At 73.1% G+C, this 115,343-nt stretch carries 82 protein-coding genes, 1 tRNA gene, 3 rRNA genes, 1 other RNA gene and 2 pseudogenes (2 of these 89 running past the window's edge); 31 read left to right on the forward strand and 58 right to left on the reverse strand.

Translation table 11 applies throughout. From position 1 onward, the window contains the following. Positions 1 to 840 carry the 5' portion of an FAD-binding oxidoreductase gene (locus C7M71_RS10220; protein ID WP_111491910.1) on the reverse strand. It extends 525 nt beyond the left edge of the window, so only the first 840 of its 1,365 coding nucleotides appear in the window; the start codon lies at positions 838 to 840; its stop codon lies beyond the left edge, outside the window. Between the two features lie 86 nt (positions 841 to 926). Next, positions 927 to 2,075, reverse strand: a complete 1,149-nt coding sequence (gene hppD / locus C7M71_RS10225; protein ID WP_111491909.1) for a 4-hydroxyphenylpyruvate dioxygenase — start codon at positions 2,073 to 2,075, stop codon at positions 927 to 929. Between the two features lie 176 nt (positions 2,076 to 2,251). Between hppD and C7M71_RS10230 the strand changes: the two genes are divergently transcribed. Then, on the forward strand, positions 2,252 to 2,740 hold the full coding sequence (locus C7M71_RS10230; RefSeq protein WP_111491908.1) for an Lrp/AsnC family transcriptional regulator: 489 nt from the start codon (positions 2,252 to 2,254) through the stop codon (positions 2,738 to 2,740). Between the two features lie 3 nt (positions 2,741 to 2,743). On the opposite strand, the gene C7M71_RS10235 is transcribed toward C7M71_RS10230, so the two are convergent. The 4 genes from C7M71_RS10235 to C7M71_RS10250 all read right to left on the reverse strand — a co-directional run bounded on the left by C7M71_RS10235 (position 2,744) and on the right by C7M71_RS10250 (position 6,462). Next, complete coding sequence (locus tag C7M71_RS10235; protein WP_407675884.1) at positions 2,744 to 3,547, reverse strand: S16 family serine protease; 804 nt, start codon at positions 3,545 to 3,547, stop codon at positions 2,744 to 2,746. A 96-nt stretch (positions 3,548 to 3,643) separates the two neighbouring features. Continuing rightward, entirely contained in the window at positions 3,644 to 4,294 is a 651-nt protein-coding gene (locus C7M71_RS10240; protein ID WP_111491907.1) for an IclR family transcriptional regulator, read from the reverse strand. 315 nt (positions 4,295 to 4,609) lie between these two features. Continuing rightward, entirely contained in the window at positions 4,610 to 5,809 is a 1,200-nt protein-coding gene (locus tag C7M71_RS10245; protein ID WP_111491906.1) for a sensor histidine kinase, read from the reverse strand. Next, entirely contained in the window at positions 5,806 to 6,462 is a 657-nt protein-coding gene (locus C7M71_RS10250; RefSeq protein WP_111491905.1) for a response regulator transcription factor, read from the reverse strand. Before C7M71_RS10250 ends, C7M71_RS10245 begins: the two co-directional genes overlap by 4 nt. Before the next feature lie 330 nt (positions 6,463 to 6,792). On the opposite strand from C7M71_RS10250, the gene alr reads away from it, so the two are divergent. Together alr and C7M71_RS10260 are read left to right on the forward strand one after the other, a co-directional pair. Then, positions 6,793 to 8,016, forward strand: coding sequence for an alanine racemase (alr, locus tag C7M71_RS10255; protein ID WP_111491904.1), 1,224 nt, complete (start codon positions 6,793 to 6,795; stop codon positions 8,014 to 8,016). A 13-nt stretch (positions 8,017 to 8,029) separates the two neighbouring features. Beyond that, a complete protein-coding gene (locus tag C7M71_RS10260) occupies positions 8,030 to 9,103 on the forward strand; it encodes a D-alanine--D-alanine ligase family protein (protein ID WP_111491903.1) in 1,074 nt (357 codons plus the stop codon). Between the two features lie 75 nt (positions 9,104 to 9,178). On the opposite strand, the gene C7M71_RS10265 is transcribed toward C7M71_RS10260, so the two are convergent. Together C7M71_RS10265 and C7M71_RS10270 are read right to left on the reverse strand one after the other, a co-directional pair. After that, positions 9,179 to 10,963 (reverse strand): DEAD/DEAH box helicase, encoded by a 1,785-nt coding sequence (locus C7M71_RS10265; protein ID WP_111491902.1) that lies wholly within the window; start codon positions 10,961 to 10,963, stop codon positions 9,179 to 9,181. A 139-nt stretch (positions 10,964 to 11,102) separates the two neighbouring features. Beyond that, complete coding sequence (locus tag C7M71_RS10270) at positions 11,103 to 12,686, reverse strand: MFS transporter (RefSeq protein WP_175607662.1); 1,584 nt, start codon at positions 12,684 to 12,686, stop codon at positions 11,103 to 11,105. Between the two features lie 124 nt (positions 12,687 to 12,810). Between C7M71_RS10270 and C7M71_RS10275 the strand changes: the two genes are divergently transcribed. Beyond that, a complete protein-coding gene (locus C7M71_RS10275) occupies positions 12,811 to 13,692 on the forward strand; it encodes an alpha/beta fold hydrolase (protein ID WP_111491703.1) in 882 nt (293 codons plus the stop codon). A 297-nt stretch (positions 13,693 to 13,989) separates the two neighbouring features. Next, a tRNA-Cys gene (locus C7M71_RS10280) sits at positions 13,990 to 14,064 on the forward strand. A 194-nt stretch (positions 14,065 to 14,258) separates the two neighbouring features. Here C7M71_RS10280 and C7M71_RS10285 read toward each other — a convergent pair. The 6 genes and pseudogenes from C7M71_RS10285 to C7M71_RS10310 all read right to left on the reverse strand — a co-directional run bounded on the left by C7M71_RS10285 (position 14,259) and on the right by C7M71_RS10310 (position 21,937). Next, the gene (locus C7M71_RS10285; RefSeq protein ID WP_111491704.1) at positions 14,259 to 16,664 is read right to left on the reverse strand and encodes a xanthine dehydrogenase family protein molybdopterin-binding subunit; all 2,406 of its coding nucleotides are present in this window, start codon (positions 16,662 to 16,664) and stop codon (positions 14,259 to 14,261) included. A gap of 781 nt (positions 16,665 to 17,445) precedes the next feature. Next, a pseudogene (locus C7M71_RS10290) lies at positions 17,446 to 17,944 on the reverse strand ((2Fe-2S)-binding protein); the annotation flags it as partial. Positions 17,945 to 18,018: 74 nt separating this feature from the next. Then, entirely contained in the window at positions 18,019 to 18,912 is an 894-nt protein-coding gene (locus tag C7M71_RS10295; protein WP_175607789.1) for an FAD binding domain-containing protein, read from the reverse strand. Positions 18,913 to 19,289: 377 nt separating this feature from the next. Beyond that, on the reverse strand, positions 19,290 to 20,927 hold the full coding sequence (locus C7M71_RS10300) for a beta-N-acetylhexosaminidase (RefSeq protein WP_111491705.1): 1,638 nt from the start codon (positions 20,925 to 20,927) through the stop codon (positions 19,290 to 19,292). A gap of 75 nt (positions 20,928 to 21,002) precedes the next feature. Continuing rightward, positions 21,003 to 21,308: a DUF3039 domain-containing protein gene (locus C7M71_RS10305; RefSeq protein ID WP_111491706.1), complete on the reverse strand. Its 306-nt coding sequence runs from the start codon at positions 21,306 to 21,308 to the stop codon at positions 21,003 to 21,005. Between the two features lie 50 nt (positions 21,309 to 21,358). After that, positions 21,359 to 21,937: a YqgE/AlgH family protein gene (locus C7M71_RS10310; RefSeq protein ID WP_111491707.1), complete on the reverse strand. Its 579-nt coding sequence runs from the start codon at positions 21,935 to 21,937 to the stop codon at positions 21,359 to 21,361. Positions 21,938 to 22,249: 312 nt separating this feature from the next. On the opposite strand from C7M71_RS10310, the gene murA reads away from it, so the two are divergent. Beyond that, on the forward strand, positions 22,250 to 23,590 hold the full coding sequence (gene murA, locus C7M71_RS10315; protein ID WP_111491708.1) for a UDP-N-acetylglucosamine 1-carboxyvinyltransferase: 1,341 nt from the start codon (positions 22,250 to 22,252) through the stop codon (positions 23,588 to 23,590). A 93-nt stretch (positions 23,591 to 23,683) separates the two neighbouring features. Here the strand turns inward: murA and C7M71_RS10320 are convergent, their stop codons facing one another. The 3 genes from C7M71_RS10320 to C7M71_RS10330 all read right to left on the reverse strand — a co-directional run bounded on the left by C7M71_RS10320 (position 23,684) and on the right by C7M71_RS10330 (position 27,637). Further along, positions 23,684 to 25,168, reverse strand: coding sequence for an AAA family ATPase (locus C7M71_RS10320; protein WP_111491709.1), 1,485 nt, complete (start codon positions 25,166 to 25,168; stop codon positions 23,684 to 23,686). 269 nt (positions 25,169 to 25,437) lie between these two features. Further along, the gene (locus C7M71_RS10325) at positions 25,438 to 25,719 is read right to left on the reverse strand and encodes an HU family DNA-binding protein (protein WP_111491710.1); all 282 of its coding nucleotides are present in this window, start codon (positions 25,717 to 25,719) and stop codon (positions 25,438 to 25,440) included. A 442-nt stretch (positions 25,720 to 26,161) separates the two neighbouring features. Continuing rightward, complete coding sequence (locus C7M71_RS10330; protein WP_111491711.1) at positions 26,162 to 27,637, reverse strand: NAD-dependent malic enzyme; 1,476 nt, start codon at positions 27,635 to 27,637, stop codon at positions 26,162 to 26,164. Positions 27,638 to 27,811: 174 nt separating this feature from the next. Here C7M71_RS10330 and C7M71_RS10335 point away from each other — a divergent pair, with 174 nt between their 5' ends. Further along, positions 27,812 to 28,015, forward strand: coding sequence for a cold-shock protein (locus tag C7M71_RS10335; RefSeq protein ID WP_111491712.1), 204 nt, complete (start codon positions 27,812 to 27,814; stop codon positions 28,013 to 28,015). A 268-nt stretch (positions 28,016 to 28,283) separates the two neighbouring features. On the opposite strand, the gene C7M71_RS10340 is transcribed toward C7M71_RS10335, so the two are convergent. The 6 genes from C7M71_RS10340 to ftsE all read right to left on the reverse strand — a co-directional run bounded on the left by C7M71_RS10340 (position 28,284) and on the right by ftsE (position 35,203). After that, a complete protein-coding gene (locus C7M71_RS10340; RefSeq protein WP_114914300.1) occupies positions 28,284 to 30,605 on the reverse strand; it encodes a HelD family protein in 2,322 nt (773 codons plus the stop codon). 409 nt (positions 30,606 to 31,014) lie between these two features. Continuing rightward, positions 31,015 to 31,386, reverse strand: a transfer-messenger RNA (tmRNA) gene (ssrA, locus tag C7M71_RS10345). Between the two features lie 136 nt (positions 31,387 to 31,522). Then, positions 31,523 to 31,999 (reverse strand): SsrA-binding protein SmpB, encoded by a 477-nt coding sequence (smpB, locus tag C7M71_RS10350; RefSeq protein ID WP_111493503.1) that lies wholly within the window; start codon positions 31,997 to 31,999, stop codon positions 31,523 to 31,525. A 43-nt stretch (positions 32,000 to 32,042) separates the two neighbouring features. After that, positions 32,043 to 33,350: a S41 family peptidase gene (locus C7M71_RS10355; RefSeq protein WP_175607663.1), complete on the reverse strand. Its 1,308-nt coding sequence runs from the start codon at positions 33,348 to 33,350 to the stop codon at positions 32,043 to 32,045. A gap of 226 nt (positions 33,351 to 33,576) precedes the next feature. Next, positions 33,577 to 34,485 carry a permease-like cell division protein FtsX gene (gene ftsX / locus C7M71_RS10360; RefSeq protein ID WP_111493501.1) on the reverse strand — a complete coding sequence of 303 codons (909 nt, stop codon included), beginning with the start codon at positions 34,483 to 34,485 and terminating at the stop codon, positions 33,577 to 33,579. A gap of 28 nt (positions 34,486 to 34,513) precedes the next feature. Continuing rightward, on the reverse strand, positions 34,514 to 35,203 hold the full coding sequence (ftsE, locus tag C7M71_RS10365; protein ID WP_111493499.1) for a cell division ATP-binding protein FtsE: 690 nt from the start codon (positions 35,201 to 35,203) through the stop codon (positions 34,514 to 34,516). Between the two features lie 348 nt (positions 35,204 to 35,551). Here ftsE and C7M71_RS10370 point away from each other — a divergent pair, with 348 nt between their 5' ends. Next, positions 35,552 to 35,746 (forward strand): hypothetical protein, encoded by a 195-nt coding sequence (locus C7M71_RS10370; protein WP_111493497.1) that lies wholly within the window; start codon positions 35,552 to 35,554, stop codon positions 35,744 to 35,746. A gap of 257 nt (positions 35,747 to 36,003) precedes the next feature. Here the strand turns inward: C7M71_RS10370 and prfB are convergent, their stop codons facing one another. The 4 genes and pseudogenes from prfB to C7M71_RS10385 form a co-directional block, all read right to left on the reverse strand. Further along, entirely contained in the window at positions 36,004 to 37,116 is a 1,113-nt protein-coding gene (gene prfB, locus C7M71_RS10375) for a peptide chain release factor 2 (RefSeq protein ID WP_111493495.1), read from the reverse strand. A gap of 65 nt (positions 37,117 to 37,181) precedes the next feature. After that, complete coding sequence (locus tag C7M71_RS31605) at positions 37,182 to 38,324, reverse strand: glycoside hydrolase (protein ID WP_229758648.1); 1,143 nt, start codon at positions 38,322 to 38,324, stop codon at positions 37,182 to 37,184. Positions 38,325 to 38,727: 403 nt separating this feature from the next. Beyond that, a pseudogene (locus C7M71_RS31610) lies at positions 38,728 to 39,426 on the reverse strand (serine/threonine-protein kinase); the annotation flags it as partial. Positions 39,427 to 39,591: 165 nt separating this feature from the next. Continuing rightward, entirely contained in the window at positions 39,592 to 41,493 is a 1,902-nt protein-coding gene (locus C7M71_RS10385) for a serine/threonine-protein kinase (RefSeq protein ID WP_114914301.1), read from the reverse strand. 491 nt (positions 41,494 to 41,984) lie between these two features. Between C7M71_RS10385 and C7M71_RS10390 the strand changes: the two genes are divergently transcribed. The 5 genes from C7M71_RS10390 to gdhA all read left to right on the forward strand — a co-directional run bounded on the left by C7M71_RS10390 (position 41,985) and on the right by gdhA (position 50,371). Next, positions 41,985 to 44,915 (forward strand): FHA domain-containing protein, encoded by a 2,931-nt coding sequence (locus C7M71_RS10390; RefSeq protein WP_114914302.1) that lies wholly within the window; start codon positions 41,985 to 41,987, stop codon positions 44,913 to 44,915. 336 nt (positions 44,916 to 45,251) lie between these two features. Continuing rightward, entirely contained in the window at positions 45,252 to 46,673 is a 1,422-nt protein-coding gene (locus tag C7M71_RS10395) for an ABC transporter substrate-binding protein (protein ID WP_111495072.1), read from the forward strand. A 14-nt stretch (positions 46,674 to 46,687) separates the two neighbouring features. Next, positions 46,688 to 48,022, forward strand: a complete 1,335-nt coding sequence (locus C7M71_RS10400; RefSeq protein ID WP_111495074.1) for a carbohydrate ABC transporter permease — start codon at positions 46,688 to 46,690, stop codon at positions 48,020 to 48,022. After that, the gene (locus C7M71_RS10405) at positions 48,019 to 48,924 is read left to right on the forward strand and encodes a carbohydrate ABC transporter permease (protein WP_114914303.1); all 906 of its coding nucleotides are present in this window, start codon (positions 48,019 to 48,021) and stop codon (positions 48,922 to 48,924) included. The genes C7M71_RS10400 and C7M71_RS10405 overlap by 4 nt, the downstream gene beginning before the upstream one ends. 94 nt (positions 48,925 to 49,018) lie before the next feature. Continuing rightward, positions 49,019 to 50,371 carry an NADP-specific glutamate dehydrogenase gene (gene gdhA, locus C7M71_RS10410; RefSeq protein ID WP_111491229.1) on the forward strand — a complete coding sequence of 451 codons (1,353 nt, stop codon included), beginning with the start codon at positions 49,019 to 49,021 and terminating at the stop codon, positions 50,369 to 50,371. Between the two features lie 174 nt (positions 50,372 to 50,545). Here gdhA and C7M71_RS10415 read toward each other — a convergent pair whose 3' ends face one another. The 4 genes from C7M71_RS10415 to C7M71_RS10430 all read right to left on the reverse strand — a co-directional run bounded on the left by C7M71_RS10415 (position 50,546) and on the right by C7M71_RS10430 (position 58,426). Then, positions 50,546 to 55,519, reverse strand: a complete 4,974-nt coding sequence (locus tag C7M71_RS10415; protein WP_111491228.1) for an NAD-glutamate dehydrogenase — start codon at positions 55,517 to 55,519, stop codon at positions 50,546 to 50,548. Positions 55,520 to 55,865: 346 nt separating this feature from the next. Continuing rightward, positions 55,866 to 56,528, reverse strand: a complete 663-nt coding sequence (locus tag C7M71_RS10420; RefSeq protein ID WP_111491227.1) for an HAD family hydrolase — start codon at positions 56,526 to 56,528, stop codon at positions 55,866 to 55,868. A gap of 115 nt (positions 56,529 to 56,643) precedes the next feature. Then, a complete protein-coding gene (locus tag C7M71_RS10425; RefSeq protein WP_111491226.1) occupies positions 56,644 to 57,153 on the reverse strand; it encodes a DUF6912 family protein in 510 nt (169 codons plus the stop codon). Positions 57,154 to 57,331: 178 nt separating this feature from the next. Continuing rightward, entirely contained in the window at positions 57,332 to 58,426 is a 1,095-nt protein-coding gene (locus C7M71_RS10430) for a patatin-like phospholipase family protein (protein ID WP_162824207.1), read from the reverse strand. 587 nt (positions 58,427 to 59,013) lie between these two features. Here C7M71_RS10430 and C7M71_RS10435 point away from each other — a divergent pair. Beyond that, positions 59,014 to 59,550 carry an Rv3235 family protein gene (locus tag C7M71_RS10435; RefSeq protein ID WP_114914305.1) on the forward strand — a complete coding sequence of 179 codons (537 nt, stop codon included), beginning with the start codon at positions 59,014 to 59,016 and terminating at the stop codon, positions 59,548 to 59,550. A gap of 60 nt (positions 59,551 to 59,610) precedes the next feature. Here the strand turns inward: C7M71_RS10435 and secA are convergent, their stop codons facing one another. After that, positions 59,611 to 62,367, reverse strand: coding sequence for a preprotein translocase subunit SecA (gene secA, locus C7M71_RS10440; RefSeq protein ID WP_111493677.1), 2,757 nt, complete (start codon positions 62,365 to 62,367; stop codon positions 59,611 to 59,613). Positions 62,368 to 62,702: 335 nt separating this feature from the next. Here secA and C7M71_RS10445 point away from each other — a divergent pair, with 335 nt between their 5' ends. Together C7M71_RS10445 and C7M71_RS10450 are read left to right on the forward strand one after the other, a co-directional pair. Then, positions 62,703 to 63,260 carry a GNAT family N-acetyltransferase gene (locus tag C7M71_RS10445; RefSeq protein ID WP_111493679.1) on the forward strand — a complete coding sequence of 186 codons (558 nt, stop codon included), beginning with the start codon at positions 62,703 to 62,705 and terminating at the stop codon, positions 63,258 to 63,260. 59 nt (positions 63,261 to 63,319) lie between these two features. Further along, complete coding sequence (locus tag C7M71_RS10450) at positions 63,320 to 64,516, forward strand: winged helix-turn-helix domain-containing protein (protein WP_175607664.1); 1,197 nt, start codon at positions 63,320 to 63,322, stop codon at positions 64,514 to 64,516. A gap of 8 nt (positions 64,517 to 64,524) precedes the next feature. Here C7M71_RS10450 and C7M71_RS10455 read toward each other — a convergent pair whose 3' ends face one another. Both C7M71_RS10455 and hpf read right to left on the reverse strand, forming a co-directional pair. After that, on the reverse strand, positions 64,525 to 65,256 hold the full coding sequence (locus C7M71_RS10455; RefSeq protein WP_229758649.1) for a response regulator: 732 nt from the start codon (positions 65,254 to 65,256) through the stop codon (positions 64,525 to 64,527). Between the two features lie 259 nt (positions 65,257 to 65,515). Then, a complete protein-coding gene (gene hpf, locus C7M71_RS10460; protein WP_111493685.1) occupies positions 65,516 to 66,211 on the reverse strand; it encodes a ribosome hibernation-promoting factor, HPF/YfiA family in 696 nt (231 codons plus the stop codon). 428 nt (positions 66,212 to 66,639) lie between these two features. Here hpf and C7M71_RS10465 point away from each other — a divergent pair, with 428 nt between their 5' ends. Further along, entirely contained in the window at positions 66,640 to 67,473 is an 834-nt protein-coding gene (locus tag C7M71_RS10465) for a ComF family protein (protein ID WP_114914306.1), read from the forward strand. Between the two features lie 34 nt (positions 67,474 to 67,507). Here the strand turns inward: C7M71_RS10465 and C7M71_RS10470 are convergent, their stop codons facing one another. The 4 genes from C7M71_RS10470 to mtnA are packed head-to-tail and all read right to left on the reverse strand — an operon-like array spanning position 67,508 to position 73,242. Then, entirely contained in the window at positions 67,508 to 69,319 is a 1,812-nt protein-coding gene (locus C7M71_RS10470) for an LpqB family beta-propeller domain-containing protein (RefSeq protein ID WP_111492384.1), read from the reverse strand. Continuing rightward, complete coding sequence (mtrB, locus tag C7M71_RS10475; RefSeq protein WP_114914308.1) at positions 69,303 to 71,390, reverse strand: MtrAB system histidine kinase MtrB; 2,088 nt, start codon at positions 71,388 to 71,390, stop codon at positions 69,303 to 69,305. The genes C7M71_RS10470 and mtrB overlap by 17 nt, the downstream gene beginning before the upstream one ends. A 43-nt stretch (positions 71,391 to 71,433) precedes the next feature. Beyond that, positions 71,434 to 72,111: an MtrAB system response regulator MtrA gene (gene mtrA, locus C7M71_RS10480; RefSeq protein ID WP_111492386.1), complete on the reverse strand. Its 678-nt coding sequence runs from the start codon at positions 72,109 to 72,111 to the stop codon at positions 71,434 to 71,436. Positions 72,112 to 72,114: 3 nt separating this feature from the next. Beyond that, positions 72,115 to 73,242 carry an S-methyl-5-thioribose-1-phosphate isomerase gene (mtnA, locus tag C7M71_RS10485; RefSeq protein ID WP_114914309.1) on the reverse strand — a complete coding sequence of 376 codons (1,128 nt, stop codon included), beginning with the start codon at positions 73,240 to 73,242 and terminating at the stop codon, positions 72,115 to 72,117. Positions 73,243 to 73,441: 199 nt separating this feature from the next. On the opposite strand from mtnA, the gene C7M71_RS10490 reads away from it, so the two are divergent. The 5 genes from C7M71_RS10490 to C7M71_RS10510 all read left to right on the forward strand — a co-directional run bounded on the left by C7M71_RS10490 (position 73,442) and on the right by C7M71_RS10510 (position 79,022). Next, entirely contained in the window at positions 73,442 to 74,686 is a 1,245-nt protein-coding gene (locus C7M71_RS10490; RefSeq protein ID WP_111495507.1) for a glycerophosphoryl diester phosphodiesterase membrane domain-containing protein, read from the forward strand. Positions 74,687 to 74,691: 5 nt separating this feature from the next. Beyond that, positions 74,692 to 75,390, forward strand: a complete 699-nt coding sequence (locus C7M71_RS10495) for a DUF4129 domain-containing protein (RefSeq protein ID WP_114914310.1) — start codon at positions 74,692 to 74,694, stop codon at positions 75,388 to 75,390. Further along, positions 75,387 to 76,631, forward strand: a complete 1,245-nt coding sequence (locus tag C7M71_RS10500) for a DUF4350 domain-containing protein (RefSeq protein WP_114914311.1) — start codon at positions 75,387 to 75,389, stop codon at positions 76,629 to 76,631. The genes C7M71_RS10495 and C7M71_RS10500 overlap by 4 nt, the downstream gene beginning before the upstream one ends. A gap of 83 nt (positions 76,632 to 76,714) precedes the next feature. Further along, positions 76,715 to 77,644 carry an AAA family ATPase gene (locus C7M71_RS10505; RefSeq protein WP_229759097.1) on the forward strand — a complete coding sequence of 310 codons (930 nt, stop codon included), beginning with the start codon at positions 76,715 to 76,717 and terminating at the stop codon, positions 77,642 to 77,644. 67 nt (positions 77,645 to 77,711) lie between these two features. Then, the gene (locus C7M71_RS10510; protein ID WP_111495102.1) at positions 77,712 to 79,022 is read left to right on the forward strand and encodes a DUF58 domain-containing protein; all 1,311 of its coding nucleotides are present in this window, start codon (positions 77,712 to 77,714) and stop codon (positions 79,020 to 79,022) included. A gap of 4 nt (positions 79,023 to 79,026) precedes the next feature. On the opposite strand, the gene C7M71_RS10515 is transcribed toward C7M71_RS10510, so the two are convergent. From C7M71_RS10515 to C7M71_RS10540, 5 genes are all read right to left on the reverse strand, one after another. Next, entirely contained in the window at positions 79,027 to 79,569 is a 543-nt protein-coding gene (locus C7M71_RS10515) for a GNAT family N-acetyltransferase (protein ID WP_111495104.1), read from the reverse strand. An 82-nt stretch (positions 79,570 to 79,651) separates the two neighbouring features. Further along, positions 79,652 to 79,768 (reverse strand): 5S ribosomal RNA (rrf, locus tag C7M71_RS10520). Positions 79,769 to 79,838: 70 nt separating this feature from the next. After that, a 23S ribosomal RNA gene (locus C7M71_RS10525) occupies positions 79,839 to 82,962 on the reverse strand. A gap of 271 nt (positions 82,963 to 83,233) precedes the next feature. Beyond that, positions 83,234 to 84,750, reverse strand: a 16S ribosomal RNA gene (locus tag C7M71_RS10530). The 16S, 23S and 5S rRNA genes sit together here, the layout of an rRNA operon. Positions 84,751 to 85,278: 528 nt before the next feature. Then, on the reverse strand, positions 85,279 to 86,283 hold the full coding sequence (locus C7M71_RS10540; protein ID WP_111492308.1) for a stage II sporulation protein M: 1,005 nt from the start codon (positions 86,281 to 86,283) through the stop codon (positions 85,279 to 85,281). 180 nt (positions 86,284 to 86,463) lie between these two features. Here C7M71_RS10540 and C7M71_RS10545 point away from each other — a divergent pair, with 180 nt between their 5' ends. Beyond that, positions 86,464 to 87,390, forward strand: coding sequence for an RDD family protein (locus C7M71_RS10545; protein ID WP_111492307.1), 927 nt, complete (start codon positions 86,464 to 86,466; stop codon positions 87,388 to 87,390). 7 nt (positions 87,391 to 87,397) lie between these two features. On the opposite strand, the gene C7M71_RS10550 is transcribed toward C7M71_RS10545, so the two are convergent. The 9 genes from C7M71_RS10550 to C7M71_RS10590 form a co-directional block, all read right to left on the reverse strand. Then, a complete protein-coding gene (locus tag C7M71_RS10550; protein ID WP_111492306.1) occupies positions 87,398 to 88,039 on the reverse strand; it encodes a hypothetical protein in 642 nt (213 codons plus the stop codon). Positions 88,040 to 88,120: 81 nt separating this feature from the next. Next, entirely contained in the window at positions 88,121 to 89,581 is a 1,461-nt protein-coding gene (gene ahcY, locus C7M71_RS10555; protein WP_111492305.1) for an adenosylhomocysteinase, read from the reverse strand. Positions 89,582 to 89,968: 387 nt separating this feature from the next. After that, entirely contained in the window at positions 89,969 to 90,958 is a 990-nt protein-coding gene (locus tag C7M71_RS10560; RefSeq protein WP_111492304.1) for a cation diffusion facilitator family transporter, read from the reverse strand. A 139-nt stretch (positions 90,959 to 91,097) separates the two neighbouring features. Continuing rightward, positions 91,098 to 92,318 carry a mannose-6-phosphate isomerase, class I gene (gene manA / locus C7M71_RS10565; protein ID WP_111492303.1) on the reverse strand — a complete coding sequence of 407 codons (1,221 nt, stop codon included), beginning with the start codon at positions 92,316 to 92,318 and terminating at the stop codon, positions 91,098 to 91,100. A 621-nt stretch (positions 92,319 to 92,939) separates the two neighbouring features. Next, positions 92,940 to 94,205: an SIS domain-containing protein gene (locus C7M71_RS10570; protein WP_111492302.1), complete on the reverse strand. Its 1,266-nt coding sequence runs from the start codon at positions 94,203 to 94,205 to the stop codon at positions 92,940 to 92,942. Between the two features lie 75 nt (positions 94,206 to 94,280). Further along, entirely contained in the window at positions 94,281 to 94,463 is a 183-nt protein-coding gene (locus C7M71_RS10575) for a Trm112 family protein (RefSeq protein WP_111492301.1), read from the reverse strand. Positions 94,464 to 94,601: 138 nt separating this feature from the next. Continuing rightward, positions 94,602 to 95,987 (reverse strand): phosphomannomutase/phosphoglucomutase, encoded by a 1,386-nt coding sequence (locus C7M71_RS10580; protein ID WP_111492300.1) that lies wholly within the window; start codon positions 95,985 to 95,987, stop codon positions 94,602 to 94,604. Positions 95,988 to 96,221: 234 nt separating this feature from the next. Further along, positions 96,222 to 98,705: a SpoIIE family protein phosphatase gene (locus C7M71_RS10585; protein ID WP_111492299.1), complete on the reverse strand. Its 2,484-nt coding sequence runs from the start codon at positions 98,703 to 98,705 to the stop codon at positions 96,222 to 96,224. A gap of 141 nt (positions 98,706 to 98,846) precedes the next feature. Next, positions 98,847 to 99,278: a DUF3499 domain-containing protein gene (locus C7M71_RS10590; protein ID WP_111495569.1), complete on the reverse strand. Its 432-nt coding sequence runs from the start codon at positions 99,276 to 99,278 to the stop codon at positions 98,847 to 98,849. Between the two features lie 122 nt (positions 99,279 to 99,400). Between C7M71_RS10590 and C7M71_RS10595 the strand changes: the two genes are divergently transcribed. Further along, positions 99,401 to 99,859, forward strand: coding sequence for a metallopeptidase family protein (locus C7M71_RS10595; protein ID WP_111495571.1), 459 nt, complete (start codon positions 99,401 to 99,403; stop codon positions 99,857 to 99,859). A 12-nt stretch (positions 99,860 to 99,871) separates the two neighbouring features. Here the strand turns inward: C7M71_RS10595 and C7M71_RS10600 are convergent, their stop codons facing one another. Then, the gene (locus C7M71_RS10600; protein ID WP_114914312.1) at positions 99,872 to 100,900 is read right to left on the reverse strand and encodes an NADPH:quinone oxidoreductase family protein; all 1,029 of its coding nucleotides are present in this window, start codon (positions 100,898 to 100,900) and stop codon (positions 99,872 to 99,874) included. Between the two features lie 134 nt (positions 100,901 to 101,034). Between C7M71_RS10600 and C7M71_RS10605 the strand changes: the two genes are divergently transcribed. Continuing rightward, positions 101,035 to 101,652, forward strand: a complete 618-nt coding sequence (locus C7M71_RS10605; RefSeq protein ID WP_111495134.1) for a TetR/AcrR family transcriptional regulator — start codon at positions 101,035 to 101,037, stop codon at positions 101,650 to 101,652. A 25-nt stretch (positions 101,653 to 101,677) separates the two neighbouring features. Here C7M71_RS10605 and C7M71_RS10610 read toward each other — a convergent pair whose 3' ends face one another. Further along, positions 101,678 to 103,279, reverse strand: coding sequence for a DUF5719 family protein (locus tag C7M71_RS10610; RefSeq protein ID WP_111495136.1), 1,602 nt, complete (start codon positions 103,277 to 103,279; stop codon positions 101,678 to 101,680). Positions 103,280 to 103,285: 6 nt separating this feature from the next. Continuing rightward, positions 103,286 to 107,167, reverse strand: a complete 3,882-nt coding sequence (locus C7M71_RS10615; RefSeq protein ID WP_114914313.1) for a glycosyltransferase family 2 protein — start codon at positions 107,165 to 107,167, stop codon at positions 103,286 to 103,288. A 118-nt stretch (positions 107,168 to 107,285) separates the two neighbouring features. On the opposite strand from C7M71_RS10615, the gene C7M71_RS32575 reads away from it, so the two are divergent. Continuing rightward, entirely contained in the window at positions 107,286 to 107,411 is a 126-nt protein-coding gene (locus tag C7M71_RS32575) for a hypothetical protein (protein ID WP_265737649.1), read from the forward strand. Positions 107,412 to 107,431: 20 nt separating this feature from the next. On the opposite strand, the gene C7M71_RS10620 is transcribed toward C7M71_RS32575, so the two are convergent. Next, positions 107,432 to 107,695 (reverse strand): WhiB family transcriptional regulator, encoded by a 264-nt coding sequence (locus tag C7M71_RS10620; RefSeq protein ID WP_111494589.1) that lies wholly within the window; start codon positions 107,693 to 107,695, stop codon positions 107,432 to 107,434. Between the two features lie 699 nt (positions 107,696 to 108,394). Between C7M71_RS10620 and C7M71_RS10630 the strand changes: the two genes are divergently transcribed. The 3 genes from C7M71_RS10630 to C7M71_RS10640 are packed head-to-tail and all read left to right on the forward strand — an operon-like array spanning position 108,395 to position 111,373. Then, the gene (locus tag C7M71_RS10630; protein WP_229758650.1) at positions 108,395 to 108,997 is read left to right on the forward strand and encodes a cysteine dioxygenase; all 603 of its coding nucleotides are present in this window, start codon (positions 108,395 to 108,397) and stop codon (positions 108,995 to 108,997) included. Positions 108,998 to 109,031: 34 nt separating this feature from the next. Then, a complete protein-coding gene (gene cofD / locus C7M71_RS10635) occupies positions 109,032 to 110,063 on the forward strand; it encodes a 2-phospho-L-lactate transferase (RefSeq protein ID WP_111494583.1) in 1,032 nt (343 codons plus the stop codon). Beyond that, positions 110,060 to 111,373 carry a coenzyme F420-0:L-glutamate ligase gene (locus C7M71_RS10640; RefSeq protein WP_194104075.1) on the forward strand — a complete coding sequence of 438 codons (1,314 nt, stop codon included), beginning with the start codon at positions 110,060 to 110,062 and terminating at the stop codon, positions 111,371 to 111,373. The genes cofD and C7M71_RS10640 overlap by 4 nt, the downstream gene beginning before the upstream one ends. A 337-nt stretch (positions 111,374 to 111,710) precedes the next feature. Here the strand turns inward: C7M71_RS10640 and C7M71_RS10645 are convergent, their stop codons facing one another. Together C7M71_RS10645 and C7M71_RS10650 are read right to left on the reverse strand one after the other, a co-directional pair. Further along, positions 111,711 to 112,697, reverse strand: a complete 987-nt coding sequence (locus C7M71_RS10645) for a DNA-3-methyladenine glycosylase family protein (protein WP_175607665.1) — start codon at positions 112,695 to 112,697, stop codon at positions 111,711 to 111,713. Positions 112,698 to 112,718: 21 nt separating this feature from the next. Next, entirely contained in the window at positions 112,719 to 113,921 is a 1,203-nt protein-coding gene (locus tag C7M71_RS10650) for an N-acetylmuramoyl-L-alanine amidase (protein WP_111492161.1), read from the reverse strand. Positions 113,922 to 114,067: 146 nt separating this feature from the next. On the opposite strand from C7M71_RS10650, the gene C7M71_RS10655 reads away from it, so the two are divergent. Beyond that, the gene (locus tag C7M71_RS10655) at positions 114,068 to 114,844 is read left to right on the forward strand and encodes a TIGR03089 family protein (protein ID WP_111492160.1); all 777 of its coding nucleotides are present in this window, start codon (positions 114,068 to 114,070) and stop codon (positions 114,842 to 114,844) included. 187 nt (positions 114,845 to 115,031) lie between these two features. Further along, positions 115,032 to 115,343 carry the start of an LCP family protein gene (locus C7M71_RS10660; RefSeq protein ID WP_111492159.1) on the forward strand. Its footprint extends 1,059 nt past the window's final position, so only the first 312 of its 1,371 coding nucleotides appear in the window; the start codon lies at positions 115,032 to 115,034; its stop codon lies off the right edge, out of view.

The following is a 115,343-nucleotide window of genomic DNA, read 5'->3' on the forward strand; positions in this document are numbered from 1 at the left end:
GAAGGCGACCAGCAGCAGGGCCTCGGTGGTCTCCGGCAGTCCCATCCGGGCCATGGCGTTGACGGCCCGCACGGTGGTGCGGTCCATCAGCTCCATCAGCGACGGGGTGTGCCCGGAGGCCATCACCGCGCAGACCGCGTCGCAGGCGGCCCCGGCGGAGGGGAACTCGGCGGCCAGGGCCAGCTGCGGCGCGGGGGCGGGGCGCAGCGCCAGTACGGCCCGGACGACGACGCCCAGGGTGCCCTCGGCGCCGACGAAGAGCCGGGTGAGGTCGTATCCGGCGACGCCCTTGGCGGTGCGGCGGCCGGTGTGCAGCAGGCGGCCGTCGGCGAGGACCACCTCCAGGCCCAGCACATACTCGGCGGTGACGCCGTACTTGACGCAGCAGAGGCCGCCGGAGCCGGTGCCGATGTTGCCGCCGATGGTGCAGGTCTCCCAGCTGGAGGGGTCCGGCGGGTAGCTGAGGCCGTACTCGCCGGCGGCGCGGGAGAGGGCGGCGTTGACCACGCCGGGCTCGACGGTGGCGGTGCGGTTGACCGGGTCGAGGTCGAGGATGCGGTCCATCCGGGTGAGCGAGAGCACGATGCAGCCGTCGACGGCGTTGGCGGCGCCGGACAGGCCGGTGCGGGCGCCCTGCGGGACGACGGGGACCCGCAGCCGGGTGGCGGTGCGCATCACATGCTGCACCTGCTCGACGGTGGTGGGGTGGACCACGACGGCGGGCACGCCCGAGGCGCAGAACCCGGCCATGTCCTGGCGGTAGGCGGCGGTGACGTCGGGATCGGTGGCGACGGCCTGCGGCGGCAGGCCCTCCAGCAGCAGGTCGACCAGGTCGCTCACGGCGTGTCGCCTCCTGTGCGGCTCGGTACTCTCCCCGACCTGCAACTCTTCCGCAGGGTCGCAGGTCGGGGCAAGCCGTGTACCGGTCAGAGGTTGCCGCGCCGCTCCTGCTCGCGCTCGATGGCCTCGAAGAGGGCCTTGAAGTTGCCCTTGCCGAAGCCCATGGAGCCATGCCGCTCGATCATCTCGAAGAAGACGGTCGGCCGGTCCTGGACCGGCTTGGTGAAGATCTGGAGCAGATAGCCGTCCTCGTCGCGGTCGGCGAGGATCTTCAGCTCGCGCAGCTCCTCCAGCGGCACCCGGGTCTCGCCGACCCACTCCCCCAGGGTGTCGTAGTAGCTGTCGGGGGTGTCCAGGAACTCCACACCGGCGGCGCGCATGGCCCGCACCGAGGCGACGATGTCATTGGTGGCCAGCGCGATGTGCTGGACGCCGGGGCCGCCGTAGAACTCCAGGTACTCGTCGATCTGCGACTTCTTCTTGGCCACGGCCGGCTCATTGAGCGGGAACTTCACCTTGCGGGTGCCGTCCGCGACCACCTTGGACATCAGCGCGGAGTACTCGGTGGCGATGTCGTCGCCGACGAACTCCTTCATATTGGTGAAGCCCATCACCCGGTTGTAGAAGGAGACCCACTCGTCCATCCGCCCCAGCTCGACATTGCCCACGCAGTGGTCGATGGCCTGGAAGAACCGGCGGGCCGGGGGCGCGGTGATGGGCTCGCGGGCGGCGTAGCCGGGCAGGTACGGGCCGTCGTAGCCGGAGCGGTCGACCAGGGTGTGCCGGGTCTGCCCATAGGTGGCGATGGCGGCCAGCATCACGGTGCCGTGCTCGTCCTTGACCTCGTACGGCTCGTCCAGACCGGTGGCGCCGTGCTCGACGGCGTAGGCGTAGGCGGCCCGTACGTCGGGGACCTCGACGGCCAGGTCGACCACGCCGTCGCCGTGCTCGGCGACATGCTCGGCGAGGAAGCGGCCGCGCTCGGTGGCCGCCTTGACGACCGAGGTGAAGACGAACCGGGCGCCACCGGACTCCAGCACATAGGAGGCGGCCTCCCGGCTGCCCGTCTCGGGGCCGGCGTAGGCGGTGCAGCGCATGCCGAAGGCGGTGGAGTAGTAGTGCGCGGCCTGCTTGGCGTTGCCGACGGCGAAGACCACGGCGTCCATCCCGCGCACCGGGAAGGGGTCGGCCTGTCCGGCGTGCGCGGGGCTGGGGAGTTGGGTGGTGTCGGTCATGGCGGCCTCCCTGTGGGGCGTACGCGTCCGGTACCCGGGGCTGTACAGCGGTGTGGGGTTACCGTGGCGCCGCTCACACCGTTGCGCAACCGTTCGCCGGATGGGTGGTCACCCTGTACAGGCGCACCCGGTTCGCGGCACCATTCCTGTACAGGTTGCGCACCGATCGGAGGCCCATGGACGCCACCCCGCTGGACCGGCTCGACGGCCGCCTCATCCGGCTGCTCGCCGACGAGCCGAGGATCGGGGTGCTGGAGTGCTCGCGCCGCCTCGGGGTGGCCCGGGGCACGGTGCAGGCGCGGCTGGACCGGCTGCGGGCCCGGGGCGTGGTCCGGGGCTTCGGGCCGGAGCTGGAGCCGGCCGCGCTGGGCTACCCGGTGACCGCCTTCGCCACCCTGGAGATCTCACAGGGCCAGGGCGCCAGCGTACGGGCCCATCTGGCCTCGGTGCCGGAGGTGCTGGAGCTGCACACCATCACCGGGCAGGGCGACATGCTCTGCCGGATCGTGGCCCGCTCCAACGCCGACCTCCAGCGGGTGATCGACCGGGTGGTGGGCTTCGACGGCATCGTCCGGGCCTCCACCGCCATCGCCCTGGAGAACCCGGTGCCCTACCGGGTGCTCCCGCTGGTCGAGCAGGCGTCGGGGGAGACCGGACCCGGCTGACTCTCAGCAGGTGGGCACGGCGGAGCCGCTGTTCAGCGCGTTCAGGGCGGCGATGGCGCCGTCCAGGGTCCGCACCGGGATCAGCCGCAGCCCCTTGGGCGTGTTGACCCGGGCCTCGCCGCACTCGGCGGTCGGCACCAGGAAGACGGTGGCCCCGTCGCGGGCGGCGGCCAGGGTCTTCAGGGCCACCCCGCCGACCGCGCCGACCCGGCCGGAGGCATCGATGGTGCCGGTGCCCGCGACCACCCGGCCGCCGGTGAGGTCGCCGCCCCTGCCGTTGCCGTCCAGCTTGTCGATGATGCCGAGGGTGAAGAGCAGCCCGGCACTGGGGCCGCCGACGTCGGCGAGGTTGAGGGTGACCTTCACCCGGTCCGGGTCCAGGTGCAGCCGGCGCAGCGCGGCGGCGGTGGCGGCGTCCTGGGACTGCCGCATCTCGGCGGTGTTCTCCCGCTCCACCTGGGCGACGGAGCGGCCGGCCGGGTAGACGGCCTGCCGGGGCACCACGGCCCGGTCCGGGTCCGGCCAGGCCGCCAGTGCGGTGGCCAGGCTGATCTCGTCGCCGGGCGGGGTGGCCGCGATGGTGGTCATCCGCAGCTGTCCGCTGGTGCGGCGCAGCGGTGCACCGCTGATCACGATCACCTGCTCGCCCCGGTACTCGCCGAGGGTGTCGGCGGTGATCCCGGGCTGCATGATCGTGTACGGCAGGGGCACCAGCGCGGCCACCGCGTAGAGCGCGACCAGCAGCAGGGCGCAGAGCGCGAGGGCGCGGGTCCGGGGGGAGGGCATCACGGCAGGCACGTCGGGCATCAAAACACAGCGCGGTGCCGGCGTGCGCACCGGTCCCGCCCGGCACGCCGTACGGGGCCGGGTCCGGCGGGCCCGCGCCGGCGGGTCGGCCGGGGGTCAGCGCAGGGCGTCGGCGACCTCGGTGGCGGCCTCCACCACCCGGGGACCCACCCGCTCCGGCACCAGCCCGCTGAGCATCACCACGCCGACGCTGCCCTCGATGCCGCTCAGCCCCACCAGGGCGGCGGCGGCGCCGCACGCCCCGGACTGCTCCTCGGCGCGGGTGATGACAAAGCCGGGGTCGGGGCGGTGGCCGTTGCCGTGGCTGCGGGCGGCGAGGATGGCCCGCCCGGCGGCGCTGTCGCCCAGGGCGTGCCGCAGGCCGGTCCGGTACGCCACATGGAAGTCGGTCCAGCTGGGCTCGACGACGGCGACCGCCAGCGCCTCGCTGCCGTCCACCAGGGTGAGGTGCGCGGTGGCGCCGAGGTCCTCGGCGAGGCTGCGCAGCGCGGGCAGCGCGGCCTCGCGCAGCAGCGGGTGGACGCGGTGGGCGAGCCGCAGCACGCCGAGGCCGACCCGGGCCCGGCCGCCGATGTCGCGCCGGACCAGTCCGTGCTGCTCCAGGGTGGCGAGCAGCCGGTAGACCACGGTGCGGTTGACGCTGAGCCGGCCGGCCAGCTCGGTCACCGTCAGGCCGCGCTCCGAGTCCGCGAGGAGTTTGAGGACCCTCACTCCGCGGTCCAGGGTCTGCGAGGTCTCAGCGGTCACGACGCGCGATCCTTTCCGCGGCGGTCACCGGTCCCGACGGGTGCCGGTCTCGGGGTCGGACGCGCAGAGGCCGGCGACGGCGTCGTCGGCGGCGTCGGCCCCGCGACGCTTCCTCGCGGAAGCGTGCACGAAAGGTAGTGAGCCGGGAGCACTCAGCGGAAGTGGTTGTCCAAAATTCGGTCAAGATCGAGATCTAACGAGGGGACGTTCATGGACATCCCGCTCGAATCGGCGCGCTGTCGAGACCATCCCGTGTCCTCTGAAGGGGGCCTGGTCCGGAGTTCGGACACGTACGGACACGCGCCTCCGCCGCCGTCAGCCGTTCCGGCGGGGTGGCGCGGGGGGTACTGCGGGCACCGCGAGCCGCACCTCCAGGCCGCCGCCGGGGCGCGGCCGGGCGTCGGCGGAGCCGCCGTGAGCATGGGCGACCGCACGGACGATGGAGAGGCCGAGCCCGCTGCCCCGGGCGGAGCCGACCCGGTCGGTGAGGCGGCGGAAGGGGGCGAAGAGCACCGGGATCTCATGCGGGGAGACGACCGGGCCGGTGTTGGCCACGGTGACCTGGGCGCCGTCGCGGCCGCGGCCGGTCTCCACCCGGATTCGGCCATCGGCGGGGGCGTTGTAGCGGACCGCGTTGTCGACCAGGTTGCGTACCGCCTGCTCCAGCAGCAGCGGGTCGCCGATGGCGCGCGCCGGGGCGAGCACCGCGTCGAAGCTGATGCCGTGGCGGCGGGCCTCCGGTCCGGCCGCCTCGATGACGGCGCGGGCCAGGTCGGCGAGGTCCAGCGGAAGCCGTTCGGTGAGGGAGTCGTCGGCGCGGGCCAGGGTGAGCAGCGCGTCGATCAGGCGCTCATGGCGGACGCTGACCGCGAGCAGGTTCTCGCCGAGCCGCAGCACCTCGGGCGGTGCGTCGGGGCGGCTCATGGCCACTTCGACCAGGGTGCGGTTGAGCGCGATCGGGGTCTTCAGCTCATGGGCGGCGTTGGCGATGAAGCGGTCCTGACCGGCGAACGCCTGGTCGAGCCGGTCCAGCATGCGGTCGAAGGAGTCGGCGAGGGTCTTCACCTCGCCCGGCGGCGCCTCCAGGTCGATCCTGCGGTGCAGGGTGTGTCCGGCGATCCGCTCGGCGGTGGAGCTGATCAGGCTGAGCGGGCGGAGCAGCCGACCGGCCACCAGCCAGCCGGCGGTGGTGGCCACCACGCCCACGCAGAGCGCCGCCAGGGTGCCCTTGAGCAGCAGGTTCCGCTGCATGGAGGCGAGGATGACCCGCTTGGTGGCCTCGTCCCCGGCATGCCGCTCCGCGAGGTAGATCCGCACCTCCGGGGGCGCCTGCGGGCCTCCGGTGTAGCTGTCGAAGGCCAGGTCCATGCTGTAGTGCATGGAGTTGATCACCAGCACCAGCGAGACGGCGAGCACCGCGGCGGCGGCGGTGAAGAACATCAGGCCGTAGACGAGGGTGAGGTGCCGCCGGAGGCTGCCGTCCCACAGCGGCCGGCGGTCGGCGGACCCGCTCATGGCACGCGGTATCCGACGCCGGTGACGGTCTCCACCGGGGTGGGGTCGCCCAGCTTGCGGCGGAGTGAGCGGATGGTGACCCGGACGATGGTGGTGAACGGGTCGACGTTCTCGTCCCAGACCCGCTCCAGCAGGTCCTCGGCGGAGACCGGGGCGCCCTCCGCCCGCAGCAGCTCCTCCAGGACGGCGAACTCCTTGCGAGAGAGGGCGATGTGCCGGCCGTCGCGGTAGGTCTCGCGGTGGTGCGGGTCCAGCCGGATGCCGGACCGCTCCAGCACCGGCGGCGCGGCGGGCCGGGAGCGGCGGCCCAGCGCCCTGATGCGGGCGACGAGTTCGGCGAAGGCGAAGGGCTTGGCCAGGTAGTCGTCGGCGCCCAGGCTGAGCCCGGCGACCCGCTCCGCGACGGTGGTGGAGACGGTGAGCATCAGGATGCGGACCTCGCCCCCGGCCTCGGCGGTGCGGCGGCACACCTCGTCGCCGTGGACCAGCGGCAGGTCGCGGTCGAGGACCATCACGTCATACTGGTGGACGGCCAGCCGCTCCAGGGCCGCCGCCCCGTCGTGGACCACGTCCACGGCGAAGGTCTCCTGGCGCAGGCCCTCGGCAATGGCGCCGGCCAGCATCTCCTCATCCTCGACGACCAGTATCCGCATGCTTCTCCCTGTTCGTACGGCCGCGCGAGCGGCCTCACCCAGTATGCGGTGGGGGGTGTCGCGGCCAGGACGCGAGGCGCGGGCGGGGGCGGGCAGGGGGCGTTGGCGGGCGCGGGCACTCACGGTGCACTCACTCCCCCTGGTGTGAGATGGACCGCACCGGCACTGCCGTGCCACCGGCGGAGGAGGCCCCCGACAGGCCGTGGACCAGGGAAGACGTGAGATCCATGTGAGCATGTGTGCTCACATCGAGCTCACTGCTGCTCATGTGAAGGTAGAACCTTACGGGCACAGGTGTGCCATCGGCAGGGACGGCAGAGGGGGGCGCGTATGCGCGGTACCGCAGTGGACGAGGCGAGGCCGACACCGGCGGATCCGGCGGCGGACGACCCGGGGGCGGGATCGGCGTACGCGGAGGCGGTCGTGGACCTCGGCGCCATCGCCCGCAACACGGCGGTGCTGGCCGAGCACGCCGGTTCGGCGGCGCTGATGGCGGTGGTGAAGGCCGACGGGTTCGGGCATGGCGCCCTGCCGGTCGCGCGCACCGCGCTGGCGCACGGCGCGAGCTGGCTGGGCGTGACCTCCACGGCGGAGGCGCTGCGGCTGCGCGAGGCCGGTATCGACGCGCCGATGCTCAGCTGGATGCACCTGCCCGGCGAGGACTTCACCCCGGCGCTGCGGGCCGAGGTCGACCTGGCGGTCCCGTCGCTGGCCCACCTGGCCGGCCTCGCCGCCTCGGCCGAGCGGGCCGGGCTCCCGGCCGCCGTCCATCTCAAGGTCGACACCGGGCTGCATCGCGGTGGCGCCTCGCCTGCCGACTGGCCGCTGCTGGTCGAGGCCGCGCGGACCTTCGAGCGGCAGGGGCTGCTGCGGGTGCGCGGACTCTGGTCGCACCTGGTGCACGCCGACCGGCCGGACCACCCCGGCACGGATGAGCAGATACGGGCCTTCGAGGCCGCCGTCGCACTCGCCCACCGGGCCGGGCTGCGGCCGGACCTGCTCCACCTGGCCAACTCGGGGGCCGGGCTGGCCAGTCCACGCACCCGCTACGACCTGGTACGGGCGGGCATCGGGCTGTACGGGGTGGAACCGGTGCACGGGCAGCAGTACGGCCTGCGCCCGGCGATGACCCTGCGGGCGCGGGCCATCATGGCCCGCCGGGTGCCCGCCGGGGAGGGCGTCTCCTACGGGCATGAGTACACCACCGGGCGGCCCACCGGCCTGCTGCTGGTGCCGGTGGGCTTCGCCGACGGGGTGCCCCGGGCGGCCGGCGGCCGGGCCCGGATGTGGGTCGCGGGCGACCGGCGGCCGGTGGCCGGGCGGATCGCCATGGACCAGTGCGTGGTGGACTCGGGGGACGCCGCCGTCGCCATCGGCGAGGAGGTGGTGGTCTTCGGCCCCGGCGACCGGGGCGAGCCCACCGCCGCCGACTGGGCCGACTGGGCCGCCACCAACCCCCACGAGATACTCACCGGCGTCGGCCCCCGGGTGCCGCGCCGCTACCTGCCGGCCCCGGCCGGCCGAATCGACGAGGAGGACAGCGTCCGTGACTGAGCGGGACGGAAGGATGGAGGTCGCCGTGGTCTTCGGCGGCCGCAGCGGGGAGCACGACGTCTCCTGCGCCTCGGCGGCAGGCGTGGTCACCCACCTGGACCGGGAGCGGTACGCGGTCCGGCCGGTGCGGATCACCGCCGCAGGCGAGTGGGTGGTCGGCCCCCGCGCCCTCCCCGCCGGCACCTACGGGGTCGCGGACCTGGTACGGCTCACGCCGGCCGCAGACGTACCCGCGTGGCAGTCCCTCACCGAGGCCGCGCCCGCGCTGGGCACCGCCGACATGGTCCTGCCTGCGCTGCACGGGCCGTACGGGGAGGACGGCACGGTCCAGGGCCTGCTGGAGGTGCTGGGCGTGCCGTACGTCGGCAACGGGGTCGCGGCGAGCGCCGTCGCCATGGACAAGGACGTCACCAAGCGGCTGCTGGCCGCCTCCGGGCTGCCGGTGGCCGCCTCGGCGCTGCTCTGCGGGCCGGACTGCGCGCTGCCGCCGGACGAGCAGCAGCGGCTGGGGCTCCCCGCCTTCGTCAAGCCCGCCCGCGCCGGGTCGAGCCTGGGCGTCAGCCGGGTGGAGCGCTGGGAGGAGCTGGACGCGGCGGTGGCACTGGCCCGGGAGTCGGACTCCAAGGTGCTGGTGGAGGAGGCGGTGCTCGGCCGCGAGGTGGACATCGCGGTGCTGGAGCACCCGGACGGGCGGCTGGAGGCGGGCCCGCCGCTGGAGATCCGGGTGGGCGGCGGACAGCGGTTCTTCGACTACGAGGCCAAGTACCAGGACGCGGCGACCCGGTTCGAGATACCGGCGCGGCTGGACGAGGGGATCACCGCCGAGCTCCAGCGGCTGGCGATGGGCGTCTTCGAGACCCTGGGCTGCGCCGGGCTGATCCGGGTGGACTTCTTCCTGCGCGGCGGCACGGAGCCGGTGGTCAACGAGGTCAACACCTTCCCCGGCTTCACCGCGGCCTCCCAGTACCCGCAGATCTTCGAGGTGGCGGGGCTGTCCTACGGCGACCTGCTGGATGTGCTGATCGCCACCGCCCTGGTCCGGGCGGGCCGCCGTCCGGCGCCGCTGGCCGCCGGGGCCGCCCGCTGAGACGCCTCCGTGCCCGCTGTGCCCGCTCCCACCGGGGAGCGGGCACAGCGGGCACAGTGCCGTTCTGAGCGGTGCTCACCCGGCCCGGGTCGCCCACTCCTGGATCTTGGCGATCCTGGCCTTGAGCTGCCCGGCGGTGGCCTGCGCCGTCAGCGGCCCGCCGCAGACGCGGCGCAGCTCGTTGTGGATGGTGCCGTGCGGCTGGCCGGTGCGGTGGTGCCAGGCGCCGACCAGGCCGTTGAGCTCCTTGCGCAGCTCGCGGAGCTCCTGGTGGGTGACGACCGGCCGCTTGTCGGCGGGCAGCTCCAGCAGATCGGCGTCCTCGGGGGGCTTGCCCTTGCTGCGCTGGATCTGCCGGTGCTGCCGCTTCTGGAGCAGCATCTGCACCTGGTCCGGCTCCAGCAGCCCGGGGATGCCGAGGTACTCCTCCTCCTCTTCGCTCCCCGGGTGGGCCTGCATGCCGAACTCCATGGCGTTGTACAGCACCCGGTCGAAGACCGCGTCCGACTCCAGCGCCTCGAAGGAGAGCCCGTCCTGCTCGCCGTCCGGCTCGTCCTTGGCCTGGTTGGCCTGGGCGACCAGCGCGTCCTCCTCGTCGAAGAGGCCGTCGCTCTCCTTCTTGGGCCGGTCCAGCACATGGTCCCGCTGCAGCTCCATCTCATTGGCGAAGCCCAGCAGCATCGGCACCGACGGCAGGAAGACCGACGCGGTCTCGCCCCGCTTGCGGGCCCGGACGAACCGCCCCACCGCCTGCGCGAAGAAGAGCGGCGTGGAGATGGAGGTGGCGTAGACGCCCACCGCGAGGCGCGGCACGTCGACGCCCTCGGAGACCATCCGGACCGCGACCATCCACCGCTCGTCGCTCTCCGAGAAGTCGGTGATCCGCTGCGATGCCTCGGTCTCGTCGGAGAGCACCAGGGTGGCCTTGTGCCCGGTGAGTTCGCGGATCATCTTGGCGTAGGCGCGGGCGGCCGTCTGGTCGGTGGCGATGACCAGGCCGCCGGCGTCCGGGATGGCCTTGCGGACCTCGGTGAGCCGCCGGTCGGCGGCGCGCAGCACATTGGGCATCCACTCGCCCTGGGGGGCCAGCGCGGTGCGCCACGCCTGGGCGATGGCGTCCTTGGTCATGGGCTCGCCGAGGCGAGCCTCGACCTCGTCCCCGGCCTTGGTGCGCCAGCGCATGTTGCCGCTGTACGAGAGGAAGATCACCGGTCGCACCACATGGTCGGCCAGCGCGTGCCCGTAGCCGTAGGTGTAGTCGGCGACGCTCTTGCGGATGCCGTCGCCGCCGGCCTCGTAGCAGACGAACGGGATGGGGTTGGTGTCCGAGCGGAAGGGCGTGCCGGTGAGCGCCAGCCGCCGGGTCGCCGGTTCGAACGCCTCGAAGCACGCCTCGCCCCAGGACTTGGAGTCGCCCGCGTGGTGGATCTCGTCCATGATCACCAGGGTCTTGCGGCCCTCGGTGCGGTTGCGGTGCAGCATCGGGTTGACGCCGACGCCCGCGTAGGTGACCACGATGCCGTGGTAGTCGCGGGAGAGCGGACCCGAGGAGTAGGCCGGGTCCAGCCTGATCCCTATCCGGGCGGCGGCCTCGGCCCACTGCTTCTTCAGGTGCTCGGTCGGGGCGACCACCGTGATCTGCTGCACCAGGTGGTTGTGGAGCAGGTACGACGCCAGCGTCAGCGCGAAGGTCGTCTTGCCGGCGCCGGGTGTGGCGACCGCCAGGAAGTCGCGCGGCTGCGTCTCGATGTACTTGTCGAGGGCCCCCTGCTGCCAGGCGCGGAGCTTCCCCGCCGTGCCCCAGGGGGCGCGTCCGGGGAAGGCCGGGGAGAGATGGTGGGAAGTGGTTGCGGTACTCACGGTCTCCGAGGGGTTTGTCGGGCATCGCCGCAGGTCAGCGCAGAACACCCGGCCATTCGGCGGTCGGGCGGCCCGCTCAGACTACCGGCCTGGCGAAGGCGGACGCAGGGCAGCCGCCGTGCGGGGGCGCGCGGGCGGACTATGCGGTGGCCGGTGCGCCGGGGGCGTCCGCCGCCGGGCGGGTGCGCCCGGCGACGGCGGCGCCGAGCAGGGCGACGACGGTCATCACGGCGAAGATCACGGCGAAGCCGGAGGTGGAGCCGGTCCCCGAGCCGGTGGTGCCATGGCTCACCGCGGCACCGCCGAGGGCGGAGAAGAGCACCCCGGCCAAGCCGACCAGCAGGATGTTGCCGAGGGCGTCGCTGACCTGGAGCGAGGCCGAGTTGGCGCCGGCCTCGTCGGGGGCGGAGAGGTTCATCATCAGCACGCTGACCGAGGCGATGGCCAACCCCATCCCGCCGCCGCCGACCGCCCAGGCGGCGGCCACCACCACCGGCGGCACCGCCGGGACCAGCGCCAGCGCGGCGCCCCCGATGGCCACCGCGGTCAGGACGAACCCGGCCTGGATCAGCCCATGGCGGTGCCGGTCCGCCCATGGACGGCCCTGCAACCAGGAGCCCAGCGCCCAGCTCAGACCGCCGCTGGTGAGGGAGAGCCCGGCCAGGGTCGGCGTCAGCTGCCGCTGGGTGACCAGCATCAGCGGGATGAACGCCTCGGCGGAGAAGAACGCCCCCGCCGCCACACCGCGCAGCAGGATCACCGTCGGCAGCCCGCGCGCCGCCCGGAGCGTCCCGCCCGGCAGCAGCCGGACCACCGCCGGGCCGAGCAGCGCCGCGCCCGCCAGCGCGGGCAGCAGGGCGACCGCGTCCAGCCGCTGACCGGCGTACTGGAGCAGCCCGGCGCCCGCCGAGACGGCCAGCGCCAGCAGCACCCGGCGGCGGTCCAGGGCCCAGCTGGGCGGCGGCGTGTCGCCGCGCTCGCGCATGGCGCGCTCGGCCCGGCGCAGCGCCGGGGCCATCACCGCCAGCGGCAGCAGGATGAACGCCGGGATGGCCAGGAAGACCCAGCGCCATCCCAGGTGCTCGGTGACCGCCCCGGAGATCACCGGTCCGAGGATCGAGGGCAGCACCCAGGAGGCGGAGAACGCCGCGAAGACCGAGGGCCGCAGCCGCTCCGGGAAGGCCCGCCCCACCACCACGTACAGGGCGACGATCACCAGGCCGCCGCCCAGCCCCTGGATGGCCCGCCCGGCCACGAAGAGCCACATGTTGACGGCCGTGCCGGCCACCAGCAGCCCGCCGCCGAAGACGGCTATGCCGGTGAAGAGCGGGGCCAGCGGGCCGCGCTTGTCGCACCACTCGCCGGAGACCACCATGGCGAAGAGGCTGGTGGTGAAGTAGCCGGAGAAGGCGAAGGCGTAGAGCCCCAGCCCGTGCAGCCGCTGGGCCGCCACCGGCATGGCGGTGTTGACGGCGGTCGCCTCGAAGGCGATCAGCAGCACCACCGAGACGATGCCCAGGGTGAGCGCCCGGTACGGGCCGCTGAGCACCCCGCCCGCCTCCTCCTCCGGTGCTGTGCCGGGCTCCTCCGGTGCTGTGCCGGGCTCCTCCGGTGCTGTGCCGGGCTCCTCCGGTGCCGTGCCGGGTTCCTCCGGTGCTGTGCCGGAGCCGCCGGGGAGATCGTCGGGGAGGCGGTCGGAGCGCGGCGAGGAGGCAGTGGTCATGCCGTTTAGGGTAAGTCCTCAATCGCCGGTTGACTCCTGACCCGTCGACTCGTCGCTGCTCCGTCTCCAGTCCTGGGCCCCCGGGTCGGCGTCGCAGCCGCGCGGGCGGGGAAAACGAGGGTGCATGACCACGGCGCGCTACCCCTCCTACGACGGCACCTCGCTCTGCTACCGGACCCTCGGCCCGGCCCCCGAGCGGGTCTCGCCGACGCTGGTCTGCCTGGCCGGCGGCCCGGGTCGGGACGCCGCCTACCTGGAGGACCTCGGCGGGCTGGACCGCGATCTGCCGCTGGTCATCCCGGACCTGCGGGGCACCGGCGACTCGCAGGCGGGCGCGGACCCGGCCGGGTACGCCTTCCCCCGGCTGGCCGAGGACGTGGAGGCGCTCCGCGCCCACCTGGGCCTGGAGCGGATCGCCCTGCTGGGCCACTCGGCCGCCGCCGTGACCGCCCAGGCGTACGCCGCCCGGCACCCGGAACGCCTCAGCCACCTGGTGCTGGTCACCCCCGGCACCCGGCTCCAGGACCGGCCGACCACCGACGCCCAGCAGATCTTCCACAGCCGCGCGGACGAGCCCTGGTACCCGGAGGCGGTGGCCGCCCTGGAGAGGCTTGCCACCGCCCATGAGCTGGCCGAGATCAAACGGCTGCTGACCCGGGTCGCCCCGGGCACCTACGGCCGGTGGGAGGCGCGGCAGCAGGCGCATGCCGCCGCCGAGGGCGAGCAGCTGCACCCGGTGCCCCGGGCCGCCTTCTGGCAGGGCGTGGACGAGGCGGTGCGGCGCGGCATCACGGATGCGCTGGGCGGGCTGGAGGCGCCGGTGCTGGTGGTGACCGGCGACCGGGACGGCGCCAGCGGGGTGGCGGCGGGCGCGGTGGTCGCCGGGCAGTTCCACGACGCCCGGCGGGTGAACCTGGCGGGCTGCGGCCACTACCCCTGGGTGGACGAGCCCGAGGAGTTCCGCCGCACCGTGGCCACCTTCCTGCTAGGCCGTCCGGCGGGGTGAGCGGCATCGCGCGGCCGGCCCTCGTCGGCAATGCGCCACCGCCTGGCCGGAATTCTCTGCGGAATTTCCGGGGCAGATGTTGACGCGACCCCACTCCGACTGCGTAAGATGAATTCACGGACCAGGCCAAGTGCCTTGACGACAGGAGACAGCTGATGGACAGGAAGACGGCGCTCGCGACGATGCGCTGCACCTGTGCCTGCTGTCCCGCCGCGTGTCGTACCGCGGCCTGTTGCGCCTGACGCGCTCGCTCCCGTACCACCCTGTTCGACGAGGGCTGCCCGCCCCCGCCTTCACGGCCGTGTGCCCGAGTGGTTGAGGGAACCGCCTGCAAAGCGGTTTACGCCGGTTCGATTCCGGTCACGGCCTCCAGATTACCCGGATTTCCCCGCCGGTCGGCGCACATGCGCCGACCGGCATTCCGGCATGTATTCGTCCAGGCATTTCACCGGATATTCCGCCGGGAATTCCGGCCGGTCTGCGGCGGCGGTGAACCGCGGCGGGCCCGGCCGCGTATCCAGGGGCATCGGTGTGGTGAAGTCCCGCAGGGCGCCGGAGTCCCAATGTCAGACGACGGCGTCCTGCGGCCGGACAGGAAGGCGGGTGACAGGCCGTCCCGTGGCAGCGCGGACGGCGGCTGCGACGGCGGCCGGGGCGACCACGGCGGGTGCTGCCCCGACCGCCTTCGCGCCGAAGCTCGCCACCACGTCGCGCTCCTCAAGCAGCGCCGCGATCCGCACCTCGGGGGTGTCCAGCGAGGTCGGCAGCCGGTAGCCGGTGAAGGAGGGGTTGACCAGTCGGCCGTCCTCGGTGTGCAGCTCCTCCAGCAGCGCCAGCCCCACGCCCTGGGTGACCCCGGCCTCGATCCGGGCCTCGATCTGCCGGGGGTTGAGCGCCCGGCCCACGTCCTGGGCGACCGTCACATCCACCACCCGTACGGCGCCCAGCTCGATGTCGACGTCGACCACCGCCCGCATCGCGCAGAAGGCGATGGAGACAAAGGCGTCGCCCTGACCGGAGTCGTCCAGCGGCTCGGTGGGGTGCGGGCGGCACTGCGCGGTGGCCCACAGCTCCTTGCCCTCCAGCGCCTCGCTGACCGGCATGCCGAGCACCCCGTCATAGGAGGTGATCTTGCCGTCGGCGATCTGGAGCAGCTCCGGGGACATGCCGAAGTTGGCGGCGATCGGCTGGAGCAGCTGGTGCCGCACCATCTGCGCGGCCCGCTCCACGGCGCCGCCCGACACCCAGGTCTGGCGGCCCCGGGTGGTGGGCCCGGCGGCCGGCTGGTCGGTGTCGACCGGGGCGATCCAGACGTCGCTGACGCCCAGCACCTCCTGGACGATCTGCCGGGCCAGGGTGTCGAACCCCTCCCCGGCATCCACCGCCGCGCAGATCACGGTGGCCTGCTCGCCGCTGATCCGCACCGTGGCGGTGGAGACCTCGTCGGTGCCCTCAGCGCCGAGCATGTGCACCATGCCGACCGCGTAGCCGATACCGCGCCGCACCGCCGCCGGGTCGCCGGCGCCGCCCGGTCCGCCCGGCAGCAGCCACTCCGTGTCGGGCTCGTCCACCGGCAGCGGGGGCAGCGGCTCGGCGGCGACCGCGTCCAGCAGCGCGCCGACCGGCGCCGGGCAGGTGACCGCCTGCCCGGTGGGCATCAGATCGCCGGTGGCCATCGCATTGCGGCGGCGGATCTCCAGCGGGTCGACGCCCAGCTTGGCGGCCAGCTTGTCCAGCTGCGACTCATAGGCGAAGCAGGCGTGCAGCGCGCCCTCGCCGCGCATCCGCCCGGCGGGCGGGTTGTTGGTGCGCACCGCCCAGGCGTCCACGAAGACATGCGGTACGACATACGGACCGGCCGAGAAGGCGGCGGCCGCCGCCAGCGCCTCGCTGGAGACGTCCGCGTACGCACCGCCGTCCAGCAGGATCTGCGCCTCCACCTTGACCAGGTGGCCGAGCGCGTCCGCGTGGTGGCGGTAGCGCAGCAGCGCCGGGTGGCGGTGGGTGTGGGCGTGGAAGGACTCCTCGCGGCTGAACGCCATCTTCACCGGGCGGCCGGTGCGCAGCGCCAGCAGGGCGAGGGTGACCAGGAAGGACAGGTCCTCGCGGTCGGTGGTGGCGCCGGGCACTCCGGTGACCACCAGCCGCACCCGGTCCGGCTCCAGGCCGAGGCAGGCGGCGGCCCGGTCGCGGTCGCCGTGCGGGTCGGTGGAGGCGACATGCAGTTCCACGCCGCCGTCGGGGCGGGGCACCGCCAGGCCCGCCTCGGCGCCGAGCGGCGCCGGGTCCTGACGGCCGATCTGGTACAGGCCCTCCACCACGATCTCGCCGACCGCCTCCGGGTCGCCGAACCGCAGCGGCAGATGGCGGAAGAGGTTGCCGTCCGGGTGCAGCGGCGCGGCGTGGAAGGACTTCTCCGGGTCGGTGACCGGCTCCAGCACCTCGTACTCCACCGCGATGGCGGCGGCGGCCAGCCGGGCCGTGTCGGGGTGGTCGGCGGCGACGGCGGCGATCGGCTCGCCCTGGTGGCGCACCGTCTCGGCGGCGAGCACCGGGCGGTCCGCGATCACCGGGCCGTGCGGGGCTCCGGCAGCCCGGCCCTCATGGTCGGTGGGCAGGTCGGCGGCGGTGACCACGGCGTGCACGCCGGGCAGCGCCAGCGCGCCGGACGCGTCGACGGAGACGATCCGGGCGTGCGGGTGCGGGGAGCGCAGTACGGCGCCCCAGAGCAGCCCCTCGGCCCAGAGGTCGGCGGCGTACGGGTAGATGCCGAGGGCCTTGGGCAGGGCGTCCGCGCGAGTCGGCGACGTGCCCAGGCCGAAGGGCTCGGGCGCGGTCTCCTCCGTGGGGGTCTCGGCGGCGGGTTCGGCGGGGGGGCCGCCGAACAGCCCGCCGAGGGCGCCGCCGGCCGCGCTGCCGGGGTCGGAGGCGGCGCCGGGGATGCCCGACGCGGTGTCGCTGGGGGAGGTCATGCGCGGTCATCCTGGGGAGTCGGGTTCCCCCCGGCCGGAGGCTGGAGGGGGGTGCCGTAGGCGGGGGTGCCGTGCGGCGGCGTCCCGTGGTCCGGGGGTGCACCGTACTGCGGGCCGAGGCCGTGCGCGGGGTCGTAGGCGGCCTGGCCGTCGGGCGTGTAGAGGACCGGCACGGGGGCGCTGTCGGCGCCGAGGCTCTGCCGGTAGGGGTCGGGGTGGTAGGCCCCGTCGCCGTAGGGCTGCTCGGCGTAGACGCCGGTGCCATAGGGGTCCGGCGCATAGGTGCCGTAGCCGGACGGCGCGACCGCCGGCCCCGGCCCGGGCCCCTGCTGCTGCTGCGGCAGGGCGGCGGAGGCTTCCAGCACGGCGTCCAGCGGGCCGAAGAGCGGATCCACCTCGGCCGCGGCGGGCACCGGCTGGGGCTCGTGCTCGGCGAACTGCTCGGTCTCCGAGAACTGCTCGTGCCCGCTGAACTGCCCGGTCTCCGTGAACTGCCCGGTCTCCGTGAACTGCCCGGTCTCCGTGAACTGCTCGTGCTCGGCGAACTGCTCGTGCTCGCTGAACCGCTGCGGCTCGGCGTACTGCTCGCTGAACTGCTGCGGTTCGGCGTAGTGCTCGGGCTCGGGCTCGGCCGGCTGCCGGGGCTCGGGCTCGGCGGACTGCTGGCGCGGGATCTCGGCGTACACCGGCGGCTCGGCGGCCGGGTCCGGAGCGGCCTCGGGGGCGGGCTGCGGCTCGGGCTCGGGCTGCTGCTCAGGCTCGGGAACGGGCGCGGGCTCCGGGTCGGGCGCCGCTGCCGCCGCCGTACGGGCCTCGGCGACCGTGCGGACGGCCTCCAGCACGCCCCGGTAGCCGGTGCACCGGCACAGGTTGCCGCAGAGCGCCGCCCGCGCCTCCACATCGCTCGGCCGGTGGTTGCGCTGAAGCAGGTCGTGCACGGCCATGGCCAGACCCGGTACGCAGTAGCCGCACTGCACGGCGCCGCTCTCGGCGAGCGCCCGCTGCACATCGGAGGGGGTGCCGTCGGGCGCCAGGCCCTCCACGGTCTGGATGTCGCTGCCCGCCGCCAGCGCGGCCGGGACCAGGCAGGAGGCCACCAGCCGACCGTCGACCTGGACCGAGCAGGCACCGCACTCGCCCTGCTCGCAGCCGTCCTTGGCCCCGGCCAGCCCCAGCCGCTCACGCAGCACGAAGAGCAGGCTCTCGCCGATCCAGGCGTCCGCCACCGGGCGGTCGCCGCCGTTGACACGCAGCGTGTACGAGGCGCAGGGCCGCTCCGGGGTGCCTGCCGCCGTCATGCCGTACGCCTGCTCCGCGTCGACGGCCTCCCCGTCGGAGGAGGTCGGGTGGTCCGTCACTTGAGCGCCCTCCCCAGTGCACGTCGGGCCAGGACCGACACGGTACGCCGCAGCCGCTGCGCGGCGGCGGGCGGCCCCCCCGGGGAGGCCGTCTCGTCGCCCGCTCCGGGCACGGCCCCGCCGGGCTCGGCGAGGCCCTGCGGCTCGGGCACGCAGGCGCCGGCGACATACTCGCCGAAAGCGGTCAGCGCCGCCGGGTCGATGCCGCGTTCGCCGTCCCAGTCGATGCAGCCGGAGACCCAGGCCTCGGCCTCCAGGGGCCGCAGCGGGACCGGGGCGACGGCCCCGACGGCGCAGCGCACGGCCCGCCGGGCCGGGTCCAGGACGAGGGCCACCGAGGCGGAGGCGCGGGCCGGACCGCTGCGGCCGGTGGCCTTGAGGTAGACCTGCGGGGCGTGCAGCAGCGGCACCCGGACCCAGCCGAGCAGTTCTCCGGGGCGCATCGGGTCGAGGCCGGTCAGCAGGTGGCTCACCGGGATCTCACGGGAGCCGCCCGGACCGGCCAGGGTGACGGTGGCCTCCAGGGCGGCGAGCACCGGGAGGGTGTCGCCGGTCGGGTCGGCGGTGGCGATATTGCCGCCGAGGGTGCCGGAGTTGCGGATCTGCGGCGGCCCGGCCGTACGGGCGGCGTCGGCCAGCGCGGGGATCAGCGCGGCGAAGTCGGGGCGGCCCATCCGGGCGTGGGTGAGCCCGGCGCCCAGGACGGCGGTGCCGCCGTCCTCGTAGCGCCAGCCGCGCAGCTCGCTGATCCGGCCGAGGCCGACCAGGGCGGGGGGCCGCAGCAGTCCGGCGTTGACGGCGCCCATCAGGTCGGTGCCGCCGGCCACCGGCACGGCGGCCGGGACGGCGGTCAGCGCCTCGACGGCCTCCTCCAGCGTGGCCGGCAGCATGATGGTCCGGTTCACCCTGTACTCACCGCGCTCTGCTCGCTCAAGACGCCGCCCCTTCTCCGCCCGTACGGTACGTGCAAAGCCTCCGGGCGGGGCAACTCTGGCACACAATGCACGATGATCATTTACGGGGTATGGGAGCACTTCGGCGCGCTCGCGGCGCCGCCGCGCACCAAACGCGCCGCAACCCGGACGGACCGGGCACCCAAGTGATCACATCAGTCCAGACGGACGGCCCGGCACAGGGGTTCCCCGACCCGCATCACACGCCCGCATCACACGCCCGCATCACACGCCCGCATCACACCCTCAGCACCCAGCCGCAGCGCCCGCTCGCATCGCACGCACGCGTCGTGCGCCCGCGTCGTGCGCCGGCTTCACACCGCAGGGGGAGGGCCTTCGAGTGGGCGTCCGACCACGCCGGGCCACCGCTGCCATGGATGCGGCCCGGTCGGCGGCCGGTACTCCACGCCCAGTGCGTCCAACCGGGCCAGATGGGCGGTCAGACGGCGCTCGAAGCCGGCCAGGTCCCGCTCCGCCGGGTCGGCCGGCAGCCGCGACCAGGCCACCTCCGCGAAGGCGGCGAGCCGGGGGAAGAGCCGGTAGTCCACATCGCGGGCGCTGTCGGCCATCTCGGTCCACATATTGGCCTGGGCGCCGATGACCCGGGCGGCCGCCGCCGGGTCGTCGCGCAGCTGCGGCGGGACCGGTTCGAAGCGGTAGACGTCGGCGACCGTGCGGACGAAGCCGACCGGGATCGGCTCATCCTCGCCGTCGGCCTGCCGGTGGTCCAGATAGACCTGCTGCTCGGGGCACATCACCACGTCGTGCCCGGCCCGGGCCGCCGTGACGCCGCCCGCGTACCCGCGCCAGGACGACACCGCCGCCCCCGGCGGCAGCCCGCCCTCCAGGATCTCGTCCCAGCCGATCAGCCGCCGCCCCCGCTCCGCCAGCCAGCGGTCGAAGTGCCGGACGAACCAGCTCTGCAACCCCTCCTCGCCGGCCACGCCCAGCTCCCGGATGCGGGCCTGGGCGGCGGGGCTGGCCCGCCACTCGTCCTTGGGGCACTCGTCGCCGCCGAGGTGGACGAAGGTGGACGGGAAGACCTCCAGCACCTCCTCCAGCACCTCCTCGAAGAAGCGCAGGGTGGACTCCTCGGCATTGAGCACATGGGGGTTGACGCCCCAGTCCGTCCACGGGCGCAGCGCGGCCGTGTCGACCACATCGGTGTTGCCGAGTCCGGGGTAGGCGGCGATGGCCGCCTGGGTGTGGCCGGGGATGTCGATCTCGGGCACCACGGTGATCTGCCGCTCGGCGGCATAGGCGACGATCTCCCGCAGGTCGTCCTGGGTGTACCGGCCGCCGTGCGGCCGGTCGTCGCGGCGCCCGCCGGCCCGGAAGCCGACCATGGACCGCTCGCGCCAGCCGCCGACCTCGGTGAGCCGGGGGTGGCGGCGGATCTCCATCCGCCAGCCCTGGTCGTCGGTGAGGTGCAGCTGGAGCACATTGAGCTTGTGGGCGGCCATCAGGTCGAGATAGCGCAGCACCTCGTGCTTGGGCAGGAAGTGGCGGGCCACGTCCAGCAGCAGGCCGCGCCAGGCGAACCGGGGCGCGTCCTGGAGCTGGCAGATGGGCAGCTGCCAGCTCCGCCCGGCCAGCGGAGCCCGGCGGTAGGCGTCCGGTCCCAGCAGCTGGCGCAGGGTCTGGGCGCCCCAGAAGACCCCGGCCGGGCCGCCGCCGAAGACGTCCACGCCATTGGGCGAGACCATGATCTGGTAGCCCTCGGGCCCCAGTTCCTCGGTGACCAGCGGGTGCACGGCGAGTCTGACGGCGTCGGCCGCCCCGCACTCCCCCGGGGCCAGCCGGAAGCCGGTGGCGGCGCTCAGTTCGGCGCGCAGCCACCGCTCGGCCTGCTCGGCGCCGGGGCCCGCTGTGAGCGCGGTCCCCGGCCCGAGGGCGATGCTCTTGCCGTCTCCGTACCGGTGGGCGTCCAGGGGGGCGGGTACGAGGTCCATGGGATCATCCTGCCCCGCCCGGCCCGGATTGGCATAGACCAATCATGGCGACCAATCACGGCCATCCGGTGGGCGTCAGCCCTGGCCGCCGCCCTTGCCGCCCTTGCCGCTCTTGTCCTTGTCGCCGCCGCCGAGCGGCATCGACTCGAAGATCTCCTTGCACATCGGACAGACGGGGTACTTCTTGGGGTCGCGGCCCGGTACCCACACCTTGCCGCAGAGCGCGACCACCGGCGAACCGGAGAGCGCACTCTCCATGATCTTGTCCTTCTGGACGTAGTGCGCAAAGCGCTCGTGGTCGCCGTCCCCGTGGGACACCTGGGGAGCCGGCTCGACGAGAGTGCCGGTGCCGAGACCGCGCTCGGGCTCAAGAGTGCTCATACGACCCAAGTCTAGGTGCCCTACGCCAGGGCGGGCCGTGCGCGTTCCGCTCAGTTCATGGTCGGGTCGTCCGGATAGGTCGCCATCATGGCGAGTTCGCCGCGCTGCCGGCGCAGCACCGAGCGCCAGAGCTGGTCCGGGTCCGGGCAGGAGACGTCCCCGGGTTCGCACTCCACCACGTACCAGGCGCCCTCGATCAGCTCGTCCTCCAGCTGCCCCGGCGACCAGCCGGCGTAGCCCGCGAAGACCCGCAGCGAGCCCAGCTCGGCGGCCAGCAGCTCGGGCGGCGCCTCCAGGTCCACCAGGCCGATGGCGCCATGGACCCGCCGCCAGCCCAGCGGGTCCTCCTCGGACGGCTCGCCCGGCACCACGGCCAGCGCCAGCGCGGAGTCCAGCGCCACCGGCCCGCCCTGGAACACCACCGCCGGGTCGCCCGCCAGCTCCGCCCACGGCTCCAGTACGGCGGCGACGTCGACCCCGGTGGGCCGGTTCAGCACGACCCCCAGCGACCCTTCCTCGTCATGGTCGAGGAGGAGCACCACGGCCCGCTCGAAGTTGGGGTCGGTCAACGCGGGCGTTGCGATGAGCAGCCGTCCGGTGAGCGAGGAGACCTCGGTCATGGACGACATGATCCCGCATGACCGCGCCGCACGGGTAGCCGACGCGGCCGGGGGCAGGAGCGCGGCAGCCGGTACCGCCCCCGGCGCACGGCTCCGTGACATACCTCACACGCGCTCTCCCCACCAGGAAGGTTTCAAGCATCCCTCGGGCGGTCCGCGCAACAGGGGAACCAGCCGCATGGCGACTACCATCTTCACGGTGTGGAGGGCTCGCAGACCCCGCGGGCGGCCTCCCCGTCGAGGACGGCCCCCTGCGCCTGCCCTCCCCCCACGCGAGCACCATCCCTGCGCACCGACCGCACACCCGGGAATGCGAGAGACATGACCGACGACGTCCTGCTTGTCCACGGCGGCACCCCGCTGGAGGGCGAGATCCGTGTCCGAGGCGCGAAGAACCTCGTGCCCAAGGCCATGGTCGCCGCCCTGCTCGGCCACGAGCCCAGCCGCCTGCGCAACGTCCCCGACATCCGGGACGTCAAGGTCGTGCGCGGCCTGCTGCAACTGCACGGCGTCACCGTCCGCCCCGGCGAGGAGCATGGCGAGCTCATCCTCGACCCCTCGCATGTGGAGAGCGCCAACGTCGCCGACATCGACGCCCACGCCGGGTCCTCCCGCATCCCCATCCTCTTCTGCGGCCCGCTGCTGCACCGGCTCGGCCATGCCTTCATCCCCGGTCTCGGCGGCTGCCACATCGGCGACCGCCCGGTCGACTTCCACCTGGATGTGCTGCGCCAGTTCGGCGCCGTGGTCGACAAGAACGCCGAGGGCCTCTACCTCACCGCCCCGCAGCGGCTGCGCGGCACCAAGATCCGGCTGCCGTACCCGTCCGTCGGCGCCACCGAGCAGGTGCTGCTCACCGCCGTGCTGGCCGAGGGGGTCACCGAGCTCACCAACGCCGCCATCGAGCCGGAGATCGTGGACCTGATCTGCGTACTCCAGAAGATGGGCGCGATCATCGCCATGGGCACCGACCGCACCATCGTGATCACCGGGGTGGACCGCCTCGGCGGCTACAACCACCGCGCCCTGCCGGACCGGCTGGAGTCCGCCTCCTGGGCCTGCGCCGCCCTTGCCACCCACGGCAACATCTATGTGCACGGCGCCCGCCAGCTGGAGATGATGACCTTCCTCAACACCTTCCGGAAGGTCGGCGGCGCCTTCGAGGTGGACGACGAGGGCATCCGCTTCTGGCACCCCGGCGGCGAGCTCAACGCCATCGCCCTGGAGACCGACGTCCACCCGGGCTTCCAGACCGACTGGCAGCAGCCGCTGGTCGTGGCGCTCACCCAGGCCACCGGCCTCTCCATCGTCCATGAGACGGTGTACGAGTCGCGGCTCGGCTTCACCTCCGCCCTCAACCAGATGGGCGCCCACATCCAGCTCTACCGCGAGTGCCTCGGCGGCACCCCCTGCCGCTTCGGCCGCCGCAACTTCCAGCACTCCGCGGTGGTCTCCGGCCCCAGCAAGCTGCACGGCGGCGAGCTGATCATCCCGGACCTGCGCGGCGGCTTCTCGTACCTGATCGCCGCCCTCGCCGCCCAGGGCACCTCCACCGTGCACGGCATCGACCTGATCAACCGGGGCTACGAGAACTTCATGGAGAAGCTGCGGGCCCTCGGCGCCAGCGTCGAACTCCCCAAAGCCGCCGCCTCCGCCGTCTGACCTCCCCACCCCCGCACCACCGCCAGGGCCCCGGACCGCCGTCCGGGGCCCTGGCCGCATGCGCCCCCCGCCACTCTCCGGGGCGGAGCGGGCTCATGGACCGTGGTGCAGCCGGTCCAGGTCCACCAGCAGGGCTTCGCCACGGGCGGCGGCGGCGCGCAGGGCGGGGGTGAAGCCGGCGGCGCCGTAGCAGGCCAGGAGGGTGCCGGCGGTGTCCTCGCCCTGGGCGGCCAGCAGGGCGCGGGCGTGCCGCAGGCGGTCCAGGTGCGGCAGGTCCAGCGGCTCCGACCAGCGGGCGGTGCCGAGCGAGAGCAGCGCGCCGGGGCGCCGGTCGGCCCGGCCGCGTACGGCGATGTCGACGGTGACGGCGGCGCCCGTGGCGGGGTCGGTGAGGGTGCCCGGGGCTGCGGTGGCCACGGTGCCGGGGAAGGTGCCAGGGCCGGCGTGGGCGACCGCCCAGGCGCGGCAGAGCCCGGCGAAGTGGGCGGCCATGATCCGGCTGTCGAAGGCGGGCCGCAGTTCCCGCCAGACCTCGGCGGCGGGCTGCTGCTCCAGCCGTGAGCGGTGCGGCCGGAGCACGGCGTGTTCGAAGGCCAGCAGCGGCTCGGTGAGGGAGAGGTGCGTCCGGTGCGGGTGCAGGGCGTCCGGTTGGCCGTGCAGCAGGCCGCAGTCCTGGAGCGGGACCAGGGCATGGGAGACGTCCTCCAGCCGCAGACCGAGGTGGGCGGCGATGCCGCCGCGGGTGGTGTGCCCGGTGGCGACGGCGGCCAGCACCGAGTGGCAGACGCCCCGGTCGGTGAGGGCGGGCTCCTCCTCGACCAGATGGGCGGCCTCGTGGAAGAGCGGCCTCCGGGGGTCGAGGACCGTACGGCAGACCCAGTCGTCGAAGTCGTCCGGTCCGGCGGGGGTGTCGCCGCAGACATAGGCGTACCGGTAGGCGGGCGTGCCGCCGACGACGGCGTGCACCAGGGCGGCGAGCCGGGGGTCGGCGGCGCCCCAGAGGGCGGCGGTCTGCCGGAAGTCCAGCGGGGGCACGGTGAGCCGGAGGGCGGCCAGCCCGTGCAGCGGTGAGGTGGCGCCGAAGAGCCGGTGCATCACCGGGAGGTCGCTGCCGCTGAGCAACAGGCGGGTGCGGGCGCGGTCGCCCTGCGGGGCGTCCTGGGCGCGGCGGTAGGCGGCGAGCAGCACGGAGGGCAGGGCGGGGCTCTGCCGGACGAGGTGGGGGAACTCGTCCAGCACCACCGGGGTGGGCTGGAGGCGGCCGAGCCCGAGGAGGGCGTCCACGGCGTCGTCCCAGTGGAGCGGGCGGGCGGGCCGGGGAGCGCCGGTGTACCGGGCGAGTTCCTCGGCCAGGCGGTGCAGCGACTCGGTCTCGGCGGCCTCCTGGGCGGCGAAGTAGAAACCGCCCGCCGCCCGGGTGAGGGCCTCCAGCAGCAGCGTCTTGCCCTGCCGCGACCGGCCGGCGACGACGCCGAGGGTGGGGCCGGGCCGGGGGTCGGCGGCGAAGGCCGACAGCTGGGCCCAGGCGGCGTCCCGGTCGAAGATCTGCGCGGGTTTGGGGTGGGGGGCGTGTTCCATGGCCCGGTTCCCTCGTCCGTCGGTTGGCGCTCCTCTTCCGGAGTACACCCCGACCGTGCGGCCCGCGCGACCCGGGCGGCCGTCGGCGGCCCGTCCGGCCCGCCGGGTGAACCACCCGCTTGCAGCACCGGGCGCGGGGCGGAGCCGGGCGCGGGGGCCGGGCGGAGCCGGGTACAGAGCCCCGGGGCCGGGGCGGGCGCCCTCCTGGAGAGGTGCCCGCCCCGGCCCCGGGGATGCTGCGTACGGTGAGGCTCAGAGCCCCGGCCGGGTCACTTGCCGGCGGCGGAAGCCTTCAGCTTGGAACCGGCGGAGACCTTCACGCTGTAACCGGCCGGGATCTGGATCGGGTCGCCGGTCTGCGGGTTACGGGCGGTGCGCGCCGCGCGGTGGGTGCGCTCGAAGGTCAGGAAGCCGGGGATGGTGACCTTCTCGTCGCCCTTGGCGACAATGTCGCCCACGACCTCGGCGAAGGCGGCCAGGACGGCGTCCGCGTCCTTGCGCGTCACCTCGGCGCGCTCGGAGAGCGCGGCCACCAGCTCACTGCGGTTCATGTGTACTCCTGTGGTCTGATCGCGTCGCGGGTCCCGGAAGGTCCGAGAGGGGCACCCTGCCCGGTCACCGCTCCGCACGTTGCGGCGGGCAAGGGTCCGGCTCCGCTGTCCCAAGCCGCGTCTACCGCCTGCCCGGGAACGAATCCTGCCCCCACCAGCACCGAGAAAGCCAATCCAGCACCCGGGAGAGTCACACGAACAGCGTCCGCCCATCGGGGCTGTGACGTGCCGTCCGCGCCCTCCCGGGGGTGGGGACGGCAGTCGGCTGACTCTCACCGGATGCACAAGGCGGACGTTCCGTACGTGTCGGACGTTCCCGTACTTGTCCGGCACGCCTCACCGGTGCAGGGCTACCGTACGCCCTGGCAAGGTCAACCCCAAACAGGCCCCTGCCCTTGTGTCGCAAGGGTTGCGCGGCTCACCGGCGCCCGAAGCGGGCAGGTCAGAGCGCCGGGACCACTCCATCGCCGCCCTCGGTGATGCCCACCGTGCCGGCCGGCACATGGGCGGGCGCGCTGCCGGTGGCCTGTGCGGCCTCCCGCACGGCGGCGGCCACGGTCTTCGCCACATCCGGGTGGAAGACGCTGGGGATGATGTAGTTGGCGTTCAGCTGGTCGTCCTGCACGCTGGCGGCCAGCGCCCGGGCGGCGGCCAGCATCATCTCGGTGTTGACGTTGCGGCTCTGGGCGTCGAGCAGGCCCCGGAAGACACCCGGGAAGACCAATACGTTGTTGATCTGGTTGGGGAAGTCGCTGCGGCCGGTGGCGACCACCGCGGCGGTCTGCCGGGCGACCGCGGGGTCCACCTCGGGGTCCGGGTTGGCCAGCGCGAAGACCACCGCGTCCTCGGCCATCGCGGCCACGTCCTCGCCGTCCAGCACATTGGGGGCGGAGACGCCGATGAAGACGTCGGCGCCGCGCACCGCCTCCTTGAGGGTGCCGGTGATGCCCTCGGGGTTGGTGTGCTCGGCGATCCAGCGCAGCGCTTCGGCGCCGTCGGCGGCCACGTCGGCGCGGCCGGGGTGGATCACCCCGTGGATGTCGGCGACCACGGCGTGCTCGACACCGGCGGCCAGCAGCAGCTTGAGGATGGCGGTACCGGCGGCGCCCGCGCCGGACATCACCACCCGGACCCGCCCGATGTCCTTGCCGATCACCCGCAGCGCGTTGATCAGGGAGGCCAGCACCACGATGGCGGTGCCGTGCTGGTCGTCGTGGAAGACCGGGATGTCCAGCGCCTCGCGCAGCCGCGCCTCGATCTCGAAGCAGCGGGGGGCGGAGATGTCCTCCAGGTTGATCCCGGCGAAGCCGGGGGCGATGGCCTTGACGATCTCCACGATCTGGTCGGTGTCCTGGGTGTCCAGGCAGAGCGGCCAGGCGTCGATGCCGGCGAACCGCTTGAAGAGCGCGGCCTTGCCCTCCATCACCGGCAGCGCCGCCTTGGGGCCGATGTTGCCCAGGCCCAGCACTGCGGAGCCGTCGGTGACCACGGCCACCGTGTTGCGCTTGATGGTGAGGCGGCGGGCGTCGTCGGGGTTCTCGGCGATGGCCATGCAGACCCGGGCCACGCCCGGGGTGTAGATCATGGAGAGGTCGTCACGGTTGCGGATGGGGTGCTTGGCGGACATCTCGATCTTGCCGCCGAGGTGCATCAGAAAAGTACGGTCGGAGACCTTGCCGATGGAGACCCCGTCGATGGCCCGCAGTTTCTCGACGATCTCCTCGCCATGGGCGACCGAGGAGGCGGCGACGGTGACGTCGATACGCAGCCGCTCATGACCGGAGGCGGTGACGTCGAGACCGGTGACCGAGCCGCCGGAGGATTCCACAGCGGTGGTGATCATGCTTACGGCGTTGCCCCTGGCGGGCAGCTCCATCCGCACAGTGATCGAATTCGACACGCTCGGCACCGTCGCCATCGACGTCCTTCTTCCCTGCTTCACTTCGCACACGGTCTGTGCTGTACAGGCATCCGATGCTGCCACCTACTGGCGGGTAGTCGTAAATAACGGCCATTGCGTACCCGGCCGCCTAAGCTCGGCCATGGCCGTCGAAGCGGCGGCCGGAGAGGCGAAGCGAGGCAGGGAACGGACATGGCTGAGGGCAAGGTCAAGTGGTTCAACGCGGAGAAGGGGTACGGCTTCATCGCCCAGGACGGCGGCGGGCCGGACGTCTTCGTCCACTTCAGCGCGATCGTCGGCGGCGGCTACCGGGAGCTGGCGGAGGACCAGCGGGTGGAGTTCGACGTCACCGAGGGGCAGAAGGGCCCGCAGGCGGAGAACGTCCGCCCGCTGTAGCGAGCCGTACCCGCCGCCGTGCGCTGAACGGGCGGTGCGCGGGAAATCTCGCGCGACAGGAATGGTCCGCGAGGCCCATGGGTTAGTCTGGGTACGGCACCGGCTCGATCCAAGCCCCCGGGCCCAACCTTAGTCGCTTCGAGCGACCACTTGCCGCGAGGCGAGCATGGCGGGTCGGTGTCACAGACCTGTCAGCGGCCGGGTCCCTCCTCCGGGAGGGGCCCGGCCGCTGCGCTTCCCGCGCCTCCGGCGGACCGCGCTGCGGCGGTCAGCGCAGCAGCGCGGGTACGCCCTCGCTGTCCGGCAGGTCGTCCGGCCCGCAGAGCACGGTGAGCCGCTGGGTGGCCCGGGTGAGCGCCACATACAGCACCCGCAGGCCCGCCTCCGACTCCCCGGCGATACCCGTCGGGTCGGCCACCACCGTGGCGTCGTACTCCAGGCCCTTGGCCTCCAGGCTGCCCAGCGCCACCGCGCGGTCGCCGAGACCGGCGATCCAGCCGGCCGCCTCGCCCCGCCGCTCCATCGGCACCACCACCGCCACGGTGCCGTCCACCTCGGCGAGCAGCCGCTCCACCTCGGTGCGGGCCGCCGATGCGAACCGCCCGTCGACGCTCGGGGCCGCCGCGAAGCGCGGCAGGACGCCGGTGGAGCGCACCGCCGCCGGGGAGGGCGTACCGGGCGCCGCCAGGGCCAGCACCCGCTCGGCCACCTCGGCGATCTCGGCCGGGTTCCGGTAGTTGGTGGTGAGGGTGTAGCGGCGGCGCGGCTTGCCGCCCAGCACCTCGTCCATCGCCGCCCGGGCCTCCTCCGGGTGCGGCCAGGAGGACTGCGCGGGGTCGCCGACGATCGTCCAGGTCGCCAGGCGGGCCCGGCGGCCGATCATCCGCCACTGCATCGGGGTGAGGTCCTGCGCCTCGTCGACGATCACATGGGCGTACTCGGTGCGCTCGACCGGGCCCTCCCGGCGGGCGCGGTCGCGGGACATCCGGTCGGCGTAGGTGGTCACCTCGTCCAGCCCGGTGAGCTGGTCGGCCGGGTCGATCTGCCGGATCCGGGGCCGGGCGGGCTCGCCCAGCAGCAGCCCCAGCTCGTCCACCAGCGCCACATCGTGCGCGGAGAGCGCGCCCCGGCCGTCGTCGCCGAGGCGCCGCCAGGAGGCGGCCAGCACCCGGACCTCCTCCGGGGAGAGCACCCGGCGGGCCACCCGGCCCAGCGTCCGGCCGCTGCGCAGCGTCGCCAGCACCCGGCGCGGGGTGAGGTCGGGCCACCAGGCCGACAGGAAGTCCTGGAAGCCGTCCAGGTCGGTGACGTACTCGTCGAAGGACTCCCGCTCCTCCTGCCGCCGCTCCCGCTCGGCCCGGTCGGCGGGCCGGGGGCGGTGCCGGTTGACCTCGGCCCAGAGCGCGTCCAGCAGCAGCCGGCGGGCGCGCGGGCGCAGCAGGTTGACCGGGGTGGTGCCGCCGAGCGCGGTACGGCGCACCTCCCGCAGCGCCGCCGCGTCCAGCCGCAGCACCTGGCCGAGGGCGGCCACCCGCAGCTCGGCCGGGGCGGCGGCGGACCCGGACGGGGCGTCCAGGGCGGCGCGGGCGGCCCGGCGGAGCACCTGCACCATGCGCGGCGAACCCTTGATCCGGGCCGCCTCCGGGGTGTCGTAGGTGGTGGCCTCGTCGCCGTCCACCAGGTTGCCCACGGCGCGGATGGCGACCTGGCCTTCCTCGCCCAGCGACGGCAGCACGCCCTCGGTGTAGGCGACCAGCAGCGGGGTGGGGCTGACCACCAGGATGCCGCCCGCGTAGCGGCGGCGGTCCTGGTAGAGCAGATAGGCGGCGCGGTGCAGGGCGACGGCGGTCTTGCCGGTGCCGGGACCGCCGGTGACCAGGGTGGCACCGGCGGCAGGGGCCCGGATGACCTCGTCCTGCTCCTTCTGGATGGAGGAGACGATGTCCCGCATGGTGTGCGAGCGGGCCCGGCCGAGGGCCGCCATCAGCGCGCCGTCGCCCACCACCGCCAGGTCGGTCGGCAGGTCGGGGCGGAGCAGGTCGTCCTCGACGCCCACCACCCGGCGCCCCTTGGAGCGGATCACCCGGCGCCGCACCACCCGGCCCGGCTCCACCGGGGTGGCCCGGTAGAACGGCGCGGCGGCCGGGGCCCGCCAGTCGATCACCAGCGGGCCGTACTCGGCGTCGAGCACGCCGATCCGGCCGATGTGCAGGGTCTCGGCGATGGTGGGGTCGTCGCGGTCCAGCGGCGTCTGGGAGGGGATGCCGTGCTCCTCCGGGCGGTCGGCCTGCTGAAGGTCGATCCGGCCGAAGAGGAAGTCCTCGAACTCGCTGTTGAGCCGGTGCAGATGCGCGCCCGCGCGGTACACCTGCGCGTCGCGCTCGGCGAGCGCGCCGGGGGTGCCCACATGGACCCGCTTCACGGCGTCCTCAAGGATGTACTCGGCCTCGGCGAGCTTCTCCTCCAGTCGCCGGTAGACCACGTCGAGGTGCCGCTGCTCCTCCGCGATCTCGCGCTCGCGGACGGTCTCGTGCGGGTCGGCCTGCGCCGTCGTGGTGGTGGTGTGCTGGGCTGTGCCGTGCGCGCCCAAGGAGCCCCCTGTCGTACGTCCTGCCGGACGGGCTGTGCGGATGGTGCTGTGCTGATCCTGCTGCGACGGGTTGCCAACGTATCGTCGGCCGCCCGGATTCCCCCGGTTCGTCCACCGGGTGGGGAAGCAGCGGACAGAAGATCGTACGCCCTTCGGGGCCCATACGTCGTTCCGGATCGGCAACCGCCGCAGCGCTCCGCACCGCCGCCGGTGGTCTCAGGGGCGGCGGGGCCCGCGCGAAGACCCGCAGCTCCGCGCACAAGGCGACGGGAAGCCCCTCCCCGCGCGCACGCAGGGAGGGGTCCTTGCGGGCAGCCTGGTCAACGACCGGGGGGCCGCCGAGGTCACCGCCGCAGAAAACACGACGGCCGCCATCCGGTATGGATGGCGGCCGTCGTGCACATGGGTGTGGTGGAGGTGCCGGGAATCGAACCCGGGTCCTGTGGAGTCAATTCAGGGCTTCTCCGAGCGCAGTCTGCTGTGCTTTTCTCAGCCCCGGCAGTCACGCAGACAAGCTGCCGACGGGCTCAGTCACTGTGAGATGTCCCGAGCGGCCCCGTGACCGGGCCGAGCGGTGAGTCCCCTAGCTGATGCCAGGATCCGGGGCGGGAACACACCCGGTCTGACACCTTCGAAGCTCGCTACTTAGGCAGCGAGGGCGAAGGAATCGCGCTTGGAGTTGGCGATTATTTTTTTGCGACACGTGGTTAACGAGATCATTGCCGCGTTCCTCGGCTCGCTTCCCCTGTTTCGACATCCCCAGTCGAAACCGATCACCCCCATGTTCACGCTGTTCAATTTGCAAGGTTCACACCACTCCGGAGACCCCTCTGCGGGACCTCCGGTGCACGGCCCATCGTACGGTGTCAACGCCGGGCCGGTCCAGCGCATTCCCCGCTGGTCGGCGGGTGGGCCGGTCAGCCGCTGCGGCGGTTGGCCCGGGCGATGGCGCGGGCGGTCTCGCGCTTGTCCTGCTTCTCGCGCAGCGCCTGCCGCTTGTCGTACAGCTTCTTGCCGACCGCGACCGCGAGCTCCAGCTTGGCCCGGCCGTCCTTGAAGTAGAGCGACATCGGGATGAGTGTGTGGCCGGTCTCCCGGGTCTTCGCCTCCAGCTTCCGGATCTCGTCGCGGTGCAGCAGCAGCTTGCGCTTGCGCCGCGCCGAGTGGTTGGTCCACGTCCCCTGCGCGTACTCGGGGATGAAGACGTTGTCGATCCACGCCTCGCTGCCGCTGATGTAGGCGTAGCCGTCGGTGAGGTTGGCCCGCCCCTCGCGAAGCGACTTCACCTCGGTACCGGTGAGCACCATGCCGCACTCGTAGGTGTCGAGGATGGTGTACTCATGCCGCGCCTTGCGGTTCTGCGCGACGAGCTTGTGTCCCTTTTCCTTTGCCATAGCGCCGATATTGTCGCATCCGGAGCGGCCGGACGGGAGTCCATTACCGCCGGGCGCCGGAGCCGCCCAGCCCGGAGAGCACGGTCAGCGCCAACCGCTCGGCCTGCTCGGGGCCTGCCTGGGCGGGGACGGAGACGTCCGGCTCGATGCCGATGCCGTCCGGGGAGCGGCCCGCCGGGGTGAAGTAGCGGCCCACGGTCAGTTCCAGCACCGAGCCGTCGGCCAGCCGGCTGGGCTCCTGGACGGTGCCCTTGCCGAAGGTACGGGACCCCACCACCACCGCGCGGCAGCGGTCCTGGAGGGCGCCGGCCAGCAGTTCGGCGGCGGACATGGTGCCGCCGTCGACCAGGACCACCAGCGGGGTGCCGGTGTCGCCGCCGGTCTCGGCGGTCAGCTCCCGCTCGGTGCCGTGCACCTGATAGGTGCCGACCGGGCCGCCGTCCAGGAAGGCCGAGGCGGCCTCGACGGCCTCGGCCAGCAGGCCGCCGGAGTTGCCCCGCAGGTCGAGCACGACGCCGCCGTGCCGGGCGCCGGTGCGGGCCCGCTCGGCGGCGGCCCGGTGGACGGCCTCGGCCACCTCCTCGCCGACGCCGGAGGTGAAGGCGTCCACGCTGATCCGGGTGACATCGGCGCCCGGGTGGTCCACGGTGACGTCCTGGGCGGCCAGTACGGTCCGGCGCAGGGTGACCTCGCGGACCGGGGAGCCGTCGCGGCGGACGGCCAGGGTGACGGTGGAGCCCACCTCGCGGGTGGCGCTCGCGGCCAGGTCGGCGCTGCGGCCGGCCGTCTCCTGGCGGCTGGCGCGGCCCAGGGCCCGATCGGCGGCGCTGTCGGTGGCACTGTCTGTGGCGCTGTCGGCGGCGCTGTCGGTGGTGCGGCCGGTGACACTGCCGCGCAGCCGGGCCACCACCTCGGTCACCGGCATCCGGGCGGCGGGCGCACCGTCGATGCGGACCAGCCGGTCGCCGGGGCGGATGCCCGCCTTCGCCGCCGGGGTGCCCTGCTGGACCCGGGAGACGGCGACACCGCCGTCCAGCTCGCGGCGCACCCAGAGCCCGACGCCGACATACTCGCCGTCCAGGCCCTGCGCGAAGTCCGCGTACTCCTCGGGGCTGTAGTAGGCCGCCCAGCGGTCGCCGCTCTCACCGACCAGGCGCCGCGCCTCCTCGGGCGAGAGGTCCTGCCCGCTGAGGTCCCCAGCGGCCAGCCTGACCGCGGCCCCCTGGCGGGGCGCGGGGACGGCGGAGCCCGCCTGGCCCCAGGCGCCGGTGACGGCCCCGGTGGCGAGCACCGCTCCGAACACCAGCGTCAGGGTGGCGCCCTGGCGCATCCGACGAGAGCTACCGGACATGGGTGTGGAGTCTAGTGCCGCGCCCGCCGACCTTGGCCCCGCTTGCCGCCCCGGCACGCACATCTCTGCGTTGGCGAGCCACCCGCACACAGAAGCGGTACGAGGCGGCCCGCCTCCTTGCAGCTGCACGCACCGGGAAGCGTCGCCGGACACGGCCGGGCCCCGGCCGCCGGATGTCGCCGGCGGCCGGGGCCCGATCCGATCCTTTCGGAGGACAGCGAGGCGGTCAGACCTTCAGGTACTTCCGCAGGGTGAAGAAGGCGGCCACGGCGGCCATGCCCATACCGATCACCACCAGCAGCGGTATCACCCGCATCACCTCGGGCAGGCCGATGAAGTGGATGAACTGCACCCGCTGCTGGAGCCAGCTGTGGACGAAGACATTGCCCAGCAGCAGCAGTCCGGAGGCCAGCGCCGCGCCGAGCAGCGCCGCGAAGGCCGCCTCCGCGATGAACGGCATCTGCACATAGAAGTTGGAGGCGCCGACCAACCGCATGATGCCGGTCTCCCGGCGCCGGCTGAACGCGGACACCCGGACGGTGTTCACAATCAGCAGCAGCGCCACGCAGACCATCAGCGACATCACCCCGAAGGCCACCCGCTGCAAGCCGTTGAGCAGGGCGAAGAGGTTGTCCAGGATCTTGCGCTGGTCCTCCACCGACTGCACGCCCGGCTTTCCGGCGAAGGCGCTGGCGATGACGTCGTACTGCTCGGGGTCCTTGAGCTTCACCCGGAACGACTCGGGCAGGCCCTCCGCGCCGACCACACCGGTCAGCGGGTTGTCCGGGTTCATCTCCTTCCAGTGCTTGTAGGCGTCCTGCTTGTTCTCGAACTGGACGTCCTCGACCACCGGCAGCTTCAGCAGATCGGCCTTGATCTGGGTCTTCTGCTGGTCGGTGGCGGCACCTCCGGAGCATGAGGCGTACTGCTTGGCGTCGCTCTTGTTGCACAGGTAGACCGCGACCTGCACCTTGTCGTACCAGAAGCCCTTCATGGCGTTGACCTGGTCGCGGACAAGGAGGCTCGCACCCGCGAGGGCGAGCGAGAGCGCCACACTCACGACGACCGCGATGGTCATCGTCAGATTGCGTCGGAGTCCTACACCGATCTCCGACATGACGAACTGGGCCCTCATGATGTCCTTTGCTTGCCGTCTCTGCTGGTCATTGCTGGTAGCCGTATACGCCGCGCGACTGGTCGCGGACCAGCAGGCCCTTGTCCAGCTCGATGACGCGCTTGCGCATCTGGTCGACGATCGCCTGGTCGTGGGTGGCCATCAGCACGGTGGTGCCAGTGCGGTTGATGCGGTCGAGCAGCTTCATGATGCCGACCGAGTTCTGCGGGTCGAGGTTGCCGGTGGGCTCATCCGCGATCAGCAGCATCGGGCGGTTCACGAAGGCGCGGGCGATGGCCACGCGCTGCTGCTCACCACCGGAGAGCTCACCGGGCATGCGGTCCTCCTTGCCGGCCAGGCCGACCAGGTCGAGGACCTCGGGAACCACCTTGTTGATGGCGCCCTTGGGCTTGCCGATCACCTCAAGGGCGAAGGCGACGTTCTGCGCCACCGTCTTGTTGGGCAGCAGGCGGAAGTCCTGGAAGACGGTGCCGAGTTGACGCCGCACCTGGGGGACCTTCCAGTTGGAGAGCCTCCCCAGATCCTTCCCCAGCACATGCACCGCACCCTGGCTGGGGCGCTCCTCACGCAGGATCAGCCGCAGGAACGTGGACTTCCCGGAGCCGGAGGATCCGACGAGGAAGACGAACTCGCCCTTCTCGATCTCAAGGGAGACGTCCATCAGGGCCGGACGGTTCTGCTTCGGGTAGGTCTTGGAGACGTTGTCGAATCTGATCACGGCTGCATCACGGTTCGCCAGTCTAGGAGGACAGGAACGGCGTCCACCGCTCCCCCGGTGCTGGACCATACGCGAACGGGGGCCGTGATTGCAGGTCCGGCGAAGGCAAAGGTGTGGGATTTCACGGACAAAATGGCATGAAACCCACCTTTGTCGCCCATCACCCGATCGCCACGGCGAACCGGCCCGGGGTTCGCCCTTACCGGCAGGTATGCGGTAGACGGGCCGGATGCCGCCGAACCTGGCACAGTGGAGGGGATGAACCGAAGGGTCCTCCCAGCCGTCTCCGGGGAAGACAGGGAACCAAGCCGCCGATCCGGTGCGTTGGCAGGATGAGGAGGAGATCGCATGACCTGCGACCGTCTGGTGTGCGCCAACTGCGCGGGACCGGTCAACGAGGGACGCTGCCCGGTGTGCCGGGCCAACCGCGAGCGGATGCAGCAGCAGCAGAACCCGTTCGCGGCGATCTCGCCCGCCGCGCTGCTCGCCCTGGTGGCGGCGATGGCCGCCGTGCTGCTGCTGGCACGGCACGCCCTCGCCTGAGCCCCTTGCCGCGCCACGCATAAAGACCCCGGGAGCACACGCTCCCGGGGCCCTCTGCGACTCTGCTGACGCGCCCGCCTACGCGGCGGCGGTCTCCTGCTGCTTCCGCCACCGGATGCCCGCTTCGATACTGTGCCGATCGTTCATCTCAGCGGGCACCCGCACGCCCTTACACGGAAACTTCCTGCTGCTTCCGCCACCGGATGCCCGCTTCGATACTGTGCCGATCGTTCATCTCAGCGGGCACCCGAACGCCCTTACACGGAAACTTCCTGCTGCTTCCGCCACCGGATGCCCGCTTCAATGAAGCCGTCGATCTCGCCGTCCAGCACCGCCTGCGGGTTGCCGACCTCGTGCTCGGTCCGCAGGTCCTTCACCATCTGGTACGGGTGCAGGACGTAGGAGCGCATCTGGTTGCCCCAGGAGTTGCCGCCGTCGCCCTTGAGGGCGTCCATCCTGGCCTGCTCCTCCTGGCGGCGGCGCTCCAGCAGCTTGGCCTGGAGCACATTCATCGCGCTGGCCTTGTTCTGGATCTGGGAGCGCTCGTTCTGGCAGGAGACCACGATGCCGGTCGGCAGGTGGGTGATCCGGACCGCCGAGTCGGTGGTGTTGACGCCCTGGCCGCCGGGGCCGGAGGCGCGGTAGACGTCGATCCGCAGATCGGACTCGTCGATGTCCACATGGTCGCTCTGCTCGACCACCGGCAGCACCTCGACGCCCGCGAAGGAGGTCTGGCGCCGCCCCTGGTTGTCGAACGGCGAGATCCGCACCAGCCGGTGGGTGCCCTGCTCCACCGAGAGGGTGCCGTACGCGTACGGGGTCTTCACCGCGAAGGTCGCCGACTTGATGCCGGCCTCCTCCGCGTACGAGGTGTCGTACACCTCGGTCGAGTAGCCGTGGCGCTCGGCCCAGCGCAGATACATACGCATCAGCTGCTCGGCGAAGTCCGCCGCGTCCACGCCACCGGCCTCGGCCCGGATGTTGACCAGGGCCTCGCGGGCGTCGTACTCGCCGGAGAGCAGGGTGCGGACCTCCAGCTCGTCCACGGCCTTGCGGACGGACGCCAGCTCGACCTCGGCCTCGGCACGGGTGTCGGCGTCGTCCTCCGCCTCGGCCAGCTCGAAGAGCACCGAGACGTCGTCGATCCGGCTGCGCAGGGCCTCCACCTTGCGCAGTTCGCCCTGGAGGAAGGAGAGCCTGCTGGTCACCTTCTGCGCGTGCGCCAGGTCGTCCCAGAGGTCCGGCGCGGCGGCCTCCTCCTCAAGGCGCGCGATGTCGGCCCGGATCTTGTCCAGGTCGAGGACGGCCTCGATCGACCCCATGGTCGATTCGAGGGACTTGAGCTCTTCGGAAGGATCGACTGCTGCCACGCCCCCCAGCGTAATGGCTCCGTGGCGGAACCGGCCGCCGCCCACCCCCGCAGCGGGGCTCGGGCTCAGACCGTGCGGGTGTAGTGGAGGGCGCCGTCCTCGGTCCGGGCGAAGAGTCCCAGCCGCCTGCCCTCCGCGACCGGGCCCGGGGGGTACCGCAGGTTCGCCCCGGAGCCGGGGACGGCGCCCGTGCGCCAGGACCGGCCGCCGGAGTGGGAGGCGGCCTGGGTGAGACCGCCGGAGGCGCCCCGGCCGAAGAGGTACAGCCCGCCGTCGGCCCCTGCGGCGGGCTCCGCCCGGCCGCCGTCGCCGGAGAGGCCCGGGACCGGCTCGGCCGGGTGCCAGGCGCCGCGCAGCGCGGTGACCCGCAGCACGGCGGAGTCGGCGGCGCGGACCACAAAGGCGTCCAGCCGGCCGCTCCTCCCCGCCGCCAGGGAGGGGGCGCCGCTGATCCGGCCGGCGGTCGGCACGGTGGCCCAGGCGCTCCAGGTGCGGTGCACATAGGAGGCGGTGGCCAGGTCGGTGCCGATCCGGGCGACCAGGTCGATGCGGTCGTTGGAGTCGTCGGCGGCGGCTGCGGGCGGCGAGTCCAGCTTGGTGCGGCCGTCCAGCTGCCCCCACTGCGACCAGCCGCCGCCCGCGTAGGTGCGCTGGTACAGCAGCCGGTCGGTACCCAGCGCGAAGAGCACGATCCGGCCGTCCGGCATCGCCACCGGGGCGGGGTCGCCGCTGACGTGGATGCCGGTGAGCAGCTGCCAGGGGCCGAAGCCCGCGCCGCCCCGGGTGACATAGCGCACGGCGCCGTCGCGGTCGGTGGCGAAGGCGAAGGTCACGCCGTCCACCTGCACCGCCCGTACGCCGCCGGCCAGCGGGGCCGGCGGGGGTGGCACGGTCTGCCAGGAGGACCAGGCGGGCAGCGCTGCGGTCTCGGCCCCGGCGTCCGGGTCGGCGGCCTCGTCGGCCGAGGGGGCGGTGGGCAGGCCGGGGCCCCGGCCGCCCTGTCCGGAGTCGTCGTTGCGGCCTGCGGCGCCATGGGTGCGGCCGGCCGCCTCGGGCGCGGAGCTGGCGGCGTCGGAACCGGGCCGCCCCGCCCCCTTGCCGGGCCGGTCCTCGTCGCCGCCGGAGAGCGCCGCATAGGCGCCCACCGCACCGGCCACCACCAGGGCGGCCACCGCCGCGACCACCAGTCGGCGGCGGCGCAGCACCACCGAGCCGGGACCGGCCGGGTGGCCCCGGTGGCTGCGTGCCCGGCCGGACAGTGCCCCGTCGGCCGGGTCGCCGCGCCGCTCCCGCTCGGCGCGCGAGGCGACGGCGAAGGCGGCCAGCTCCTCGGCGTTGGGGCGGCGCAGCGAGGTGTGGGTGTCGCGGGTGGAGTCGGGCTGCGGGCCGGAGACCAGGGGACGGCGGCGCCACGCCGGCGGCGGGGGCGCGGGGTGGCCTCCTCGCCCTCGTACGGTGGCTCCTCCGCCGGTCCGGTGGGCTCGGCGGTGTCGCCGCCGGGGGCGGCGACGGCGAGCGGGGGAGGCCGGCCAGGGCGGGCAGCTGCTCGCGCAGCCGCTCGGCCATCTCGGTGGCGCGCAGCCGGGAGGCGGGGGCCTTGGCCAGGCACTCCGCGATGATCTTCCAGAGCCCGTCCGGGAGGCCCGGCAGCGGCGGCACGGTCTCGGTGACATGGCGGCGCAGTACGGCGCCGGTGTGGCCGCCGCCGAAGGGGGTGAAGCCGGCCAGCAGCTCGTAGAGCACGGTGGCCAGGGCGTAGATGTCGACGGCGGCGCGGGGTTCCAGGCCCTCGATGATCTCGGGGGCGAGGTAGTCGGGGGTGCCGATGATCCGGGTGGCGCGGGTCCGGCGGGGGGCGTCGACCAGCCGGGCGATGCCGAAGTCGGTGAGCTTGGCGCGGGGGGCGCCGCCCGCTCCGGGCGAGGAGGCGAGGTCCAGCAGCACATTCTCCGGCTTGACGTCGCGGTGCACGATACCGGCGGCGTGGGCCACCGCGAGGGCGTCCGCGACATCGGCGGTGACGGCGACGGCGGCCTGCGGCGCCAGTACCCCGTCGTGGTCCAGCCGGGTGCGCAGGTCGGTGCCGTGGACCAGCTCCATGACCAGGGCCAGGTCGCTGCCGTCCACCACCAGGTCGCGGATGCCGACCACTCTCGGGTGGTCGAGGCTGGTGAGGGCGTTCCGCTCCTGTACGAAGCGGCCGACCAGCACCTGGTCGGAGGCGAGGTCCTCGCGCAGCAGCTTGACGGCCACCGGGCCGTCCGGGCCCTCGCCGAGCCACACGGTGCCTGCGGATCCCCGGCCGATCACCTGGTGGACGGTGTACCGGCTGCCGATCTTGCGTGCCAATGCTGCTCCGTGAGCCGAAGGTTCGGAACGTCAGCGACCAAACTACGCGGAGAACGGCCGCTCGGGGTGCGCCGCAGCGCTCTCGACCAGCCGAAAGTCGATAAACCGTCAATATCGGCGGTCGGGTCAGCTGGTAAGGCTGTGCCAGTGCTGGCTGACCCAGGTGCTGCTGCGGTCGATCAGGTCATAGGCGTGGTCCCACCACTGCGGAAGCGGGGTGAAGTTCCACAGGGCGGCTGCCGCGATGGCCAGGATCAGCAGCACCATCAGGCAGCCCTTGAGGCAGCCCAGCCCCGGGATGTACATCCGGTTGCGGCTGCGTGGACGGGGTTCGCGGGGTTCGCGGTGCGGTGCCGCCTCGCGCGGCGGGGCCGCCTCCTGGCGGCGCGCGGGTGCGGGCTCGGCACGGCGGGCGGGTGCGGGCTCGGCGCGGCGGGCCGGGGGCCGCTGCGGCGCGGGCGCCGGAGCGGGCTCATAGGACTGCTCGTACGGCGGGGGCGCGGCCTGCGGCCGGCGGTGGCCCGGCGCGGCGCCCCGGCGCGGGTCGCCGCCCTGCTGGGGGTAGCCGCCCTGCTGGGGGTAGCCGTAGCCGGGGTTCTGCTGCGGGTTCTGCTGGGGGTTCTGCCGGCGGGGGTCGCGGCCGTACTGGAAGGGCGGCGGGGCGACCTGGGGCTCCTGGAGCTGCCGCAGTTCCTCGGGCTCGAAGTAGCCGACCTCGGTCTGCTGGTTGCGGTCGCGGGCCGCGCGCAGTTGGGTCTGCCAGGGGTGCGGCTGCTCCGGCTGCGGGCCGTCCTGCCCGTCCGGGCCGTCCGGTCCGACCGGGGGCATCACCCGGGTGCGGTCGCCCTGGCCCCCGTCCGGTCCGGAGGCCGGCATGGTCCGGGTGCGGTCCTCGGAGCCATAGCCGGGTGCAGCGCCCGGCGCGCCCATCAGCCGGGTGGCCGCCGCCGGGTCGTACTGCGCGCCGCCGGCCTCGGTGGGCGTGGCCCCGGGCAGACCCGCGCGGCCCAGGACCTGCGTCGGGTCGGCGTGGGGACCGTCGCCCAGGACCCCGGCCGCGCCGAGCCCCAGGCCGCCGAAGGCCCCGCCGGTGCCGGGGACCGGCGCAGGCTCGGGGTCGGGCAGCAGCAGCGCGCCGACCGCCAGCGCCTCGTCGACCTGGGCCGGGGTGGAGTGCACGCCGATGCCGACCGCGACCACCCGCAGCGCCTGGGCCAGCGCGGTGGCGCCGGGCCGCTCGCGCGGCTCCTTGCGCAGGCACCGCTCGACCACGGTCCAGAGCGGTTCCGGCATGGTGCCCGGCCGCTCCGGCTCCTGGGCCAGATGGGCGTGCAGGATCGCCAGCGGGCCGTCGCCCTGGAACGGCGGACGGCCGGTGACCAGCTCGTACAGCATGATGCCGGCGCCGTAGACATCCACCGCGGAGGTCTGCGGGCGGCCCTCGGCGGACTCCGGCGCGACATAGGCGGGGGTGCCGACGAACTCATGGGTACGGGTGATCCCCGGGGAGTCCGCCAGCCGGGCGATGCCGAAGTCGGTGAGCATCGGGTGCATCAGCTCGCCGCCGCCGGGCTCCCCGGTGGTGGCCAGCAGCACATTGGCCGGCTTGAGGTCGCGGTGGACGACGCCGTCGGCGTGGCTGGCCGCGAGGGCGTCCGCGACCTGGGCCATCAGCAGCGCGCCGGCGACCGGGCTGAGCGGCCCGTTGGAGCGCAGATAGCGGTACAGGTCGGGGCCGTCGACCAGGTCCATCACCAGGGCCAGCAGGTCGCCCTCGACCACCAGGTCGCGGACCCGCACGATATTGGGGTGGCTCAGCCGCAGCAGCACCGAGCGCTCGCGCAGGAACCGCATCACCACATCGGGGTCGCCGGCAAGCTCCTCGCGCAGCACCTTGACGGCCACCTGCTGGCCGGGCTGGGTGCCGGGGACCGTCGCGTCGTCGCGGACCCGGCCACGCCAGACGGTGCCGGTGGCGCCGCGTCCGAGCGCCTCCTCAATCAGGTACTTGCTGCCTACCGGCCGCACTGATGTGCTCCTCGCCGTGCCGACTCCACCGGGCGGCGCACTCGCCGAGTGCGCGAGCGGCCCGTGTTTCCGGCAACTCTAACCGTGTCCGACGTCAGGGGAGGTCCGACGCCGGGGAAGGTGGGACCCGGCCGCGTCCGGGCAGCCCGGAGCCGCCGGAGCGGGTCGGCCGCACACCCGCCGTGGGCGGAGACGCAGGGGAGCGCGAATCGGTTGACATGCGCGCCTGAAAACCCCGCCCATGCACCCGGACTCCATGTGAGGATGATCGCAAGATCATCAAATCCGGTACCGGGCACGCACTGTCTGTGGCGGATGGGAGGATGCTGCCACCACCCGTGTGGGAATTGCTCGTTGGGCAGGCCGCTCCACCGTGCCGTACCTCGGCGGCGGGGCGCACCGGCCCGGCGAACGCCCCATGTGGGCGGTCATGATGGCCTGCACCGTGCGGACGGCGCAGCGCCGCACGACCATGAAGGGACCGCGGGCGAATGCAGATCCGGCTGACCGTCCTCCGGCCGCACAGTGGTCCGTCCACGGACCGGCTCGCCGCCGATGTGCTCGTCACCGCGCCGGCGGGCACCGCCCTCGGCGCGGTCGCCGGGGCGCTGGCGGGCGCGGTCGGGGTGCGCGGCGGCCGCGCCGCCACCCATGTCCACCTGTACGCGGGCACACAGCGGCTGGACGAGCGCACCCTGCTGGGCCACCCCCCACTGGTGGACGGCGCCGTCCTCTCCCTCAACGAGCCCGCCCCCGAGCACGACCGGGAGGACGGCCCGGCCGCCGCCGAACTGCGGGTGGTCGGCGGCCCCGACGCCGGCGGGGTGCATCTGCTGCACCCCGGCCGAGTACGGGTGGGCCGCTCCGGCGACGCCGATGTGCCGCTGGACGACCCGGACGTCTCCCGGCTCCACCTGGAGCTGCGTATCTCCCCGGACGGCCGGGTGGCCGTCGCCGACCTGGGCTCCACCAACGGCACCACCCTGGACGGCGCCCTGGTCGGCCCCGATCCGGTGGCGCTGCCGGTCGGCGGGCTGCTGCGGCTCGGCGAGTCCTCGGTGGTGCTGGCGCCCGGTGCGCCGCCGGCCGCGGAGCCGCCGTCCCGGCCCGCCACCGCCGACGGCCAGGGCCATCTGCTGCTCGCCCCGCCGCTGCCGCCCCGGCCGCCCGCCGCCGCCCCGTCCGGCACCCCGCCGCAGGCCCCCGAGGCGGCGCAGGCGGACGAGGACCCGGCACCCGCCGCCCGTGGACGCGGCCTGCGCTCGCTCCGCCTCGGCGACACCCTGCGCCGTGGCGCGCGCGGCCCCGTGGAGGAGGCCCGCGCCGCCAGCCGTACCGCCGAGCAGCAGCGCGCCCAGGCCCACAGCCGCGAGGCCGCCGCGCTGCGCCAACGCCTGCCCGACCCCGCCGCGCTGCTGCTCACCGCCCTCGACCACGGCCCCGGGCTGTGGGAGCGCGGACCGGCCCACCCCGAGGCGCTCACCCTGCGGCTGGGCACCGCCGACCGCCCCGCCGCCGAGCCCGGCGTGCTGCTGCCCGCCGTGCCCGTCACCGTGGACCTGCGGGCCGCCGGCAGCCTCGGCCTGGCGGGCCCCCGGCCCCGGCTGTCCGGCCTGGCCCGGGCCGCCGCCGCCCAGCTGGCCGCCCTGCACTCGCCCTCCGCCCTGGAGATCGTGCTGGTCAGCGCCGATCCGGCGCGCTCCGCCGAGGACCGCACGGCGGAGTGGTCCTGGGCGTTCTGGCTGCCCCAGCTGCGCCCCTCGCCGGGCCAGGAGTGCCGGCTGCTGGTGGGCCTGGACACCGCCCAGGCCGAGGCCCGGATCGCCGAGCTGACCGCCCGGCTGGACGGCCCGGTACGCCACGGCGGCCCCGCGACGGTGCTGCTGCTGGACGGCGACCCCGGCTCCGACGCCGCCCGGCAGGGCGCGGCCCGCCTGATCGCCCGGGGCCCCGCCGCCGGGGTGCACACCGTCTGCCTGGCCGAACAGGCCGAGGCGCTGCCGCCGGGCCTGGGCGCCACCGCCGTGATCGGCGGCGAGGTGGCCACCCTGCTGCGGGTCGACCGGCCGGTGCGCGGCGCGGCCGGGCCGCACCGCGAGGTGGTCGACGGGGTCGCGCTGGACGCGGTCTCCGCCGCCTGGGCGGAGCGGCTGGCCCGGTCGCTGGCCCCGCTGCGCGAGTCGGCCCCCGCCGCCCGGGGACCGCTGCCCACCGCGCTGCGGCTGCTGGACCTGCTGGACCTGGACATGGTCACCCCCGCCAAGATCTCCGGCCGCTGGACCGAGCTGCCCGCCACGGCGGGCTCCGCGGCGGCGGTGCTGGGCACCGCCCGGGACGGCCACTGCACCCTGGACCTGACCGACCGCGAGCTCACCACCCCCGGCCTGCCCGGCGGGCCGCATCTGCTGGTGGGTGGCGCCCCCGGGTCGGGCAAGACCGAGCTGCTGCGCACCCTGGTCGCCTCGCTGGCGGTCGCGGAGCGGCCCGACCGGCTCTCCATGGTGGTGGTCGAGGGCCGCGAGCCGACCGATCCGGCGCTGGGCCTCTATGCCTGCACCGATCTGCCGCATGTCTCCGCCTATCTGGGGGCCGAGGTCGAGCCGGCCCGCACCCTGGAGGCGGCGGACGCGCTGCTGGCCGAGTTGGACCGGCGCGAGCAGCTTCTCCAGGGGAGCGACTTCGCCGTCTGGTACGCGGAGCGGATGCTGCGGCGCGGCGACGGCGGGCGGCCGGTCGGCGGCATACGGCTGATCCCGCCGCGCACCGCCCCGGACGACGCGGACCGGGAGCGCGACCGGCCCGCCGCCCGGTCGGTGGCGGGTCCCGTACGGGCGGTGGCGCTCCAGCAGGCGGCGCCGGCCCGGCTGCTGGTGGTGGTGGACGACTTCGACGCGCTGGTGGGCGGCGACGGTCCGGCCCGCCCGGCGGTGGGCGATCCGGCGCTGCGGGCGCGGGCGGCGCTGACCGAGGCGCTGGCCGAGGTCGCGGTGCGCGGCGGGCGGCTCGGGGTGCACCTGGCCGTCTCCACCGGGCAGCCGGAGTGGACCACCGGTACCGAGGTCGACGAGGCGGCGCTGCTGCGGATCGCCCTGCGGACCGACGACCCGGCGCTCTCCCGGCTGCTGATCCATGTCGAGGACGCGGCCGCGCTGGCCGAGGACACCCCCGGCCGGGGCTATCTGCGGATGCCGGACGGCGGGGTGACCGCTTTCCAGGCGGCCCGGGTGAGCGGCCGGATTCCGCGTACGGCGACGCTGCGGCCGACCGTGGTGGCGCTGGACTGGTCCCAGACGGGCGCACCGCCGAGCCGCCGCCCGGTCCGCGAGCTGGGCAACGGCCCCACCGACCTGGCCCTGCTGGCCAGCGCCCTGCAACGGGCGGTGGATGCGCTGGACACCGCTCCGGCTCGGCCGCTCTTCTGAGTACCCGACCATCCGTCAATCGGCATTCGGTGGCCCAACCCCCCTGTGCGGGGCGTGCGGTGGCGGTGCCGCACTCCGCCCCGTCCGGTGGTGTCGGCCCCGGCGAGCATGATCCCGGCCGGGTTGGGTAGATCGGCTGGACAGAGCTGCGCCGCCCGGCGTCACATTCCGGTTACGGCAGGTCAGCGGCACCGCCTGCGGGCTTGCGACGTCTCTGGGCCGCAGCGTAGGACTGGTCAGGGACGCGACAAACCTGCGCCGTGTCCGTGCGTCAGCGCCGACGCCTCCCGGCCCGGCGGCGTGCGGGCGCGGCACGGGCCACGGGAGGGATCTGTCATGGACCGAACGATGCGCATACGCGGAGCCGCCTCCAGAGGCCGCACCCGCACCGCACTGGTGGTGACGGCGGCCACCGCTCTGGCGCTGACAGCGGCCGGCTGTAGCAGCAGCGGAGGAGGAGGAGACGGCAGCAGCGCCGCGCCGAGCAGCGGGGGCGCCGCCTCCAGTCCGGCCGCCCCGGCGAGCTCCGCATCCACGCTGAACCTGCCGGACCTGCACGGCAAGAGCCTGACGGTGGCGGCGATCTGGTCCGGCTCGGAGCAGAAGAACTTCCAGAAGGTGCTGGACGACTTCGCCCAGCGGACCGGCGCCAAGACCACCTTCGTACCGACCGGCGACAATGTCTCCGCCTTCCTGGGCACCAAGGTGCAGGGCGGCGCCCCGCCGGACGTGGCGTTCCTGCCGCAGGTCGGGGTGCTCCAGCAGTTCGCCAAGTCCGGCTGGCTGAAGCCGGTCTCCGCCGAGGTGGAGGCCGCGCTCGACAAGAACTACGGCAAGGGCTGGAAGGACCTCGGCGCCTCCGGCGGCAAGCAGTACGGCGTGTACTTCAAGGCTGCCAACAAGTCCACCGTCTGGTACAACACCAAGGTCTTCGAGGAGGCCGGGGTCAGCGAGCCGACGACCTGGGTCGACTTCCTCTCCACCGCGCAGACTGTCTCCGACTCCGGCACCCCGGCGGTCTCCATCGGCGGCGCCGACGGCTGGACCCTCACCGACTGGTTCGAGAACGTCTATCTCTCCCAGGCCGGTCCGGAGATGTACGACAAGCTGGCCAAGCATGAGATCAAGTGGACCGACCCCTCGGTCGGCAAGGCGCTCACCACCCTGACCGGGCTCTTCGGCAAGGACACCCTGATCGCGGGCGGCGCCAAGGGCGCATTGCAGACCGAGTTCCCGGCGTCGGTCGACCAGACCTTCGCCGAGCCGCCCAAGGCCGGGATGGTCTACGAGGGCGACTTCGTGGCCGTCAACATCGCCAATGAGACCAAGGCCAAGGTCGGCGAGGACGCCAAGTTCTTCCCGTTCCCGGCCGTGGACGGCGGCAAGGCCCCGGTGGTCAGCGGCGGCGACGTCGCGGTGGCGATGAAGGACACCCCGGCCGCGCAGGCGCTGCTGACCTACCTGGCCTCCCCCGAGGCCGCCGCCGTCGCCGCCTCCCAGGGCGGCTTCCTCTCCCCCAACCGGTCGCTGGACCTGTCGGTCTACCCCAATGACGTGGCGCGCGGCATCGCCAAGTCGCTGATCGACGCGGGCGACGACTTCCGCTTCGACATGTCCGACCAGGCCCCGGCCGCCTTCGGCGGCACCAAGGGCGCCGGCGAGTGGAAGGACCTCCAGGACTTCCTCGGCAGCCCCAACGACGTGGCGGGCGCGCAGAAGAAGCTTGAGGCCGACGCCGCCAAGGCGTACGGGAACTGACGGGACCTCCGCAGATGGCCGCACCGGCAGTCCCCGCACCGGTGGCGCGTCCGAGCAGGGGGCGGGTGCTCGGCACCCGCCCCTGGGCCGCCGTCGTCTTCCTGCTGCCCGCCCTGGTCCTGCTGGGCGCGCTCGTCCTCTATCCCATCCTCTGGTCGCTGGTCCGCAGCCTCTACGGCATCGACGACTTCAAGCACTTCGTGGGCCTGGGCAACTACGGCGACGTCTTCACCACCGACGCCACCCTCACCGCGCTGAAGAACAACGTCATCTGGGTCGTGGTGGCGCCCACCGTCACCACCGCGCTGGGCCTGATCTTCGCGGTGCTCACCGAGCGGATCCGCTGGGCCACCGCCTTCAAGCTGGTCATCTTCATGCCGATGGCCATCTCCATGCTGGCCGCCGGCATCATCTTCCGCCTGGTCTACGACCACAGCCCGGACAAGGGCGTGGCCAACGCCGTGGTGGTCGGGGTCCACGACACCTTCGCCAAGGCGTCCGCCTACCCCGGCGCCCGCCCCCGGGCGGACGGTGACCTCAAGGCGTCCGGCGGCGGCTCCTTCACCACCACGGGTACCGTCGCCGTCGGCACCCCGGCCGCGCTGCCGCTGGTCGGCCTGCCGCCCGCCTCGGTGGCCTCGCAGGTCCCCGCCTCGGCGGCCACCCCCGCCGGCGACGCCGTCACCGGCACCGTCTGGCTGGACTTCGCACCCGGCGGCGGCGGAAAGCCCGGCCGGGTCGACCCCGGCGAGAAGGCCCTGTCCGGCATCCGGATCGAAGCCGTCAAGGACGGCAGGGTCGTCGCCAAGGCCACCTCGGCCAAGGACGGCACCTTCACCCTGCCCGCCTCCGCCGCCGGCGCCCGGCTGCGGCTGCCCGCCGCCAACTTCACCGCCCAGTACGCCGGCATCGACTGGCTGGGCCCCAGCCTGGTCACCCCCGCCATCATCGGCGCCTACATCTGGATGTGGGCCGGCTTCGCCATGGTGCTGATCGCCGCCGGACTCACCGCCGTCCCCCGGGAACTCCTGGAGGCCGCCCGGGTCGACGGCGCCAACGAGTGGCAGGTGTTCCGCAGGATCACCGTGCCACTGCTCGCCCCGGTGCTGATCGTGGTGCTGGTGACGCTGGCCATCAACGTCCTCAAGGTCTTCGACCTCGTCTACATCATCGCGCCCGGCTCCACCCAGCAGGACGCCAACGTCCTCGCCCTCCAGCTCTACCTCTCCTCCTTCGGCGGCGGCGGCAACCAGGGCGTGGGCAGCGCCATCGGCGTCCTTCTGCTGCTGCTGGTGCTCCCCGCGATGCTCTTCAACATCCGCCGCTTCCGGAGGGAGAACCGCCGATGACGACCCTTCAGGACACGGCACCCGCCACGGCCGCCCCGGCCGTCCGCCGCAAGCCCGCGCTGCCCGCCCGCGCCGCCTCCCGGCTGGCGGGCGGCGCCGCCCGGATCGTGCTGCTGCTGGTGGGCCTCTTCTGGCTGCTGCCCACGGTCGGCCTGCTGGTCTCCTCGCTGCGCGGGCCGATCGACATCCAGCAGTCCGGATGGTGGCAGGTCTTCACCAAACCGGCCCAGCTGACCCTGCACAACTACTCCAGCCTGCTCTCCAATGACACCATCACCAGCTCGTTGCTGAACACCGTGCTGATCACCGTGCCCGCCACGGTGCTGGTGGTGCTGATCGCCTCGCTGGCCGCCTATGCCTTCGCCTGGATGGAGTTCCCCGGGCGGGACTGGATCTTCCTCATCGTGATCGGCCTGCTGGTGGTGCCGATCCAGGTCGCCCTGATCCCGGTCTCCCGGCTCTTCGGCCAGATCGGGATCTTCGGCTCCATCATCGGCGTGGTCCTCTTCCATGTCGCCTTCGGCCTGCCGTTCGCGGTCTTCCTGCTCCGCAACTTCTTCGCCGAGATCCCCCGCGAGCTGCTGGAGGCCGCCCGGCTGGACGGCGCCGGGGAGCTGCGGCTCTTCTTCACCGTGGTGATGCCGCTCGGCGGCCCGGCCATCGCCTCGCTGGGGATCTTCCAGTTCCTCTGGGTGTGGAACGACATGCTGGTGGCGTTGATCTTCGCCAATGCGGACGCCGCTCCGATCACCGTCGCTCTCCAGCAGCAGGTCCGGCAGTTCGGCAACAACATCGACATCCTCGCCTCGGGCGCCTTCATTTCCATGGTCGTCCCGCTGGCGGTGTTCTTCGCCTTCCAGCGCCAGTTCGTGAGCGGAGTGATGGCCGGCGCCGTGAAATGAGACAGCTGTGCGCGCGTACGTACAAGCCTGAGAAACTTCCTTCACCAGGCGATGTCCACCCCACCGCACCGCCACCGTGAAGGAGCCGTACCGGATGCACGAGGCAGAGAACCGCGCCATCGAGTCGATCTATGCCCAAATCCTGCGCCGCAACCCTGGCGAGACCGAGTTCCACCAGGCCGTCCGGGAGGTCCTGGGCTCCCTCGGCCCAGTGCTCGCCAAGCGACCCGAGTTCGCCGAAGCCAAGATCATCGAGCGGGTCTGCGAGCCCGAGCGGCAGCTGATCTTCCGCGTCCCGTGGGCCGACGACTCGGGCGAGGTCCACATCAACCGGGGCTTCCGGGTCGAGTTCAACAGCGCCCTGGGCCCGTACAAGGGCGGCCTGCGCTTCCACCCCTCGGTCTCGCTCGGAATCGTCAAGTTCCTCGGCTTCGAGCAGATCTTCAAGAACGCCCTCACCGGCATGCCGATCGGCGGCGGCAAGGGCGGCAGCGACTTCGACCCCAAGAACCGCTCGGACGACGAGATCATGCGGTTCTGTCAGTCCTTCATGACCGAGCTCTACCGCCACCTGGGCGAGTACACCGACGTCCCGGCCGGCGACATCGGCGTCGGCGGTCGGGAGATCGGCTACCTCTTCGGCCAGTACAAGCGGATCACCAACCGCTATGAGTCCGGCGTCCTCACCGGCAAGGGACTGGGCTGGGGCGGCTCGCAGGCCCGCACCGAGGCCACCGGGTACGGCACCGTGCTCTTCACCGCCGAGATGCTGCGCCACCGGGGCGAGGGCCTCGAAGGGCAGCGGGTCTCCATCTCGGGCTCCGGCAATGTGGCCATCTACGCCGTCGAGAAGGCCCAGCAGCTCGGTGCCACCGTCGTCACCTGCTCCGACTCCACCGGCTATGTGGTGGACGAGAAGGGCATCGACCTCGCGCTGCTCAAGCAGGTCAAGGAGGTCGAGCGGGGCCGGATCTCGCACTACGCCGAGCGGCGCGGCGCGCATGCGACCTTTGTCGCCGGCGGCTCCGTCTGGGAGGTGTCGGTCGATGTGGCACTGCCCTGCGCCACCCAGAACGAGCTCACCGAGTCCGACGCCACCGCCCTGGTGCGCAACGGCGTCAAGGCGGTCGCCGAGGGCGCCAACATGCCCACCACTCCCGAGGGCGTCCATGTCCTCCAGGAGGCCGGGGTGGCCTTCGGCCCCGGCAAGGCGGCCAATGCCGGCGGGGTGGCGACCAGCGCCCTGGAGATGCAGCAGAACGCCTCCCGCGACTCCTGGACCTTCGCCCACACGGAGGAGCGGCTGGCGGAGATCATGCGGAACATCCATGACTCCTGCCATGAGACCGCCGAGCGCTACGGCAGCCCCGGCAACTACGTCGTCGGTGCCAATATCGCCGGCTTCGAACTGGTCGCCGAGGCCATGGTGGCCCAGGGCCTGATCTGACCCCGGCAGGCTGATCCGGCCGGGCAGCCTGGATCTGGCCCGGCAGGGCAGATCCGACCCGGCAGGCAGCAGTCCGGGTCGCGGTCGTCCGGCACGACCGGACGCACCACGGCATGCCATGGACCGCCCCCGCCGACCGAATGGTCGGCTGGGGCGGTCCTCTGCTGCGACGGGTCAGCGCATGGAGCCGGTCCGCAGCAGGGTGCGGATCACCCGCATGGCCACCGAGAGGCTGGCCAGGTCCTGGCTGTCGGACCCCCTGATGTCGTCGAGCGTGGCCCGGGTCCGGGTGATGAGCGTGGCGTTGCGGCCCTCCCATGCCTTGAACCGCTGCTCCGGGCCGTCGCCGGGCTCGCCGCAGGCGAGGACGTCGGCGGCCAGGGCCGCGTGCGCCGCGAAGAGGTCCTCGCGGATGGCCGCGCGGGCCATGGACTGCCAGCGGTCGCTGCGGGGCAGCTCGATGATCAGGTCCAGCAGGTGGGTGATCTGGAGCCGGTCGGCGAGGTCGTAGTAGAGGTCGGCGACCTCGGCGACATCCGCGCCCGCCCGGTCCGCGACCTCGACGACGTCGAGGGTCGGGAAGGCGGAGGAGAGCCCGGCGCAGCGGGTGGCGAGGGCGTCGGGGACGCCGGCCGCCGCCAGCTCGTCGTAGATCTGCTGGAACCACTCCAGGTCGGCGCCGCGCAGCAGCTTGGGCAACTGGGCCCAGACCTTGGTGCAGCTGTCGCGGAAGACCTCGATGGTGCCGGCGATGTCCAGCGGCTGGCGCCGGTTGTTGAGCAGCCAGCGGGTGGCGCGCTCGACCAGGCGGCGGGAGTGCAGCCGCATCTTCGTCTGGACCTCGGCCGAGACCTGGTTGTCCAGGGCCTCGATCTCGCTCCAGATCTCCTCCAGGCCGAAGATCGCGCGCGCCGCGGTGTGCGAGCGGACGATCTCGTCCATGGTGGCGCCGGTCTCCTCGCGGAGCCGGAAGGCGAAGGTGCAGCCGCCCCGGTTGATGGTCTCGTTGACCAGCTTGGTGGTGATGATCTCGCGGCTCAGGGCGTGGTTGTCGATCGCCTCGGTGAAGCGGTCGCGCAGCGCCCCGGGGAAGTACTGGTGCAGCGAGGTGCGGAAGTACGGGTCGTCGGGCAGGTCGGTCTGGAGCAGCTCGTCGGCCAGCGTGATCTTGACATACGCCAGCAGCACGGCCAGCTCGGGCTGGGTGAGCCCGCGTCCGGCCTGCTGGCGCTCATGGATCAGCCGGTCGCCGGGCAGGAACTCCAGCGCCCGGTCGAGGTGGCCGTCGGCCTCCAGGCGGCGCATCATCCGGGCGTGGACGTCGACCATGCTGGATGCCTGGGCGACCGCGTTGGCCAGCACGGTGTTCTGCGCGTAGTTGTTGCGCAGGACCAGGTGGCCGACCTCGTCGGTCATCTCGGCGAGCAGGGCGTTGCGCTGCTTGACGGTCATGTCGCCGTCGGCGACCACCCGGTTGAGCAGGATCTTGATGTTCACCTCGTGGTCGGAGGTGTCCACGCCGGCCGAGTTGTCGATGGCGTCGGTGTTGATCCGGCCGCCGGTGCCGGCCGGGCCGCCGACGGAGGCGAACTCGATCCGGCCCAGCTGGGTGCAGCCGAGGTTGCCGCCCTCGCCGACGACCTTGGCCCGCAGGTCGCCGCCGTTGACCCGGATGGCGTCGTTGGCCTTGTCGCCGACCTCGGCGTTGGTCTCCGACTCGGCCTTGACGTAGGTGCCGATGCCGCCGTTCCAGAGCAGGTCGACGGGGGCGAGCAGGACCGCCTTCATCAGCTCCGCCGGGGTGAGGCGGGTGGTGCCCTCGGGGATGCCGAGGACGGTCCGCATCGGGGCGGTGATCTGGATCGACTTGGCGGTACGCGGGAAGACGCCGCCGCCGCGCGAGATCAGCGTGGTGTCGTAGTCGGCCCAGGAGCTGCGCGGCAGCTCGAAGAGGCGGCGCCGCTCGGCGTAGGAGGTGGCCGCGTCCGGGTCCGGGTCGATGAAGATGTGCCGGTGGTCGAAGGCGGCGACCAGGCGGATGTGCTCGGAGAGCAGCATGCCGTTGCCGAAGACGTCACCGGACATGTCGCCGATGCCGACGGCGGTGAAGTCCTCGCGCTGGGTGTCGTGGCCCAGCTCGCGGAAGTGCCGCTTGACGGACTCCCAGGCACCCCGGGCGGTGATGCCCATGCCCTTGTGGTCGTAGCCGGCCGAGCCTCCGGAGGCGAAGGCGTCGCTCAGCCAGAACCCGTAGGAGTCGGCGACCTCGTTGGCGATGTCGGAGAAGGTGGCGGTGCCCTTGTCCGCGGCGACCACCAGATAGGTGTCGTCGCCGTCGTGGCGGACCACGTCCTGCGGGGGCCGGACGCCCTCGCCGGCCACCAGGTTGTCGGTGATGTCGAGCAGGCCGGAGATGAAGGTCCGGTAGCAGGCGATGCCCTCGGCCAGCCAGGCCTCGCGGTCCACCGACGGGTCGGGGAGCTGCTTGGCGACAAAGCCGCCCTTGGAGCCGACCGGCACGATGACGGTGTTCTTCACCATCTGGGCCTTGACCAGGCCGAGGACCTCGGTACGGAAGTCCTCGCGGCGGTCGGACCAGCGCAGGCCGCCACGGGCGACCTTGCCGAACCGCAGGTGGACGCCCTCGACGCGCGGCGAGTAGACCCAGATCTCGTACGCCGGGCGGGGCGCCGGCAGGTCGGGGATGGCCTGCGGGTCGAACTTCATCGACACATAGGGGTGCGGCTCGCCGTTCTCGCCGCGCTGGAAGAAGTTGGTGCGCAGGGTGGCCTTGATCAGGTGGAGGAAGGAGCGCAGGATGCGGTCCTCGTCCAGCGAGGCGACCTGGTCGAGCGCGCCGTCCAGCTCCTCCAGGATGCCCTCGGTGAGCTCCAGGCCGGCCGCCGTGTGGGCCGGGGAGAACCGGGCCTGGAAGAGGTTGGCCAGCAGCCGGGTGGCATGGGTGTTGTTCTTGAGCGCGTCCTCCATGTAGTCCTGGGAGAACGTGGAGCCGGCCTGGCGCAGGTACTTGGCGTAGGCGCGCAGCACCACGGCCTGGCGCCAGGTCAGCCCGGTGCGCAGCACCAGCTCGTTGAAGCCGTCGTTCTCGGCCTGGCCGGTCCAGACGGCGGCGAACGCCTCCTGGAACCGCTCGCGGGCCTCGTCGCCCAGCTCGCCGACGGCCCGCAGCCGCAGGCCGAAGTCGTACACCCAGGCGGTGGAGCCGCCCTCCTCGCCGGGGACGGTCCTGCGCAGCTCGTACGGGTGCTCGTCGACGACCTCGACGCCCAGCTGCTGGAGGACGGGCAGCACCTCGGTGAGCGAGACGGCCCTGCCGACGCGGTAGATCTTCAGGCGGCGCTCGTCGTCGGGGGCGCCGACCGGCTGGTAGAGGTTGAGCCGGAAGTCGCCGGCCTCGCCGAGGGACTCCAGCTGCCGCAGGTCGGCGACGGCGGTGCGGGGCGAGAAGTCCGCCCGGTAGCCGTCGGGGAAGGCGTTGGCGTAGCGGCGGGACAGCTCGGCGGCGCGCTCCTCCCCGCACTCGGCCAGCAGCACCTCGTGGAAGCCGTCCATCCAGGAGCGGGCGGCCTCGGTGAGCCTGGCCTCGATCCGCTCGGTGTCGGCGTCGGCGAGGTGCGGCAGCTCGCTGCCGGGGGCGACCCGGACCACGAAGTGCAGCCGGGTGAGGACGGACTCGGTCGACCAGACCGTGTAGTCGATGGTGGAGCCGCCCAGCTCCTCCATCAGGATGTCCATCAGGCGGAGCCGGATGCGGGTGGTGTAGCGGTCCCGGGGCAGGTAGACCAGGGCCGAGAAGTAGCGGCCGAACGCGTCCTGGCGCAGGAAGAGCCGCAGCTTGCGGCGCTCCTGGAGGTAGAGGACGCTGCCGGCGATGGCGAGCAGCTCCTCGGCGGGGGTCTGGAAGATCTCGTCCCGGGGGTAGGTTTCCAGGATCTGGATCAGGTCGCGGCCGTCGTGGCTCTCCGGCGAGAAGCCGGAGGCGGTGACGACCTCCTGCACCTTGCGGCGGACCACCGGGATGCGGGTCACCGACTCGGTGTAGGTGGCGGAGGAGAAGAGGCCGAGGAAGCGGCGCTCGCCGACGACATTGCCGGCGGCGTCGAACTTCTTCACGCCGACGTAGTCCAGGTACGACGGGCGGTGCACGGTGGCGCGGCTGTTGGCCTTGGTCAGCACCAGCAGCGAGGGCTCGTGGGCCTTGGCGCGGGCGGCGCTGCTGAGGCGGCCGAACGCCTCGCTGGCCGGGTGGCCGTCGGGCGAGCCGCCGCGCGGGTCGGGGCGCAGGATGCCGAGGCCGGTGCCGGGCACGGCACGCAGCGCCTCGCCGCCGTCGCCGGCGCTCTCGACCAGGTCGTACTCGCGGTAGCCGAGGAAGGTGAAGTGGTCGTCGGCCAGCCAGCGCAGCAGCTCCCAGGCTTCGCCGATCTCCTGCGCGGGCAGGCCCGCGGGGGGCTGCTCGGAGAGTTCGTCGGCCAGCCGCAGCGCGGAGTCGCGCATCTTGGTCCAGTCCTCGACGACCTCGCGGACGTCGTTGAGGACGCGGCGCAGGTCCGCCTCGATCCGGCGCAGCTCGTCGCGGTCGGTCTCGCGGTCGACCTCGATGTGCATCCATGACTCGACCACCGCGTCGGCCGGCAGGTCGACGTCGCCCGGCTGGCTGCGGACGCAGGGGTCGGCGTCCAGGACCTCCAGCAGCTTGCCGGTGATGTCGCGGCGGACCACCATCTGCGGGTGGATGACCACGTGGATGGCGCGGTCCTGCCGGGAGAGCTCATTGGTGACGGAGTCCACCAGGAAGGGCATGTCGTCGGTGACGACCTCGACCACGGTGTGGCCGGAGGACCACCCGTTCTCCTCCACGGTGGGGGTGTGCACGCGGACCTCGGCGGTGCCCTGGGGGCGGTTCAGGCCGAGCCGGTAGTGGGAGGCGGCAGCCCCGTAGATGTCGACCGGGTCGCGGTCGACAAGGTCCTCGGGGGCCGTGTGGAGGTAGTAGTGGTGCAGGTAAGCGGTCAGGGCACCTTCGCCGAGACCCTCTCCGTGCGCTCCCCCCACCTGGCTGTTCTCAGCGGCTTGCGCTGCTCGGTCGAGCACCTCGGCCTTGGCTGCGTCCAGCTTGGTCTGCATGGCTATCTGGCTCCTGTCGCGCGCCGTTGCGTGACTCGGGTTTGGTCTGGCTGTGCCGGGTCGGTCCGATACTCCCGCACGTCCTGGGTGAAGGAGGCGCATGCCACGCATGAAACGCCGGTCACCTGGGTACGACAGGTCTTTCGTCCCGAAGCATCCCGGCCAGCCTAACCGGGTGGCTGCGGAGTGTCAGGGGACGGTCCGTAGCAAAGCCCGACCGGCACCCCCCGGCGGTGGACGACTTGTACAACTACCGATCGGTAGTCGTCGCGGATTGACCGCAGGGCGCGCAGCACGGCACCGGCGCGCTGAGGAACGTGTCCCAGGCCGCTGGTGCGGGGGCACCTCAGGCGCCCTGCACCAGCTCCTCGGCCAGCGACACCGCCTCGGCGAGCGAGTCGACCACCGGGACGCCGACCACGGCCAGGTTCTCCCGGGTGTGCGAGCCGCCGGTGTAGAGCACCGCGTGGGCGCCCACCGCGGCAGCGGCCAGCGCATCGTCGGCGGCGTCGCCGATCACCACGGTGCGGGCCGGGTCGACGGTGGAGCCCAGTGCGGCGAGGTGGCGCACCATGTACTCCGCCTTGCCGCTGCCGGACGGCCCGGTGCGGCCGTCCACCCGGACGAAGCGGCGCTCGATGCCGAAGCCGCGCACCAGCGGCACCAGCTGCTCATGCCCGTACATGGAGAGGATCGACTGGCTGCGGCCCGCCGCCTCCCACCGCTCCAGCAGCAGCTCCGCCCCCTCGGTGAGGGCGCAGCCGACGCTGTGGTTGAGGTAGGCGAGATGGAAGACGTCGTCCATCCGCTGCCACTCGTCGGCGGTCGGCGCCCGGCCCAGCAGCCGCTCATAGAAGAGCGGAATGGGTATGCAGTAGAGCTCGCGGTAGCGGTCCACGCTCAGCGGAGCCAGACCCACCTCCGCGAACGCGGCATTGCTCGCCGCCACGACCGCCTCGATGTCGTGGAAGAGAGTGCCGTTCCAGTCCCAGACAAGATGTGCACGCACAGCAGAACGGTACCCGCCACCTCCGACAGCGCTCACCCGGTCAGACGCATCCGGCCAAGCTCGCTCCGGCCGGGGGCCTCGGGCAGGGGTTCGGGGGTCCCGGGGTTCGGGGTTCTCAGGGCAGCAGGGTGGGGATCTCCTGGGTGGCGTACCAGAGCAGCTCGTGGTCCTCGGCGCCGTCCACGGTGAACCGGGCGTCGTCGTCGCCCCGGTCGGCGGCCTCCACGGCCGCCGTGGCGGCGGCCACGTCCTCCTCCGCGTCGGCCCCGTCCACATGTACGGCGGCCGCCTTGGCCAGCACCGCCGGATCGGCCAGCCGTACCAGGCCCAGCGACGCCTGGTCCTGGTACTCGGCGCCGGTGTCCAGCAGCACCGCCTTGTCGGGGACGTCCAGCGCGACCACGGTCCGGCGGCGCGGCGCCTTGGCGTCGGCGGCCAGCAGCCGCAGCGAGGACTGGGCGGCCCGGACCAGGGCCGCGTACTCCAGTTCCTCGATGTCGTCGCTGAGGTACCACTCGCGCAGCGCCGGGGTCACGGCGTACGCGCGCAGCGGCGCCGGTCCGAGTTGGCCGGCGGCATGCGCTGCGGCCAGGCCGTTGAGGGTGGTGGGGACGTACACGCGCATCGGGGCCGCTCCGGGTCGTGGTTCGCCGGGCCCGGCCCGGTCCTCCGGTCCAGGGCCCGGGTGCGGGCCCTGGAGCCGCACCGCAGTCCAGGATACGGGGGAGGGTGATCACCACGTCGCCGCGTTCGGGCCTTTTCCACTCGGCCCGCCCCCGCCCGCCCGCCCCCGCCCGCCCGGCTCAGCCCGCGCGCCCGCCGGCCCGCACGCCCGCCAGCGCGGCGCCGCAGGTGCGCAGCGCCGTCTCCAGCACCTCCGGGCGGCGTGCCGGGTCCATCATGTTGGGGCCCATCGCCGCCAGGTCGTCCAGGGTCGGGGCGAGCAGCCGGACCCGGGTGCCACCGGCCCGCAGCAGCCGGGCCTCGCGGAGCATCTGCCGGGTGACCGCGCGCCGGTAGCGGCTGACCAGGTGGGCGAGCACGCCACGGGGCCGGTCGCCCTCCCGCCGCCGCTGGGCGGCCGACCTGCCGCCCGACAGCGAACCGGTGTCGCCGACCGGCCGGATCCGCACCGCCATCGGGGCCAGCACGAACACCTCGTCCAGGTCGCGCCCCGCCAGCAGGTCGGCGTTGGTGGCCGACCAGGCGCCGCCGTCGATATAGCGGTGGCCGTCCACCGCCACCGGGGCGAACCAGCCGGGGATCGCGCAGGACGCCATGACCGCGTCGGCCACCCCGGCCGGCGGGGAGTCCGGGTCGCCGAAGACCACCCGGCGGCCGGTCTCGTAGTCCACCGCGACCAGCCGCAGCCCGGGGCGCTCCGACCAGCCGTCCCCGGCCGGGACCAGCGCCCGCACCAGGTCGCCGATGGGCGCCACCGAGCCCCGGCCGGGCGGGACGAAGGCCGACACCACGGTCAGGAACGGGTAGTCGCGCGGGTGGAGGAAGGTCTGCCGCAGCAGGCCCGGTGAGCCGATGCCGGGCCGGGGGCGCGGCGGCAGGGCGCCGCCCGCCGCCGTGTCGTAGTCGAAGTCCACCCCGACCAGCGGCCCGCTGGCGATCGGCCGGCCCTGCTGGTGGTCGCGCAGTTCGTCCGGACCGACGCCGGAGGCCAGCAGGGTGCCCAGGATGGCACCGGCCGAGGTACCGAGGACGACGTCGGCGCCGCCCGGGTCCCAGCCGGTCGCCTCGGCCACCGCACAGAGCGCGCCGACGGTCCAGGCGGCCCCGAGCATGCCGCCGCCGCCGAGCACCAGGCCGCGCCTCGGCCCCTCGGGGGAGGTGCCGCCGGACCGCGCCGAGGCGCGGCCCGCCTCCGGGTCTCCGATGTCGGACACATCCGTCACCATGCGCCTGCCACCCTTCCCCGGCCTTCCGGGTCGCCGGTACCGCCGGTCCCATCGACGGTAGCCGCTGGGCCGCCCCGGACGGCCGACGCCACCCGTGGGCCGGGGTGGACCATCGCGTGACTTCCGTCTCGCGGAGCACTGCGGCCCTCCCCTACCGGCACGGGCCACCCGGACAGCCGACCCCACCCCTGAGCCCAGGCGACCCCCCTCGCGGAGCACTGCGACCCCCCACGCGCAGGCCCCGCACGCCCGGCACACCACCCCTGAGCCACAGTGACCCACCTCGCCAACCGCTACGCCCTTCCCCGCCCGACACGGGCCCCCCGAACGGCCCACACCACCCCTGAGCCAAGGTGACCCATCGAGTGACCCCGCCCCGCGAAGCACTGCGCCCCTCCCCGGAGCACACAACCCGCACAGGCCGCGCACGCCCCGGCGGCAGCGCGGCGAATCACCCGGATAGGTGAAATACAGCCCGCTGCCGCCCGCCCGCCGATCCGCCGTTGCACAGCGCAGCCGGCCGCCGGTAGCAAGGACCCCGTCAACCGCCGACTGCCGCCACGGGGGTGCCGAGCATGGCCGATTCCGCAGGGTCCGCCGCCCTGACCGTTCCGCTGCCCGAGATCCGACCGCTGCTGCCGGGTCCGCCCGGCGCCCACTGCCCGACGCGACGGCCGTCCCCCGCGCCGGGTGGTGCGGCGGCGCGGCTCGGCCGCCTCCATACCGGGCGGGCGCACCACACCCGGGTCCGGCGGCCCGCCGGCCCGCACTGCGCGCCGCCGCGCAGCGACCTCAACGGGCTCGCCACCCGCTTTGCGCTGCGGCTGGTGGAGGTCCTGGCGGGCGCCCGCCCGGCCCGGCAGCTGGCCCGGCACACCACCCACACCGGGTACGGCGAGCTGACCCGGCTGGTGCAGCAGGGCACGCTCCGCCCGGAGACGGGCAGCACCCGCCCGGTGGTGCGCCGGGTGTATGACAGCGCGCCCACGCCCGGCGTACTGGAGGTCTGCGCGCGGGTGGACACCGGCCCGCGCACCCGGATGGTGGCGTTCCGGCTGGAGTTCCATCCCCGCTCGCAGCAGTGGCAGTGCGCCGCCGTGGAGACCCGCTGAGACAACGGCGGAGGGCGCCACCCCGGCCTCTGCCGGGGTGGCGCCCTCCACCACGCTGCTCTACTTCTTGCGGCGACGACCGCCCTTGGCGGCCTTGCGGCGCTCGGCGCGGGTCATCCCGGCCTCGGGGTCGTCCTCGACCGAGTCGTCGGCGAACTCGCCCTCGACCACGCCGCCCTCGCCGTCCACCGACGGGGCCGTGTAGTGCAGGCGCTGCCGCTGCGGCGCCTCCAGACCCTTGGCGCGGATCTCCGGGCGGGCGTCCTCGGCCTTCTCCAGCTGCACCGGGGTGGCGTCCTCGACCGGGACCTCCTCGACCTGCTGCTCCACCTGGACCTCCAGGTTGAACAGGTAGCCGACGGACTCCTCCTTGATGCCCTCCATCATGGCGCCGAACATGTCGAAGCCCTCACGCTGGTACTCGACCAGCGGGTCGCGCTGGGCCATCGCCCGCAGGCCGATGCCCTCCTGGAGGTAGTCCATCTCGTAGAGGTGCTCCCGCCAGCGGCGGTCGAGCACCGACAGCACCACCCGGCGCTCCAGCTCACGCATGATCTCCGAGCCGAGCTGCTCCTCGCGGGCGGAGTACTGCGCGTGGATGTCCTCCTTGACCGCCTCTTCGATGAACTCGGCGGTCAGACCGGCCGAGCCGCCGGCCTCCTCCTCCAGCTCCTCCAGGGAGAGGGTGACCGGGTAGAGCTGCTTGAGGGCGGTCCACAGCTTCTCGAGGTCCCACTCGTCCTCGAAGCCCTCGCCGGTCGCGGCCCGCACATAGGCGTCGACCGTGTCCTCCATGAAGTGGCCGATCTGCTCCTGGAGGTCCTCGCCCTCCAGGACGCGGCGGCGCTCGCCGTAGATGACCTCGCGCTGCCGGTTGAGCACCTCGTCGTACTTGAGGACGTTCTTACGGATCTCGAAGTTCTGCTGCTCGACCTGGGTCTGCGCGGAGGCGATGGCGCGGGTCACCATCTTGGACTCGATCGGCACGTCCTCCGGGACGTTGGCCATGGAGAGCACCCGCTCGACCATGCCGGCCTTGAAGAGCCGCATCAGGTCGTCGCCCAGCGACAGGTAGAAGCGGGACTCGCCCGGGTCGCCCTGACGGCCGGAACGGCCGCGCAGCTGGTTGTCGATCCGGCGGGACTCATGCCGCTCGGTGCCGAGGACATACAGGCCGCCGAGCGCCTGCACCTCCTCCTGCTCCGCCTTGACCTGTTCCTTGGCCTTCTCCAGGGCGGCGGGGAGCGCCGCCTCGTACTCCTCCGGGGTCTCCGAAGGCGACAGGCCGCGCTGCGCCAACTCGGCGGCGGCGAGGTGGTCGGGGTTGCCGCCGAGCTGGATGTCGGTGCCACGGCCGGCCATGTTGGTGGCCACGGTGACGGCGCCCTTGCGGCCGGCCTGGGCGACGATCTGCGCCTCCCGCTCGTGCTGCTTGGCGTTGAGCACCTCGTGCGGCACCCCGCGCTTGCGCAGTTCCTGCGAGAGGTACTCGGACTTCTCGACGGAGACGGTGCCGACCAGGACCGGCTGGCCCTTCTCGTGCTTCTCCACGATGTCCTCGACCACCGCGCGGAACTTGGCGGGCTCGGTCTTGTAGATCAGGTCGGGCTGGTCGACACGCTGCGGCGGCTTGTTGGTGGGGATGGGGACCACGCCGAGCTTGTAGATCTGGTGGAACTCGGCCGCCTCGGTCATGGCGGTACCGGTCATGCCGCCGAGCTTGTCGTAGAGGCGGAAGAAGTTCTGCAGGGTGATGGTGGCCAGGGTCTGGTTCTCGTTCTGGATCTCCACCCCCTCCTTGGCCTCGATCGCCTGGTGCATGCCCTCGTTGTAGCGGCGGCCCGCCAGGATGCGGCCGGTGTGCTCATCGACGATCATGACCTCGCCGTTGACGACGACGTAGTCCTTGTCGTTCTTGTAGAGCTCCTTGGCCTTGATCGCGTTGTTGAGGAAGCCCACCAGCGGGGTGTTCACCGACTCATAGAGGTTGTCGATGCCCAGGTAGTCCTCGACCCGGCCGACGCCGTCCTCCAGGATGCCGACGGTGCGCTTCTTCTCGTCCACCTCGTAGTCGCGGTCCCGCTTGAGGCGCAGCACCAGCTTGGCGAAGTCCGCGTACCACTTGGTGGCCTGGTCCGCCGGGCCGGAGATGATCAGCGGGGTGCGGGCCTCGTCGATGAGGATGGAGTCGACCTCGTCGACGATGGCGAAGTTGTGGCCGCGCTGCACCAGCTCGTCCTGCGCCCAGGCCATGTTGTCGCGCAGGTAGTCGAAGCCGAACTCGTTGTTGGTGCCGTAGGTGATGTCCGCGCCGTACTGCTTGCGGCGCTCGGCCGGGGCCATGTTGGCCAGGATCACGCCCACGTCCAGGCCCAGGAAGCGGTGCACCCGGCCCATCCACTCCGAGTCGCGCTCGGCGAGGTAGTCGTTGGTGGTGATGAGGTGGACGCCCTTGCCGGTCAGCGCGTTGAGGTACGCCGGAAGGGTGCCGACCAGGGTCTTGCCCTCACCGGTGCGCATCTCGGCGACATAGCCGAGGTGGAGCGCGGCGCCACCCATCAGCTGGACGTCGTAGTGGCGCTGGCCCAGCACGCGCTTGGCCGCCTCACGGACGGTGGCGAACGCCTCGGGCAGGATGTCGTCGAGGTCCTCGCCATCGGTCAACCGCTGCTTGTACTCGTCGGTGAGCGCCCGCAGCTCGGCGTCCGTGAGGTTGACGAAGTCCTCTTCGATGGAGTTGACCTGGGCAGCAATCCGCTGCAGCTTGCGAAGGATCTTTCCTTCACCGGCGCGCAGGATCTTGTCGAAGACGGACACGTGAGCGGGCTCCTTGCCTGGACTGGCACTCGACTTCGGGCGCACGACTGCACGGCGGAGCTTCCCCACCGCACCGGCCATCGTATGCGAGGAGACACGCGGGCCGGGAGGTCCGTCACCACCGCGATCCCGTGTCACCCGGGCGGGCAATCCACCCACGGCCATCCTTGCCGGGCGAAACGGGCGGCGCGGCACCCGTGCACACCACGAGGACGTACGGCGCGGCCCCCGTGTTCCCGGGTGGACCACGCCCGGGGCGACCGGGTTCCGGAGGCTGTCCGCGTCCCCCGGGAATCCGCTGTCCCGCCCGTACCGCGCTCGGCGATACTCGGCCCATGGAACCCGTGATCTTGGAAACCCCCCGGCTTGTGCTGCGCCCGCTGGGCGCCGGGGACACCGAGGCCGTCCACCGGGCGTGCCAGGACGAGGAGATCCAGCGCTGGACGACGGTCCCGTCCCCCTATCTGCCGGTCCACGCGCGCGACTTCGTGGAGCAGATAGCGCCCGACGGCTGGCGGGACGACACCCTCTACAACTGGGGCAGCTTCACCCGGGAGGGCGGCGCCCTGGTCTCCTCCGTGGGCCTCTCCTTCCCCGCCCGCGCCGGGGTCGCGGAGATCGGCTACTGGACCGCCCGGGAGCACCGGGGGCGCGGGTACACCGCCGAGGCCGTCGCCGCAGCCACCCGCTGGGCCTTCACCGCGCTGGGTGTCCAACGCCTGGAGTGGTACGCGGAGGCGGGCAACGAGGCGTCCCGGGCGGTCGTCGAGCGGGTGGGCTTCACCTTCGAGGGGACGCTGCGCTCGTATCTGCTCCACCGGGGGGAGCGCCGCGACGCCTGGGTGGGCGCGATGCTGCCCACCGACCCGGTCCGCGACCCGGCGGTCGGCTGACCGCCCCCCGTCCCGGCCGCCCGGCCGGGTTGTCAGTGGCTCCGTCTACGCTGCGGGACATGACCGTCGCGCTGCCGCCGAAGCCCCTTGCCGCCCTCTCCGCCGACGAGGCACGCCGCATCGCGCTGCGCGCCCAGGGGATGCTGGGCGTGCCCGACCGGCGGGGCGGGGTGCGCGGGGTGCTGCGCCGGCTGGGCGCGGTCCAGCTGGACACCATCTCGGTGCTGGCCCGCTCGCATGAGCTGGTGCCGTACGCCCGGCTGGGCGCGGTGGGCCGCTCCTCCGTGGAGGCGGCCTACTGGGGGGCGGGCACCAGCTTCGAGTACTGGTCGCATGCCGCCTGTGTGCTGCCCATCGAGGAGTGGCCGCTCTTCGCCTTCCGGCGGCGGGCGTTCACCGCCCGGGGGCGCCGCTGGCACACGATGGCGGATGCCGAGCGGTCCTGTGCCGAGGTGCGGGCACGGCTGCACGCCGAGGGGCCGCTGACCTCCACCGACCTCGGCGGCGCCCGCAATGGCGGCCCCTGGTGGGACTGGTCGGAGACCAAGATCGCCACCGAGTGGCTGCTGGATGTCGGCGAGGTGGTCTGCACCGAGCGCCGAGGGTGGAAGCGGGTCTACGACCTGGCCGAGCGGGCGGTCCCGGCGGAGTTGCTGGCGCAGCAGCTCGATGACGAGACCTGCCTGCGGCGGCTGGTCGGCCAGGCCGGGACCGCGCTGGGCGTGGCGACCCGGGCCGACCTGGCGGACTACCACCGGCTCAAGGGCGAGCAGGTGGACGCGGTGGCGGCCGACGCCGGGCTGGTGCCGGTGGAGGTGCAGGGGTGGGGCCGCGACGGCGGGCCCGGATCGGCCTGGGCGGACCCTGCGGCGCTGGCGACCACGCCCCGTGGACGCCACCGCACCACCCTGCTCTCCCCGTTCGACTCGCTGATCTGGGACCGGGCCCGCACCGAGCGGATCTTCGGCTTCGCACACCGCCTGGAGGCGTATGTCCCCAAGCCCAAGCGGGTGCACGGCTACTTCGCGATGCCGCTGCTGGCGGGCGGCCGACTGGTCGGGCGGGTCGATCCGGCTCGCGAGGGACGGGTACTGATCGCCCGTCAGGTGTCCGTGGCGTCACCCGCCGCAGTCGCCCCGATGGCACAGGCGCTGCGGGAGGCCGCCGACTGGGTGGGCTGCGACGAGGTGAAGGTGGAGCGGGTGGTGCCGGAATCCCTGGCAGGCCCGCTCACCGCAGCCGTGTCGGCGGGCTGACCGGCCCGTCACCCTATTTCGAGGATCTTCTCCCGCATCGCATAGACCACCGCCTCCATCCGGGAGTGCAGCTGGAGCTTCTCCAGGATGTTGCGCACATGGTTCTTCACCGTGTTCTCACTGATGAAGAGCTCCTTGGCGATGTCCCGGTTGTTCATCCCGGTGGCCACCAGCTTGAGCACTTCCAGCTCCCGGTCGGTGAGCCGGGGCGCGGGCACCAGCGGCCGCTCGTCGCTGCGCTGCTGGATCATCGACTTGAACTCGGTGAGCAGCTTGGCCGCCATCGACGGGCTGATCTGCGACTGGCCGTCCGCCACGGCCCGGATCGCGGTGGCCACCTCGTCCGTGGAGATCTCCTTGAGCAGGTAACCGGTGGCCCCGGCCTTGATGGCCTCGTAGAGGTCGGCCTCCTCGTCGCTTATCGTCAACATGATGATCTTGGCGCTGGGCGCCACGTCCTTGATGGCGGTACATGCCTCGATGCCGCTGCGGCGCGGCATGCGGACATCCATCAGGATGATGTCGGGCAGCAGGTCGGCCGCCTTCTCGACGGCCTCCGCGCCGTCCCCGGCCTCTCCCACCACCTGGATGTCGTCCTCCTGCGCCAGGACGATCTCCAGACCGCGCCGAAAGAGGGCGTGGTCGTCGACCACAAGTACTCGAATCGGCTCCCCGCGCGCCCCGCGCGGCTGCTCGGACGGACCGGCGGCGGCCGGCCCACCCCTGTCGACGGGCCCCATGCTGAAACGCTCCCCCATCCGCTCCTCCCCCTCGCGGCCGGTGCGAAGGCCGCGTGACTGGTCGGGCGCCCCTCGTGCTGCTCGGGGACTGGCGCCATCATTCCACGGCGGTCGGGCGTTGCGATCATCCAGCGGTCTGCACATCCCTGCTCGCGCGCTCCGGCGCATGCGCCGGGTCCATGGCGTCCACGGGCCCGGCGCCTATGCGTCAACTCCCGTACGCCCGAGGGGAATCGGGCGCGCGGCCCGGTCCGGTCGACTACTCCTCGTCCGCCTCGCCGAGCGCCCCACCCGCGCCGCCGACCGCGCCGTTCGGTGCGGAGCCGTCGGCCTTGAGGTGGATCACACCGTAGTTGTAGCCGTGGCGCCGGTAGACGACGCTCGGCATCCCGGTGTCGGTGTCGACGAAGAGGTAGAAGTCGTGACCGACCAACTCCATCTCGTAGAGAGCCTGGTCCAGCGCCATCGGCGCGGCGGCGTGGACCTTCTCGCGGACGACGAGCGGCCCGTCGCCCTCCACCTCCAGCGACCCGATCCGGGTCCTGGTCACTTCGCCCTCCTGCTCACCGGCAGCGGGGGCGGTCTCCGGCAGTGCGGCCAGCGCCGCAGTGGCCGCGGCCACGCTCATCGGGGTCCGGCCGGTGCCTCCCTTGTGCACCCGTCGCCGGTCGGCGGCCTTGCGCAGCTGTGCGTCCAGCCTGGCGGTCGCCAGGTCCAGCGCGGCGTACGCGTCGCCGGCACATGCCTCTGCACGGATCACCGGACCGCGGGTGCGCACCGTGATCTCGACGCGCTCGCTGCGGTCCGCCTGGCGCGGGTTGCGCTCCTTGGACACCTCGACGTCGAGGCTGATCACCTTGCCGTCGAACTTCTGGATCTTCTCCAGCTTCTCGGCCACGTGCTTGCGGAACCTCTCGGGCACCTCGGTCTTGCGGCCCTTGACGACGATGTCCACGCAGAACTCCGTTCCCTTGCGCTGACGCCGGGCGGGGCCAGGCCCCGCGCGGCCCACTGAGTACGCAGCGCGCCCGCCCTCCGGTTCACCCCGCGCCCGGGACAGCGGGCGGAAACTGCTCCTCTCACCACTTCCTCCCCACCAGGGACGGCTGAAACCCCATGGAACACCTCCCCCGAGGTTTCCGCCTCCTCGATGCCCGACGGGCGCAGCAGCCCGCCCGGCGGCCGTCGGCGGCACGGCTCCACCGACCGGACACCTGTTCCGAGACCGAACGTAGCCTCCCGCGCCTCAAAGCACAGCAGTTCGGTATGGAGTGCCTTCTTTCGGATGAACGTCCGAGGAATCGGTCGCGGGCCGCGCCGCCCGACCCCACCCTGGTCCGCAGGCCCTGCCGAACCCGATCCGCCGCACCGAGGGGAGCACCCATGGACCCTGCCGCCGCCCCGCGACCCGCCCGACCACTGGACGCCCTGCTGGATCTGCTGCTCCCCGGCCGCTGCGCCGGGTGCGGCAGTGACGGCGGCCAGCTCTGCACCCGCTGCCGCGCCGCACTGGAGACCGCCCCCGGCCACCCGGTCCGGCCGGATCCGCCTCCGCCCGGCCTGCCCCCGGTCTACGCCGCCACCGAGTACGCGGGCCCGGTCCGGGGCCTGCTGCTGGCCCACAAGGAGCGCGGCGCGCTGCGGCTGGCCGACCCGCTCGGCAGGGCGCTCGCCACCGCCGTGCACGCGGCGGCCGCCGACGGCCTCACCGGCCGCGCCCCCATCCCGCTGCTGCTGGTACCCGTCCCCTCCGCCCGCCGCGCGGTGCGCGCCCGGGGCCATGACCCGGTGCACCGGCTGGCCCGCGTCGCCGCCCGGGAGCTGCGCCGGGCCGGCGTCCCCGGGCGTGCGGCTGCGGTGCTGCGGCCCGTCCGCCCGGTGGCGGACCAGGCCGGGCTCGGCGCCGCCGACCGCCGCCGCAACCTCGCCGGAGCGCTGGCCGTACGGCCGGGAGCGGCGGCCGGGCTGCGCCACCGGCAGGTGGTCCTGGTGGACGACCTGGTCACCACGGGTGCCACCCTGGCCGAGGCGGCCCGCGCCCTCGGAGCCGTCGGCGCGCAGGTACCGGTGGCAGCCACCGTCGCCGCCACCGCCCGCCGGACCGGCGGGACCGGCCGCCCGGACCGAAACCGCACGGACCGAACCCGCACGGACCGAAACCACCCGGACCGAAACCGCACAGGCCATGCCCGCAGAGACCATGCCCGCCCCCGGTAGTCGGGGCCCGGGTCGTCGGCAGCCGGGGCGCCGCTCAGCCCGGGTAGACGGGGGCCGTGGCGTCGCGGGCCACCGCACGCCACTGGCCGTTGGGCCCCAGACGGTAGATCTTGTGGTCCTTGGCGTCCGCGTAGACCGCCGCCTTGGGGTCCTCGCAGGCGGCCACCCGGGTCATGCCGTCGATGGCCTGGAGGGTGGTCTCCTCGGCGGCCGATCCATCGACGCCCACCAGCTGCGGATGCTTGACGCCCTCCGCCTCCTTGCCCAGCACCACCAGCTGGTCGCTGTCCGCCCAGGAGACTGCGGTGACGTCCACCAGCTGCGGCGCCACCGGACGCAGCCCGGTGATCAGCACCTGCGGCTCGTCCTCGGTGCCGGCGTGCTGCACCAGGCCCATCTCCACGGTCCGCAGCCCGTCGGCGTTCGCCAGCAGCAGCGCCACCCGGGTACCGTCCGACGCGATCTTCAACCCCTGCACGGTCCGCCCGCCCAGGCCCTCCACCCGGACCGGATAGGGCTGCTTCCCGCGCAGCATCAGCACCCTCGGTGCGGCCGGGTTGCGGTCGGCGATCCACAGGTCGCCGCGCCCGTCCCAGCTGGGCTCGGAGAGCCCCTGGCCCTTCGGCGCGGCGCTGGTGACCGTCGTCCGCTCCAGCTTGGCCCCTTCGGTGAGGCCCACCTCGTACAGCGCGGTGCCGTCGTGCAGCACCGCAGCCGCCAGCTCGCCGTCCCGGCGCACCGCGACGGAGCCCATCCGGGCCTGCTGCTGCTCCTCGCCCAGCGGCCCGGGCACCGCCGTGCCACTGCCCGGGTCCTCGGCGGACGACAGCGCCATCAGCCGCCTGCTGCCGTTGTCCTGGTAGTACAGCCCGCCGGTCGGTCCGGCCGCGGTGAAGTCCTCGGTCTGCCGGTCGCCGACCTCGCAGCCGCGCGCGCCGTTCCGGTCGGTGACCACCACCCGGTCCACGCTGTTCGCGGCCTGGTCGGTGAAGGTGCGCAGCAACTGCACGCCCATCCGCCGGCAGGTCTCCTGGTGGCTGTGCAGGTCGCGGGCGCTGACCCGGACCGTGACGACCTTGCCGTCATCCGGCCCGACCTGCTGCGAGAGCACGGTCACCCCGTCGAAGGCCGAGGTCACGGCCGGGGCCAGCCAGCGCGACGGACCGGCGGCCAGAGCCTTGGCCGCCTCGCTGAGCGGGTCTATGCGGCGGCGCAGGTAGATCGGGTCGGGGACCAGCATCGGCGCCCGGGCGGACGGCAGGGAGGGGTCCGCCGCCGCGAAGAAGTAGCGGTTGACCCGCTCATAGACGTTGCGGAAGTTGGTCTCGTTGACGATCAGGCCGTCGGGGAGGCGGGAGATCCGCCACTCACCGCCGACCTTCTTGAAGGTGAAGGAGGCGTGGAAGACGCCGTCCTTCGGCCGGAACGCCTTGTTGGCGTCCAGCTCCGCCATACGGCTGCCCTCGACGGTCACCTGCGCCCGGGCGTCCCCCACCGTGCCCAGCCGCACCGCCGGGTTGCCGGTGAGCACCACGACCTTGGCCTCGGGGCGCCACCGCCTGGCCTGGTCGTCGGTGAGGTACTCCTTGGCGGTGGTGTAGCCGGCCTCGTCGCCGATGGTGGCGTCGAGGAAGTTCTGGAGCAGCTCCTGCGGGTCGAGGCCCTTCTGCGGATGTACCGGGAAGACCCGCACCTGCAGGTTCTGGTCGTCGCCGCGCTCGGCGGCGTTCACCTCGGACACGTCCCCGCTGTCCGGCATCGCCGCGCAGCCCGCGAGCAGCAGCACCAGCGGCAGTGCCACCGGCAGTGCGGCGGCGAGCCGCCGCCGGTCAGTCCTCCTCGGCACCGTCCCGCTCCTCCCCTGCCGCGCTCCCGGGCGCGGCCTCGGACTCGGACCCGGCGGGCCCCGGCCCGGCCGCCCCCGGTCGGCCCGTGCCGCGCTCCACCACCACATGGGCGCCGGTCGCACCGTACCCCGCAGAGCCCGCCCGCACATCGGAGGGGTCGGACGCGGGCCGCCGCGCCGCCCGTGCGCCGGGGCCCAGCCCCGGCCCTATGGTGAGCACCCCGCCCAGCCCCGGTCCGAAGCCGCTCCCGCCGTTCCCGCCGTTCTCCGGCGTCTCGGGCTGCCCCTCCCCGGCGCCGGCCGCACCGGGGCCGCCCGGGCGGGAGACCCTGCGGTACGGGGTGCCGGGGGCGCTCAGGCCACGGTTGTGCCGGGAGTCCTCGGGCTCCAGCGGGATCGGCGAGCGGCCGATCTCGCCGCCGCGGGTGCGCGGCACGGTGAGCCGGAACTGCGACCCGCCGCCGGGCTCGCCCCATGCCTGGAGCCAGCCGCCGTGCAGATGGGCGTCCTCCAGTGCGATGGAGAGGCCCAGACCGGTGCCGCCGGTGGTGCGCTGCCGGGCCGGGTCCGCGCGCCAGAAGCGGTGGAAGACCCGGGACGCTTCGCCCGGTTTGAGGCCGATGCCATGGTCACGGACGGCCACCGCGACCGAGCCGTCCCCGGAGGCCAGCCGGACCACCACATCGCGGCCCTCGCCGTGCTCCAGGGCGTTGACCACCAGATTGCGCAGGATGCGTTCGATCCGCCGGGGGTCGACCTCGGCCATCACCGGCTCCTCGGCGCCGCGTACCAGCAGCGCGCTGCCCTTGGCCTGGGCCAGCGGCTCGGCGGCCTCCACCACGCGGGCGGTGATCTCCCGCAGGTCGGCCGGCTCGGCGTCCAGGACGGCGGCGCCGGCGTCGAAGCGGCTGATCTCCAGCAGGTCGGAGAGGAGCGACTCAAAGCGGTCCAACTGCCCCTGGAGCAGTTCGGCGGACCGGGCGGAGGCCGGGTCCATGTCCTCGCGGCCCTCGTACAGCAGGTCGGCGGCCATCCGTACGGTGGTCAGCGGGGTGCGCAGCTCATGCGAGACGTCGGAGACAAAGCGCCGCTGCACCCGGGAGAGCTCCTCCAGCTGCCGGATCTGCGCCCAGAGGGCATTGGCCATCTCATTGAAGGAGTCGCCGAGCCGGGCGATGTCATCGGTGCCGGTGACCTTCATCCGCTCTTCGAGGTGCCCGGCGGCCAGCCGTTCGGAGATCCCCGCCGCCATCCGGACGGGCGTGACGACCATCCGCACCACCATCCAGGCGATGGCGCCGAGCAGCACCACCACAAAGACGCCGGCCGTGGCCAGGGTTCCGGTGACCAGGCCGAGCGTCCTGGTCTCCTGCTGGAACGGGAAGACGTAGTACAGCTGGTAGTCGGTGCCCTCCGGGCCGGTCAGCTGCTTGCCGATGGCCAGGCCCGACTCCTGGCGGGGGCTGTCGCCCTGGTCCCGCAGGATGACGGTGGGCTGCTCCTGGACGCGGCCCGGGTGGTCCGCCAGCTCCTGCTGCAACGCGTCGGGGACGGACTGCGGCAGGACATTGCCGGTGCTGCGCGGGGAGCGCACGCCGCCGGAGCTGTCGGCGGTCTCCAACTGCCCGGTGGACGGCACCAGGGCGACCACCGAGTAGACGCCCTGGCCGCTGCTGGCCAGCTGCTCGACCTGCTTGGTGATCCAGTCGCCGATGTCCTCGCTGGTGGGGTCGACGCCGCTGCCGGCCTTGGGGAGCACATCGCGCGCGGCGTCGATCTGCTTCTGCGCCACCGAGAAGCCGCCGGCCGCCTGGCTCTCCGCGACCTGCCGCTTGGCGCCCAGCAGGCCGGTGCGGACCTGCGCCATCACCACGACGCCGAGCAGCAGCACCACGCCCAGCGACAGCACCAGCGTGGTGGCGACCACCCGCAACTGGATGGAGCGCCGCCAGAGCGCCACCGCCCGCTGGAACGGCCGCCGGACCTGCCGGGCCGCCAGCGCGGCAAGCGGTATCACACCGCGGCGGGCAGCGCGCCGAGCGCCGCCCCCGGGCGCGGACTCCCCGCCCATGGGGTCGTGCGGCGGGGAGCCCTGGCCGTGCTCAACACTCACGTCAGCTGGGCCCGGCCTTGTAACCGACGCCGCGCACGGTCACCACGATCTCGGGCCGCTCCGGGTCCCGCTCGATCTTGGAGCGCAGGCGCTGCACATGGACATTGACCAGCCGGGTGTCGGCGGCGTGCCGGTACCCCCAGACCTGCTCCAGCAGCACCTCACGGGTGAAGACCTGCCAGGGCTTGCGGGCGAGCGCGACCAGCAGGTCGAACTCCAGCGGGGTCAGCGGAATGGACCGCCCGTCCCGCTTCACCGAGTGCCCGGCCACGTCGATCACCAGGTCACCGATGGTGAGCTGCTCGGGCGTGGGCTCCTCGGCGCGGCGCAGCCGGGCGCGGACCCGGGCCACCAGCTCCTTGGGCTTGAACGGCTTGATGACATAGTCGTCCGCGCCCGACTCCAGGCCGACGACCACATCCACGGTGTCGCTCTTCGCGGTGAGCATGACGATCGGCACCCCGGACTCGGCACGGATCTGCCGGCAGACGTCGATGCCGTCGCGACCGGGCAGCATCAGGTCGAGGAGGACCAGATCGGGCTTGCTCTCCCGGAACATGGCCAGTGCCTTGTCCCCGTCCGCCACGAAGAAGGGCTCGAAACCCTCTCCGCGCAGAACGATGCCCAGCATCTCGGCCAGTGCGGTGTCGTCATCGACGACCAGGACGCGTCCCTTCATGCTTCACATCGTCTCATTACTCGATCGTGACATGGCACACAGCCGTGTCATCCCGGTCACATCCACCGGGGAGACTACGCCCTTCTCGGTGACGATCGCGCTGATCAGTCCGGGCGGTGTGACATCGAAAGCCGGGTTGTACGCGGTGGCCCCCGGAGGCGCAACCTGGACCCCGGCGAATTCGGCCACCTCGTGCGCGGCCCGCTGCTCCACCACTATGGCCTCCCCGTCGGCGGTGTCCGGGTCCACCGTGGTGCTGGGCGCCACCACGACAAACGGCACCCCGTGGTGCCGGGCCAGCACCGCGAGCGGGTAGCTGCCGACCTTGTTGGCGGTGGAACCGTCGGCGGCGATCCGGTCCGCGCCCACCAGCACCGCGTCCACCTGTCCGGCGGCGAGCAGCGACCCGGCCGCGTTGTCGGCGAGCAGGGAGTACGGCATCCCGGCCCGCGCCGCCTCGTACGCGGTCAGCCGGGCGCCCTGGAGCAGCGGGCGGGTCTCGTCCACCCAGAGTCGGCGCAGCCGTCCCGCCCGGTGCGCGGCCAGCGCCACGGCCAGCGCGGTGCCCTCCCCGCCGGAGACCAGGGCGCCGGTGTTGCAGTGGGTGAGCAGCCGGTGGCCGCCGCCGGGGACCAGCCGCTCCAGCAGGGCCAGCCCGTGGTCGGCCATGGCGGCACTGGCGGCGGCGTCCTCCCGGTGCAGGGCGCGGGCGGCGGCGAGCGTGGCGGCCGAGGCGCCGTCGAGGTCGCCGGGCTTCGCCGCGAGATGCGCCTGGTGGGCATCGTAGGCCCGCCGTACGCCCAGCGCCAGATTGACGGCGGTGGGGCGGGCGCGGGCCAGCTGCTCGGCGGCGTCGCCCACCGAGCAGCCCCGGGCGGCGGCCAGCGCCACCCCGTACGCCCCGGCCAGGCCCAGCAGCGGGGCGCCGCGCACCGCCAGCCGCTGGATCGCGTCGATCAGGGTCGGGACGCCGGTGCAGACGATCTCCCGCTCCTCGGCGGGGAGCCGCGTCTGGTCGAGCAGCAGCAGGGCGGGACCGCCCGGGGAGTCGTCCCAGCGCAGCGGTCGCAGGGGTGGCAGCGCCGGTATGGAGGCGGGGGCGGCGGCGCGGTCAGCAGCGAGGTCGGCCATCGCCCCAGTCTGCACCGGGCACGTCCGCGAGCCGAACCGTGCACAGGAGGCTCTGTACCAACGCCCGGTATTCGCCCACCGGGCACCCCTCACCCGTACGGTGCAGTACGGCCGATCCGGCCATGGCACGATGGGCGCCACACGGCGCACCCCCACACCCTTTCGACCGCCGTCCGCCGACCCCGTACAAGGAGCAGCGATGACCGACACCCCGGGCTGGGCACCGCCCGGTGCGCCCGAGCCGCCCCGCGAGGACCGCCCTACCGACGGCCCCTCCGCGCCGGGGAGTGGGCCCGGACCGTCGGCACCGCAGGACGCCCTGCCGGGGCCGGGCACGCCGCCGCCGCCCGGGATGCCCGGCCCGGCCGCCGCGCCCGGTTGGCAGCCCGCCCCGGGCTGGGGGACACCGCAGCCAGGCTGGGGAGCGCCGCAGCCAGGCTGGGGGGCACCGCAGTCCGGTTGGGGAGCACCGCAGCCCGGTTGGGGCACCTCCGGTTGGGGGCCGCCGCCCGCCCCCAAGCCGGGCGTCATCCCGCTGCGTCCCCTCGGCGCCGGTGAGATCCTCGACGGCGCGGTCTCCACCGCCCGGCGCTACTGGCGCACGGCGCTCGGCATCTCCCTGGTGGTGGCGATGCTCAGCTCTGCCACCACCCTCTCGATCGACTGGGGCAGCACCAACGGCACCCTCTCCCGGACGGGGGCGTCGGTGAGCAACCTGTTCAACTACGGGGTGCTCTTCCTGGCCGGCCAGCTCGCCACCGCGCTGCTCACCATGGTGGTCAGCCGCGCCGTCCTGGGACGGTCCGTCTCGCTCCGCGAGGCATGGACCGACACCCGGCCTCGGCTGCTGTCGCTGCTCGGCCTGGTGCTGCTGATGGCGCTGATCGCGGCGGTCATCGTCGGCGTGCTGCTGGGCCCGGGCATCCTCGCCGCCGTGAACGACGCCGAACCCGCCGTCACCGGGCTGGGGCTGGGCCTCGGCGGCCTGGCGGCCGTGGCCTGCACCCTCTGGCTGGGGATCCGGTTCAGCCTGGCCGCGCCCGCTCTGATGCTGGAGAAGCAGGGCATCAAGGCGTCGCTCTCCCGCTCGGCCCGGTTGGTGAGCGGCAGCTGGTGGCGGATCTTCGGCATCACCCTGCTCGGCTCCCTGGTGACCGGCATCGTCTCCCTGGTGATCATGCTGCCGGCCACCATCGTCGGGATGGCGATCGACGGCGGCACTTTCCTGGACCCGGCCTCCACCGCCTCCCCGTCGCTCCTCACCCTGGTCTGCATCGGCATCGGCACGACGGTCGCCTCCATGCTCACCCTGCCGGTCACCGCCGGGATCAATGTGCTCCTCTATGTCGACCAGCGCATCCGCCGCGAGGCCCTGGACATCGAACTGGCGCGCGCCGCCGGACTTCCCGGCTTCGGCGACACCACCGCGAGCCCGGGAGCCTGACCCGCGTGGGCACCTGGGGGGAGAGACCGCACGCCGCCGCCCTCGGGGAGGGCGGCGTGCCGGTCACCGTGGGGCGCGACGCGGCCCGGGAAGCGGCCCGCCATGAGCTGACCGACCCGGCCTACCACCGCGACGACCCGTCCCTGCTGGAACGGCTGCTCAACTGGGTGTGGCGGCAGTTCGACCGCATGCTGGAGCAGGTCGGCGGCAGCGCCCTCGGCGGCCGGACCGCGCTGGTGGTCTTCCTGGCGGTCCTGCTGCTCGCCGGCCTCGCCCTGTGGTGGCGGCTCGGCGCACCCCGCCGGGCCGCGCGCACCGCCGGCGCGATGCTCTTCGACGACCGGCGCCGCACCGCCGCCGAGCACCGCGCCGCCGCCGAACGGCACGCCGCCGCCGCGCAGTGGGCCGACGCCGTACGCGAACGCATGCGCGCCGTCGTACGGGCCCTGGAGGAGCGCGCGATCCTGGACGAACGCCCCGGCCGCACCGCCGACGAGGCTGCGGCGGAGGCCGGCCGTGTCCTGCCCGACCACGCCGATCCACTGCGCCGCGCCGTCCGCACCTTCGACGACACCACCTACGGCGGCCGGCCCGGCGACGCAGAGGCGTACCAGGAGATCGCCGACCTCGACTCCGCCCTGCAACGCGCCCGCCCGGCGTCCACCCCCGCCCCGGCGGCGACCGGCAGCGGAGGCCCCGCATGACCAGCACCGCCCCCACCTCGCCCGCGCCCACCGCCCCCGCGCCCACCGCGCCCGCGTCCACCTCGCTCGCCCCCACCGCCGCCCGGCTCTGGCAGCGCTGGCGCGGACTGACCGCCGCCGCCCTGGTCCTGGTCCTCGGTGGCCTGCTGTACGCCGGGCTCCGGGGCGACACCCGGTACCCGCCGCTGGACCCGCGCTCCGCCGCCCACGACGGCGCCCGCGCCATCACCCGGCTGCTGGAGCGTCAGGGCGTCGCGGTGGACACCGCCCCCGGAGCGGGCAGGGCCCTGGACGACGGCCGCCCCACCACGGTGCTGCTCACCGGCGCCGAGACGCTGACCCGCCGCCAGCTCCAGGAGCTGGGCCGCACCGTGCACACCGGCGGCGGCCGTATCGTGCTGCTCGCCCCCGGCCCGGCCGAACTCGCGGTGCTCGCCCCCGGCACCCGCATCGCCGGGCCTGGCGGCAACGACGACGACGCGCCGATGGTGCCCTCCGCAAGCGCCGCCCCGGGCTGCGCGCTGCCGGAGGCCCGCCGGGCCGGCACCGCCGAACTCGGCGGCCTGCTCTACAACCCGGCCGCCCGGGCCCAGGGCTGCTACCCCCGCCTCGGCATGCCCGCGCTGGTGTGGAGCCCCGAGGGCGCCGGCGACACCGTGGTCCTCGGCTCCGGACGGTTCCTCACCAACGACCGGCTCGACGACGACGGCAATGCCGCCCTCGCCCTCGGCCTCCTCGGTGCGCACCAGCGGCTGGTCTGGTACCTCCCGGACTACGACCACTCCGGAGCGTCCGACGGCGACCAGTCCCTGCTCTCGCTGCTCCCCGCCGGCTGGCGCTGGGGCCTGCTCCAGGCCACCGTCGCCGCCCTGCTCGCCGCCCTCTGGCGAGCCCGCCGCCTCGGCCCCGTCGTCGCCGAGAACCTCCCCGTGGTCGTCCGCGCCGCCGAGACCACCGAGGGCCGGGCCCGCCTCTACCGCCGGGCCAGGGCACGCGGCCGGGCCGCCGACGTGCTGCGGGCCGCCGCCCGCTCCCGGCTCGGCGCCACCCTCGGCCTCCCGACCCGTCCGGAGCCCGACCCGGCCGCGCTGGCCGCCGCCGTCACCGCCCGCCTCCCCGGGGACCGCACCCCCGCCGAGGTACACGCCCTGCTGTACGGTGCGGCCCCGGCCGACGACGCCGCCCTGCTGCGGCTCGCCGACGATCTGGACACCCTGGAAAGGCAGGTACGACAGCCGTGACCGAGCACGACGCCCGGCCCCCGCACCCCCTCCTCACGGACACCGCCACAGACGCTGGCCGGACCGGCGACCCCCGGCAGGCCCTGGAGGCGCTGCGCGCCGAGATCGGCAAGGCCGTCGTCGGGCAGGACCCCGCCGTCACCGGCCTGGTCGTCGCCCTGCTCTGCCGTGGCCATGTGCTGCTGGAGGGCGTCCCCGGCGTGGCCAAGACCCTGCTGGTACGGACCCTCGCCACGGCACTGCGGATCGGCACCAAGCGCGTCCAGTTCACCCCCGACCTGATGCCCGGCGATGTCACCGGCTCCCTGGTGTACGACGCCCGCACCGCCGAGTTCTCCTTCCAGCCCGGCCCGGTCTTCACCAACCTGCTGCTCGCCGACGAGATCAACCGCACCCCGCCCAAGACCCAGGCATCCCTGCTGGAGGCCATGGAGGAGCGGCAGGTCAGCGTGGACGGCACCCCCCGCCCGCTGCCCGAGCCCTTCATGGTCGCCGCCACCCAGAACCCGGTCGAGTACGAGGGCACCTACCCGCTGCCCGAGGCCCAGCTGGACCGCTTCCTGCTGAAGCTGATCCTGCCGCTGCCCACCCGGGAGAACGAGGTGCAGGTGCTGACCCGCCACGCCTCCGGCTTCGACCCGCGCGACCTGGACACCGCCGGTGTCCGCCCCGTCGCCGGCCCCGAGGACCTGGACGCCGCCCGCGCCGAGATCGCCAAGCTCACCGTCGCCCCCGAGATCCTGGCGTACATCGTGGACCTCTGCCGGGCCACCCGCGAGTCCCCGTCCCTCTCGCTGAGCGTCTCCCCGCGCGGCGCCACCGCGCTGCTCGCCACCGCGCGGGCCTGGGCCTGGCTGGCCGGCCGCGACTATGTCACCCCCGACGACGTCAAGGCCCTCGCCCTGCCCACCCTCCGGCACCGGATACAGCTGCGCCCCGAGGCGGAGATGGAGGGCGTCACCGCCGACTCCGTCCTCCAGTCCGTCCTCTCCCACGTGCCCGTCCCCCGCTGAGCCGGTCTGAACCAGCCTGGACCAACCTGGACCAGCCGCCCCCGAACCGCCCTTAGGAGCCGCTCCCATGGCCCTCACCGGCCGCACCGCCCTGCTCGCCCTGGCCGGCGTGCTCGTCGTGGGTCTGCTCCTTCCGTCCGCCGCCGGGGTCGGCCTGGTCTGCGCGGCACTGCTCGCCGGGATCGCCGCCGACCTGCTGCTCGCCGCCCCGGTCCGCACCCTGCGGCTGGACCGCTCCGGTGACACCTCGGTCCGGCTCGGCGAGACCGCCGCCGTCACCCTCACCGTCACCAACACCGGGCGGCGGCGGCTCCGCGCCCGGCTCCGGGACGCCTGGCCGCCCAGCAGTTGGACACCCGGCACCGAACCGGCCGCCTCCCGGCACCGGCTGGACATCCCGGCCGGTGAGCGACGCCGCGTCACCACCGTGCTGCACCCCACCCGGCGCGGCGACCGCCATGCCCACCGGGTGACCGTCCGCTCCACCGGCCCGCTGGGCCTGGCCGCCCGGCAGGGCTCGCACACCGTGCCCTGGGCCGTGCGGGTGCTGCCGCCCTTCGCCAGCCGCAAGCACCTGCCCTCCCGGTTGGCCCGGCTCCGCGAACTCGACGGCCGCACCTCGCTGCTGGTACGCGGTCAGGGCACCGAGTTCGACTCCCTGCGCGAGTACACCCCCGGCGACGACGTACGGTCCATCGACTGGCGTGCCTCCGCCCGGCGGTCCGCCGTCGCCGTACGCACCTGGCGCCCCGAACGCGACCGCCACATCCTCATCGTGCTGGACACCGGCCGCACCTCCGCCGGACGCGTCGGCGACGCCCCGCGCCTCGACGCCGCCATGGACGCCGCGCTGCTGCTCGCCGCCCTCGCCACCAAGGCGGGCGACCGCGTCGACCTGCTCGCCCACGACCGGCGGCCCCGCGCCTCCGTCCAGGGACGCGCCGCCGCCGAGGTCCTGCCCTCCTTCGTCAACGCCATGGCCGTCCTGGAACCCGCGCTGGTCGAGACGGACGCCCGGGCCCTGACCTCGGCCGTGCTCAAGCGGGCACCCCACCGCTCGCTGGTCGTCCTGCTGAGCACGCTGGACAGCGCCCCCGTCGAGCAGGGGCTGCTGCCCGTGCTGCCGCAGCTCACCCGGCGCCACGAGGTGCTGGTGGCCTCCGTCGGCGACCCCCGGGTGGCGGAGATGGCCGCCGCCCGGGGCACCCTGGAGGCCGTGTACGGGGCCGCCGCCGCCGAGCAGACCCGCGCCGACCGCCGGCAGACCGGGGAACGGCTCGCCCGCCACGGCGTCACCGTCGTGGACGCACCCCCCGCCGAGCTGCCACCCGCCCTCGCCGACGCCTACCTCGCCCTCAAGGCCGCCGGCCGCCTCTGACGGCTCAGGCTCCCGCCAGGTACTCCATCTCGAACTCGGTGAACGACGGGTCGGGCGGATAGAGCATGGTCTCCCCCGTCTCGGCGAACCCCAGCCGCCGGTAGAACGCCAGGGCACGCCCGTTGTCCTCCCGTACGAAGAGCCGGACCCGCTCCGCCCCGCCCTCGGTGAACGCCCATTCCAGCGCCTCACGGACCAGCGCCTCAGCCGCCCCCACGGCCCGGCCCCGGTACTCCGGGGCCACATACACGCCCACCAGATGCACCTGCGGCTTCACGGCGTCCGGCTCCTGGAACACCGTCACCATCCCGCCCCAGCGCCCCGAACCGGCCGGCTCCAGCACATAGGTCGCCGTCAGCCGCCCGTCCGCCTGCGCCTCGGCACCGGAGCCGCACAGCGCCCGGGACTGCCACTCGGTGTCCGACTTCATCCTCTCGGTCGCGTACTGGGACACAAAGGCCGTGGGGGTGTCCTGCAACGCCTCCAGCCGCAGATCACGCAACCGCAGCCACTCATGGGCCGCCACTCGACGCACTCGGTAACTCATGGACGCGATCCTGCCATCCCGAATCCGGGCATGCGAAAGGGCCCCGTAGCCTTCCGGCTACGGGGCCCTCCCGTCAAAGATTGTTCGGCGGCGTCCTACTCTCCCACAGGGTCCCCCCTGCAGTACCATCGGCGCTGTAAGGCTTAGCTTCCGGGTTCGGAATGTAACCGGGCGTTTCCCTCACGCTATGACCACCGAAACACTATGAAGTTGACCCGGAATCGGCACGGGTCATTGCTTCAGAACTACACAGTGGACGCGGAGCAACTATGGACAAGCCCTCGGCCTATTAGTACCGGTCAGCTCCACCCCTCACGAGGCTTCCACACCCGGCCTATCAACCCAGTCGTCTACTGGGAGCCTTACCCACTCAAGGTGGTGGGAGCCCTCATCTCGAAGCAGGCTTCCCGCTTAGATGCTTTCAGCGGTTATCCCTCCCGAACGTAGCCAACCAGCCATGCCCTTGGCAGAACAACTGGCACACCAGAGGTCCGTCCGTCCCGGTCCTCTCGTACTAGGGACAGCCCTTCTCAAGACTCCTACGCGCACAGCGGATAGGGACCGAACTGTCTCACGACGTTCTAAACCCAGCTCGCGTACCGCTTTAATGGGCGAACAGCCCAACCCTTGGGACCTACTCCAGCCCCAGGATGCGACGAGCCGACATCGAGGTGCCAAACCATCCCGTCGATATGGACTCTTGGGGAAGATCAGCCTGTTATCCCCGGGGTACCTTTTATCCGTTGAGCGACGGCGCTTCCACAAGCCACCGCCGGATCACTAGTCCCTGCTTTCGCACCTGCTCGACCCGTCGGTCTCACAGTCAAGCTCCCTTGTGCACTTACACTCAACACCTGATTGCCAACCAGGCTGAGGGAACCTTTGGGCGCCTCCGTTACCCTTTAGGAGGCAACCGCCCCAGTTAAACTACCCACCAGACACTGTCCCTGATCCGGATCACGGACCCAGGTTAGACATCCAGCACGACCAGAGTGGTATTTCAACGATGACTCCACCATGACTGGCGTCACAGCTTCACAGTCTCCCACCTATCCTACACAAGCCGAACCGAACACCAATATCAAGCTATAGTAAAGGTCCCGGGGTCTTTCCGTCCTGCTGCGCGAAACGAGCATCTTTACTCGTAATGCAATTTCACCGGGCCCGTGGTTGAGACAGTCGAGAAGTCGTTACGCCATTCGTGCAGGTCGGAACTTACCCGACAAGGAATTTCGCTACCTTAGGATGGTTATAGTTACCACCGCCGTTTACTGGCGCTTAAGTTCTCAGCTTCGCCACGACGAATCATGACTAACCGGTCCCCTTAACGTTCCAGCACCGGGCAGGCGTCAGTCCGTATACATCGCCTTACGGCTTCGCACGGACCTGTGTTTTTAGTAAACAGTCGCTTCTCGCTGGTCTCTGCGGCCACCACCAGCTCAGAGTGCAAGACCCATCACCAGCAATGGCCCCCCTTCTCCCGAAGTTACGGGGGCATTTTGCCGAGTTCCTTAACCACGGTTCACCCGAACGCCTCGGTATTCTCTACCTGACCACCTGAGTCGGTTTGGGGTACGGGCCGCCATAGAACTCGCTAGAGGCTTTTCTCGACAGCATAGGATCATCCACTTCACCACAATCGGCTCGGCATCAGGTCTCAGACTATATGCAGGGCGGATTTGCCTACCCCACGTCCTACACCCTTACCCCGGGACAACCACCGCCCGGGCTGGACTACCTTCCTGCGTCACCCCATCGCTCACCTACTACCCTGTTGGACCGGCGGCTCCACCACTCCCCCTCGACCCGAAGGTCTCAAGGGCGGCTTCACGGCCTTAGCATTCAGAGGTTCAGCGTTGACGCTCTACAGCGGGTACGGGAATATCAACCCGTTGTCCATCGACTACGCCTGTCGGCCTCGCCTTAGGTCCCGACTTACCCTGGGCAGATCAGCTTGACCCAGGAACCCTTGGTCAATCGGCGCAAGAGTTTCCCACTCTTGTATCGCTACTCATGCCTGCATTCTCACTCGTATACCGTCCACGACTGGCTCCCGCCGCCGCTTCACCCGGCACACGACGCTCCCCTACCCACCCACACACCCGTTAAGGCTATTTGTGTGAGTGACACGGCTTCGGCGGTGTACTTGAGCCCCGCTACATTGTCGGCGCGGAATCACTTGACCAGTGAGCTATTACGCACTCTTTCAAGGGTGGCTGCTTCTAAGCCAACCTCCTGGTTGTCTCTGCGACTCCACATCCTTTCCCACTTAGCACACGCTTAGGGGCCTTAGCCGGTGTTCTGGGCTGTTTCCCTCTCGACCACGGAGCTTATCCCCCGCAGTCTCACTGCCGCGCTCTCACTTACCGGCATTCGGAGTTTGGCTAAGGTCAGTAACCCGGTGAGGCCCATCGCCTATCCAGTGCTCTACCTCCGGCAAGAAACACACGACGCTGCACCTAAATGCATTTCGGGGAGAACCAGCTATCACGGAGTTTGATTGGCCTTTCACCCCTAACCACAGGTCATCCCCCAGGTTTTCAACCCTGGTGGGTTCGGGCCTCCACACGGTCTTACCCGCGCTTCACCCTGCCCATGGCTAGATCACTCCGCTTCGGGTCTTGGGCATGCGACTAAGAACGCCCTATTCGGACTCGCTTTCGCTACGGCTACCCCACACGGGTTAACCTCGCCACACACCGCAAACTCGCAGGCTCATTCTTCAAAAGGCACGCAGTCACGGCCGCAGTCCGAAAACCACGACGACGCTCCCACGGCTTGTAGGCACACGGTTTCAGGTACTATTTCACTCCGCTCCCGCGGTACTTTTCACCATTCCCTCACGGTACTATCCGCTATCGGTCACCAGGGAATATTTAGGCTTAGCGGGTGGTCCCGCCAGATTCACACGGGATTTCTCGGGCCCCGTGCTACTTGGGAAACGCACAAGCAAGCCGCACAGATTTCGTCTACGGGGGTCTTACCCTCTACGCCGGGCCTTTCGCATGCCCTTCGACTACCTGTACGGTTTCTGACTCGCCCAGCCGCCGGCAGACGACTGAAGTACGCTCCCACAACCCCGCACGCGCAACCCCTGCCGGGTATCACACACATACGGTTTAGCCTCATCCGGTTTCGCTCGCCACTACTCCCGGAATCACGGTTGTTTTCTCTTCCTGCGGGTACTGAGATGTTTCACTTCCCCGCGTTCCCTCCACACTGCCTATGTGTTCAGCAGCGGGTGACAGCCCATGACGACTGCCGGGTTTCCCCATTCGGACACCCCCGGATCAAAGCTCGGTTGACAGCTCCCCGGGGCCTATCGCGGCCTCCCACGTCCTTCATCGGTTCCTGGTGCCAAGGCATCCACCGTGCGCCCTTAAAAACTTGGCCACAGATGCTCGCGTCCACTGTGCAGTTCTCAAACAACGACCAGCCACCCACCCAGAACAAGCATGGGACCGGCACAACCAGAGGAAACAACCAACCGTTCCCTCAGGACCCAACAGCGCGCCCGACAACCCCCACACCCCCGACCCGCCTTCCACACGCCAAAGGCGCAGTACTAACGAACCCGGGGACCCGGGACCTGCCGAATAGTCAACGTTCCACCCATGAGCAACCGCTCCGAGACACTCGCTCGAAGCCGGCCAATGCTCCTTAGAAAGGAGGTGATCCAGCCGCACCTTCCGGTACGGCTACCTTGTTACGACTTCGTCCCAATCGCTGGTCCCACCTTCGACGGCTCCCTCCCAGAGGGTTGGGCCACCGGCTTCGGGTGTTACCGACTTTCGTGACGTGACGGGCGGTGTGTACAAGGCCCGGGAACGTATTCACCGCAGCATGCTGATCTGCGATTACTAGCGACTCCGACTTCATGGGGTCGAGTTGCAGACCCCAATCCGAACTGAGGCCGGCTTTTTGGGATTCGCTCCACCTCGCGGTATCGCAGCCCATTGTACCGACCATTGTAGCACGTGTGCAGCCCAAGACATAAGGGGCATGATGATTTGACGTCGTCCCCACCTTCCTCCGAGTTGACCCCGGCAGTCTCCTGTGAGTCCCCGACATTACTCGCTGGCAACACAGAACAAGGGTTGCGCTCGTTGCGGGACTTAACCCAACATCTCACGACACGAGCTGACGACAACCATGCACCACCTGTACACCGACCACAAGGGGGCTGACATCTCTGCCAGTTTCCGGTGTATGTCAAGCCTTGGTAAGGTTCTTCGCGTTGCGTCGAATTAAGCCACATGCTCCGCCGCTTGTGCGGGCCCCCGTCAATTCCTTTGAGTTTTAGCCTTGCGGCCGTACTCCCCAGGCGGGGAACTTAATGCGTTAGCTGCGGCACGGACGACGTGGAATGTCGCCCACACCTAGTTCCCAACGTTTACGGCGTGGACTACCAGGGTATCTAATCCTGTTCGCTCCCCACGCTTTCGCTCCTCAGCGTCAGTATCGGCCCAGAGATCCGCCTTCGCCACCGGTGTTCCTCCTGATATCTGCGCATTTCACCGCTACACCAGGAATTCCGATCTCCCCTACCGAACTCTAGCCTGCCCGTATCGAATGCAGACCCGGGGTTAAGCCCCGGGCTTTCACATCCGACGCGACAGGCCGCCTACGAGCTCTTTACGCCCAATAATTCCGGACAACGCTCGCACCCTACGTATTACCGCGGCTGCTGGCACGTAGTTAGCCGGTGCTTCTTCTGCAGGTACCGTCACTTGCGCTTCTTCCCTGCTGAAAGAGGTTTACAACCCGAAGGCCGTCATCCCTCACGCGGCGTCGCTGCATCAGGCTTTCGCCCATTGTGCAATATTCCCCACTGCTGCCTCCCGTAGGAGTCTGGGCCGTGTCTCAGTCCCAGTGTGGCCGGTCGCCCTCTCAGGCCGGCTACCCGTCGTCGCCTTGGTAGGCCATCACCCCACCAACAAGCTGATAGGCCGCGGGCTCATCCTGCACCGCCGGAGCTTTCCACGCACACCCCATGCGGAGGTACGTCGTATCCGGTATTAGCACCGGTTTCCCGGTGTTGTCCCAGAGTGCAGGGCAGATTGCCCACGTGTTACTCACCCGTTCGCCACTGATCCACCCCGAAGGGCTTCACCGTTCGACTTGCATGTGTTAAGCACGCCGCCAGCGTTCGTCCTGAGCCAGGATCAAACTCTCCGTGAATGTCTCATTCGCGGAAGAGCGGCACGGCATCCGGCGGAATAAGCCGGACCCGCGCACAGCGTCCTCGCTGCACTTCATTCAAAGGAACCCAAAGGGTTCAAATATCTGGCGTTGACTTTTGGCACGCTGTTGAGTTCTCAAGGAACGGACGCTTCCATCGAAACCCTTCCGGGCTCCTCCGGGCGCTTCCCTTCTTGTGTCTCCAGCTTATCAGATCCGCTTTCCGCTTCCCTGACCCCCGCTGGCGGGGTTCTTTTTCCGAACTTCGCTCCGAAGCCTAGCAGACTTTCGGAACTCCGTTTCCGGATTCGCTGCCCCGGGGCGCACGCGACCGCAGTTGAATTCTGGATTCCCTGCGGATTTCGCGATCTGCTTCCGGATCGGCGGTGTCGTAGACACTAACGCCCGCTCCCGACCGTGTCCAGTCGGAGGCAACCGTTCGAACCTACCCGCACACCGAACCGCTGTCAATGGCTCGGCGACGCGATCATGAGACTACCAGGTCAGCCGAGGTGGTCGCACACAGCCTCAGGCGGCCACCGGCAGCTCGTCGGTGCGGTCGGCCGACTCCACGTCGCCGATGTCGCCGGCCCGGTAGGCGCGTCGGCCCACCAGGAAGACATAGGCCAGGAAGAGGGCCTCGGCGAGGCCGCCGATGCCGATGCGGGCCCAGGTGGGGAGCCCGGAGGGGGTGACAAAAGCTTCGAGTACGCCGGAGACCAGTAGGACGGCGGCGAGGCCGACGACCATGCCGATGGTTGCCCGGCCTTCCTCGGCGAGGGCGGTGGACCGGGTGCGCGGGCCCGGGTCGATGACCGTCCAACCGAGGCGGAGGCCCATGCCGGCGGCGACGAAGACGGCGGTCAGTTCGAGCATGCCGTGCGGGAGCAGCAGGCCGAGGAAGAGGTCCAGCCGTCCTGCGGAGGCCATCATGCCGATGCCGACACCGATGTTGAGGATGTTGCCGACGAGGGCGTACAGCACCGGGAGGCCCAGGAAGACGCCGCCGAGCAGGCAGAGGGCGGCGGCCCAGGCGTTGTTCGTCCACACCTGGGCGGCGAACGAGCTCGCGGGGTGGCTGGAGTAGTAGGCCTCGTACTCCCCGCCGGGGCGGGTCATCTCGCGGATCTGGTCCGGTGCCGCGATGGAGGCGCGCACCCCGGCATCGGTGGCGATCCAGACGGCGGCGACGGCCACCAGTGCCAGCGAGGCCAGGGCGGTGGGTATCCACCACTTCCGGGTCCGGTAGAGGGCGGCGGGGAAGCTGGAGGCAAAGTACCGCCCGGCGTCACGCCACCCGGCCGACCTGGCCCCGGTCACCGCGCTGCGGGCCCGGGCGACGAGCGAGGTCAGCCGGCCGACGAGGGTGGGGTCCGGGGCGGTCGACTGGAGTTGGGAGAGGTGGGCGGTGACGCGCTGATAGAGGTCGACGAGTTCGTCCGCCTCCTCCCCGGTGAGCCGACGCCGCTTGCAGAGCTGGTCCAGCCGGGCCCACTCCGCCCGGTGGGTGGTGACGAAGACGTCCAGGTCCATGCGGGGGCTCCAGGCTCCGGGGGAACGGTTGGGCGGAGAGGGGACCCAGCTTGCCAGAGCCCGTCGCCCGGCTACCCGCCGTCCCTGGCACGGCCGTATGTTGACCGCAGGAGATCGCGGGCGGGGCCGATGACGCCGGTCCTGCGGGGCGGCGGGTGGGCGAGGACAGGTGGGAGCGCAGTGAGCGACCTGGTGACCGGCGAGGCCGTGGTCCTGGGGGTGCAGCCTGCGAAGCTGCCCAGCCGGATGATCGCGTGCTTCCTCGACATGGCCGTGCTGTTCCTCGTCGTCATCGCGCTGACGCTGGTGCTCGACCTGACGGCCCCGGACCTGGATGCGGCGGCGGCCGCCGCAGTCACCCTCAGCCTCACCGTGGGCATCCTGGTCGGCATACCCGTGGTGGTGGAGACGCTCTCCCGGGGGCGGTCGCTGGGGAAGCTGGCGCTCGGCCTGCGGGTGGTCCGCACCGACGGCGGGCCGATCCGCTTCCGGCATGCGCTGGTGCGGGGGCTGGTCGGCTTCTTCGAGATCGTCATGCTGGTCGGGGTCCCGGCCACGATCGCTTCGCTGGCTTCCGACCGGGGGCGTCGGCTGGGTGATGTCTTCGCGGGCACGCTGGTGATCAGGGAGCGGGTGCCGGGGGCCGGCGGCGGCCGCTCCCCGTTGCCGACGCTGCCTCCGCAGTTGATGGCCGCCCTGGGCGGGGAACTGGCTTCGCTGGACCTGTCGGCGGTGCCGGACGGGCTGTGGCTGGCGGTCCGGCAGTACCTCGGGCGGATGTACCAGCTGGACCCGCGCATCGCCTCGGATCTGGCACATCGGCTGGCGGGGGATGTGGCGGCGCGTACCGGACGGGCCGTTCCGCCGGGTCTGCACCCGGCCGCGTATCTGGGTGCGGTGCTGGCCGAGCGGCAGAACCGGGAGTGGGCGCGCGCCAGGGGGCACCAGCCGGCGGCCTATCCTCCTGCCGCTGCTGCTCCGGCTGCTGTTCCCGGCCCCGCACCCGTCCCGCCCGTCGCGCCCGTCCCCCCTGTGCCGCCCGCACCGCCCACGCCGCCCGCGCCTGCGGTCGAGCAGGGCCAGGGAGGCTTCGCGCCGCCAGCCTGACCGGCGGTCAGCCCAGCGGCGGGGCGCCTGGGCGCTGCTGGTTGGGTGGCGTGTCCAGTGCCTCCAGTTCCACGCCGGGTGCGGCGAGTACCACGTCCCCGGCCAGGTGGACGGTGTGCTGCTCGCCGGTTTCGAGGTCGGCGACGGTGTAGCGCTCGACGGTCAGCGGCCCACTGTCAGTGGCGTGTGATTCGATTCCGTCCAGTGACCAGCCCTGGTCGAGAGTGCGTGGTGCGAGTACGGGTTCAGTGAGGGCGACCAGGCGCAGCCGCGCCCTGCCTCCGGGTTCCAGCCGGAGCAGCCGGGCGGTGGCGATCAGGAATGCGGGCGAGCGGCCGGTGAAGGCGTGGGCACGGTCGTGCCCTTCGGTGGCGTGGGCCGTGTCGGGGTCGGAGGCGTCGGTACGGACCCAGGTGAGGCCGTCGAGTGCGCCGCCACGGATCTGCCAGTCTCCGGCGCGCAGGTGAAGGCGCAGGGGGCGGCCGAGTGAGTCGAGGGTGAGGTCGACGGAGCCGGCGGGGGTGCCGTCGGTGGTGAAGCTCTGTGCGGTGTAGCGCCAGCCGGCGGGGCCGGGGGCGCAGCTGAAGTGTTCCTCTCCGAGGGGGGTGTCGTCGTGGGGGTCGTACAGGGAGTAGCGGCCGCTGGGCATGGTCGCATGCTACGGCGGGGACGGGTCGGGCCCCGGACCTGGTCGCAGGTCCGGGGCCCGACGGGAGGTGCCGTGCGGGTGTCAGTACCGGTAGTGGTCCGACTTGTAGGGGCCCTCGACCGGGACGCCGATGTAGGCGGCCTGGTCCTCGGAGAGCGTGGTGAGCTTGACGCCGAGCGCGTCCAGGTGGAGGCGGGCGACCTTCTCGTCCAGGTGCTTGGGGAGGGTGTAGACGCCGACCGGGTACTCCTCGGTCTTGGTGAAGAGCTCGATCTGCGCGATCGTCTGGTTGGCGAAGGAGTTGGACATCACGAACGAGGGGTGTCCGGTGGCGTTGCCCAGGTTGAGCAGCCGGCCCTCGGAGAGGACGATCAGCACCTTGCCGTCGGGGAAGGTCCAGGTGTGGACCTGCGGCTTGACCTCGTCCTTGACGATCCCGGGGATCTTCGCCAGGCCGGCCATGTCGATCTCGTTGTCGAAGTGGCCGATGTTGCCGACGATCGCCTGGTGCTTCATCCGCGCCATGTGGGAGGCGAGGATGATGTCCTTGTTGCCGGTGGTGGTGACGAAGATGTCGGCGGTCTCGACCACGTCCTCCAGGGTGGTCACCTGGTAGCCGTCCATGGCGGCCTGGAGGGCGCAGATCGGGTCGATCTCGGTGACGATCACCCGGGCGCCCTGGCCGCGCAGCGACTCGGCGCAGCCCTTGCCGACGTCGCCGTAGCCGCAGACCACGGCGACCTTGCCGCCGATGAGCACATCGGTGGCGCGGTTGATGCCGTCGATCAGCGAGTGGCGGCAGCCGTACTTGTTGTCGAACTTCGACTTGGTCACCGAGTCGTTGACGTTGATGGCCGGGAACAGCAGGCTGCCGTCGCGGTGCATCTCGTACAGGCGGTGGACGCCGGTGGTGGTCTCCTCGGACACGCCCTTGATCGCGGCGGCGGCCTCGGTCCACTTGCGCGGCGACTCGGCGAGGGTGCGGTTGAGCAGCTGCAGGATGATGCGGTACTCGTCGTTGTCGGCGGTGGAGGGGTCCGGCGCGGCGCCGGCCTTCTCGAACTCCACACCCTTGTGGACGAGCAGGGTGGCGTCACCGCCGTCGTCCAGGATCATGTTCGGCCCCACGGCGGTGCCGTCTTCACCGGGCCAGGTGAGGGCCTGCTCGGTGCACCACCAGTACTCCTCCAGGGACTCGCCCTTCCAGGCGAAGACCGGGACGCCCTGCGGGTTCTCCGGGGTGCCCTCGGGGCCGACGGCAATCGCGGCGGCGGCGTGGTCCTGGGTGGAGAAGATGTTGCAGGAGCACCAGCGGACCTCGGCGCCGAGGGCGGCCAGGGTCTCGATGAGCACGGCGGTCTGCACGGTCATGTGCAGCGAGCCGGTGATCCGGGCGCCGGCCAGCGGCTGCGCCTCGGCGTACTCCTTGCGGATGGCCATCAGGCCGGGCATCTCGTGCTCGGCGAGCTGGATCTCCTTGCGGCCGAAGGCGGCCAGGGAGAGGTCGGCGACCTTGAAGTCACCGGTGGTCTGGGACGCCATGCGTCTGCTCCTCGCGCTGATTGTGGGGAGTTGTGGCCGCGCCGGGCGTTTCCGGCGCAGGGCGCTGGTCCGGTGTGCTGGGGCGGCGGGCGGACAGGCGCGGGCGTACGCGGTCGCGGGACCGACGGCGCCCGGCGGTGCGGGTACGCCGACTCCCACGGGTGGTGCACTCCCGTGGTCCATGGGGCCCGGCGGGCCGGTCCCCTCGCTCCAGCACAGCCCGTCGGAGGCCCTCTCTCCCTCGACCGGTGCGTGCGGCGGGCCGCACGCCGTCCGATCGACCGCCATCAGCAGCGACGTCTGGCTCTGGTCACGAATCTACACCGACAGTACCGGCGCGGGCCCGGGATCCCGGGGAATCCGGCCACCCCTGGCAGGGGGCGGGCGTCAGTGCGCGTGCGATCCGGAGTCCGCCGGGCCGGGGCCGCCGGGGGTGGCCTCGGGGTCGGGGCCGGCAGCGGCCTTGTCGGCGCTGTAGATGTCCGGTTCCAGGTAGATGACTCGGGCGATGGGCACGGCCCGGCGGATGCGTGCCTCGGCGTCGTCGATGGCACGGGCGACGTCGGCGGCGGTGTCGTCGTGCCGTACGGCGATCTTGGCGGCGACGAGCAGTTCCTCGGGGCCGAGGTGCAGGGTCCGCATATGGATCAGGCCGGCCACGGTGTCATGGTCGACCAGCGCCTCACGGATCTCGGCCACGGTCTCCTTGGTGGCGGCCTCGCCCAGCAGCAGGCTCTTGGTCTCCACGGCGAGGACCAGGGCGATGGCGATCAGCAGGACGCCGATGCAGAGGGTGCCGACGCCGTCCCAGACGCCGTTGCCGGTGGTGATCGCCAGCCCGACGCCGAACAGCGCCAGCACCAGGCCGATCAGCGCTCCGAAGTCCTCCAGCAACACCACGGGGAGTTCCGGCGCCTTGGCCCGGCGGATGAACTGGGACCAGCTGAGGGAGCCGCGGATCCGGTTGGACTCCTTGACGGCCGTACGGAAGGAGAAGCCCTCCGCGAGGATCGCGAAGATCAGCACGCCGACGGCCCAGTACCAGCTCTCCAGCGGATGGGGGTGGGCGACCTTCTCATAGCCCTCGTAGAGGGCGAACATGCCGCCCACGCTGAACAGCACGATCGAGACCAGGAAGCCGAAGATGTAGCGCTCGCGCCCGTATCCGAAGGGGTGCTCCTCGGACGCCTCGCGCCTGGCCCGCTTGCCACCGAGCAGCAGCAGTCCCTGATTACCGGAGTCGGCGACGGAGTGCACGGCCTCCGCCAGCATCGAGGAGGAGCCGGTGACGACAAATGCCACGAACTTGCCCGCCGCGATTGCCAGGTTGGCGCTCAGGGCAGCCACGATCGCCTTGGTACCGCCTGCTGCACTCATGGTGCGGTTCAGTCCTTCCGCCGGGCCGCTGCGGGCCCGCTGGTCTCGTCGCCGGGCGTGCCTGCCGTGGCGTGCCATTCTCGCACTGGCGGCCGGGGGCCCCTTCGGGTACCGGCCCGGCAGTGGACCTGACGGAGGGTCAGAGCGGGACGGTGGCGCGGAAGACCAGGGCGTCGGTGCCGGTGAGGGTGGACTCGGCGCCGTCGGCGGGCAGGTAGGCGGACTGACCGCCGCTCAGGGTGAGGGTCCGCCCGGCGGCGTCGGTCAGCTCGGCCTCGCCTGCGGCGCAGAGCAGGATCTGCGGGGTGCGTCCGTCCACCGTGTGTCGGTCCGGCGTGCGGCCGGCGCCGGTCAGCCGGTAGCGGGAGAGGCGGAACTCCTGGACCGGGGCCGGGTAGCGCTCCTCGCCGTCCGCCCCGGGCACGGCCACCGGGTGCAGCACAGCGGGGTCGGTGGCGTGGAAGTCGACCACCCGCAGCAGTTCGGGGACGTCGATGTGCTTGGGGGTGAGGCCGCAGCGCAGCACATTGTCGGAGTTGGCCATGAGTTCGACGCCGAGGCCGCTGAGGTAGGCGTGGGGGACGCCGGCGTCCAGGTAGAGGGCCTGGCCGGGCCGGAGCGTGACATGGTTGAGCAGCAGCGCGGCGATGATGCCGGGGTCGCCGGGGTAGTCACGGGCGGCGGTCGCGTAGGCGGCGCAGGTCGCGGCGTGTGGGCCGTCGCCGGCGGCGCCCTTCTCCAGCGCCTCGGCGACCTCGCCGACCACGGCGGCGGTCCGCTCCCGGTCGGCGCCGAGCACCTCGGCGAGCACGGTCCGCAGCGCCTCCTCCTCGGGGCGGGTACGCAGCACCTCGGTCCAGGCGGCGAGGGCGGGGAGGCCGAGGGAGTCCAGCAGGTCCGCGGTGGCGGCGGGGGCGCGGAAGCCGCAGAGGCCGTCGAAGTCGCTCAGCGCGCAGATGATCTCGGGCTTGTGGTTGGCGTCCTTGTAGTTGCGGTGCGGGGCGTCCAGCGGCACGCCCCTCGCCTCCTCGGCGGCAAAGCCGGCCCTGGCCTGCTCCAGCGTCGGGTGCACCTGCACGGACAGGGCGTGGCCGGCGGCCAGCACCTTGAAGAGGAACGGCAGGGTCGGCCCGAAGCGCTCCACCGTGGCGGCGCCCAGTTCCCGCCGGGGGTCGGCGGCGATCACCTCGGCCAGCGAGCGCTCGCCGTCACCCCGGTCGACCCGCGAGGGCGCTCCGGGGTGGGCGCCCATCCAGAGTTCGGCCTGCGGCTCACCCGTGGGCTCCTGGCCCAGCAGCTGCGGGATGGCGGTGGTGGAGCCCCAGGCGTACGGGCGGACGGTGGTGACGAGGCGGTCCATGCGCGCTGCTGCTTCTTCCTGCTTCGGGGGCCGGAATCGGGGTGGTGCTGCTGCGGGTCGCCGAACGGTCGCGCCGGCGGGGCCGGAGGGACGACCCTAGCCGACCTGGATGAAACCCGCCCCGGGTGGCGGGGAGGTGTCCACGATGCGGCCACCCGACGGGCGGCCGCATCGGACGGGGTGGCCGGTCGGGCCGGCCGAAGGGGACGGCGGGGTCGGAGGGCGGTGACGGCACGGACCGGCCGAAGGACACGGCGAGGTCGGAGCGGGGTGGCAGCACAGACCGGCCGAAGGGGACGGCGGGGTCGGAGACCGGTGACGGCACAGACCGGCCGAAGGACACGGCGAGGTCGGAGACCGGTGCCAGCACAGACCGGCCGAAGGGAACCGCAGGGTCGGAGAGAGTCGGAGAGAGTACCCTCGCTGGCCACCCGGAGGGCATGGCGAGGCAGGAAAGGGCGGCCTCGCCGACCGGCCGGAGGGCGCGGCGGAGTCGGAGAGGGGGGCTGCGCCGACCGGCTGGAGGGCACGGCGGGGCAGGGGAGAACGGGCGCCGACCGGCTGGGGGGTGTAGCGGGGAGGGCCGCTGGCCGGGGGCCCCGGGCGGGTGCGGGGGCCGGGTCAGGCGCCGCCGGCGAGGCCGAGGTAGACGGCGGCGAAGTCGGTGATGCCGACCAGTTCGGCCAGTGCCTCCAGCGGGTCGGTGTGGGCGACGGCGAGTTCGCCGAGCACCACCTCGTGGGCTTCGGCGAGCCGCTGGGCGCGGGCCACGGTGCGGTGGAGGGCCGCCGTGTCGCGGTCCTCCGTCCGGGAGGGGCCGCCCTCGGTGTCGCCTTCGGGTTCATCCGGGGCAGCCGGGACGCTGTCCGCCTCGTCGATGATCCGGCGCAGCAGCAGGACCTGGAGGCGCAGCGGGTCGGGTTCGTCGACCCGGTCGCGGAAGAAGTCCTCGGTGCCGGTGCCGCCGCCCAGCCGGGCGGCGAACAGGCCGCGGTGCTCGGCGAGCGCCTGCGGCAGCACTCCGGTGAGGGCGGGGTGCCCGGCCCGGTCGGCGAGCAGGGCGGCGAAGCGCCGCGCCACGGCGGCGGTGAGCGGGCCGTCTCCCCAGAGCAGCGGCAGACCGCCGGCGAGGCGGCCGGCCAGGCTCTTGCCGGGGTTGAGGTAGGCGGCGGCGTCCGGTCGGCAGCGTACGGCGACCTCGTCCAGCCGGTCGGCGGCGGCTTGCAGCGACCGGCCGTCGGCGGGGGCGACACCGATCCGCCCGGCGAGGGCGAGCAGCGGGGCGAGGATGGCCCAGAGCGCTCCCGGGTCCTCGGGCGGCAGATCGTCAGGGGTGACCGCGTCGGCGCCTCGGTCGTTGCCGCGGGCCCGGTCGGCGGTCGCGTACGGCAGGGGCAGGGCGCGGGCCTGCACGGCGGCTTGGGCGAGCGGGCTGTCCACGGGGGCGATCACGGCGGCGGAGCAGCCCCGCAGGTATGCCTGCTCGATCAGGGCGCAGAGTCCGGGTTCGGAGCCGTCGTCGGAGGCGACGACCAGCAGGTCGAGCGAGCCGACCCAGCCGGGGAGGTACCAGCCCAGGTCGAGCAGGTGGGCCGGGGCCTGGTCGCTCTCCTCGGGCGCCCCCGCCACCGGGCCCAGGGTCAGGACCGGGCAGGCGGTGCCGCCGAGGGCGGCCAGGATGTCCCCGGCGGCCAGGGCGCTGCGGTGTCCGGCGACGAGGACGGTGCGGGGGCGGCCGTCGGGGCGGAGGGCGCCGAGCCCCGCCTCGTCGGCCAGGCGCAGGGCGTTGCGGATCCGGGCGCCGGCACCGGCCAGGGCCAGCAGGGCGCCGCCGGTGTCGGCGCGCTCAAGCGCCGCCGGGTCGTCGAGCAGTGCGTCGTCGAGCATGCGCCGGTCCTTCCGGGGAGGGCGGAGGGTCCTGGCAGGCCCTCCGCTTCGGGGCGCGGTGGCGGCGGGCGCCGGTCAGGCGGTGCGGCGGGCCTCGTCGACCAGCAGTACCGGGATGCCGTCGCGGACCGGGTAGGCCAGCCCGCAGTCGGCGGAGGTGCACACCAGCTCCGGGCTGCCGTCGTGGTCGGCCTCGGTCAGCGGGGCCCGGCACTGCGGGCAGACGAGGATGTCCAGCAGGAAGGGTTCCAGCTTCATGTGGCGCGGCTCCGGAGGTGCGGGGTGCGGGGACGGTCGTGGGGGAACGTCAGGGGCCTTTCCAGCCTACCGGCCGGGGCACCCGCCGCCCGGCCGGACCTGGTCGGGGACCGAGGGCGGCCGGGCGGACCCGGTCGGTCAGCCGCGGACCAGGGCGAGGACCTCGTCGCGGAGTTTCTCCATGGTGGTCGCCGAGCGGGCCTCCACATTGAGGCGGAGCAGCGGCTCGGTGTTGGAGGGCCGCAGGTTGAACCACCAGTCGGCGCCGGAGACGGTGAGCCCGTCGAGTTCGTCGACGGTAGTCCCGGGCAGGTCGGCGTAGGCGGCGCGGACGGCGGCGGTGCGGCCCGCCTGGTCCTGGACGGTGCTGTTGATCTCGCCGGAGGCCGCGTACCGCTCGTACTCGGCGACCAGCGCCGACAGGGTGCCCTGCTGCTCGCCCAGGGCGGCCAGCACATGGAGGGCGGCGAGCATGCCGGTGTCCGCGCGCCAGAAGTCGCGGAAGTAGTAGTGCGCGGAGTGCTCGCCGCCGAAGACGGCGTCGGTCCGGGCCATCTCCTGCTTGATGAAGGAGTGGCCGACGCGGGTGCGCACGGGGGTGCCGCCGTGCTCGCGGACGACCTCGGGGACGGTCCAGGAGGTGATGAGGTTGTGGATGACGGTGGGCTGCTGTTCGCCGCCGGCCCGGGCGCGGGCCAGTTCCCGTACGGCGACCAGCGCGGTGATGGCGGAGGGCGAGACGGGTTCGCCGCGCTCGTCGACCACGAAGCAGCGGTCGGCGTCGCCGTCGAAGGCCAGGCCGATGTCGGCGCCGGTCTCCTTCACCCTGGCCTGGAGGTCGACCAGGTTGCGGGGGTCCAGCGGGTTGGCCTCGTGGTTGGGGAAGGTGCCGTCGAGCTCGAAGTACATCGGGACCAGGTCGATCGGCAGCCCGTCGAAGACGGTGGGCACGGTGTGGCCGCCCATGCCGTTGCCCGCGTCGACGACGACCTTGAGGCGGCGGACCGAGCCGAGGTCCACCAGGCCGAGCAGATGGTCGGCGTATGCCTGGAGGAGGTCCTGACGGCTGATGGTGCCGGACTCGCCCGGGTGGACGGGGACGGCGACGGTGCCGTCGGCGGCGGTCCAGCCCTCCACGAGTTCGCGGATGCGGTCGAGTCCGGTGCCCTGGCCGACGGGGGCGGCGCCGGACCGGCACAGCTTGATCCCGTTGTACTGCGCGGGGTTGTGGCTGGCGGTGAACATGGCGCCGGGCAGGTCCAGCTTGCCGCTGGCGAAGTAGAGCTGGTCGGTGGAGCAGAGGCCGATCTCGACCACGTCGGCGCCGCAGCCGGCCGCGCCCTCGGCGAAGGCGCGGGCCAGCCCGGGAGAGGAGGGCCGCATGTCGTGGCCGACGACGATCGAGGTGGCCTCGGTGACCTCGACAAAAGCGGCGCCGAAGGCACGGGCCAGGTCCTCGTCCCACTGGTCGGGGACCACGCCCCGCACGTCGTACGCCTTGACGATCTGCTTGAGGTCGCGCACTCCGGCTCCACCCTGCTCTTCGCGGCTGGGCCGCGACGGTCGGCTTGCACCCGCGCCTGCGGGGGACAACTGCGTCCGGGGCACCCGTGCCGACGGGCCTTCGGGGCCCCGGCGGGTGGCTGCGCCTCGGCGGCCGGCCGGCGCGTGGCGGCGCAGGTGTCCACGTGGTGCAGAGACTACCCGCTGGCGGTACGGCGGCCGTGCCGCAGCCCGGGGCGGCTCCCCGGTCGGGTGTCACCCGTCCCCGCCCGCCCAGGCGTCGAGGGCGGGTGCGCTTCCTTCCGGTTCGTCCATCGGGATGGACTGCTCCGCCCAGATGATCTTCCCGGTATGGGTGTAGCGGGTGCCCCAGCGGCGGGTCAGCTGGGCGACCAGCAGCAGCCCGCGACCGCCCTCGTCGGTGGTGCGGGCATGGCGCAGCCGGGGCGAGGTGCTGCTGGCGTCGGAGACCTCGCAGGTGAGCACGGACTGCCGGATGAGGCGGAGCTGGATCGGCCCGGCGGCGTGCCGGATCGCGTTGGTCACCAGCTCGCTGACCACCAGTTCGGTGGTGAAGAGCAGTTCCTGGAGCCCCCAGGACTCCAGCTGCCGGGTGGCCAGTTCCCGGGCGGTGGCCACCACTGCGGGGTCGACCGGCAGGTCCCAGGTGGCGACCTCGTCCGCGCTGAGGCCACGGGTGCGGGCCAGCAGCAGCGCCACGTCGTCGGTCGGGTGGCCGTCCAGCATGGAGCGGATCACCAGCCCGCAGAGCTGCTCCAGCGGCCGGTCGGGGTGCGACAGGGCGGCGCGCAGCCGGTCGAGTCCCGCGTCGATGTCGCGGTGCCTGCGGTTGTCGATCAGGCCGTCGGTGTAGAGGGCGAGCAGGCTGCCCTCGGGCAGTTCCAGCTCGGCGGACTCGAACGGCAGGGAGCCGAGGCCGAGCGGTGGCCCGGCCGGCAGCTCGGGGAAGGTGACGGCCCCCTCGGCGTCGACCACGGCCGGTGGCGGGTGGGCGGCGCGGGCCATGGTGCAGCGCCGGGTCACCGGGTCGTAGACCGCGTACAGGCAGCTGGCGCCCGTGATGGCGGCGGCCGACTCCTCCTCGGAGAGGCGGATGACCAGGTCGTCGAGGTGGGCCAGCAGCTCGTCTGGGGCCAGGTCCATGTCGGCGAGGGTCTGTACGGCGGTGCGCAGCCGGCCCATGGCGGCGGCGGCGTCGATGCCGTGCCCGACGACGTCCCCGACCACCAGGGCGACCCGGGCTCCGGACAGCTGGATCACGTCGAACCAGTCGCCGCCCACGCCCGCCTGTCCGTCGGCGGGCAGGTACCGGGAGGCGACCTCCACGGCGCTGCGGCGTACCAGCCGGTGCGGCAGCAGGCTGCGTTGCAGGGTCAGCGCGGCGGTGTGCTCGCGGGTGAAGCGGCGGGCGTTGTCGAGGCAGAGGGCGGCCCGGCCGACGAACTCCTCGGCGAGCCGCAGGTCGTCCTCGTCGAAGAGCGGCCGGTCGGTCGTCTGGCGGACGAAGGTGGCCACGCCCATGGTGATGCCGCGCGCCCGCATCGGTACGCACATCCTCGACACGGCCCCGTACTGGTGGATCCTGGCGGCGCGGGCCGGGTCGTCGGTCAGCCATCGGTCCTGCTCGGCGTCCTGCTGCTGCTGGAGGATGGCGCGGCCCTCGGCCAGGCAGCGGGCGGCGGGCGAGGAGGGGACGTAGTCGACCTGCTCCCCGACGTCGACGAGCGCTTCCGGGCACCCCTCGCGGACGGACCGCTGGGCGGCGCGGCGCAGCGGGATGTCGCCGCTGCTCGGCCCGGGGGCCAGCTCCTCGCCGCTGAGCACCGGTTCCAGCACGTCGATGACGGTGAAGTCGGCCAGCCGGGGCACCGCGACGTCGACCAGTTCCTGCGCGGTCCGGCCGACGTCCAGGGTGGAGCCGATCCGGGCGGACGCCTCGTTGAGCAGGGCCAGCCGCTCCTGCGCCTCGCGGCGGTCGGTGACGTCCAGGACCACGTAGCAGACGCCCTGCGGGTAGCCGGCGGAGTCGTCCAGGCGGAAGAACGACGAGGAGAAGGAGCGCCGCAGGCCCGGCGCGGCCTCGGTGAAGCCCTGGTAGTGGTGGTCGATGACCGGCTCCCCGGTCTCCAGCACCTGCCGCATCACCGCTTCGATCCCATCGACGTCCAGGCCCGGCATGGTCTCCTTCAGCCGCCGGCCGAGCCGCTGCTCGCGCGGCACCCCGCCGGAGCGTTCCAGGGCGTCATTGAGCCAGAGGTAGCGCAGATCGGTGCCGACCACCGCCATGCCGATCGGGGAGCGGGTGAGGAACCGCTCCAGCATCTGGCGGTTCACGTCCCACTGCGGCTCGTGCATGTCGACGGCGAGGGCCAGCCAGCTGCGTTCCCCGCCAACCTTGCAGAGCGGGACGACGCGGACGCCCAGCGGCCGGAGGCCGCCGTCGTGCCGCCGCGCCTCCACCAGGCCCTCCCAGCTGCCGTGGGCGGCGGCTTCGCTCAGGATGGAGGCGATCCGTGCGGCGTCCAGCCGGTCCGGTGCCGCGACCAGCTCGGCGGCAGGGCGCCCGACCACCTCCTCGGCGGGGTGGCCCAGGAGCCGCTCCGCCTGCGGACTCCAGCCGATGACCGTGCCGTCGGCGCTGATCACCGCTGTGGCGGCCGGTGGGCCGCCGAAGGGTTCAGGTGGTGCGCCCGGCTGCGGATGCTGGGAGGTGGGCATCGCGACATGTCCCATCTGAGGGGATCAGTACCCATCGTAACGCCGGGGCGGCGTCCGCACCCGGCCTCGCGCACCGGCCCCTCGGGGGCGGGCTCGGGCGGGCGGGCCCGGGGCCCGGGGAGGGCCGGTCGCCGGACCGGGTCAGTTGCTGTCGGGCGAGCGGAGGACCCGCAGATGCCCTCGGCGGACGACCTCCAGCGGGTCGGCCGGCTCGGGCGCGCGATCCCGGACGCGCTCCGGGCGTGCCTGCGGCCGGGCGGCCTCGCGGACCGCGTTGGCCAGCGCCTCCAGGTCGTCGCTGCTGGGCCGGGCGGGGCCGGAGTCCACCGCCAGCCGTACGACGTCCCAGCCACGGGGGGCGGTGAGGCGTTCGGAGTGCTCGGCGCACAGGTCGTAGCAGTGCGGCTCGGCGTAGGTGGCGAGGGGTCCGAGGACTGCGGTGGAGTCCGCGTAGACGTACGTCAGCGTCGCGACGGCGGGACGACCGCACGCGGTCCGCGAACAGCGACGTACAGGGCTCACGACGATGGACGGTACCGCACTCCTGACCGGGCCGCGACGACTCTCCCCCACCTGGCCATCACGTGTCGCCCCGGAGACCCCCGCGCACGCTCCCCGGCGGACGTCCTCCGGGCCGTCCGAGCCTACCGGGTTTCCCCCTTGCCGGGCCTCCGGCGACTACGCTCTAGCGTGATATGGACAGGCCCCCACCGCAACGACCAGCCAGCCCGCGCCCCCGGCGCCGCGACCGCCACGGCCGTGGTCTGCGCGGCCCCCTGGCGCCCCCGCAGGTGCCGATCACACTGAGCCGCGCGGAAGTCTTCGACGACTTCGTACGCGACTCGGTGGACCGGCTGGAGCGGCGCTGGCCGCAGCTGAACGAGGTGGACTTCGCGGTGCAGGAGGTGCCGTGGCCGCCCACCCCGCCCGAGGAGGTCGGCGCGCTCGGCGACGCCGTACCGCTGGGCCGGCTGATCCCGGCCGCCGACAAGGACGGCCGGACCCAGATCGTGGTCTTCCGCCGCCCGGTGGAGATCCGGGCCAAGAGCCGCGACGAGCGGGCCGCGCTGGTCCACGACATCGTGGTCGAGCAGGTCGCCGAGTTGCTCGGGCTCTCCCCCGACACCGTGGACCCCCGCTACGGCGAGGAGTGACGCGGGCCCTGCTCAGCCGGGCAGGACGGCGATCCGGCCGGTGGTGGTGCCGTCGGCGACGCGCTGCACGGCGTCGGCCGCACCGGCCAGCGGGACGCGCTCGCTGACCAGCGGCCTGACCACGCCCTGCTCGGCGAGCCTGGTGAGCTCGTTGTGGGTGCGGCGGACGGCCTGCGGATCGCGGGTGTTGTACAGGCCCCAGTGCAGGCCGAGGATCGCGTAGTTCTTCACCAGCGCGTGGTTGAGCGCGGGCGCCGGGATGGTGCCCGCCGCGAAGCCCACCACCACGATCCGCCCCTCGAAGGCGACGCACCTGGCGGAGCCGTCGTAGGCGTCCCCACCCACCGGGTCGAAGACCACGTCGGCGCCGCGCCCGCCGGTGGCCTGCTTCACGGCGGACACAAAGTCCTCGCCGCGCCGGTCGATCACCAGGTCGGCGCCGAGCCGCCGGGCCGCCGCGGCCTTCTCCGGGCCGCCGGCGACGCCGATCACGGTGGCGCCGGCCGCCTTGCCCAGCTGGACGGCGGCGCTGCCGACGCCACCCGCTGCCGCGTGCACCAGCAGCGTCTCGCCCGCCCGCAGCCCGGCCCGGCGGTGCAGGCCGAACCAGGCCGTCTGATGGCCGATGTGCAGCGCCGCCGCCTCCGCGCCGTCCAGCGCCGGGGGTGCCGGGAAGGCGGTGGCGGCCTCCAGCAGCGCGTACTCGGCGTACGCCCCGTGGGGCAGCAGCGGCGTGCCGATCACCCGGTCGCCGACCGCGAAGCCGCCGCCGGTGCCGCCGTTGGTGCCGCCGTTGGTGCTGCCGCCGGTGCTGCCGCCGCCGAGGGCGGCGACCTCGCCGCACAGCTCCACGCCGGGGGTGAACGGCAGCGGCGGGCGGACCTGGTACTGGCCCCGGCAGAGCAGCGCGTCGGGGAAGTTGACGGCGGCGGCCCGCACCCGCACCAGCAGCTGCCCCGGGCCCGGCTGAGGCGGCTCCACCTCCTGGAGCCGCATCGCCTCGCGGGGCTCGCCCAGCCGCGCCACCTGCCATGCCTGCACGGAGTCCTCCTGTCGCCGCGTCCTCACCGAGCGCTTACTGAGCGCTCGCTCAGCGTAGAAGCGGCGCCGCAGCAGCGGAACCCCGAGAATCCGCAGCCACTCCGGCCGCCCGGGGATCTGCGAGGATTCCCCCCATGACCGCGACGACCCCCGCCGACCTCTGGCCCGAGGTGCGTCCCGAGGCCGCCCGGCGGCTGCTGCTGGCCGCCGTGGAGTCCTTCGCCCGTCGCGGCTACCACGCCACCACCACCCGCGACATCGCCACCGCAGCCGGGATGAGCCCGGCGGCCCTCTATGTGCACTACCCGTCCAAGGCGGCGCTGCTGTCCGAGATCAGCCGCACCGGCCACCAGCGCACCCTCGCCCTGGTGGAGGGCGCCGCAGCGGAGGCCACCGACCCGGTACGGCGGATGCGCCGCCTGGTGGAGGACTTCACCGCCTGGCACGCCCGCGCCCACACCGTCGGCCGGATCGTCCAGTACGAGTTGCGGGCGCTGCCGCCGGAGGACTTCGCCGTCGTGGCCGAGCTCCGGCGCCGGACCGAGGAGACGGTCCGGGCGCTGATCGCCGAGGGGGTGGCGGCGGGCGTCTTCGAGGTGGACGACGTACGGACCACCGCCCGCGCGGTGCTCTCGCTCGGCATCGACGTCGCGCGCTGGTACAACGAGCGGACGGCCGAGCCCCCGGAGGAGCTCGGCCGCCGCTACGCCGATCTGGTGCTGCGGATGCTGGGCACCCGCCCGGTCGCCTGACCCAGCCGGCCGCCCTGCCCGGGCCTCAGCGGGCGGTGAGGATCGCCGGGTCCTGGGCGGCGTGCGGCACCAGCACGGTGCTGCGGTCGTCCCGCAGCGGCTGCACGGTGAACATCGGCACGCCGTCCTTGGGCACCGACAGCAGCCGGGCCGCCGCCACCGGGCCGCCGGAGAGCGTCTCCACGGTGACCGCCCAGGGGCCCTTGGCGCCGGAGGGCTTGGGAGCCTCCAGGGTGACGGTGGCGCCCGCCGGGATCTCCACCTCCTTGCCCGCCGGGGTGCCGCCGGAGGCGCCCGCCGACGAGGTCACCCGGACCTTGGCCGCCTCTCCGGTGGAGGTCAGGGTGAGCGTCGAGGTGCCCGCCCGGTTGTCGGCCGCAGTCGCCCGGTCGCCCACCGGGCCGCTGCCGGCCAGCCAGGCGGCATCGGTGTTGCTGCCCTTGCCCCGGTCGACCCGCAGACCGGCCACCACCGGGGTGCTGTGCGCGGGGTCGCTGGGGCTCAGCCGCAGTGCCGACGCCTGCCCCCGGGTCACCTGGCCCAGGTCGACCGCCGCCACCATGCCGGCCTTGACGTGCACGCTCTCGTGACCGGCCGGGGTGAACCAGCCATTGGGGCCGGAGAGCTGCACCTTGAGGTCGGCGTCGTCGTCACCCGGGGCCAGCACCACCAGCCGGGCCGAGGAGAGGTCCCCCGGCAGGCCGGGGATCACCACCGTGCCGTCCGGCGCGGCCGAGGCCGGCAGCCAGTCGCTGCCCTTGCTGCCGTCCGAGGCGTGCAGGGAGGCGCCCACCCGGCCGGTGCGGGCGGCCACCCGGACCACCAGATCGGGCACCGCGTCCTTGATGACGGTGGAGAGCAGCACCGACACCGACTCACCGGCCGGGACGGTGAGGCTGCCGGCGCTGCCGTCGTCGATCTCGCCGGCCAGCCCGTAGAGCACCAGGTCGACGATGGCGGGCTGCCGTTCGACGTTGGTGAGGTTCACATAGTCGGCCCGACCGGCCGCAGTGGAGGCGCCGGCGAACCAGAAGCCGGTGCCGGAGGCGGCGCAGGTCAGCCCGGAGAGGCCACGGCCGCGGCTGTCGGTGACCACGGTGGTCTGCTGCACGGTGAAGCCGGGGGCGAGGCCGCCGTTCGCGACGGCTGCCATGGCGGGGGCGTCGTCGCCGGTGGCAGCCGTGGCGGTGACCGGGGCTCCGGCCTTGTCCAGGGTGGCACGGGGCCCGCCGGACGCCTTGCCGCCGGGCTTCCCACTGGACTTGCCGCTGGGCTTTCCGCTCGGCTTGCCACTGGGCGATCCGCTGGGTGACCCGCTGGGTGACCCGCTGGGCGGTCCACTCGCCCCGGCCCCGCCCGCGACCGCGGTCAGCTGGGCCTTGCCGGTGGCGGCTCCGGACGCCTCCGCCGGGGTGAAGGCGGTGTAGGTGGTGGTGCCGGTCAGGCCCTGCATGGGCTGCGGGCACACCGCCGAGGTGCGCTCGACCGTGGCGCGGGTGGTCCCCTCGGGGCCGGTCGCCACCGGGTCGGCGGGCGGCCGCAGCTCGGCGATGCCGAACGCGGCGGCCAGCACCACGGCGGCGGCCAGCAGCGAGGTGGTGGTGCGGTTGGCGGTCACATTCCTCATCGCTCGTCAGCTCCCGGATCCGTCGCGGCCGGCGCCCCTCGACCCATACGGGTCGGTGGAGCCGCCCTGCTGCAACCAGGGGTCGTCGGGCTCCAGCGAGCCATAGGTGCTGCCGTCCTGGTTCTGCCCCTGGCCATGCCCCTGGACCTGGCCGTGGCCCTGGCCCTGGCCCTGGCCGTAGGGGTCGTAGCCATAGCCCTGGCTCTGCTCGTACTCGCCGCCGTAGCCGGGCTGCGGCGCGGGGACGCCATAGCCCTGCTGCTGCCCGTCCATGGACCCCTCCTGGCCGAAGCCGGGTGGCGGGGCGGGGGCCTCCCAGGTGTAGGGGTCGCCCTGCTGGTAGGGCTGCTGCGCATACCCGGGGTCGGCATATGCGGGTTCGGCATAGCCGGGTTCGGCGTACCCGGGCTGGGCATAGCCGCCCTGCTGCTGGTCGTAGCCGCCGGAGTACCCCTGGTCGTAGTCCGCCTGCTGCGGCACCGCCGCCTGGTACACGGGCTCGGCCGCCGCCTGGTGGTCCGGCTCGTCGGCGGCCGGGTCCTCCTGGCCGTCGGCACCCTCGGCCGCAGCGAGGCGGCGGGCGCGGCGGCTGCCGGGCGCCGGGGGCTCGGCCGCCGCCGGGGCCTCCTCCTCCGGCAGGTCGTCGTCGTTGGTGGACCGCTGCGAGGGCAGCGCCAGCACCACCACGGTGAGGGCCAGCAGCACCTGCGCCCAGATCCAGCCGGTGTGCAGGGCGCCGCCGCGATGGGTGACGGCCAGGGCGCCGCCGGAGGCGGGCAGGGTGAAGCCCTGCGCCCAGCCGTCGACGGTGACCGGGGTGAGCTCCTTGCCGTCCAGGGTGGCCTGCCAGCCGGAGTCGGCGCGCTCGGCGAGTCGGAGCGTCCTGCCGTCGGCACCCGCCGGGATGGTGGTGTGCAGGGAGACCGCACCGGCGGGTACGGCGGTGATGTCGCCGTCGGCGGTGGTGATCACGGCGCGGGCGGCGGTGGCGCCGTCCACCCGCCACAGGGCCGTGCCGCCCTCCTGGCTGACCCGGGTGAGGCCGGGCGTGGTGTCCAGGACGTCCTGGACCCTGCCGATCAGCGGTGCCTGGACCAGGACGTACTCCACCGCGAAACCGGCCAGCCGCCCGGACTGGTCGCCGCCGGAACCGGCCAGCAGATGGCCGACCAGGGAGGTGAGGTCGGGCAGCGGGGTGTCCGTCTCGGCGTCGCCGAGGGACTGGCCGGAGCCGCGCACCAGGGCGTAGGAGACCGGGCCGCTCTTGGCGCCGCCGTGCAGCACCAGGGTGCGGGTACGGTCCACGGTGCCGGCCTCCGCAGCGACGAACGCCGGGACCTGCACCGGGTTGGCCCGCCGCAGCGGCCCGTCGGCGCCGCGCGCCGCCCACCACAGGGCGGTGCCGACCGGCGCCAGTACGGCCGCCAGCACCACCACGGCGGCGACCGGCTGCCGCCACCCGAAGTCGATGTCGGCGACGCGCGCCTGCGCCCCGTCGGCGCCGATGCAGGCGGCGGAGAGCAGCGCGATACCGGTGAGCAGGGTCGCCGGACCGGCCCAGGCGGCGACCGGCAGGGTGCCGTTCTCGGGGGTGACGGTGGTCCCGGCGACCACGATCGCAAAGAGCAGGCCGACCGCCGCGCCCGCCCAGGCGGCCAGCACCGCGCGGCGCCGGTCGGCGCGGAGCAGTGCGGCCAGGGCGGCCAGCACGACACCGGCCGAGAGCAGTACCGGCGGGGTGCCGGCCCCGCCGGGGTTGACCAGGACCAGGCCCAGCGCGGTGGCCGGGGTGCCGGCCGCCTCGGGCAGTCCGGCTTCCAGCAGCAGCCGGGACGGCGAGGAGAGGACGTCCAGCGACCACGGCGCCAGCACCAGGATCGGGGTGCCGACCACGGCCAGGCTGCGCAGTCCCAGGCGGCGCAGCGCGGTGGCGCCGCTGCCGTACGCGCCGCCCCGGACCACCGCCGCGACCAGCGCGGCGACGCAGAGCAGCAGCGCCAGCGCCCAGACGACCGGGACGAAGGCGGTGACCACGGTGAGCAGCAGGGCCGCGGTCCAGGCGCTGCGCCAGCCGGGGCGGCCGCCCCGGGCGGCGGTCTCGCGGCGGATGCCGAGCCCGGCGGTGACGGCGGCGGCGCGGGCCAGCGGCGGCAGCAGCACGGCGAGTACGGCGGTGCCGACGCGGCCCTGGGCGAGGGCGCCGGTGGCGGCGGGCAGGAAGGCGTAGCTGGCGCTGGCCCAGGCGCGGACCGTGCGGGACTCGATCAGCGGCCGGGAGACCAGGTAGGCGGAGACTCCGGCCAGCGGCACGGAGAGCACCAGCAGCAGGGTGAGGGCGAGGTTGGCGTTGCCCAGGAAGAGCCAGGAGAGGACGGCCAGCGCACCCAGGTAGGGCGGCGCGGTGGCGGTGGAGCCGACGCCGACGGAGTGCCAGGCGTCCGCGTACGCGTGCCAGAGTCCGGCGGCCCGGTCGGCGGGCAGCAGGGCGCCGCCCAGCAGGGTGCCGCCGCCGAGCAGGTCGCGGCAGGCGATCAGGGCGACCAGCAGCAGCCCGGCGAAGAGCACCGGGGCCGGGCGGCGGGCGATCCGCTTGAGCCGGGCGAACTGCTCGATCTCCAGGAAGTCCGCGTCGTCGTCGGTGGGTCCGGTCTCCGAGCCGCCGTGCCGCCCGGCGCCCGCGTCGTCGCCGCGACCGGCACCGAGCGCGCCGGCGGCCTGCTCCACGGCGAGCCGGACGGTGGCGCCGGGGGCCGGGAAGAGGGAGCGGTCGTCCAGGGCGGCGGCGGAGCGGGTCCGGGAGCGGCTGCTGCGGGCGCCCAGGAGGCCGGGGAGCCGCAGCAGGACGTGGCCGAGGCCGGCCACCTCGTCCAGGGCCTGGCCGGGTGCCTTGCCCACCAGGTAGCCGACGGCGCGCAGCACGGTGGAGAGCAGCATCCGCAGCAGGAGGTAGGGCAGCAGCAGGCCACGGGAGTTGGCGAGCAGGGTGTAGACGGCACCGGCCTTGTCGACCCGGTGCGGGTGGGCGGCGGCGCAGTCGATGGGGCGGCGCTCGCGGCTGGCCGCCTCGGCGTGGCGGAGTACGGCGTCGGGGGCGACGACGACGCGGTGCCCGGCGGCGTTGACCCGCCAGCAGAGGTCGACGTCGTCGCGCATCAGCGGCAGCGCCTTGTCGAAGCCGCCGAGGTCCTCGAAGACGTCGCGGCGGATCAGCATGCCGGCGGTGGAGACGGAGAGCACCGGGCGGACCTGGTCGTGCTGGCCCTGGTCCTGCTCGCGGCGGTCCAGGCCGGTCCAGCGGCGGCCGGAGCGGGCGATGGAGACGCCGACTTCGAGGAGCTGCCGACGGTCGTACCAGCTGCGCAGCTTGGGGCCGACCACGGCGGCGGAGGGCGTGGAGTCGGCCACCTGGAGCAGTCGGCGCAGCGCGTCGGGCTGCGGCTCGCAGTCGTCGTGCAGCAGCCAGAGCCACTCGACGGGTTCGGTGGGGCCGCTGTGCTGCTCCCCGAGTCCCTCGTCGCGGCCCAGTGGGTCGCCGAAGTCGTCCCAGCCCTGTCCGGCCGGTCCGCCGTGCTGGGCGGGGGTGAGGCTGTAGGGGAGGTCCTCGGGGCGCAGCGGGCGGGTGCTGCGGACAGCCTCGCCGACGGCGGTGCCGAAGCCGGTGCGGCGGGCCAGGTGGAGGACGCTGTCGCCGAGGGCGTCGGCCAGCAGGCGCGGCGAGGCGTCGCCGGAGCCGGTGTCGGCGGCGACGACGCGCTGGACCGGGCGGTCCTGGCCGAGCAGACCTTCGAGGGTCTTGGGGAGCCAGCGGGCGCCGTCGTGCGCGACGACGACCGCGGTGACCAGGTGCCGCGGATAGGCAGGCGGTCGGGTGTGGCTGTAGGCAGTCATCGCGTGAGCGGGCCCCGGTTCGCATGGACGGCAGGTTGTGCGCGCTGTGCCCGCCGGGCGGTGGGGGGTGGGTGTGCCCGGGTCTCGGCGGTGCGCGGTCCGGACGACGCTTCTCCGGATGGCGCACCACACTAACGGCTCCGGCGGGGGTGCCGGGCCGGAGGTGCGGGTGGTGGACGGCGGGGTGGGGCGGGGTGCGGACGCGGCAGCGCCCCGCCGGGTGGGCGGGGCGCTGCCGTGGTGAGGGTCGCCGGTGGCGGTCCGTCAGACTGCGCTCTTCTTCAGGCGGCGGCGCTCCCGCTCGGAGAGTCCGCCCCAGATTCCGAACCGCTCGTCGTTGGCGAGGGCGTACTCCAGGCACTCGGAGCGGACCTCGCAGGCGAGGCAGACCTTCTTGGCCTCCCTGGTGGACCCGCCCTTCTCCGGGAAGAAGGACTCGGGGTCGGTCTGGGCGCACAGGGCACGCTCCTGCCAGCCGAGCTCCTCCTCGGTGTCCTCACCGATCATCAGCTCAAAGAGCTCGCTCATCTGGCGTGCCTCCTAGCCCCTCTTCGCTTCCCCGTGATGGTGCCGTTATCCGGTTGCGGGTGAACGACACGAGTGAAATTACAAGTGCGTCACTCTGGCTCAGTCAAGCCGGGCTCTGGTATTGGCCTGTGGATTCACTCCCCGGAACCAAGGCGCCACAAATAGTGTGCATATTCGGGCAAACCGGAACCACCGCTTCGGGGCGGAGTCGCCTCCTCGCGGCGAACCGCTCTCCAGGGAAGACGATCGACGACGCTTTCCGGTTGCCCGAGCTGGGGCGAAGGCGACATGGATCACAGCCGGATAACGGATCGGCCAAGACTGATGAGGCGCTGCTTCCCTGGGGTCTTCAGGCGCAAACACGGTGGCTGATACGTCCACCGATCGGGTGACCAGGATCAACCGGCTCGGTGACAAGTTGACATCGGGTCGCCGAACGGGTCTCCTGGGTCCATGTCAGTGCGTACCGCCTCCCGGAGCCTCCACGTCGAGCTCCGCCGTGCCGCCAGCGCACTGTGTTGTCCCCGCGCCTGCTGTCTGTAGCGCACCGCGCCGCAGGAGCCGGACGGTCCTGAGCGGCCCTCCCGGATGCTCCGCGGCATACGCGGCCCAATCGGCCCCCACTCCGCACCCTCTGCTCCAGCGCGCCCGGGACCCCTGCGACCGGTGTGCGCGACCGCTTCCGCGAGGACACCGCCCGTGCACCGCACCGTCCGCCCCACCGCCGTCCCCCGTACCCGCTGGACCGACGGCCTCAGCGACCTGTCCATCGCCGGCGACCCGCTGGCCTTCCCCCACCTGGCCGTGGAGAACGCCCCCGGCCACCCCACCACCGTGGCCGGCTTCGCCGCGCTGGCCCGGTCCATCGCCGCCGACCGCGCCCGCTGGCGGCCACTGGTCCGCTATGACGCCCTCACCCGCTGGTACGCCCGGCTGGAGACCGGGCCCGGCTATGAGGTGTGGCTGCTGAGCTGGCTGCCCGGCCAGTCCAGCGGGCTGCATGACCACGGTGCCTCCACCGGGGTGCTGACGGTCGTTCAGGGCGAACTGGCCGAGCGCTCCGTCGACCGCTCCGGCGAGTCCGTCCGCGCCCTGGCGCCCGGGTCCGTGCGGGTCCTTCCCGGTCGCCATGGCCGATCGGGGCAGCGCAGCGGCTCCGCCCCCGGGTACCTCCACGAGATGGTCAACACCACGCTGGAGCCCGCCGTCAGCATCCACGTCTACTCCCCCGGGCTGGTCGAGATGAACCAGTACGGCCAGGTCGCCGCCGCGCGGCGGCAGAGCGCATACGAGGGCGCCTGACCGCGTTGTCGGCCGTGCCTGCGAGGATGGCCGCATGCGCATCGTGGTACTGGCCGGAGGGATCGGCGGCGCGCGCTTCCTGCGCGGCCTCAAGGAAGCGGTCACGCCGGGCGGCGGTCCACCGCCCGGCGATGCCGACATCACCGACACCAACGTCACCGACGTCACCGACGTCACCGACGTCACCGACATCACCGTCATCGGCAACACCGGCGACGACATTCACCTCTTCGGGTTGAAGGTCTGCCCGGACCTCGACACCGTGATGTACACCCTCGGCGGTGGCATCAACGAGGAGCAGGGGTGGGGCAGGGCCGCCGAGAGCTGGTCGGTCAAGGAGGAGCTGAAGGCGTACGGCGTCGGACCGGACTGGTTCGGCCTGGGCGACCGGGACTTCGCCACCCATATCGTCCGCACCCAGATGCTGGCCGCCGGCTACCCGCTGAGCGCGGTCACCGAGGCGCTGTGCGCCCGCTGGCAGCCCGGGGTGCGGCTGCTCCCGATGTCCGACGACCGGGTGGAGACGCACGTCCTGGTCGAGGACGGCGAGGGCCGCCGCGCGGTGCACTTCCAGGAGTACTGGGTGCGGCTGCGCGCCGAGGTCCCGGCGCAGGCGATCCTCCCGGTCGGCGCCGAGGACGCCGCGCCGGCCCCCGGCGTGCTGGAGGCCATCGCCGAGGCCGATGTGATCCTCTTCCCGCCGTCCAACCCGGTGGTCTCCATCGGCACCATCCTGGCCGTGCCCGGCATCCGGCAGGCGGTCGCCGAGGCCGACGCGCCCGTGGTGGGCCTCTCCCCGATCGTCGGCGGCGCCCCGGTGCGCGGCATGGCCGACAAGGTGCTGGCCGCTGTCGGCGTGGAGTCGACCGCCGAGGCGGTGGCCAGGCACTACGGCCCCGGGCTGCTGGACGGCTGGCTGGTGGACACCGCCGACGCCGACGCGGTGCCGGCCGTGGAGGCGGCCGGGATCGTCTGCCGCGCGCTGCCGCTGATGATGACCGACGTCCAGGCCACGGCCGCGATGGCCCGCGCGGCGCTGGCGCTGGCCGAGGAGGTGCGCGGGTGACCGCCTACTCGGTCTGGGGCGTCCCCGGCATCCCGGAGATCGGCCCGGGCGACGACCTGGCCGCCGCCGTCGCCACGGCGGCCCGCGCCGACGGGCTGCCCGGCCTGCGGGGCGGCGACATCCTGCTGGTCACCTCGAAGATCGTCAGCAAGGCCGAAGGCCGCGTGGTGCGGGCCGCCGACCGGGAGGCCGCCATCGACGCGGAGACCGTGCGGCTGGTCGCCCGCCGGGGCAGCGTCCGGATCGTGGAGAACCGGCAGGGCCTGGTGATGGCGGCGGCCGGGGTGGACGCCTCCAACACCGCCCCCGGCACCGTGCTGCTGCTCCCCGAGGACCCGGACGCCTCCGCCCGCGCCCTCCGCGCCCGGCTGCGCGAACTCACCGGCGCCGAGGTCGCGGTCGTCATCACCGACACCTTCGGCCGCCCCTGGCGCAACGGCCTCACCGACGCCGCCATCGGCGCCGCCGGGATCGCCGCACTGGACGACCACCGGGGCCGCACCGACAGCCACGGCAACGAGTTGGCGATGACCGTCACCGCCACCGCCGACGAACTGGCCGCCGCCGGGGACCTCGCCAAGGGCAAGACGGCGGGCCTGCCGGTCGCCGTGGTCCGCGGCCTGGGCCGCCTCACCACGGCCGAGGACGGCGACGGCGCCCGCCCGCTGGTCCGGGCGGCGGCCGACGACATGTTCCGGCTCGGCACCTCGGAGGCGCTGCGGCAGGCGGTGACGCTGCGCCGCACCGTGCGCGCGTTCACCGCCGAGCCGGTGGACGGCGGCGCCGTACGCCGCGCGGTGGCCGCCGCCGTGACCGCGCCCGCGCCGCACCACACCACCCCGTGGCGGTTTGTGCTGCTGGAGAGCGAGGCCGCGCGCACCAAGCTGCTGGACGCCATGCTGGACGCCTGGCGCACCGACCTGCGGGAGCTGGACGGCTGGGACGAGGAGCGGATCGCCCGCCGCACCCGGCGCGGCGATGTGCTGCGGGGTGCGCCGTACCTGGTGGTGCCCTGCCTGGTCGCGGACGGCGCGCACGGCTACCCGGACGGGCGGCGCGGCGCCGCCGAGCGGGAGATGTTCGTGGTCGCGATGGGCGCGTCCGTGCAGAACCTGCTGGTGGCGCTGGCCGGCGAGGGCTATGGCTCGGCCTGGGTGTCGTCCACCATGTTCTGCCGCGACACGGTGCGCGAGGCGCTGGGCATCCCGGACGACTGGGACCCCATGGGCGCGGTGGCCGTGGGCCGCCCCGCCGCTGCGCCCGGGGAGCGCCCGGCCCGGCCCGCCGACCCGTATATCGAGGTGCGCTGAACGGGACGAGCTGAACGGGACGGGCTGAAGAGGGCGGGTCGAAGGGGACCGGCTGAAGCAGCTTGGGCGGACGGCAGCCGGTCCACCGGAGGGGGAGAGAAACGGCGGACCGGCTGCGGGGCTCGGCCTGGTGCCGGGTCACCGGAGGATGCCCGTACCCAAAGGCCACCCGGCGGCCGAGCGGATGGAGATCGCCGTCCCCAGCGGGGCGGCGGAGGTGCTGCCGCCACTCGGTGCGGCCACCGCCTCACTGGTCGGCTGCCCTATGGGCAACCAGGCAAAACGCCTGTTTCCCCATGGGTCCGCCGGGTAGGCGGACCGTCCCGCTTACCGCCCCTCACATCGCCCGGAAGTCGCGCGGGGCCAACCGGGGAGCCCGGCGCGGTGCCTGCGCCCCGGTGAGGCAGATGAGCCGGCAGGCCCGGTAGCGGTGGCCCCGGTACGGCTCCAGCAGCTCCAGCATCCCGGCGTCGTCGGTGCGGTGCCGCCCGGCCAGTACCCAGCCGACGGTGTGGGGCAGGTGCAGGTCGCCCACCGTGACGGCGTCGGCGTCGCCGTTGCTGCGCTGGAGCGTCTCGGCGGCCGTCCACGGCCCGACCCCCGGCACGGCGGCCAGCCGGGCGGCGGCAGCCGCCGGCTCCATCGCGGACGCCTCCTCCAGACGCGGTGCCAGCCGGGCCGCCCGCACCACCGTGGCGGCCCGCTTGGCGTCCACCCCGGCGCGGTGCCACTCCCAGGACGGGACCATCGCCCAGTCCCGGGCGGCGGGCGCCACCCGCATCCGGGCCACCGGTGAGCCGTACGCGGCCGCCGGGCCGGGGGCGGGCGTGCCGAACCGCTGGAGCAGCAGCCGCCACCCCCGGTACGCCTCGTCGGCGGTGACCTTCTGCTCCAGCACCGTGGGGACCAGCGACTCCATCACCAGGCCGGTGCGGCCGATCCGCAGCCCCGGGTGGCGCCGGTGGGTGTCGTACAGCAGCCGGTGGCGGGGGTCCGGGGCGAAGCCGGACGGGTCGTCGCCGTCGCCCAGCAGGACCGGCAGCCGGTCCAGCAGCCACTCCGCGCCCGGCCCCCAGGCCCGCGCCTCCACCGCGCCCTCCGAGGGCCGCGCGGCGATCCGCACCGTGCCGGGCCCGGCCGGGGTGCGGGAGGCCCGCCAGACGGCGCCGTCCGGGGTGGTGCGGTACGCGGGGTCGCCGGGGCCCCGGCGCAGGAACCCCAGGGTGAGCCCGAGGTCGAGCGGGTACGGCGGCCGCCAGGTGCGCCCCGGCCCGGCCTCGGCGGAGGCCGGTCCGGGCGCGGGCCTGGGCGGCGGGACGGTCATGACCGTCCAGCGTACGCGGCGCTACCGTCCCTGGAGGTCGGCGGCCTCGCTGCGGATCTCGGAGAGCCGCGCATAGAGCGCGCTGCCCGGGCACTGGGTGGCCAGGGCATCGCGGTGCCCGGAGATCGCCCTGAGCTCGGTCCGCTTGGAGCCCAGTACGGCGGTCCCGGTCGGGTTGCGGCCGCCGATGCCCAGCTTCCAGGCGGCGAGCCGGGCGATGGCGTCCACCATGTCGTCGGGCACCTCGCCGTCCGTGAAGGTGCCGAGCGCGGCCACCCCCGTGGAGTCGTTGTTGTACCCGAGGGTGTGGGCGCCCATGACCGGCCGGTCGACGCCCCCGGCCCGGCCCTCGTAGATGGTGCCGCACTTGTCGACCAGGAAGTTGTAGCCGATGTCGCGCCAGCCGTTGCTCTCCACGTGGTAGCGGTAGATCGAGCGGATGATCGCGTCCGACTCGGAGCAGTCGTAGTCGTTGCCGGTCACGGTGTGGTGGACGAAGACGACCTTCACCGTGCCGGTGTACTCCGGGTCGCCGCTGCGCAGCTTCTCGTCGGCCCGCCAGCCCGCCCGGGTGACGATGGTCGGCCGGTCGGCGGTGTACGAGCGGCGGCCCATCCGCCGCCCCGCGCCCCCCGGCCCGGCCGAGGCCGGCAGCCGGGGCTCCAGCGCACTGTGCGTCCCGCTGCCCGGGTCGACCAGGTCCACCCGCAGGCCGGCCGGCAGATACGAGCGGCCGGGGCGCACCTGCACCTCCACCCCGTCGGAGGGGCCCGTCCAGAGCGGCGCCGTCCCGCCACGGGCGCCGGGGGCGTCGCGCTCGGCGGAGTTGACGTCGGGTGCGTCGTCGGACCCCCCGGTCACCTCGTGCCAGCCGCTCCAGCGCCCGCTGCGGGCGTCCCGGGTACGGGCCCGCACGGTGCCGTCCAGTTCGGCGTGCGGGTCGTCCCAGGTCACCCCGAGCAGGGAGAACGGATGGGTGCGCTGTGCGGGCACCTCCAGCAGCCCGCGGCTGCCGCCGCCTGTGCGCAGCTCCGGTCCGGCGGCGGTCAGCGGGAGGGTGGTGGTGGCTCCGTCCGAGTCGCCGACGGGTACGGCAGCTATCCCCGCACCGCCCGAGACCAGCCCGGCCCGCACCGCGGAGTCCGCCGGGCTGCCACTGGCCAGACCCTGTAGGGCGAGGGCGGCGCAGCCCGCCCCCAGTGCTGTCACAAGAGCAATGCGCATAAAAAGGATATTGGGCCCATATCCCTCATGACGCCACCTCAACTGGCGAACCGCCAGAATCACCGGCAGACCCCCGTCCCGGACCCCCTCCACAGCCCGCCCGGCCGCGCACCTCGGCGGGTCCAGGCCTTAGTCTGGGGCGCACCATGACTGCGACATTCGCCGCCGACGCCCGCACCCCCGCCGACCTGCTGCGATCCGCGCTCGACGGGGACCCTGCCCGCCCCCTGGTCACCTTCTACGACGACGGCACCGGGGAGAGAGTCGAACTGTCCGTCAGGACATTCGACAACTGGGTCGCCAAGACCTCCAACCTGCTCCAGGACGAACTGGGCGCAGGCCCCGGCGACCGCGCCGCCCTGCTGCTGCCCGCCCACTGGCAGACCGCCGTCTGGCTGCTGGCCTGCTGGTCGGTGGGGGTGGCCGCCGCCCCCGGCGGCGACCCGGAACCGGCCGACCTGGTGGTCAGCGGTCCCGACGGCCTGGAGGCCGCCCAGGCGTGCTCCGGCGAACGGGTGGCGCTGGCCCTGCGCCCGCTCGGCGGACGCTTCCCGCAGCGCCCGGCCGGCTTCCTGGACTACGCGGCCGAGGTGCCCGCCCAGGGCGACCGCTTCGCGCCGTACTCCCCGGTGGACCCGGAGGCCGTGGCGCTGGAGACCGAGACCGGCGGCCTGCCGCTGCGGCTCACCGGCGAGGAGGTCGTCCAGCATGCCCGCGCGGGCGCCGCCCGGCTGGGCATCGCACCGGGCAGCCGGGTGCTCTCCACCCTGCCGTACGACACCTGGGAGGGCCTGGAGGCGGGGCTGCTGGCGCCGCTGGCCGCAGGCGCCTCCGTGGTGCTCTGCCGCAACTCCGCAGAGCTCTCCGCCGAGCAGTGGGAGCAGCGGACCGCCTCCGAGCGGGTCACCCTGCGGCTGGGCTGATCCGGCCGACGGCTGTTGGGCGGCGCCTACGGGGGTAGGCGCCGCTCCGGACGAACACGGCATCGTACGCCGTGCAACCTTGCGATTCGCCTGTGTGTCTTAGTGGGCATACCCGCCGGGTCGACCGGCTCTCCGCACGGAGCCGGGCGCCGCCCGTTCATGACGCACAGGGGGATAGGGAACCGACGTGTCCAGCTCTTCAGGCACCCCCGAACAGCCGGAACACCGGGAGCCGCCGGCGGCTGCCGACCCGGACTCCGCCGCCGAGTCCGAGTCCGACATATCCGAGGCCGAGCCACCGGAACCCGAGCAGCCCGAGGCCACACAGCCCGAGGCCGGGCCCGAGCACCCCGAACCCGCGCAGCCCGGGCCCGAGCACCCCGAACCCGAGCACCCCGAGGCGGGCGCCGCCAAGCCCCGTCGGCGGCGGCGCAGGCTCCTCGCCGCCGGGGCCGGCACCCTGGCCCTGCTGCTGGCAGCCGGCGGCGGCACCGCCTGG

The organism is Peterkaempfera bronchialis (assembly GCF_003258605.2).
Classification (GTDB): domain Bacteria; phylum Actinomycetota; class Actinomycetes; order Streptomycetales; family Streptomycetaceae; genus Peterkaempfera; species Peterkaempfera bronchialis.

Excerpts from the sequence above, each read along its gene's own strand:
- C7M71_RS10490 (WP_111495507.1), top strand. The coding sequence starts at position 73,442 with ATGACCGACACCCCGGGCTGGGCACCGCCCGGTGCGCCCGAGCCGCCC.
- C7M71_RS10245 (WP_111491906.1), bottom strand. The coding sequence starts at position 5,809 with ATGAGCGGGTCCGCCGACCGCCGGCCGCTGTGGGACGGCAGCCTCCGG.
- C7M71_RS10540 (WP_111492308.1), bottom strand. The coding sequence starts at position 86,283 with ATGGACCTGGACGTCTTCGTCACCACCCACCGGGCGGAGTGGGCCCGG.
- alr (WP_111491904.1), top strand. The coding sequence starts at position 6,793 with ATGCGCGGTACCGCAGTGGACGAGGCGAGGCCGACACCGGCGGATCCG.
- C7M71_RS10390 (WP_114914302.1), top strand. The coding sequence starts at position 41,985 with ATGCAGATCCGGCTGACCGTCCTCCGGCCGCACAGTGGTCCGTCCACG.
- C7M71_RS10285 (WP_111491704.1), bottom strand. The coding sequence starts at position 16,664 with ATGACCTCCCCCAGCGACACCGCGTCGGGCATCCCCGGCGCCGCCTCC.
- mtrB (WP_114914308.1), bottom strand. The coding sequence starts at position 71,390 with ATGGGCGGGGAGTCCGCGCCCGGGGGCGGCGCTCGGCGCGCTGCCCGC.
- C7M71_RS10650 (WP_111492161.1), bottom strand. The coding sequence starts at position 113,921 with ATGCGCATTGCTCTTGTGACAGCACTGGGGGCGGGCTGCGCCGCCCTC.
- C7M71_RS10325 (WP_111491710.1), bottom strand. The coding sequence starts at position 25,719 with ATGAACCGCAGTGAGCTGGTGGCCGCGCTCTCCGAGCGCGCCGAGGTG.
- C7M71_RS10230 (WP_111491908.1), top strand. The coding sequence starts at position 2,252 with ATGGACGCCACCCCGCTGGACCGGCTCGACGGCCGCCTCATCCGGCTG.
- gdhA (WP_111491229.1), top strand. The coding sequence starts at position 49,019 with ATGCACGAGGCAGAGAACCGCGCCATCGAGTCGATCTATGCCCAAATC.
- C7M71_RS10405 (WP_114914303.1), top strand. The coding sequence starts at position 48,019 with ATGACGACCCTTCAGGACACGGCACCCGCCACGGCCGCCCCGGCCGTC.
- C7M71_RS10445 (WP_111493679.1), top strand. The coding sequence starts at position 62,703 with ATGGAACCCGTGATCTTGGAAACCCCCCGGCTTGTGCTGCGCCCGCTG.
- C7M71_RS10235 (WP_407675884.1), bottom strand. The coding sequence starts at position 3,547 with ATGCCCGACGTGCCTGCCGTGATGCCCTCCCCCCGGACCCGCGCCCTC.
- C7M71_RS10615 (WP_114914313.1), bottom strand. The coding sequence starts at position 107,167 with ATGACTGCCTACAGCCACACCCGACCGCCTGCCTATCCGCGGCACCTG.
- C7M71_RS10515 (WP_111495104.1), bottom strand. The coding sequence starts at position 79,569 with ATGAGTTACCGAGTGCGTCGAGTGGCGGCCCATGAGTGGCTGCGGTTG.
- C7M71_RS10415 (WP_111491228.1), bottom strand. The coding sequence starts at position 55,519 with ATGCAGACCAAGCTGGACGCAGCCAAGGCCGAGGTGCTCGACCGAGCA.
- mtrA (WP_111492386.1), bottom strand. The coding sequence starts at position 72,111 with ATGAAGGGACGCGTCCTGGTCGTCGATGACGACACCGCACTGGCCGAG.
- smpB (WP_111493503.1), bottom strand. The coding sequence starts at position 31,999 with ATGGCAAAGGAAAAGGGACACAAGCTCGTCGCGCAGAACCGCAAGGCG.
- C7M71_RS10595 (WP_111495571.1), top strand. The coding sequence starts at position 99,401 with ATGGACAGGCCCCCACCGCAACGACCAGCCAGCCCGCGCCCCCGGCGC.
- cofD (WP_111494583.1), top strand. The coding sequence starts at position 109,032 with ATGCGCATCGTGGTACTGGCCGGAGGGATCGGCGGCGCGCGCTTCCTG.
- C7M71_RS10270 (WP_175607662.1), bottom strand. The coding sequence starts at position 12,686 with ATGACCACTGCCTCCTCGCCGCGCTCCGACCGCCTCCCCGACGATCTC.
- C7M71_RS10320 (WP_111491709.1), bottom strand. The coding sequence starts at position 25,168 with ATGGAACACGCCCCCCACCCCAAACCCGCGCAGATCTTCGACCGGGAC.
- C7M71_RS10550 (WP_111492306.1), bottom strand. The coding sequence starts at position 88,039 with ATGCCCAGCGGCCGCTACTCCCTGTACGACCCCCACGACGACACCCCC.
- C7M71_RS10560 (WP_111492304.1), bottom strand. The coding sequence starts at position 90,958 with ATGAGTGCAGCAGGCGGTACCAAGGCGATCGTGGCTGCCCTGAGCGCC.
- C7M71_RS10655 (WP_111492160.1), top strand. The coding sequence starts at position 114,068 with ATGACTGCGACATTCGCCGCCGACGCCCGCACCCCCGCCGACCTGCTG.
- manA (WP_111492303.1), bottom strand. The coding sequence starts at position 92,318 with ATGGACCGCCTCGTCACCACCGTCCGCCCGTACGCCTGGGGCTCCACC.
- C7M71_RS10455 (WP_229758649.1), bottom strand. The coding sequence starts at position 65,256 with ATGGGGCCCGTCGACAGGGGTGGGCCGGCCGCCGCCGGTCCGTCCGAG.
- C7M71_RS10500 (WP_114914311.1), top strand. The coding sequence starts at position 75,387 with ATGACCAGCACCGCCCCCACCTCGCCCGCGCCCACCGCCCCCGCGCCC.
- C7M71_RS10370 (WP_111493497.1), top strand. The coding sequence starts at position 35,552 with ATGACCTGCGACCGTCTGGTGTGCGCCAACTGCGCGGGACCGGTCAAC.
- ftsX (WP_111493501.1), bottom strand. The coding sequence starts at position 34,485 with ATGAGGGCCCAGTTCGTCATGTCGGAGATCGGTGTAGGACTCCGACGC.
- hppD (WP_111491909.1), bottom strand. The coding sequence starts at position 2,075 with ATGACCGACACCACCCAACTCCCCAGCCCCGCGCACGCCGGACAGGCC.
- C7M71_RS32575 (WP_265737649.1), top strand. The coding sequence starts at position 107,286 with ATGGCGCACCACACTAACGGCTCCGGCGGGGGTGCCGGGCCGGAGGTG.
- C7M71_RS10400 (WP_111495074.1), top strand. The coding sequence starts at position 46,688 with ATGGCCGCACCGGCAGTCCCCGCACCGGTGGCGCGTCCGAGCAGGGGG.
- C7M71_RS10310 (WP_111491707.1), bottom strand. The coding sequence starts at position 21,937 with ATGTCGTCCATGACCGAGGTCTCCTCGCTCACCGGACGGCTGCTCATC.
- C7M71_RS10395 (WP_111495072.1), top strand. The coding sequence starts at position 45,252 with ATGGACCGAACGATGCGCATACGCGGAGCCGCCTCCAGAGGCCGCACC.
- mtnA (WP_114914309.1), bottom strand. The coding sequence starts at position 73,242 with ATGGCCGACCTCGCTGCTGACCGCGCCGCCGCCCCCGCCTCCATACCG.
- C7M71_RS10305 (WP_111491706.1), bottom strand. The coding sequence starts at position 21,308 with ATGAGCACTCTTGAGCCCGAGCGCGGTCTCGGCACCGGCACTCTCGTC.
- murA (WP_111491708.1), top strand. The coding sequence starts at position 22,250 with ATGACCGACGACGTCCTGCTTGTCCACGGCGGCACCCCGCTGGAGGGC.
- C7M71_RS10330 (WP_111491711.1), bottom strand. The coding sequence starts at position 27,637 with ATGGCGACGGTGCCGAGCGTGTCGAATTCGATCACTGTGCGGATGGAG.
- C7M71_RS10465 (WP_114914306.1), top strand. The coding sequence starts at position 66,640 with ATGGACCCTGCCGCCGCCCCGCGACCCGCCCGACCACTGGACGCCCTG.
- C7M71_RS10300 (WP_111491705.1), bottom strand. The coding sequence starts at position 20,927 with ATGGACCTCGTACCCGCCCCCCTGGACGCCCACCGGTACGGAGACGGC.
- C7M71_RS10620 (WP_111494589.1), bottom strand. The coding sequence starts at position 107,695 with ATGAGCGAGCTCTTTGAGCTGATGATCGGTGAGGACACCGAGGAGGAG.
- C7M71_RS10585 (WP_111492299.1), bottom strand. The coding sequence starts at position 98,705 with ATGCCCACCTCCCAGCATCCGCAGCCGGGCGCACCACCTGAACCCTTC.
- C7M71_RS10250 (WP_111491905.1), bottom strand. The coding sequence starts at position 6,462 with ATGCGGATACTGGTCGTCGAGGATGAGGAGATGCTGGCCGGCGCCATT.
- C7M71_RS10335 (WP_111491712.1), top strand. The coding sequence starts at position 27,812 with ATGGCTGAGGGCAAGGTCAAGTGGTTCAACGCGGAGAAGGGGTACGGC.
- C7M71_RS10570 (WP_111492302.1), bottom strand. The coding sequence starts at position 94,205 with ATGCTCGACGACGCACTGCTCGACGACCCGGCGGCGCTTGAGCGCGCC.
- C7M71_RS10295 (WP_175607789.1), bottom strand. The coding sequence starts at position 18,912 with ATGCTGCCGGCCACGCTGGAGGAGGCCGTCGAGGCGCTGACCGCCGTC.
- ahcY (WP_111492305.1), bottom strand. The coding sequence starts at position 89,581 with ATGGCGTCCCAGACCACCGGTGACTTCAAGGTCGCCGACCTCTCCCTG.
- C7M71_RS10435 (WP_114914305.1), top strand. The coding sequence starts at position 59,014 with ATGGCCGATTCCGCAGGGTCCGCCGCCCTGACCGTTCCGCTGCCCGAG.
- C7M71_RS10610 (WP_111495136.1), bottom strand. The coding sequence starts at position 103,279 with ATGAGGAATGTGACCGCCAACCGCACCACCACCTCGCTGCTGGCCGCC.
- C7M71_RS10260 (WP_111491903.1), top strand. The coding sequence starts at position 8,030 with ATGGAGGTCGCCGTGGTCTTCGGCGGCCGCAGCGGGGAGCACGACGTC.
- C7M71_RS10605 (WP_111495134.1), top strand. The coding sequence starts at position 101,035 with ATGACCGCGACGACCCCCGCCGACCTCTGGCCCGAGGTGCGTCCCGAG.
- C7M71_RS10510 (WP_111495102.1), top strand. The coding sequence starts at position 77,712 with ATGGCCCTCACCGGCCGCACCGCCCTGCTCGCCCTGGCCGGCGTGCTC.
- C7M71_RS10575 (WP_111492301.1), bottom strand. The coding sequence starts at position 94,463 with ATGAAGCTGGAACCCTTCCTGCTGGACATCCTCGTCTGCCCGCAGTGC.
- C7M71_RS10275 (WP_111491703.1), top strand. The coding sequence starts at position 12,811 with ATGACCACGGCGCGCTACCCCTCCTACGACGGCACCTCGCTCTGCTAC.
- C7M71_RS10645 (WP_175607665.1), bottom strand. The coding sequence starts at position 112,697 with ATGACCGTCCCGCCGCCCAGGCCCGCGCCCGGACCGGCCTCCGCCGAG.
- C7M71_RS10450 (WP_175607664.1), top strand. The coding sequence starts at position 63,320 with ATGACCGTCGCGCTGCCGCCGAAGCCCCTTGCCGCCCTCTCCGCCGAC.
- C7M71_RS10425 (WP_111491226.1), bottom strand. The coding sequence starts at position 57,153 with ATGCGCGTGTACGTCCCCACCACCCTCAACGGCCTGGCCGCAGCGCAT.
- C7M71_RS10355 (WP_175607663.1), bottom strand. The coding sequence starts at position 33,350 with ATGTCCGGTAGCTCTCGTCGGATGCGCCAGGGCGCCACCCTGACGCTG.